Here is a 114,862-nt window from a genome sequence, read left to right as displayed (position 1 = left end):
TCACGCGCCACCTGCACACCACCACGCAAATCCGCCTTGGACGGCTCACGCAACTCAACACTGATAAAACGGAACGACTCCCCCGCAGCCGGCCCCTCCTTCAAAATCGAAACCGCACGGGAAATCTCCGCCCGCGACAACGGATCCAACGGATGCGCCGTCCCAACAACGGCTTGAGCTTCACTGCTGATAGTCATGATTATCTCCTTGATTGGTCCTGTTCAGGATGAGGATCCCCAAGTACTCCGGAAACCGGCTTCGGAGAAGCCGAGAGTGTAGGCACGGAGTTGTTGACCCACCCACGCCCTGCCCGGACCTCGTGCCTGGTCTGGTAAGCGGAGTCACCGTTGCGGGACCAATAGACACAAAAGGTTCTTGGATTGTCAGAACCGTCCATCTTTGGTGCATAGGAGACTGCTTTATTGGTGGATATGGGACAGCTTTTTTGGGTATACGAAATTGCACCTTGGTGCATATGATATTGCGCTGAAGATTACCTCAGAAACCCGATTGGGGTCCTAGATGAATCGTCTGCAAACCCCGACATCCTCTATTTCCAGAGGGTCGGTCAAGCTCTGCTACGAGCTACGAGTATCCTGTCTACGCCCAGGCAAGCAGCTAAAAAAGGATGGCTGCTCAACAGGCGCAAACGGGATGACCAGCCACTGGCCCCCGTAGAACTCCACGTACGAGTCCGAGGGGCAGCCGGCAAAGGCTTGTTCTCGTGTCATGCTGATCAATTCCTTTCAAACCAAGTAGCCGGCGTTTCTCGGTGCCCGATGACGTTTCAGATGCCTTTTTCAAGCCGAGACCTGGCGTGATGCCGGTCACAAGCATTCACTTCATGTATCAAAAATACGGCAGGGAATTCATTTAGGCGAGTCATTCATAAAGATTTCACTGAGAAATTCCGGACCACGTTTTCCCACCGCAGTTAACATGTTGGAAACATTCGGAAACATGACAGTGGCTATCGCAGATGGCCCGGGAATGCTAATGTTCTGCACCTCGGGCCGATTACTTGCGTCGCCTCAGAAGCAAGGCGGGCGTGCCCGTCGGAGGGAAAGTTGGTTCCCAATGTCTGCCAGCGGTGACCGCTTCATTACTCCCCGCTCCCCGGTAGAGGGCCTGAGGCGCCGGAAGCTTTCCTTCTTGCCCGTCTTCGCGCAGGCAGTCGCCGGGGTGGCGCCGGCGGGTGCGATGGCCGTCATTCCGGCTCTTGTGTTTCCGGGTCTTGTCTTTGGATCAACCGGACCGAACCTTGTGCTGACATTCGGGGCGGCCATGGCGGTCATGGTCCTGGTTTCCTTCTGTCTGAGACCGATGGCAAAGCGCATGGCTGCCGTCAGCGGCCTCTACAGCTACACAGCCAAGGGACTTGGCCAACGGTCGGCAATCACCGCTGGCTGGTCGGCCATGTTTGGTTACGGCCTCATTGCCATGGCCAGTCTGTTGGCTGTTGGCACCTATGTCGTCCAGCTGCTGATCAACCTGGGAGTCCCGATACCGGATCCCCGGCTAATCGCGGTCCTGGTCATTCTTGCCGCCGCTTCCGCCGCGTGCCTGCTCATGGTGCGCGGCATCCAGGTATCCGCCCTGGTGACGTTTTCGGTCGAATCCATTTCAATTGGAGTCCTCGCCGTTCTCATGATTGTCTACTTCGCCGTCAACGCGCCGAAGGTCAGTGTCGCGAGCGTGCTTGCCTGGAACGGGAATTTTGATTCGCTATCGATCGGAATCGTCGTGGCCGTAAGTGCCTTTGTCGGCTTCGAATGCCCGACCACCCTAGGCGGGGAGGCATACAGGCCCTTTGTCAGCGTCCCGCGGGCCATCACATGGACCCCCATCGTGACCGGCGTGCTCTTTATTCTTGCCGCGACCGCCGAGGACATAGCCCTCAACGGGGCACCGTTAAACATCGCAGCCAGCTCAACTCCGTTGTCAGCCCTTTTTTCACAGACTTCCCCTGCCTTCGCCGCAGTCCTTGACCTGGGAATCGCAGCGTCGTGGTTTGCGTGCGCAATCGCCTCCGTGAACGCCCTCGCCCGGATATTTTTCTGTATGGGCAGAGAAGGCGTTGCACCACGAATGGTCGGCCGGACCCATCCCGCCTTTCGAACCCCCTCGATGGCAATCATGATCGTCATGCCGGTAGTTGCTGTCGTTCCCATCGCGGTCATCATCTCCGGTGCGAGTCCCGAGCAGGGCCTCGGGAACCTCTTCACGCTGGGCGCCTATGGATACCTGGGGGCCTATATCCTTGCCAGCGTGTCCATGCCCTTCTTCCTGCGCCGGATAGGGGAGGACACTTACGCGAGCTGGATTCTGGGAACGGTAACCTTTCTGGTCCTTGGGGCCGTGCTCTGGCAGTCTGCGACGGTATCAATTCACACAGGCAACCTACAGACCTTCGTCTACGGCGGTGTCCTCCTCGCCAGCGTCCTTTACGCCCTGTTCCTTCGCCTCCGGTTACCTGATCGTCTGGCGTCCGTGGGCATCTACGACGAGACCCGGGAAATAGACCTGTTTCACGGCAAGCCCACCCCATGACCTACAGACCCACGCACTCCGGCCCCAGCACAACGTCAAACCCGCTCAGGATCTTGGAGATCGTGGCACGGTTCGGCACCGGGACTACCGCGAAAGAGATCACCGATGCTCTGCAGATGCCCCCGGCGACCGCCTACCGGGTTTTGAATGCGCTCGTCGCGGACGAATACCTGGCCCGCACCTCCGACCTCCGCGGATTCGCACTCGGACACGCGATTTCGGGCCTGATTACGGCTGCGACCCCGCCAACCGTTACCACCGCGGCCCGCGCCGTCATAGCTGAATTCCGCCGTGGAAACCGCTTCGCAGTGCACCTCATCATGTTCCGAAACGGGTCCCTCAGAATCGCAGATGAAGATCCGGACTACCCGCTCCAACCAGCATTCGAAATGCTCCGGTATCCACACGCTTCCGCCGCAGGGAAACTGATGCTCGCTGAACTCGGCGATTCGGCATCCCCTCCCCTGGGAGGGCAATTGATGAAGCTGACGCAGCACACGATCACAGACAGGGGGCAACTGGAAGAGCAACTCGCGGAAATACGGTTCACAGGCGAGGCATCGGACATCAACGAATTAGCACAAGGAACCGCCAGTCTGGCACTTCCAGTAAGACTGCCGGACGGGTCTGCCGGCGCAGCCCTCTGCCTCTCGGGCCCCTCGGAACGGTTCCCTGCTATCTGCGAACACGCGGAAGCGGCCCGCGAACTGACATCACGACTAGCACCGTTCCTGTTCTGATTATAAATCGGAACGGATCCATAGAGCACTCCGGACACCGCAGACGGCTGCTGTTACACAGCTGTCCTCATTCTTGGCCCCCAGGTCCCGTTAGACGGCGATCAATGCAAATCAGTGCCCGTTGCTGCCTTGCTCCACACTGCCGGCCAACCTCAGATCCACCGTTATTCAAACACTCCCTCGGCTAGACGGTGCTGGTTTTCCCTTCCGCGTAAGCCCAAAGGCAAGGCGCGGCTGCTTTCAGCGACCCCTATAGGGCTCCACGGTTTGTACTTCCATTACCTGCCTTCGGTTCTGCGGCTGTTGTGGGTGCAGTATGGCCACGTCGAGATGTAACCGTCTGGCCGTGGAGGCGGCCTTCACTTCGGCTCGCAACTCGGTAAGATCAGCCACAATCTGCACTGTTTTCACCGACTCGGCGATGCGCTTGAGATCCAAGATGTAACCAGATTTGCCGGCTTTCCCCAGGGCACCGGCGGGCGGGGTGACTGAGCTGAGCGATAAGGACCTTCTCCGTCCTCAAGACGGTGATGGGCGAGGCGACGACCGGCACCGGCGGGCACCTCCTAAGAGAATGGCAACTATGGAGACCAGAGACACCACCGACGTTTACGAGGCGCTGAAGACCCTGCGCGGACAGCTAGCACAGCTGGCCGTGGACGGCCGCATCGTCATGAGCGGGGACATACTGAACCCCCGCCACGACTCCGCGCAGGCCACGGCCGAAGCCCTCGCAGGGCTGGACGCCGCCATCAAAGCCACCTGCTGGATGGAAACCCTGAGCACCATGGACGGGGATTATCCTCTCCTGGAGACCTGAGCAAGGGCGGCCTACGGCCGCATGCCCGGTCTTCAGGTGCAGTGCCGGAGAGTTCAATGAGCGAGAAATTGCGTCGGGCGTCCTGGGCAGCGCCCGAGTCGTCCGAAAGATAATTTCGGCGTTGCAGGAAACGAAAAATGGTGAGGTCGCGGGCATCGCGTCCCGCACCGAGGAAAGGGCCAGAGAGTACGCCGACAAGCACGGTGTCCCACAGGCGTTTGGCTCTTATGGCGCGCTTCTCGCTTCCCCGGACATCGATGCTGTGTACATTGCGCTTCCCAATACCTGCACCTCGAGTGGATGGAACGCTGCTCCGCTACGACCTCACGGACGCGGCTAACAACGCACGGGCGTTGGAAGCCCTCGACAGGGCAGCACGGAAGCAAGAGAGTGTCTGAACCGATAGCACGCTTGGATTCAACATCGCCGGCCTCGGCCAGACTGTCAGAATCGTTGCAGACGCTATCGCCCGGCCCTGCGATCTGGGGGTTGTCTGCCCGTCCTCCGTGCTCGTGCTCCCGGCAGCTGCTCGGGACCTTCTCGCTACTGACTGTGACCATGGCTCCCGCGTTCAACTACTTCCGCCACCATCGCCGGGGCGGGCCTGGCCCTCTACCTCGGGAATGCCGACCCGCTCAAGTACGAAACTATCGGCCACGTCGTCCACGGCTCGACAGTGAGACAGCAAATTCACCGCTCAGAATAACTCCTCGTGTCGCACTGGTGCTGCAAAACACCGCGACAGCACTATCGGTGATTGCTTGATAATGTTTTCAACATGGCGCGCAAGACGGTAGTTGTTCTCAAGGATGACCTCGATGGGTCGGAAGCCATTGTCACGGTGGAGTTCGCTATCGATGGCATCGAATATGAAATCGACCTCAACGGAGAGCACGCCAGTGAACTTCGCCAGACGCTCGGCCGGTTTATCGAGGCCGCTCGTAAATCCTCCGGCGCGCGCGGGCGGCCTGGCCTCCGCCAACCGCCCGCGGGCAGCAGAGACGCCAAGGCTATCCGGCAGTGGGCACTCGAAAAGGGCCTCAAGGTCAACGCCCGTGGCCGTGTGCAAGGGGACATCGTCGAGCAGTATCAGACCGGCCACTGAAATTTGTGCGGGCACCAACTGTCCAGGCGGTCGTGTCAACACCGGCGTGCAAAGATCGAACATCAAGGACATGATTTATCGCGGCAGACTCCTAATAACTCCCGTTTCGGCGATTCAATTCAAGGCCATGACGCCGCAACTGTGCATTGCCTGCGGTCGGATTTATTAAAGGCGGCCAGTGGCCCCAGAAGCTAGCCATTTCTTTTGGCGCGCGCCACGATGAACGCAGTGCCGGAATCGTGATGTTGCCGGTCCGGGGCACCATCGATCAGTACCCGTTTTGTTTCTCTGGCAACCGCCCCAAACGGGAGAGCCTTGTCACCGCTTCCGGTTCAGCTTGCTTCCGGAAGCCACCAGGATCACGGAGTAGTCGTGATGAAATTCCTTGGCTGTCAGGTGGAGAGGCGGCCGCTGGGCGCTTGATCTGGGCTGGCCGCGGGGTTCAGCCGAACAGGACTGCGGCTTCGTCGTAGCGGTTCTGGGGGACGGTCTTGAGTTTGTTCAGGGCGTCCTCGAATGCTACTCGTTCGATTTCGGTGCCTTTGAGTGCTGTCATGGTGCCCCAGAAGCCTTCGACCACGGAGTCGATGGCGGCCATGCCCAGGCGGGTGGCCAGGACGCGGTCGAAGGCTGAGGGCACGCCGCCGCGCTGGATGTGGCCCAGGATGGTGGCACGGGTTTCGATGCCGGTGCGGGCTTCGATTTCCGGGGCCAGTTGGTCCGCGATGCCACCGAGCCGGGGACGGCCGAAGGTGTCGAGGCCGCGTTCGGAGTGCGGTGATTCCATGTGGTCCGGGACGAACCCTTCGGCCACCACTACCAGTGGCGCGCGGCCTCGGGTGTGGGCTTCCTTGACCCATTGGGCTATCTGCTCGATGCTGACTTTCTGCTCGGGGATGAGGATGGCGTGCGCGCCGGCTGCCATCCCGGCGTGCAGGGCGATCCAGCCCACGTGCCGGCCCATGACCTCCACGATCATGCAGCGGTGGTGCGATTCTCCGGTGGTGCGTAGCCGGTCCAGGGCCTCGGTGGCGATTTGGACGGCGGTGTCGAAACCGAAGGTGTAGTCCGTGGCGTCAAGGTCGTTGTCCACTGTCTTGGGAACGCCGACGATCTTCAGTCCGGCGTCGGTCAGGCGTTTGGCCGCGGCCAGGGTGCCTTCCCCGCCGATGGCGATGATCGCCTCGATGCCCAATCGCTTCATGTGGGCCTTGATGACCTCGGGGCCGCCGCCGTTCTCGAACGGGTTGGTGCGGGAGGTGCCAAGGATGGTTCCGCCCTGCTTCGCGATGCCCCGGGACCATGGTGCGGGGAATCTCGATGACGTCGCCCTCAACCACACCACGCCAGCCGTCCCGGAAACCGACGAATTCCTGGCCGTGGACGGCAATGCCCTTGAGCACGGCACCGCGGATAACGGCGTTTAGACCGGGACAGTCGCCCCCGCTGGTGAGGATTCCAATTTTCATGTTTCGGCTCAAAATCTAAGAAGGTTTGCGGGCATGGGTTCGGCCCGGTGACATGAGTGGTGGAGGGCGGACGCCTAGGCCGATCCCAGGGCGGCAAGCACCGGCATGGCTTCCTCAACGACATCCCTCACCGGGAACGAGGGCCGCTTCACGCCTGCCATTTCTTCCATGACGCGCACCACCTGGCACGAGTAGCCGAATTCGTTGTGTCGTACCAGACACATAGACCACCAGATTCTTGCCGTTGGCGATCGTGGCCAGACCGTCCACGATGCCGGCCCGGCGGGAGCCCACGAAGTCCGTGGAGACAACCTCGGGCGAATCGATGAAGTCGATCTGCTTGCGCAGCTCCGAGTGCAACGACATCTCACGAAGGTAGTCGTTGACCTCCTCCTTCGTGGTCCCCGTCTCCAGGCTCAGATTCAAAATGGCCATCGACACATCCGGAGTCGGCACCCGGATCGCGTTGCCGGTCAGCCTGCCCTGCAACTCAGGCAGGGCCTTGGCCACCGCCTTGGCCGCGCCCGTCTCGGTAATCACCATGTTCAGCGCAGCCGAACGCCCCCGCCGGTCGCCCTTATGGAAGTTATCGATCAGGTTCTGATCGTTCGTGAACGAATGCACGGTCTCCACGTGCCCGTGGATGACCCCGAACCTGTCATTGAGCGCCTTGAGCACCGGGGTAATCGCGTTCGTGGTGCACGACGCCGCGGTGACGATCGTGTCCGAGTCCAGAATCGAGGAATGGTTGATGCCATGAACAATGTTCTTCAAATCGCCCTTGCCGCCGGGGCCGTGAGCAACAACCCGCGCCACGCCCTTGCTGGCCAAGTGCTGGGACAGGCCCCTCGGCATCGCGCCACCGGCCCGTGTTATCCACCACCAGGGCATCCTTGATGCCATAAGCCGTGTAATCGACCGTGGAAGGGTTCTCCGAGTAAATAACCTGGATCTGCACACCGTTGGCCGTGATCGTGTTCGCAGCCTCGTCCACCCGGATGGTCCCCTCGAAAGAACCATGCACCGAATCCCGGCGCAGCAGACTCGCCCGCTTGACCAGATCGTTCTCCGCCCCCTTACGCACCACGATCGCACGCAGACGCAGCCCGTGCCCGCCACCGGCCTTCTCAATCAGCAACCGCGCCAGGAGCCGGCCGATCCGCCCGAAACCATACAACACCACATCGGTACTGCTCCGGTCATCCGCGCCCCGACGCCCCACAACCCCGGCCAGCTCGGCCCGGAGGAATTCCTCCAAAGACAGGCCACCGCCCTCGGACCTGAACTTCTCATTCAACCGGGCAATATCAATCGCCGCAGCCCCCAGCTCCAGCCCCGCCAGGACATCCAACAACGGCGCCGTCTCCTCCAAAGGCAGCTCTTCCCTGCTGATCCGACGCGCGAAACGATGCGCCTTCAAGATCCCCATCGTGGACGTGTTGACCAAACTGCGCCCATGGATGCTCGTCACCACATTATTTTCCCGGTACAACCGGCCAATCACCGGAATCATGGCCTCAGCCAACGCCTCCCGGCCCATCCACAAAAGACGAGAAGCTGAAGTCTCTAGCATCGGGCTTCCTTTCCGAATAATGCTGGTCTGTTTGAGTTCTGGCCCCTGAGATGTTCCAGGGAGGGCTTGGCATCAAATGGATGTTTGGCTTGCCGTTCTGGCGGCCGGAACACGGCCGGTAGCGGCGTGGCCAGCCAGGACGGCGATCTGGGCCAGCATGGTTGAAGGGGCGAGGGTCCAGAGCAGGGCGGCGGTGAGGGTCCAGGTAATGGCGGGGATGTTGAACACGTGGATCACGCTCTCGCTGCTGGGTTTGGGTGGGGTATGGGTTCAGTCCCCGGTGCGGGTGTGGACAGCGCCGGGGACTGAAGATCGGGGAAAGGGGTGTGGTCCCCGGTGCGGGTGTGGAGGGCGCCGGGGACCACGGTTAGTGCTTGCTTGGCTTTATTGTTCGTTTCCTGTGCTGCAGTGCCCGCCGTTGGTGCCCCGGGTTTCGGTGGGGAGGTTCAGGGTGGGGTTTTGGTTGAAGAAGCCGTGGGGTTCGAGCATGAAGCCGATGTTCTGGCCGGGGCATCACGGGCCAGTCTTCGAGACGGACGACGTGGTGCATGCCGAAGGTGTACCAGACCACGAGGTCCCTCATCCACGATGTTCCGGTCCTTTTTCGGTCCAGATATGCAGGCCGTCATCGGCGCCGGTGGACTGGTTCGGGAACTCCCCGGCAGCGAAGCGTTCGGTCCGGTCGTACGCGGTGACCCAGAGGTTGTTCCGGGCGAACTGGGCGCGTTTGGAAACGTAGGACTCGTCCCCGGCCGCGAGCTGGATGCCATCGGTGGGGATCAACCGGTACGCGACCGGTTCATCGACGATGTTCCTGCTCTCGTGGTTGACGATCTTCCAGAACCGGTGCTTGCCCGAATCGGTCTTGCGGATCGCGGCTTTCTCGGTCTCCAGCAAACGATCCACGGCCATGAACGCGGTATGGGTCGGGTTCTCCCGGGGGATTTCCATGTCCACTTCGTAAACGGCGTTCTTCACACCATCAAGCTCGAAGTCCATCCGGACGTTGAACATGTGCTGGTGGATCGGGGCGTACAGGCCATCGTTGTTCAGGGACTGCCCGTACGGGCTCTTCTCACCAGGCTTCTGCCCGGCAGTGGAAAGAATACCGGTGGCCTTGACCAGGAACTCGATGCTCCCGTCAAGGAAAAGGTGCCAGTAGAACGCGTACTCATAGTTCGCGACCGTAGCAATGAAGGAAATCACCAGCTTCCGGCTGCGCCGGGTCTCGGTGGTGCCCTCACGGAAATCGAAGTGCTTCCACAAAATGGAATCGTCTTCCTCGTGCATGCAGATCGCGTTCTCGATCGTCCACGGGTTACCCAGGCTGTCCACGCTATGACCATCGAAGTACCTGATCTCACCCAGGCAATCACAACCCAGCGTCAGGGAGTTAGCCATGTTACCGATGTTGTACTCACCGGAATCAAACGCGTTCTTCTTCGCCTGCACCGGGGCCGTGTCACCATACGGAACAACCATTTCCGACAACGAAGCCCGGTTGATCACCGGACGCTCAACACCCTGGTCCCGGAACTTGAGCTGATGCAGGACCAGACCCTCACGCGGGGTGAACCCCACCCGGAAAGACCAATCAGCCCACTGCACATGATTACCCGTCACTGTGAACGAAGCACCCTCGGGCTGGGTGATCTCAATCGGCTTCAGGTCCGTACGGGCCGGACCAACATACTTGGGCAGATAATTACCCGAAGCCTTCGGAACCGGGATCGCCTGATCATCCTCAAGCTTGACGACCTCACCGGAATTCAAATCCACGATCACAATGAAGTTCTCGATCGGGTGCGCGTACGGGCTATCGTCCGCCTCGTCCCGAACAAAAACCAGGGCACGCATCAAACGCCGCCCCTCATCATCCTCACCGAAATACCCCACGGACCACGGCTCAAAACAAACCAAGGACATATCCGTGATCCCACGCTTGGCCAAAGCAGCCTGAACCTCGGGATTCTTCCGGCAACTCTCCTCACCCTCGGCAAACTCATCCACCATGAACGGCGGCTGAACACCCACAGCAAGCTGAGCCCACTTATCAACCGTGCCCGTATCAAGACCAACAACCGCCTCGAACGCACGCCCCTGAGCCCGGTCCACCAAAACCGCGTCCGCCTCACGCGCCACCTGCACACCACCACGCAAATCCGCCTTGGACGGCTCACGCAACTCAACACTGATAAAACGGAACGACTCCCCCGCAGCCGGCCCCTCCTTCAAAATCGAAACCGCACGGGAAATCTCCGCCCGCGACAACGGATCCAACGGATGCGACACACCCACAACGGCTTCGTTTTCAATATCAAGAGTCACGAAAATTTCTCCTTATTAGGTCCTGATTCAGGACGAGCTTGCTGATCCAGATGAGTGCCGGCCGTGCCGAATTGCGGCGCGTACATGCCAAGCTTGGATTCCCCAATGCTGTTCTTCTCTGACAGAATTGTTCATCCCTTTGGTTGGAAATAAGACCTTGGTGCCAACAAAACTGCACCGACAATCGCTGCCACCCCTGCAAATCCGGGGGACTAGCGCCAAATCGGCGTCCCACTTCCGTGAGATCAGCCGGACTCTACTCCGAGCCCGACCCGTGTGATGCTGGTCACCGCATTCCCTTCACGCATTAAAGCTACGTCAGGGAATTGATTTCGGCGAGGCCTTTTTAGAGATTTACGTGAGAAATTTAGGACCACATTTTCGCATCTGAGTTAACATGTTGGAAACACTTGAACACGGCCACAGGAGTCCCTCCCAAGATTGCTGAAGTCCTGACTTGGGGGCCGATAACTCTCAACATCGCCGCCACGAATCAGCCCAACGATGTCGCTGCTTCGCATCCCGCGCACCCGGGGGTTTGGCCTCTGGACCCGGCATGACTCTCTTGCCCTGTCTTTGATTACCCGCGTGGTGTTGTCGCCGCATTCGGCCGGCTTCTTCCGCGGCCAACGTTTCCAAGTGCCCGGTTCGGGTGTCGTAACTGCGGCCATGACTGCGCACTGGAGAGCCCGAAAGGACGGACGATTGATACGAGATCCAGCGAAGGTTTGATGCCGGCAAGCCCAAGCATCACCCCGCGGCGTTGAATGCCTGGCGGAAAGGGTCTCCGACAGGCAACTGCCCCAAGGACGTAGGTCCTTTGAGCCGCCGTCGAAATAGCGGAGTGATGAACCGAACACCACATGCAGACACCCTGATACCAACTTTCCCTTCGATGGGCATGCTCACCCCCAGGGACAAGGGAGGTCCTCGACCCGGGATGCAACCCTTGGCGTTGACCCGCAGTTCCCGTATGTTTCCAACATGTTAATTAGATCGGGAAAATGGGACCATCAATTTCTCACGGAAATTTTCGTCCGCGCCTCCCCAAAATGAATTGCCTGCCGTACTTTTAGTTGGTAAAGGAATGCAGGTGAGCGGCATCACAACGGCGGAGTTCAGAGCAGAGCTTGGCCGAACCCATTGGGAGGATGCCTGGTCTGTGGATAATCCCTCCCGGACCCCCACCGGGGTTTACGAGGTGATTACCAGCAGAGAATCATGTGCACCAAGGATGACCGGTTCTGACAACGAGGAACAGTTCCGGCAAACCCACGGGCCCTTTTGTGTCTATTGTCCCGACGGCATCACCACCTATCCTCAGCCGAGACGGCTGTAAGTCCGCTGCTTGGCGCACGCCTGCACGGCGTTTTCAAGGGCCGGTCCCGGAGTGCTTCAGTCCCTTGCCGTCAGCAAATTCGTCATTTACGTGAACCAATTCAAGGAGAAGAGCATGACTCTCGATATTGAATCCGTGACCGCCAACGGCGGGCACTGCAGCACAGGAAACGAACGATGAGCCGGCAAGGCTCCGTGGGGAATGCTCCTTCCAAGCCTGGTTCCCAGCCGGGGAAGCTGAAGGCCAACACCCTGGGGTTGTGGGATGTTGTTTTCATGGCTGTCGCGACGTCTGCGCCGATTACGGTCATGAGCGGTAACGTTCCGATTTCGGTGGGTTATGGTGTCGGAACGGGGACGCCGTCGACGTACATCTGGGCGACGGTGATCTTGTCGGTTTTTGCGGTCGCGTATGTCACGATGGCCCGTTACGTGACGTCGACGGCGGCGTTTTACGGATTTATTTCCCGTGGTTTGGGGCGTGTGTTTGGTCTGGGGACCGGTTATATGGTCACTTTCAGCTACATCGTCTTTGAGGCCAGCATCATCGGTATTTTCTCTTACTTCGGTCAGTTGGCTTTCAAGGACCAGCTGGGCCTGGATGTGAACTGGGTGGTCATTGCGCTGTCCGGTCTGATCCTGATCGGGGTGCTGACGTACTTTGAGATCAGCATGGCGGCGAAGATCCTGACGTTGCTGCTGGCTACCGAGATCGGGATTCTGGCGGTCATGGCTTTCGGTGTGCTCTTCCATGGCGGAGGCCCTGACGGGCTGATGCCTCAGACGCTGAACCCGGTGAATGTGTTCCTGCCAGGTGGCCTGTCGGTCGCTGCGCCGGGGCTGGCGATGTTCATCGCGTTCTGGTCCTGGACCGGGTTTGAATCGACGGTGATGTACGGGGAGGAATCCAAGAACCCGAAGAAGATCATCCCTATCGCCACGATGATCGCGGTCACCGGTGTCGGTGTCTTCTACACGTTTGTCTCCTGGATGTCTGTTGCCGGTAACGGTGGCGCGCAAGCCATTGCCTTGGCGCAAAGCGCCAATCCCCTGGACATGTTCTTCCACCCCACGGACGTCTTTGTCGGCCACGGGTGGGTGCTGGCCATGGAATGGCTGATGATGACCGGATCCTTCGCTTGCGCCATGGCTTTCCATAACGCCGCGGCACGGTACATGTATTCGCTGGGACGGGAAGGAGTGCTGCCTGGCGTCTTTGGCAAGACCCATGCGAAGCACGGGTCCCCGCACGTCGCGTCGTTTGTCCAGACAGGCATTGCAATCATGTGGATCCTTGGGTTCTTCTTCTTGAACCAGGACCCCTACGCGGATCTGTTTACCATTCTGGCTGTCCTCGGGACGTTCTCGCTCCTGATTGTGCAGACCCTCACCATGGCCGCCGTGTTCAACTACTTCCGACACCATCACCCGGAAGAAAAGATGTGGCGCACCAAGATCGCTCCGATCCTTGGTGGAGTGGGAATGGTGTGTGTTGTCATCATGATGATCACGAACCTGGATACCGCTGCCGGGCCTGCGGCCTCGACGTTGCTCTTCAAGCTCATCCCTTACATCACCGTCGGGCTCTTCATCGTGGGTGCAGGCCAGGCCCTTTACCTGCGGAAGACCAACCCGGTCAAGTACGAAACCATCGGCCACGTTGTCCTCGCTGACGACCACGGCCTGGTCCTGGATGAAGAAGACCTCACGCATCTTAGCCCGGTCGAGCTCGGTGTCGCCAAGGCGCTGCAGGAGACACGCGGGAAGCTGACTCTCAGCGATGAACTCGAACTCGAACGCGAACTCGAACGCGAGGAAGACCTGCGCTAGAAAAACAACCGGTTCCCGGTGCGGCCCCAACCGCACCGGGAACCGAACCCCCTACCCAACCCAAACCCCAGTAGTGAGAGCGTGATCCGCGTGTTCAACATCCCCGCAATTACCTGGACCCTCACCGCCGTCCTGCTGCTCAGCGGAAGCTACCACGCACTGCAGGCGGCACGGTCCCGCCAACGGAGGGACCGGGTCAACAACATCCTCCATGCCCTCATGAACATCCTGATGGCCGCCATGCTCTGGAACCTGGCACCCGCCACCATGCTGGCCCAGATCGCTGTCCTCACCGGCGCGGCATTGTGGTTTGTCATTCAGGCCGTCGCCCGGCCGGAATTCAAAACATTCTGTGCAGGCAGTCAAGGCCGGCTCAAATGCGCCTACCACGCCCTCACCATGGCCGGCGCAGCCCTCATGCTCGCCATGATGGGTCAAGGAACCACCCCCGCCCAGGGAACCGCCCCTGCACAGACAATGACAATGCCCATGCCCATGCCCATGCCCATGCCAGCCACCCACCACGCGATGGCAGCCGCACCCCAAAACACGGCTACGGCAATGTTTGGTCACTCACCCGCTCTAGCGATCCTGCCGACAATATTCTTCGGAGCCGCGGCGGTGGCCTTCCTCATCCTTCTGCTGCGTGGCAGGGCAACGGCAACCACTCCCTCCCACGCATCGGCATCCAGACTCCCCGTCCGCGCAGAACACGGACTTGAAGCCATCGGTGCCGCCGTCATGGCGCTGATGTTCGCAACCATTGCCGTATGACCCCCGACCACACTGCCCTATCCCGAGGTCCACACGGACACCGACGTCCCGACGGCCCGACTTCCTTACGAAGAAAACATAAGGAGACTTAATGAGCGTTCAACCGGCTTCGAGAATCCGCGATGCGCGTAGGCATCTGCTGCTTCAGGCTGTCCCGGTGAGCGCAGCCACCGACCACCCCCTGACGGGATCCACCCTGACCCTTCCAGGCCTGCCGTGGCCGCTTTTGCGGTGCGTGGCGGCACTGGCCGATGCCCCCCTGACCCTGATAGCGGAGCGGCTACGTGATGCCATGCTCCCCTACTTGGGAAGCAGCGCGCTGGTCATCTTCACCGAAGACTGCACGGGGTGGCCACAGAAGAAAGTGGGCGAGGAAGACATCATTTCCCGGGTCTCGATCGCCGAGCTTGACACGCTTCGCGCCGCCCTTTCGGATGAGACACCCTGGTTCGGTGAAGCCGAGATCGGCGGCAAACCCCGCCCCGTGCTCGCCCTGAAGCACGCCGAGAGTGGTGCCCTTCTCGTCCTCACGGATCCCCACCCGACCGGGCCCGGGCACAACACCGGGCTGGATGTGGTGACATATCTGTGGCGCATCGCCGCCCGACGGATCCAGGAAAAAGTGGCCGACGCGCCGCCGTCGTACCTTTTGGAATCGCGGGCAGCCTCAGGTGAACGCATCCGCGTGACGGCGGAACTGACCGATCTGCACTCCACAACCCTGGAAACCCTTCTGGCGGCCCTGCGCTCAGCTTCCTTGGACGATGCAGCAGCCCGCGCAACCGTCACTGACCTCACCGCCAAAGCCTTGGTGAGGCTCCGCACGCTCAGCGACCGCACGATGCACCTGGCGGAAGAGCCCGTCGCTACAGCCTTCGAACGCCTACGGGAGGACCTGCGACCTCTCACGCGCTTCAGCGGCGTTGAGGTCGAATTCATCAAACCGCCGCCGAATGGAAGGGCACTGCCTGGGGAAGTTGCCCACGCGGCGCGGGCCATCGTCCGCGGACTTGCGCTTGCCATGATGGAACAACCCGAGGTCAGCAGAGTCCGGACGCAGTGGGACTGCGACGGCGAGAACCTGCTGATCAACGTACGCGACGACGGCCGCGGCGCACTCACCGCCGACGCACCGAGCATCACCCGTCTGGACCGCCGGGTCCAGGCACTTAAAGGACAGTTGCGGGTCGACGTCATGCCAGGCTGGGGTGCAGACGTCTTCGTAACGCTTCCCTTGGACCCACCGGCACGTCCGGCCGGGGATGTCGCCGGATGGAACCTTGCCGCCCGGGAACTCGAAGTCCTCCAGCACCTTGTCGCCGGTCACCGCAACCGCACCATCGCCTCAACGCTGGGCATCAGCGAGAATACGGTCAAGTTCCATGTACGGAACCTGTTCAAGAAGCTCGACGTCGGTTCACGCACCGAGGCGATCGCCCTGGCACACAGCCACGGACTCCGATGACGGGCTAACGCCCAGGCGGCACCGTGACAATCTGCGGCCCAGTAAAGGCACAACGGCACAGTGATCCGGTCATGGTTGCTGGACCGTTGAAGAAGCGATCGCGAACGCCGTACCGACACCTGCCATCACCGCTGCCCTTTTCGCCGGCTTGGCTTCCCGCGAAGACAGTTCTCCCGCCATGAAAATGGTCTCGGCTCTCCGCAACCAGTTCGGCGGCCATGCCACCCGTCCGTCCAAGTAGCACCCCTGGGACCTGCGAGGTTCCCGGAACAGACCCCCATCTGCGGTGCCGCGGAGCACTTCGTACCATTTAGGGCCGGACCTTGACCTGCTCCTCAAGCTCGTGAACAAGGTCGCAGGGCACCATCCCTAGTTGTGGGTGTTTCGGCAGCCCGGATCTATCGCAGCAATTGCTGTGGGGCATCTCGGGCACCGCTATACCGCCGGTCACCGGCGAGTGGAACGAGCGTCCTGGGGGCGGGTCTGCCGCGTCGTTCAGGCTTCGGCGCCTGGCGTGCCGGGAACCGGTCAGGCTGCTAAGCCCACCATCCCCGCAGCGGTTAAGGCATCGCCGGGTGCCAGGATGCTGAGTCTGCAGTCAGCCTGGAAGGGATCAATATACGCTGGCAGGTGATGGGACTGCGAGCAGGCGTGCAGCTGCTGCAGTGCGGCCGGTTCAACCCGCGCGCGTGTCACGTCGATTTCCAGGGCCAGGCCTTCCATCAGGGCGTTGGCGCGTTTGAGGACCACATAGAGGGCCTTGATGCTCCGCGCCGTCACATGCCCTTGGGCCGCGACCCGTGCCTGGGAACAATCCAGGTCTACTCGTACCAGGATGCTGAGCTTGTCGTTCATGGTGCTCCTGCCTTCAGGTGTGCCGCGACGCTGCGGCCTTTGCAAGCGTAGGCATGAACTGTGGGGCACGCAACACCCCGCGTTGACTCATAAAAAACCTCCGCGTAGCCGCATACGTTGCCTCATGGGAAAAGGTCCGGGAAGGGTGGCCGCGGAGATCCTTGAGGGATGGGATTGACGATGGGTGAACGCAAAGCCGTGACGAAGCACCTGGCCGAGTCCTACCGGGCCGGTGACCGGGCCAGGAAGGGGCGGATCCTGGATGAGCTTGTCGAGCTGACCGGCTGGCACCGGGACCATGCGCGGGCGGTTTTGCGGCATGCGCTCGATCCGCCGCGGCCACGGCCCGTCAGGCCGGGACGCGCCCCGGTGTATGGGGCCGACCTGCAGGACGGTCTCGTGCTGTGCTGGGCGGTGCTACGGGGCCCTGCGGGCAAGCTGCTGGCCCCCATGCTGCCGGATCTCGTGCCGATGCTGCGGGCAGAGAAGGTCCTGGACATTACCGACGGGCAGGCAGCGATGCTCGCCCGCATGAGTGCGGCGACCATTGACCGGCGGCTGGCCGGTCAGCGGGCGAAGCTCCTGCCGCATGGCCGGTCCCATACCAAGCCCGGATCTTTGCTGAAGTCCCAGATCCCGATCCGCACCTGGGCCCAGTGGGACAACGCTGTGCCGGGTTTCGTCGAGATCGATCTGGTCGGCCACGAGGGCGGCGCCGCGTCCGGGCAGTACTGCTTCACCCTCACGGTCACCGATATCGCTACCGGGTGGACGGTGAACCGGTCCGTGCCGAACAAGGCACAGAAGCACGTCTTCGCGGCCCTGCGGCACGTCCTGGCGGTCTTCCCTTTTCCCGTCATCGGCATCGATTCGGACAACGGCAGTGAGTTCATCAACAACGAACTCTTCGAGTTCTGCCTCGAGCACCGCATCACCTTCACCCGGTCCCGCCCGAGCAACAAGAACGACGGCGCCCACGTCGAACAGAAGAACTGGTCCAGGGTCCGTGAGCTTGTCGGCTACCTGCGCTATGACACCGCCGCGGAACTGGAGCTCCTCAACGAGATCTGGGAGCTGGACCGGATTTTCACCAACTACCTGCTGCCCCAGCAAAAGCTCATCGCCAAGGTCCGCCACGGAGCCAAGGTCAGCAAAACCCACGACCGGGCGACGACCCCGCACAGGCGCGCCGTAGCAGACCCCGCCGTGGCACGGATGCCCGTGATCCGCATGAACGCCCAATACAAGAAGATCAGGCCGGCCGCGCTCTCACGGCAGATACTGGCCCTCACCGGCCGGCTTGAAGCCATCGCCACCGCCAAACAACCGGCACCGATCAAACCCGCTGTGAACGAACGATGGAACCACACCAGCCGGAGGTTTTCACATGAGGCAACGAATCAACCTTCCCGGAGGTATTGACGTGAGGCAACAGGCACCCCTGGCGCAAGTACTTTCCGTGAGTCTCGGCAGGTAGGAGTGGGGTAGTAGCCAGAAAGCACCCTGCCCCGTACCTTGGATGAAGACCACCACACGTCGGGCTTCGCAAAGAGTGAACCGATGATCCTTTGCCGGACACGAACATCCGAAACGCAGCGCCGCGTCTCGGACATGACGAGGAAATACCGGGCGACGCCCGGCGTTCAGGAGGACACCCATGGCAGGTATGTTTGAACTCTTCATCGACGAGGACATGTGCTTCAGGTTCAGGCTCAAATCTCCCTGCGGAGACGTGGTGGCCGTCTCCCGGTCCTTTCCCGACAAGCTGGCTGCGGTGTCCGGTATCCGGGCCGTGCGCGAGTATGCCGGAATGGGACTGATCACGGACCTGTGCCCGGAAGTCCCGGTCCAGCCGTCATCAGCCGCGCCTCAGGCACCCGATACCCGGCAACGACCGTGGGCCCCGGCTGAATGTCTTCCCGAGATACGGCGAACAAGCGCCGCGGGATCCTACCGGCCAGCAGATCCGCGGCGGGTACCTGTAGGGTCCGGCCTGCACAAGGTTGCCTGAGGCGCAGGGACCTGCGGAAACTGAAGCCAGAAGAACTGGATCAGGAGAAGGACCAATCGGTACCCGGGAGCCGTCCGTAGCGGCTACGCGGTACCTGCCAGGAGGACCACGACGCCGCTACCCATGTCGAGCATGGAAGCTGGTGATTATCGGGTCCCGCCACTTAGGGCGCCGACGGGGTGATGGTGCATACTGCCGGTTTCGATGAATCTCTGGTGCCAGGAGAGGGCTTCGTTGAGGAGATGCGGGGTGTGTTTTCCGTAGCTCTCACGCTTGGCGCGGTCGAAGTAGTCCTGAAGCATTGGGCGGTAGTCGGGGTGTGTGCAGCGGTCAATGATCAGTTGTGCGCGCTGTTTCGGTGCGAGTCCACGAAGGTCCGCCAGGCCCTGTTCGGTAACGATGACCATGGTGTCGTGTTCGGTGTGGTCGACGTGGCTGACCATGGGCACGATGCCGGAGATGCTGCCTGCCTTGGCGGTACTGGGGGACATGAAGATCGAAAGCCAGCCGTTTCGGGCGAAGTCGCCGGAGCCGCCGATGCCGTTCATGACTTTGCTACCGGCGATGTGGGTGGAGTTGACGTTGCCGTAGATGTCGGCTTCTATCATGCCGTTCATCGCGATGCAGCCCAGACGGCGGATGAGCTCGGGGTGGTTGGAGATTTCCTGAGGGCGCAGCAGGATCCGCGTGCGGTAGAAGTCGAGGTTGTTGTTGAATTCCTTCATGCCAGCGGCGCTGAGCGAAAATGAGGTGGCGGAGGCCATCTTCAGCACGCCCTTGCGGATCAATTCGAGCATGCCGTCCTGGATGACCTCGGTGTATGCGGTCAGGTCTTCGTAGCCGCTCTCGGACAGAGCGGCTAGTACCGCGTTGGCGATGTTGCCGACGCCGGATTGCAGCGGCAGCAGTTTCTTGGTCAGCCGGCCCTGTTTGATTTCATTGGTGAAGAAGTCCAGCAGGTGCCCTGCGATCCGCTGCGAGGCTTCATCGGGAGCGCTGAACGGCGAGTTCCGGTCCGGGGCGTCGGTGGCGACGACGGCGACGATTTTGGCGGGATCCACGCGCAGGTATGGTTCCCCTATGCGATCATCAGGTCTGATCAGCGGTATGGGTTTCCGGTCAGGGGGCAGGGCTGTGCCGTAATAGATGTCATGCATTCCTTCCAGCCCTGCCGGCTGGAACCTGTTGACTTCGAGGATGACTTTATCTGCCTGTTCGAGCCAGGTCTTGTTGTTTCCGACCGAGGAGGACGGTATCAGCCGGCCATCCTCAAGGACACCTGCTACCTCGATCACGGCGACGTCGATATTGCCGAAGAATCCGGACCAGGTGTGCTGGGCCACGTGGCTGAGGTGCATGTCGATATAGTCGATCTCGCCATTGTTGATGCGTTCGCGCAGTGCCGGGTCGGATTGGTACGGCAGGCGCAGCTCCATACCGTTGACTTTGGCCAGGGCGCCGTCGAGCTCGGGGGCAGTCGACGCGCCGGTGAGGACCTTAATCCGGAACGGATCGCCCGCGGAGGCGGCCGCCTCCATCCGGGCCGCCAAGGCCTGCGGCACCGCCTTTGGGTAACCGGCTCCGGTGAAGCCACTCATGGCCACCGTCATGCCGGGCTTAATCAGACCGGCAGCCTGCTCAGCAGACATCAGCCGGTTGAACATGTCGGCGTTACGGATACGGTCCTGCATCAAGGCCCCTTCATTGGAACTTCCGCATCAACTCTACGTCGTGGAGGGTATTAAACCTCGTTTGTGAAGACGGATCGAAGCACCGCATGACCACGCTTTACGTCCCATTTGCGTGATCATGTCCTGCCGCGGCTGGACCGGTCCAGAGACCGGATGCGGGGCCGGAACCGGTCCTGACAGATGCTGAATTGATGTCGCCAAGTCTGGCCAGGGCCCGATTCCTGGCCCGCCGGCCTCATCGAAGCGGCCGGCCACGGAAAAGTCGACTTTGCCATCCCCGGTCTCCGGGAACACCTTCGCAAATACTCACGCGCCTGATCCGGCCAGCATCGGGATCCTGAGACCTAAGTGGCGACGCTCCGAGCACGGGATTGCCCTGGAACATCGCTTGGACAGTTGCGGAGCGGAAAAAGCCGCCTTGGCTACTCGTTACCAGGCTCTCCCACCGGCGCTTCCGGCGGCCAGTCAATGTCCAGCTCGTAAACCTCATGCTTGCGCAAGTAGGCGGCGATGAAGGGGCAATGCGGAATGATTCGCTTGCCGGAGGCCACCACGTCGTCCAGGGCAAAGTGTGCCAGGACTTTGGCCAGTCCGCGGCCTTTGAACTGCGGACGGGTCTCCGTGTGCAGGAAGTCAATATGGCCGGGCTTGTCCATAAACTGCGAGATCACGGCAACTTCACCATCAACCAGCAGCTCGTAGCGGTGGAATTTGTCGTTCCTGACCGTCGTGACGTCCGGGCTGAACGACTCTGCGGTTGAATCCGTGAACTCAGTCATGAGTCGAGATTCGCACGTAAACCGGGCGCTGGCAATGGCGCCGAGGGGCCGATAGCGGTCGCCTGGGACGGTGCTCCCGCCGGCACCCGCCCCAGCAGTAGAACTCCCAGTGCAAAGCACGCCGCTCCCCCACCGAGAAGAGTCAGGGTCAGCCCATTGAAAGCCGCGTCGACCACCGGGATGAAGACCACGACGCCGGCAGTCACCACTGCGACGCGGGTCCTGCCGCGGGCGTGAACGGCCGCCGTCGGGCGCTCTTCAAGTCTGCCGCACAGCAGCAGCACCGGCAGCAAAAGGGCGATGACGCCGAGCAGCACCAGCGGCCGGGCCCACCACCATTCGGCTGTGCCGGCCGCGGGTTTGGGGAAGTCGGTGAGCAGCAACAGCCCGGACATGGCTGCGAGCAGCGGCAAATGCCACAGATACACCGTCATGGAACGCCTACCCGCCACGGCCACCACCCAACGGATCCAGCGCACATCAGCCACCCATGCAAGGCCCGGGCGCAGCAACTGGAGGGTCGCCGCCTGCGACAGGCCCAAAAGCAGCATGCAGAAGTTGGGCGGATTCAAGTCCACGATCATGTTTCCGGAGTAGACCCCAATCCCGGTCACGAACCCCAACAACAGGTTGCTGCCCACAATCAATCCCACGAACCAGCCCCGGCTGCGTCCTGCGAAGATTCCGTCGGCAATGAAGAAACCGAATTCCTGGACCGCGCACCAGACAAAGAGCATGTTCACGAAGGCGAGCATCGGGAACGCCCCTCGCAGGGAGTCGAGGGTGATCACGGCGGCAACCAATCCACCGAGCGTCAACCAGGGAGAATGTCCGTGCAGCCGGGCCAACAGGGGAACGCTCAGCTGCGTGGCCAGATAGGCGGCCAGGAACCACAGGGGCATGCCCGCGCCGGTGACGATGAGCTGGACCACCTCCGGGTCGACCCCCAGGAGCCGTGCAGCCCACAGCCCTACGAACATCGAGGCCAGCAGCGCAGTTGCCGGTCGAATGAGGCGCAAGAGCCGCAATTGCGCGTACTCAATTCCGGTGCCGCCGCGCGCACGTAGCCGCCGCCACGATTCCAAACCCGTGATGCCGCCGAGGACGAAAAACAGCGGCATCACTTGGAATACCCACAGCACGGAATCGAACCAGTGCTGTTCCATGAGCGTATTTTCGGTGGTGACGGTGCCGTCCGGGTGCAGCACGGGGCTGACCATCATGCAGTGCGAAAGCACCACCAGGACGAGGCAAAAGAACCGGGCGAGATCGATCACTGGATCACGTGGACGGCCAAGTGCGGCCTGCCCCTCGGACGTCTGTTGCCTCAAGAAACCCATTGCGCTCCCTCGCGAACTGCTGACACCATTGTCCGCCCGCCCGACGGCGGGAACCAGAGCGGGCGGACCTCAAACAACGGCGCGCCCCCGACACCCTCGCTCACTTATGACGCGAAATTCATCGACGCTCCTTCAGCTATACCGGAAAAGCTCCTCAGCCGAGCGTCACGGCAAGAATGGCGAGCACGACGGCGAGCAACGGCGTCGTGCCCTGAAGAACCGCGGCGCGGAGGTACTTTTTGCCGCTCAAGGCAAGTACGATCGCCGCCAGCAGCATAGAGCCGCACGAGCTGAAGACGAGGGTCCAACCCACCTGCGGGTGCCCAAGTGCAACCAAGACGATCCCCGCGAGCGCCCCGATGGCGAGGAAAAGGTTGTAGAAACCCTGGTTGTACGCGAGTGGTTTGGTGGTTTCGGCGTCGGCCTGGGTAGTGAGGCTGAAACGCTTCCACGTGGCCGGGCGGGTCCAGGTGAGGGACTCCATGCTGAAAATGTAGACGTGCAGCAAGCCGGCAACGAGGGCGAAAAGCAGGGAGGCCAGAATCATGTGCCGATCCTAGCCTCCCTGCAGCAACGCGCAGGTGTCAGCGGTGACCGGCGGCGTCATCCCGAGCGACCCCCAACCCTCCTGCACCTATACGCCCCAATCCCTCAACCCTCCTGCAGATCATGAACTGGTCCCCGGAAGTTGGACTGGCTAAGTAGGATCCTAGGCTGCGAGGGCCTGGGCACGGTATTGCACCGGGCTCAGGCCCTCGAGTTTTGTGGAGATTCTTTCGGTGTTGTACCAGCGGATGTACTCGTGCAGCGCTGTTTCCAGTGCCTCGGTGTTGAGGAACCTGGTCCTGTGGAACATCTCCTCCTTGAGGTGGCCGAAGAAGTTCTCCATCACGGCGTTGTCGTAGCAGTTGCCCTTGCGCGACATGGATTGGACCGCGCCGGCGCCCTCAAGGAGAGTGCGCCAGGAGATGTGCTGGTACTGGACCCCCTGGTCGGAGTGCACCAGAGGCTGCTGGCCTTGCCCGAGGCGGCTCAATGCCTCACGCAGCGAGGTGTTGGTCAGCTCCAGGTTCGGGGAGGACCCGATCGAATAGGAGATGATCTGCCGGTCGAAGAGGTCCATGACCGGTGAGAGGTAGAGCTTGCGGTCCCCGACGCTGAACTCGGTCACGTCGGTGACCCATTTCCGGTTCGGGGCATCGGCGTCGAATTCCCGGTTCAGCACGTTCTCCGCGACGGCGCCCTGCCCGCCCCGGTAGGAGTTGTAGCGTTTCTTCCGCCGCACCTGGCAGACCAGCCGCAGCGAACGCATCAGCTTCAGCACGGTCTTCTTCGCGACCGCCCACCCCTGCCTGCCCAGCTCGGTGTGGATGCGCCGGTGCCCGTACCGGCCCCGGTTCTTCGCGAAGATCTCCGCCACCGCGGCCTTCAGTGCTTCCTGCGGGTCCGGAGCCTGCAGGCGCCCCTGGTGATAGAAGAACGTGGACCGGGCAAGCCCGGCCACCTGCAGCAGGACGGGCAGGGGAAAGCCGGCCTTGAGAGCGATGAGGGCCTGGACCTTCACCGTCGTTCCTGTGCCCTCAAGGCCCGCAATTTTCCCAGATACGCCACCTCGGCCCGCAACCGCTCGTTCTCCCGCCGCAACCGCTCCAGCTCGGGCAGTTCCGCCGGGGGCGGGGAATCGGGCTGCCGGGGCCTGCCCCTGGGCTTGGGCCGCAACGCGTCCGCGCCCTCCCGGCGATACGCCCGGACCCACTTCTGCAACAGCTCGCGCGAGGACAAACCTGCCTCCACTGCCAGGTCAGGGCCGGTCTCGCCCGCGAGGAACCGCTCGACCAGGGCGAGCTTGAACTCGAAAGAGTACGACTTCGCCGGCTTGCTCACCAGCGCTCCTTGCCCATGAATCCTCCACCGCCCAAACAGTGCCTTGACCGGCACACGTGACACACCCAGCATCCTGGCCGCCGCCACGTGCCCGACGCCTTTCTCAAACCACGCTACAGCGGCCTCGCGCTGGACCTCGGACAATGAACTACGTGCATGCATAAAACTGCTCCCTGGAAGTCGGAACTGAATTTCTCAGTCCAACTTCCGGGGACCAGTTCATCATCTGAAAGAGCGTCCGGCATTTTGGCCTCATAGGCGAGCGAGCGTCGGCAACGCGCCCCCCCTGTTGCCTCGGCCCCGTCTGGGCTAGTCTGCTTTCACGGCCTGCCAGGCCCGCAGTTCAGGCATCAAGGACGATCATGAGGAGCAAGAATGGCTGACCACACATACAGCGTTTCCGAGATTGTTGGAACTTCGTCCGAGGGCATCGACGCCGCTATCAAGAACGGCGTTGCGGCTGCGAGCCAGACCCTTCGGAACCTCGACTGGTTCGAGGTCAAGGAAATCCGCGGACACCTCAGCGAAGGCGCGATTTCTGACTGGCAGGTAACTATCAAACTTGGATTCCGCCTCGAGCGTTAGCCCACCCAGACCCAAAATTACGATGGCCGCCAGCCTCTCTGTGGAGAGGCCGGCGGCCATCAGTTGCGAGGCTGGACTCACCCGCGGGTCCAGACTTGGACGGGGTCACCGCCACAGAGGAGTCGCCGGCCACGGCCGGCAAATTCGATCCACAGGAATTGATGGTCTGGGGAAACGTCATCCACGAGGCCGGCGTCGAATCCCCAGCTATCCTCGTGGACCCAGACGACTTCTCCGCGATTAAGTTCGGACCATTTCGACGGCGGCAGCTGGAGCGACGCTGCGGCGGGCCGCTGGTCCGACGTCATGAAGCGGCTCGGACCCCATGCCCTTAAAGTCTCGGGACTCATCTGGACTAGACGTCCAGATACTGGCGGCGCCAGACCGTGGCCACGCCATTGTGGGACGGGAAGACGTGGCCTTCGAAGAAGGTATGCACAACGTGGGGCTCACCGTCGGGGCTCCACTGGCCGGACGCCGGACAATGCGAGCCCGTGGATCCCATCGACCCGGCGGTTGCCCGGTCCCGCAGCAGCGCGATGCGTTTCATCATTGAATTCCATCCTTGTTATGCGAATTATGCGAAAAGGTCTGCATTCAGCGTAAGACGCCCCCCGGAGGTCACCCAATGGGCATATCGACAGAATCTCACTAATTCGCTATGCATTGGCACAGTGAATTAGGCGCCCTCGCTGAAACGCGGCTGGTCCTCACCCAAGGCATGGCGCGCGGAGAGACCCTCCGCCGTCGCGGTTCCCGCACCGAAGCTGCCCAAGAGTTTGAGGGCGTCGTCCGACGGCGAACCCGCCTTCGCTGAGTAGACCCTCAGGACTTGGTCCGGGTCTTCGGGGAGGGACAGATTCTCGAAGTTCAGCTCCATGTCCCCCACAGTGGGGTGGTGCAAACGAACGGTTCCGGCTGAACGCGCTGCCACGCGATGCCCGGCCCACCATTGGCGGAAGTGTTCACTGTTGACTGCGAGTTCGCCCACCAACTGGTTGGCTTGGGGATCATCCGGGTGCCGTCCGGTATCGGCACGCAGGGACCCAGCTGCCTCCGCGGCCACCGTCTTCCAGTCCCGGAACAATTCACGTGCCCGGGGGTCCAGGATCAACCAGCGCGTGAGGTTTCGCTCAGCGGGAGGCATGGCGGCGAAATCGGCAAACAGCAAGACCGCCATGCGGTTCGCCCCGAGGATGTCGCTGCGCCGGCCAAGCAGGAGTGCGGGCACCTCGCCCACAGCGTCCAGGAGCTGGCGCAGAGCGGGGCGGACCCGTGGGGTGGCGCTCGGCGCTTTGGCGCTCTCCGCGCAGTGCTCAAGGAGGTCCATCATGTGTGTGTGCTCACTGGGGTCCAGTCGAAGCGCCCGCGCCACGGATTCGAGGACCGCCCGGGACGGATGGATATGGCGGCCCTGCTCAAGGCGGGTGTAATAGTCCGTGCTGACATCAGCCAAGCGGGCAATCTCTTCCCTGCGCAGCCCGGGAACGCGGCGCGCGCCCGACGTTTCCGGTAGGCCCGCATCCTCCGGCGACATCCGGGCACGCATCGCTTTGAGGAATCTTCCGAACTCGGCGCTTTGACCCATGTGCCCATTCTTCCCTTCCGGATGGCACGTTTCTATGGCCAAAGTAGGACTCCCAGTCCTAGGAAACACAGGGGGCGGCAAAACTGCTGATTGTTGTGCCGAAAATGCATAGGCTCGAGAATGCCAGTCAGGCAATCCACCCACCAGCGACGAAAGGGCCGGACATGTCCAACGCTCAGAATTCCACCGTTCCCGGGATCGTCCTGAATAACTCGGTCACGATCCCACAGCTCGGCTTCGGCGTCTTCCAAGTCCCGCCTGCCGAAACCCAGAGGGCTGTGGAGGACGCCTTCGAAGCCGGGTACCGGCACATCGACACCGCAGCGGCATACCAGAACGAATCCGGCGTCGGCGCGGCAATCAAGGCTTCCGGCATCGCCCGGGAGGAACTCTTCATCACCACTAAACTCCGCAACGGCGAACAAGGCCGGGCCGCAGCGGCGTTCAACCATAGCCGCCGCGAACTCGGCCTCGACGTCATCGACCTCTACCTGATCCACTGGCCGGTCCCGTCGCAAGGCCTCTTCCTCGACGCATGGAAGGCGCTGGAGAAGATCCATGCCGACGGCGGAGCCCGGGCAATCGGCGTTTCCAACTTCCTGCCCGAACACCTCGACACGCTCCTTGCGTCAGCCGACGTCGTCCCCGCCGTCAACCAATTCGAGCTGCACCCGACGTTCCAGCAGGCGGACTTGGCGGCGAAGAGCCGCTCGCACGGGATCGCCGTCGAGGCCTATAGCCCGCTGGGGCAGGGAGCGGACCTGCAGTCCGAAACGGTCACCGAACTGGCCGCAAAGCATGGAGCCACACCGGCGCAGATCGTGCTGGCCTGGCACCTCGGAATCGGGAACATCGCCATCCCCAAGTCCGTGCACCCGGAGCGAATCCGGCAGAACTTCGCGGCGGCGTCGTTGCAGCTCGCTCCGGAGGAACTGGCCGCCGTCAGCGCGCTCGACGGCGGTGCCCGCCTCGGCGCGGACCCCGCCGTCGCATCCTTCAGCCAAATGTAGATCGCCCGCCAAGAACAAACAGCGTAAGGAAACCCAAACCATGCAGTACACCCACTTGGGCCGCTCGGGCCTTAGCGTCTCCCGCTTGTGCCTCGGAACCATGAACTTTGGCCCGCAGACAGAAGAATCCGCAGCGCACTCCATCATGGATTCGGCGCTGGACTCCGGAATCAACTTTTTCGACACCGCCAACGTCTATGGCGGCACCGAGCATCGGGGATGGACCGAGGAAATCCTGGGGCGTTGGTTCGCAAAGGGCGGCGAGCGCCGGGAACGCGTGGTGCTCGCAACAAAGCTCTACGGAACCATGACTGACCGTCCCAACGAGTCGAAGCTATCTGCCCTCAACATCCGGCGCGCCTTGGACGCCAGTCTGAAGCGGTTGCAGACCGACTACATCGACGTTTACCAGTTCCACCACGTGGACCGGAACACGCCATGGGACGAGATCTGGCAGGCCATCGAGGTTGCCGTCCAGCAAGGCAAGATCCTGTACTCCGGGAGCAGCAACTTCGCCGGCTGGCACATTGCCCAGGCGCAGGAGGCGGCCGCGCGGCGCAACTACAACGGACTCGTGAGCGAGCAGTCCATCTACAACCTGCTCACCCGCAACGTCGAGCTGGAAGTCATCCCCGCCGCCGAGCAGTACGGCCTTGGACTGATTCCGTGGTCGCCCCTTCACGGCGGGCTTTTGGGCGGGGTGCTGAAGAAGGAGCGCGAGGGCGTCCGGCGCCTCGAGGGCCGTGCGGCCGAGACCCTGAAGAAGCACGAAGACCAGATCCGCCAATACGAGGACTTCGCCGACGACCTGGGGCACGAGCCCGGGGATGTGGGCTTGGCCTGGTTGCTGCACCAGCCGGCCGTGACCGCACCGATCGTGGGTCCGCGCACACAGGAGCAGTTGGATGCCGCCATCCGGGCTTTGGACGTCACTCTCGACGCCGATACCCTCAAGCGGATCGACGACATCTTCCCCGGCCACCGGACCGCCCCCGAGGACTACGCCTGGTGAAGCCCTTACGGTAACGCCGCCCAACTGACTCGCAGTTGTTGTCGTTTAGAGCCCTCATAACGACAACAACTGCGAGTCAGTTGGGTGGGGAGGCACTGTGCAAACCGCGACCGATAGGAAAGACTTCCGATATGGAATCTGCACCATTGATCAAGCTCAACGACGGAAACGCCATTCCGCAGATCGGTCTCGGAACCTGGCCGCTCGACGACGCCGAGGTCGCCACGGCGGTGGTGTCCGCCGTCGAACTTGGCTACCGGCACATCGACACGGCCTACCGCTACGGTAACGAAGCCGGCGTCGGGCAGGGCGTGCGGGACTGCGGCCTCCCTCGTGAAGAAATGTTCATCACTACCAAGCTGGACGGCACCTACCAGGGCCGAGATCGCGCCGTCGACGGGCTCGAAGGCTCGCTCCGGCGCCTCGGCATGGACTACGTGGACCTCTTGCTCATCCATTGGCCGCTCCCCCAACGGAATGAGTTCGTCTCGACGTGGAAAACCTTTGAGCGGCTCCAAGCTGAAGGGAAGGTGCGCTCGATCGGCGTGTCCAACTTCAAGCCCTCGCACCTGGAACGGCTCCTGGAGGAAACCTCGGTGGTGCCGGCAGTCAACCAGATCCAGATCTCCCCGTCCATCACGCGGATCGATGAGCGCGCCTTCAACGGCAGCCACGGTATCGCAACGGAGTCGTACAGTCCGCTCGGCGCCGGCCGCGATCTCCTGAACGCGCCCGTCTTGGCGGCCATCGCGAAGAAACACGGAAAGACGCCCGGGCAGGTTGTGCTGCGCTGGCACGTCCAGGAGGGGCTAGTGGCCATCCCGAAGTCCGCAAATCCGCTGCGCATGAAGGAAAACCTGGACGTTTTCAACTTCGCCTTGGACCGGGAAGACCTGCTGGCTATCGCCACCTTGGACGCGGGCCAAGACGCGGGCGTCGATTCCGACGTCCAGGGACACTGACGCGTGGCAGGGGACATCGACGGAACGCTCATTTGGGTAGGCGCATACACAGCGGACAGCGACGGGCACGGAATGGGTATCGGTGCAGTTGCCGCGCGTGAAGACGGCAGCCTCAGTTGGCTCGGTACCGCCGTCGAAGCACCCTCGCCGTCGTTCCTTGCCGTTCACCCCACGCTGCCCGTGGTCTACGCGGTAGCCGAGGCCGCACAGTCAGTCCGCGCGTATCGAAGGACAGGAGTGTCCGGCCTCGAGCCGCTGGGCGGTGCCTGGCCGGCCGGAGCTGCGGCCTGCCACGTCGCAGTGGACCCTTCCGGTCGCTTCATCGTGGTCGCCTGTTGGGGCGACGGCAACGTGCTGCTCTTCGGGCTCGACGACGACGGCGGTATCACCTCGCGCTTTGCCGCGCCGCCGGCGAAAGATCCACATGCCGGCGTCGACGACGGCACCGACATCGCCACAGGCGGCGCCCGGGTGAGCCGTGCCCACGCAAGCCTCATGCTCAACGACGGCCGGATCATGACCACGGACCTCGGGTTCGACCTTGTGCGGGTGTGGAACTACTTCCCCGACACCGGACTGCTCAGGGACCATGAAGTCGCCCTCCCCATGGGCAGCGGCCCTCGGCACTTGGTCCAGCACCCCTCCGCCGACGCCGTATTCGTCGTGACGGAGTACTCGATCGAAGTGGCGGTGCTCCTGCCCGGGGCAGACGGCCGCTTTGTGCTCCACCGGCGCGGTCCCGCCACGGCAGACGGAGCCGTCGACGGCGATGCTGCCGCCGAAATCGCCTTATCCCCCGACCATCGCTTCGTCTACGCCGGTATCCGCGGCTCCAACCGGGTCTCGGTATTGGCGGTGGAAGGCAGCGGGACCCGCCTCCGTCCCGTAGCTGATGTTCCCAGCGGAGGGGACTGGCCACGCCACCACCTGGTCCGCGACGGCTGGCTCCACGTGGCAAACGAGCGCTCCGGACAAGTCACCACCTTCGCCTTGGACCGTGCTACCGGTATCCCGGGCGATGTCCTCGAGCAGCTGAGCGTAGGTTCGCCTACCGCTTTGGTCATCGCGACCTGACTTCACTCATCCAGGCGTGAGATCTCGGCGTTTTCGCGACCCTAAAGAGGCGAGATCTCACGCCTCGATGCGTTGCCTATCCCTGCACGGCCTCGTCCACGGCAGCAAGCAGGGAATTGAACCGCGGGTTGGCATCAAGGTCATCAATGAGTACCGCGCGGCCGTGTTCGTCGGCGAGTGGCACTTGCCAGTTGGGGTAGACCTCCGACGTCGTTCCGGGCTGATTCTGCACCCTGCGTTCCCCCACGGCATCCACCAGCGCAACGCCCAGCAGGACCGACGGCGCCTGTGCCAGCAGACGGTGCAACGCCTCGATGACCTGTTCCTCGCCAAGCACCGCAGCGCTGTCGGCGCCGTCGGCACTGTCACCGCCGTCGCCAAATCCCGTGGGCAACAGGCCCCGTTCCCGCAGGAGCCCCATTATCTTCTCCAAGGCGGTCTCATGCTCTGTGCGTTCTTCGGCCACGCTTCGCTCGAGCAAGCCCAGCTGGCCCCGGAGTTCAACGTGATCGCCGGCGAGATAACCAGCAGTCGGCGGGAGGTCGTGGGTGTTGACGCTGGCGAGGGCCTGCGTCCGGTAGCGTTCAGGCGGCAGGGGCGAGTCGCCGTCGTACTCGAACCAAAGGATCGACGTACCCAAGATGCCGCGGGCCGCAAGGTAGTCCCGCACCCAGGGCTCGAAGACGCCCAGGTCTTCGCCGATCACCACCGCGCCCGCGCGGTGCGCCTCCAAGGCGAGGACGCCAATGAGGGCCTCGTGGTCGTACCGGACGTAGGCGCCGTCGCGCGCGGAGTTGCCGGCGGGGACCCACCAGAGCCGGAATAGCCCCAGGATGTGGTCCACGCGGATCCCGCCAGCATGGCGGAGGACAGTGGCGAGCATCGCGCGGAGGGGGGCATAGCCCGCTTCGGCCAAACGAACCGGGTGCCACGGCGGCTGGTTCCAGTTCTGGCCGAGCTGGTTGTACATGTCCGGTGGCGCACCCACGCTCACACCAGGGGCGAAGGTGTCGCGCAGCATCCACGCGTCGGCGCTGCTGAGGTCTGCCCCCACGGCGAGGTCGTGCACCACTCCCAGTCGCATGCCGGAACGCTTCGCCGCAGCTTGGGCCGACTCGAGCTGTTCATCGCAGATCCATTGCAGCCAACGGTGGAAAGCAATCCGATCGGCCAGCGAGCGGCGCATGGATTCAACCTGTGGCGAGCCGAGCGTCGCCGTAGGGTCCGCCCAGAAGGGGTCCTCAGGAGGCCGGTCCTCGCGGATCGCGCACCAAAGCGCAAAATCATCAAGACCTGGGCCGGACTCACGGCAGAATTCCTCGAAAGCCTGCTGCCGGGCCGGTGAGAGCCGGACCGTGTGAAGAAGTTCCAGGGCAGCAAGCTTGGCGGCGAAAATCTGATCCCGATCCAGCCGTTCAGCGTCCTTGTTAAAGGCATGGACATCATCCATCAAGCGGTCCACCGTGGCGCGCTTTCGGGGCTTGACGTATGCCAATTCAGGAATTTCTTCAATGCGAATATAGATGGGGTTGAAGAACCGCCTGGTGGACGGAGAATACGGCGACGCTTGAACCGGAGGCACAGGTTCGGCGGCATGCAAAGGGTTCACCAGCACATAGTCGGCTCCGCGAGCACCAGCCAACGACGCCAAATCGGCCAGATCCGCGAAGTCCCCGATTCCCCACGAGCGCTTAGAGCGTATCGAGTATTGCTGCGTGGCGAGTCCCCAGCCGTGCCGCTCCTCGAGCTGCGCCGCCGTTTGGAGCTTGGCCGGGACCACGGCCAGCGCGGCAGTGGCGGTCACGCCGTCGGACTCGGCCGTCAGCGAATGCCAACCGAGCGGCAATCCGGCCGGCACCTCAAAAGTGGCACGGCCTGTGGGCACTCCATCCACGTTACGCGGGGGCGCCCAGTCCTCCAGTTGAACGGCCGCGAGCTCCGTCCCATCCTCGAGTGAAATCGTCAGGCGGGCCGGCAAGCCGTCCCGGACGTGCACGTGCACGTGCGCCGTGGTTCCTTCTTGGACGACGACGGCGGGCGGCAGCATCCGACGCCACGGCGCCACTTCTGCCTCCACGAGAGCCGCCTCGATGTGCTCGTTGGAATCCGCGGTGACTCCCAAGGAGCCCAGTACTTGGATCAGCGTTGCGGGCGAAACATCATGTTGCAAGCCATCCCAGCCGTGAAAGGCCGTCCCGACGCCGTGAACGTCCGCGAGCCGGTGAAGCAGCTCCTCGTCAATGGCTGCAACCGGGTACCCCGTTGTTTGCTGGGCCACGGTGTTCTGCTGGATGGGAGTGTTGGTCATGTCCGCCTCGTCTGCGATGTGATTCGTCCGAACGTGCATACCGCCCCGCATGCAAATCGAGCGAGGCAACTGGTTCCGATTATTGCAGGGGAACGGTGACCCGCACAGGGACGACGCCCAGATCTGCTGAACGCCGTCCCGTTCGTCATGACTGCGGCCAGGACCGCGCACTTATGTTCTTGCGGCCCCTTCCCGATCGACGGTGCAAACTACGGCAACCGTCGGGTCCAGCTGCTCTATGCCGTCGGCGGTCACAAGGATTACCCGGGCAGTGGATATGTCGAAAAAAAGCCCTCTTGCCTGGAGGGAACCATCTGCCAGCCCCGGGCCCGTGAGCGGATGCCCGGCGAGCCTTCCCAGCTGGACAGCGACATTGACCAGACCAAGCTGGTCCACGCGGTTATAGCCCGCAGCCTCGGCGGCCCTCGCCACCGGATGACCGGCCAACAACTCGCGGTAGCTGGGCCTGACATGGTCCAGCCATGCGTCGAAGGACCCTCCGATGGAACCTGGGCGGGGACCTTGCCCCTCGGCGTCGGCAATCACCGCTTTCATCGCGCCACAGTTCGAGTGGCCGCAGACCACGATCGTGTCCACCGATAGCCCGTTCACCGCGAACGCTAGCGTCGATTCGATCGAGCCATCCCTCCCGTCCTCGCCCACCACGTTCCCGATGTTCCGCAAAGTCAACAGGTCCCCGGGACCGCTGCTCGTGATCAGGTTCGGATTGACGCGCGAATCCACGCAGGCCACGAAAAGGGTGTCTGGATTCTGGGCGTCGGCGAGGCCTTGCACCAACGGGCGGACCTTGTGCGAGTGCCGCCGGTGGTACTTGTCGATTCCCAAGAGGATCGATCTCAGCGGCAGCGGCTCGACGCCGTCGGGCCCGGGAGCCGGAGTCCGCCCGGCCCTCGGTGGAAGCGGGAACTCCACGGCCTCCTGCCGTTGGGGTGAGCGAAGCGGTGCGTCGCGGAAGGCCGTGCTGCCGTGCTCCTCAACCTGCACCGCTCCACCAGCCGCCGAGTATTGTGCCTGCCAAGCAACCAGTGCCTCGTGGAAGGCGTGGTCGATGTAGTCGGCGTTCAATTCCACCAGGACGTCCGCACCGTCAGGGACAGAATCCAAAACGCGCTTCAGGCGCGGAAGTGCAAAGAAGCTGCACGAGCCGCCGATCGCCACCCGCCACGTCGCCCGGGCCCCTTCCTGCAACAGATGGGCGTCGATGGACGCCCGAAGCACCCTGAATAGGAGGCAGAGCGAGGCAAGCGCCAGTCCGATGATCACCCCCTCGAGAAGGTTCAAGAAGACCACGCAAACGAGCGTCACTACGTAGACGAGCAGATCGCCGGTCCGGCGGCTGGTTTTGATGTCGGCCACCTTGATGAGGCGGGCGCCGATGACGATCAGCAGGCCGGCCAATACCGTCAAGGGGATCAGCTGGATCAGTCCAGCGAACAGAGCTGAGAACACCAGCACCCATACACCATGGAGGATTGCCGACTTGCGTGTGGACGCTCCGGCTTCCACGTTGGTGGCACTACGGACGATCACGCCCGTGATGGGTAGGCCGCCCAATATTCCTGACACCATGTTCGCCGATCCCTGGCCTACAAGTTCCCGGTTGAGGTCGGTGCGCGGTCCGGACTGCATCTTGTCCACGGCCACTGCGGAGAGGAGCGATTCGATGCTCGCGATCAAGGCCACGGAGATGACTGCCAGGGCAACGGCACGCCAATTGCCGTCCGGTAGGCTCGGCAAGGCCACGGCATCGAAAATTGAACCACTGAAACTGATCCGCTCGACACCGGGTGCCATTGCCAAGGAAATGGCCGTACCGGCGACCACGGCCACCAAGGGCCCGGGGACTCTCCGGAATGGGCGCGGCAGGTGCCTCCACGCCAGGAGGATACCCACAACAGTCAGTCCGAGCAGCGCCGAATGCAGTTCGACATTGGTGATCGCTGCGGGTAGGGCGGTGATATTGGCAAGCGCTGACTCGGCGGCCTTTGACCCCAAAAGCACCTGGATTTGCTGCAGGACGATCGTGATGCCAATCCCGGCGAGCAGCGCCCGGACCACCACGGGCGACACTGCGAGGGCGGCCCGGCCAACCTTGCCGAATCCCAGAAGCAGTTGGACAACGCCGGCGGCCGCCGTGATGGCGCAGGTCGCCGGCCAGCCGAACTCTTCGACCAGTCCGGCGACCACCATGGTCAATCCGGCGGCGGGACCGCTCACTTGGAGGGGCGAGCCGCCGAGGGTGCCTGCGACGATTCCACCAACCGCCGCGGCAATAAGCCCCGCCATGACTGGGGCGCCGGAGGCTGCGGCAATGCCCAAGGACAAGGGCAAAGCGACGAGGAACACGATGAGCGACGCTGGAGCGTCGGCTTTCAATCCGCTCACGAACGGCAGACCCGCAAGGTCCTTCCATTTGGCTGTCAAGCCGGTCTGGACGGACGAGGTTCTGGAATCGGATGGGCTTGGAGCGCGTATTTTGTGATTGTCGGGCATGGATTCCTTCGCTCGGAGCTACGGGATACAACCACCGTAGGTCGGTTTACGCCGGATATGACAATTCGCAAAATTCACCTGTGGATAACGGGCATTTGTATTGACCAATTTTGATAACCCCCGCAAGCCCCGAGCGACGAGGCTCGGATCCCGCGATAGTGGATGATTGAGCTATGGACGCCGTAGATGCGCTCAACGAAACCGCTTTCTGGCTGGAGCGGGAACTCGCGGACACCTTCAAGGTCCAGGCGTTTCGCCGGGCTGCGGGCATCATCGCCGGCCTCAGCCGCGAGGAGCTGTCCACCCGCGTGAAGGACGGCCGCCTCAAAGGAACCAAGGGAATCGGCAACCGCACGTTCGAGGTGATCAGCCGGGCCCTCGGCGGAGCCGTCCCGGACTATCTCGAAGGGCTCCGCCGTCGTGGGGCCGAGCCCTTGGCCGATGGCGGGCACGAGTTGCATGCTACGCTCCGGGGCGATCTTCACAGCCACAGCAACTGGTCCGATGGCGGGTCGCCGATCGAGGTCATGGCCGACGCAGCTCGTATTCTTGGCCGGGAATATCTTGCTTTGACCGATCACTCCCCTAGCCTCACCATAGCCAACGGGCTCAGCCCGGAGCGTTTGACTGAGCAACTCATGGTTGTGGACGGGATCAACAACAGGCAAGACTCCGGCTTTCGCCTATTGGCCGGAATCGAAGTGGACATTCTCGAAGACGGCGAGCTGGACCAATCCGCGGAATTGTTGAGCCAGTTGGATGTGGTGGTGGCCAGCGTCCACTCGAAGCTGCGATCCGACAAGCGATCCATGACAGGGCGGATGCTCACCGCCATCGAAAACCCGCACACGAACGTCCTCGGACACTGCACCGGCCGTTTGGTCAAAGGATCACGCGGAACCAGGCTTCCCTCGGAGTTCGATGCAGAAAAGGTCTTCGCGTCGTGCGCGGAACACTCCGTGGCCGTCGAGATCAATTCGAGGCCGGAACGCCAAGACCCGCCGGACGAGTTGATCCGCATTGCCCTCGACGCGGGCTGCCTCTTCAGCATCGACAGTGACGCGCATGCCCCCGGCCAGCTCGATTTCCTGCAATACGGCGCCGAGCGGGCGGAGGCCAACGGTGTACCCGCCGATCGGATCGTTACGACGTGGCCGGTGGATCGGCTTCTGAAGTGGCTCCAGCCCACGCAATAGCCGCCGTCGCCGCCGGCTGCATAATGCCCGACGGCGACTTCCGCAGCAAACGCCGACGCCCGCCGTCGAATACTGACGACGCAACTGCAGGAGCGTTCACCGAAATGGCTTCAAAACTGAGCGAGCGTCGTCGGCGCCGCCGCACGCGCTAGCGGTGCCGCGCAGCCCGGGCCCGCAGGGCCGCGAGCACCCAGACGAGCGCGAACAGCGCAATGAGCACCAGCCCGGCGTCGCCGAGGTCTATTTCGCCCAGCCATGTGGTGACAGGATCGCTCAGGCCGAAAGCCGAATTGAGGAAGCCGCCCAGCGTGATGACCGAGATGAAGAGCGCCGAAAAAGCCGAAATACCGGTAATGACGGCATTGAATCCAAGCTTGCGCTGGGGATCATGGATGGCGGACTTGTACATGCGCATCATGGCCACGCCGTTGATGGAATCGCACATGGTCATAGCGGCGGTGAAGGCCAACGGCAAAGCCAAGAGGGCAAGCACAGGCACACCGGCGAGGGACGCCGCCGTCGTGAGCACCAGCAGCCCGATGGTGGTGGCCGTATCGAAGCCGAGTCCGAACAAGAATCCGATCACGTAGATGTTCCTTGGACGCTGGACCTTGGACAGTGGCTTGGCCAACAACCGCGCGACGAGCCCCTTGGTTTCTAGATCCTCGACGGCGATCTCCCCGCCGGCCCGGGCGGCGCGGTACAACTGCACCGTGCGAAGGAACGCAGACCCGTTGAAGATGCCCATCGCCAGGAGGAAGATCCCTGAGATACCACTACCGATCAATCCCAACACCAGATGGCCAGTGGTACGCTCCTCCATGAGCTGGCCCACCAAGGTGGCGCCGCCCACCAGCATCACACCGGCGAGGATCACCACGGAACTGTGGCCCAGGCTGAAAGCAAAACCTACGCTTACGGGATCTTTGCGCTGTGCCACGAACTTTCGGGTCGAATTGTCGATCGCCGCGAGGTGGTCCCAGTCGTAGCTGTGCTTGATGCCGGCAACATAGGCCGTCAGCACAAGTCCCAGCGCGAGCGGCTGCCCGCCGCCGGTTCCACCCACCAGCAGGAGTACGACCGTGGCAAGGTGCAGCAGGACAACGGAACCGAACATGAACGCGAGCCGCGACTTCATCGGGAGATGCTCGCGTTGGCGGTACATTGCGGCGAATTCGGCGAGTGATGTCATCAGTACTTCCTGAGGTTCAGCGGCGCCCGGCCGTACCAGCGTTGACGCAGAAGACCGGTGCAAGTACCGAGCAGCCGGTTGAGTTCCTCTGTGCTGTTCGAGAGGGATCGTAGGACCAAGCCCGTGGTGCCCGCAAGGGTTTGCGTCATCGACACTCCCGAATACGCGTCATACCCTGCCGTGAGCCCGTGCAGTTCATCGGCGAGCGCCTGGTCAACGCGCGGATCCACCACTATGAGTGAGCCCACGTGGCTGTAGCCCTCCATGAAGCCCATGCCTGTGACATCGCCCAAAGGCGGCCGTATGAGGAGGTTGTCCAGAGCAAGCAGCGCCGCGCCGCCGTCGGACTCCACCTGGATTTCGTTCCGGAGCCGGAGTTCCCGGTATTTGAAGGAAGCGCCGTCCGGCGACCATCCGGGGGTGATGACTTCGGCCATGATGAGGCTCGACGTCGGGTGCATGGTGATGTGCGTGTTCTGCCGATAGCTTGCGTCCCGGTAGGCGATGAGCTGGTCGGGCGCCAATTCCAGTTCCGCCCCGGGCCTCAGACGGATAGTCATCCGCTGCTCCGCATACGAGCCCGGAGTCCGATAAATCTTCGTGGCCGACTGCGTCGTCAAAAGCAGCGAAGCCCCGGCCTCGACCTCCACATCCACAACATAGAGGTCCGCCCCCAGATACGCCCCGCCCGGATTGACCATGACATAACAAAGCTGCCCGGACCCGTCCAAGTAGTGCGGCCTCAAAACCCGCAAGGCCCCCTGATGAAACTGCCGCACGGCCACGGATCGCTGCCCACGCAAGGCGACCCGCATGCTGAGCTCGCCTCGGGGCGAGCCAGCCGAAGAGGCCGCCGGAGGTGACCCGTCCGCCGGAGAAATCTCAGCCGCCGTAGCCGTCGTACTCATGACGCCAAGTCGAGCATCAGGACGTCGTGCCGCATCCATTCGATGACCTTGTCGAGCCCTTCGTCAGTCTTGAGGTTGGTGAAGCAGAAGGGCTTGTCGCCGCGGAATTCCTTGGAGTCCCGCTCCATGACCGAGAGGTCTGCACCGACGAAGGGGGCGAGGTCGGTTTTGTTGATGATGAAGAGGTCCGATTTGATCATGCCTTGGCCGGCCTTGCGGGGGATCTTCTCTCCCTGCGCGACATCGATGATGTAGATCGAGAAATCCACGAGTTCGGGGCTGAACGTGGCGGAGAGGTTGTCGCCCCCGGATTCGACGAAAATCACCTGAAGGTCCGGATGGCGTCTCTTGAGCTCCTCGATCGCCGCCGTGTTCATGGAGGTATCTTCGCGGATGGCGGTGTGCGGGCAGCCGCCGGTTTCGACGCCGATGATGCGGTCCTCGGGCAGGATGCCGTTGGCCGCCAGAATTTTGGCGTCTTCGATCGTGTAGATGTCGTTGGTGATGGCTGCCATGGAGATTTCCCGGCTCATGTGGCGGGTCAGGCGCTCCACGAGCTGCGTTTTTCCGGCGCCGACCGGGCCGCCGATGCCGATCTTGATGGGTTCAGACATGTGTCCTCCTGTGGTTCTAGCTCATGAACATTCGCGCACGTTGCCATTCGTGGCGCATCTGCGAAATTTCCAGCCCGGGGCTGACGGACCCGAAGTCGTCCCAGCCGAGGTGCCGGACCTGTTCGACGGCGGCAGCGACGCCGTCGTGCGCTCTGCGTAGCAGCCGCTGCCCGGAGTTCTGGCCGAGCGGGATGGCGCGCACGGCGTTCTGGGTCAGGGAGGTGACCGCCGCGAAAAGGTACGCGCCGAGCGCTTCTTCGAACGGCACCCCCAGCGAGCGCGCGACGACGGCGAACGCCAGCGGCTGGTGGCCGGCAGCCTGGCCTGTGGTCACGAGAGTCCGGTATGCCTCCAGCTCGGCCGAGGGAAAGGCCTCGGTCCCGATCTCGATCAGCCGGCCGCCCATCTTGGTACTGGCCTCCCGCACCTGCCGAGGGAGGAGCTGCGCGCTCACATGAGCATCCAGCCCGGCCACGTCTGCCCCCTCATAGAGGAAGCGAATGGCCAAGCCATCGGAATACGTCAACTGCTGCGAAATGAACGCAGCCAGCCAAACCCCGAAACTTCCTTCATTCGATACGAGCCCACGATCGATGTACGTCTCAAATCCGAGAGAATGCGCAAACGCCCCGGTAGGCAACGCGGAGTCAGTCAGCTGCTGCAACGCGAGCTGATACGGCGCGGGGCTAGTGGGTGTGTTCAGCATGGCGGAAAGGCACCGGCATGACGCGTTCTTGGCGCTCGTACGGCACGCCGACGTGTTTGAGGTAGTCCTCCACAGTGTGGTCGTATTGGCATACCATGACTTCGGCCCCGTACTCGGACGAGGCGTCAAAGAACTGGGCCTGCAGGTGCCGGTTGCCCAGCGAATGCGCCACGATTCCCATTTCGTAGATGCTGCGGGCGGCGATGACCAGGACATCACTCGGGAGCACCGACACCACGATCATGTTCGCATCCCCGACGGCGAGGATGTCGCCGTCGCGCAGGTCTCCGGAGCCGGCCGGGAGGCGGATGCCGAGCTCCTTGCCGTGGTCCGTGGTGACGCGTTGGATCCGTTTGACCAGTTGGGCGCTGGGCAGGACCACCTTCTCCTTGTGAAGACCGGCGTACCGTTCGGGGTCCGGCAATTCGTGCAGATTGCCCAGGATCTTTTCGATGATCATTTTCTCGCTTCACCGTGCCTAGAAAAGGAAGTAGCGCTGGGCCATGGGAAGCACCTCGGAGGGCTCGCAGGTGACGTCTTCGCCGTCGACCGTCACCTTGTAGGTTTCGGGGTCGACGGCGATATCGGGCGTCTCGCCGTTGAATTTCAGGTCCGTCTTGCTCAGGTTCCGGATGCCGGACACCGGCCGAATGACGCGTTCGAGTCCGAGTTCCTCCGGGACGCCGGCGTCGATGGCCGCTTTGGACAGGAAGGTGATGGAGGATCGCTGCAACGCCTTGCCGTACGTGGCGAACATCGGGCGCATGGTGCGTGGTTGCGGGGTAGGGATGGAGCCGTTGGAATCACCCATGAGTGCGTAGGCAATCTGCCCGCCTTTGAGGACCAGGTCCGGCTTGACGCCGAAGAAGGCCGGATTCCAGAGAACGAGATCGGCGAATTTGCCCACTTCCACGGAGCCGATGGAGTCTGCCATCCCCTGCGCGATCGCCGGGTTGATGGTGTATTTGGAGATGTAGCGCTTGATCCTGAAATTGTCGCTGTCCTCGCCCAAGCCGTTCGCGGCGCCGTGGCTGGCCCCTGACGCGTCTTTAAGCACACCCCGCTGCCGTTTCATGGCATCGGCCACCTGCCAGGTGCGGATGATGACTTCGCCCACGCGGCCCATGGCTTGGGAATCCGAGGATGTCATGGAGAAGATGCCCAGATCCTGGAGCACGTCTTCGGCGGCGATGGTTTCGGCCCGGATGCGGGAATCGGCGAAAGCCACGTCTTCCGGGATGTCCGGGTTGAGGTGGTGGCACACCATGAGCATGTCCAGATGCTCTTCGATGGTGTTGCGCGTGTACGGGAGGGTGGGATTCGTGGACGCCGGGAGCACGTTCGGCAATCCGGCGATCTTGATGATGTCCGGAGCATGTCCACCGCCGGCACCTTCGGTGTGGAAGGTGTGGATCACCCGGCCGTCGATTGCCTTGATGGTGTCCTCCACGAATCCGCACTCATTGAGGGTGTCCGTATGGATTGCCACTTGCACGTCGTATTCATCGGCGACGCGCAGGGACATGTCGATGGACGATGTGGTGGCGCCCCAGTCCTCGTGGACTTTGAGGCCTACCGCTCCTGCCCGGATCTGTTCGGCCAGCGGCTCGATGGCGGACGCGTGCCCCTTGCCAAGGAGACCGATGTTGATCGGGAGCCCTTCCGCGGCCTGCAGCATCCGCGATATGTGCCATTTGCCGGGCGTGATGGTGGTGGCCTTGGTGCCCTCTGCGGGACCTGTGCCGCCGCCCACCATGGTGGTGATGCCGCTGCACAAGGCCGTGGGGACCTGGTCCGGGGAAATGTAGTGGATGTGGGAGTCTATGCCGCCTGCGGTAAGGATCTTTCCCTCGCCCGCGATCATCTCGGTACTCGCGCCGATCACAATGTCCACACCGTCGGCAATCTGCGGGTTCCCGGCCTTGCCGATCTTGAAGATGTGCCCGTCCTTGAGCGCCACATCGGCTTTGTAGATCCCGGTGTAGTCGAGGACCACCACGTTGGAGATCACTGTGTCCGGGACGTCGAGCGTCTGGTCCGATGCTGCGCTTGATTCAGGCAAGCGGCCGTCGCGGGTTACTTGGCCGTTCTGCCCCATGCCGTCCCGGACCACTTTGCCGCCGCCGAACATGACTTCTTCGCCGTAGACCGTGTAGTCCCTCTCGATCTCGAGGAAAAGTTCGGTGTCCGCCAAGCGGATGGAATCACCCGTCGTCGGGCCGTAAAGGTCGGCGTACTGCTTGCGCGAAATTTCAAAGCTCACTGGGCTGTTCCTTCCTTGCTGGCTCCGGGCCCTTCGGTGGCGGCGGGAGCTCCGCCGTCGTTCCCTCCGGCCCCCGCATCAAGCGATCCGTTGACGGCGTTCCGCAAGCCGTAGACCTCGCGGCTGCCCGCAAGCGCAATGAGTTTGACGGTCCGGGAGTCGCCCGGCTCGAACCGGGCGGCCGTTCCGGCCGGGATGTCCAGGCGGCGGCCGTGGGCGGCTTCGCGATCAAATTCGAGGGCCGCGTTCGCCTCGGCAAAGTGGTAGTGCGAGCCCACCTGGACGGGGCGGTCGCCACGGTTGACCACCCCGACGGCGATTGCCTCGCGTCCGCTGTTGCACTCAATGGGCTCTGCTTGGAGCCGGTACTCACCGGGAATCATGGTGGCCTCCTAGCGGATCGGGTCGTGGACCGTGACGAGCTTGGTGCCGTCAGGGAAAGTGGCCTCTATCTGGACGTCATGGATCATCTCCGGCACGCCTTCCATGACATCCTCGCGGCGAAGCAGCGTGGTGCCGTAGCTCATGAGTTCAGCGACGGTTCTTCCATCGCGGGCACCCTCAATCAGTTCGTAGCTGATGATCGCCACCGCTTCGGGAAAGTTGAGTTTGAGTCCGCGGGACTGCCGACGGCGCGCGAGGTCGGCAGCGACCACGATCATGAGCTTTTCCTGCTCACGGGGCAAAAGATGCATCGGTTCTCCTTAACGTTGTGCGCTGCAGAAGCGGACATCAGATCACTCGAGGCTCAGATAAGCCGAGGACGTCGGGGCAGCTACTTCGGTTATAACGCCAAACACCGGACATATCCAGATCGACCTTTCACCGCCCCTCCCGAACGAATTGTGACCAGCCTAGGCCGGGCAGGTTTCCGCCAGGTTTCGGCCTGCCGCAGCGTCAGGCCTTCTTGGCCCTGTGCTTCCTGAGCTGCCAAACGACGAGGATCGCCACCGCAATAAGAGCCACCACTGCCGCGGCACCCCGGCCGACCGCGCGGGCCACTTCCTCGTACGAGTTCCCAGCCACGAAGCCCAGAGTCACGAACAAGGACCCCCAGATGATGCCGCCGCTGAAGTTCCAGAACGCGAAGCGCCGGTACGGCATGCGGCTGAGTCCGGCGAGGGCGGGCATGACGGCGCGGAAGAATGCAGTGAAGCGGCCAAGGAACACGGCCAAGCCGCCCTTGTCTTTGAGGAAGTCCTCTGCCTTCTGTAGCTGGGCGCGTCGTTTGTCCAGGATCTTCAAGGCCATCACCCTGGGGCCGAAGTGCTTGCCTATCTCGTAACCCACGGTGTCGCCGGTAATCGCTGCGGTCACCACAATGGCGATCATGGCCCACAACGGGAAAAGTCCACGGCTCGCAATCACCCCGCCCACCACGGCTGCCGTTTCACCGGGGATCACAAAGCCTACAAAGACAGCATCCTCGGCAAAGACCAGTGCGAAAACGATGCACCCGATCAGGAACGGGCTGGTGTTGGAAAGTCCATCCAAAAGGGCCTGCATGAAGAACAGTCTCGCAGTTGAAGCCGTACTTGGGCAGGAATGCCAGACCAACTACCGTTGATCGCCTGTGCAGGCCGGTCGAGAATGGTGGATGTGGACGACAGTTTCGCTGAGGTGATCTCCCATATGTGGCATGCGATCGGCGCCGAAGACGGCGCGGATTGGCCAGCCACTAAGCTAACGACGACCGGGCCACGGACCGTCCTGCCGGCGGCTTTCGACGTGACCGGACTTGCTACGGGAGCGGTTGCTGTCGCAACGGTGGCCGCAGCGCAGCTCCTCGCCGCTCGCCAGGACTCGCGGCCACCCGCAGTGACGGTAGACAGCGTGGAGTCATGCGCCGCGTTCGCGTCAGAGAGATTGTTCACCCCGATCGGCTGGACCCGGCCACCACTGTGGGACCCCATCGCCGGAAACTATCGTGCGGCGGACGCTTGGATCAGGCTGCACACCAACTACGCCCGGCACCGTGCCGCCGTCGAGCAGGTTCTGGGCGCCCATGACCGCGAAACAGTCCAGGCCGCAGTGGCCGAACTGCGTGCCGAGGAGTTGGAGACGGCCATCGTGGAGGCGGGCGGATGCGCCGCCGTCATGCACCACCGTGGCCAGTGGCTTGCCTCCGCTCCCGGGGCAGCGACCGCAGACGCGCCTCCAGTGACCGTCGTCGAGCGCCAGTCGTCCGGCAGCGGCGCGCCAAAACCCAGCGGAGGACGGCCATTCGACGGCGTGCGCGTGCTGGACCTGACGCGGGTGATCGCTGGACCGGTGTGCACCAAGTTCCTGGCAGGGTACGGTGCGGACGTGTTGCGGATCGATCCGCTGGGCTTCGACGAAGTGCCGTCGCTGTTGCCCGAGACGACGCTCGGCAAACGGACCGCCTCCTTGGATCTCACCGCGCCCGCCGATCGCGGGACGTTCGAGGAACTGCTCGCGGGTGCCGATGTGCTCGTGTCGGGACTTCGAGCGGATGTCCTGAAACGCTTGGGCTACGACAGCGAAGCCCTGACCGCCGTGAACCCCGGCCTGATCATGGCCGCCCTCGACGCTTATGGATGGGACGGCCCCTGGCGCAATCGCCGCGGCTTCGACAGCTTGGTACAGATGAGCTGTGGAATCGCCAGCGACGGCGCCACGGCAACAGGACAGGAGGAGCCGTTCCCGTTACCCGTTCAAGCTCTCGACCACGCGACTGGCTGGCTGTTGGCCGCGTCCGTCGCACGCGCTCTCACCCGGCGGCTCACCCACTCGACAGCCGCCGGCATCCAGGCCTCACTCATCGGCACGGCCAATCTGCTGTACTCGCTGACCCCGCCAAGCGACCACCTACCGGCGCCCTCAACCGAAGGCATCGCGCTTGAGGCAACCACCACCGACTGGGGGCCGGCGCGACGCGTGCCCCTCCCCGGGCGAATCGACGGCGTCCCCGTGCACTGGTCGCAGCAAGCCGGACCGCTGGGCCGCCATCCCGCCGTGTGGGACAAGTAAACCCCCGGAACCGAGTGGTTCCGGGGGTCTTGGGTGGGCCCTGTGGGGATCGAACCCACGACCCACGGATTAAAAGTCCGATGCTCTACCAACTGAGCTAAAGGCCCCTGCGGGCTGTAGAAACAGCCATAAATACTGTACCTCAAGCTTAGGGGCGTTTTGACACGGCCCGGCCCGCGGCGTTCTCCCCTCTTTTGAACCAATCGTCGACGACGACACGCGGCAGCCACGGCGTGTCAGGGCGCCGGCGGATTCAAACATGGGGAGGATGCGACAGGCTGCGGTCAGGAGTGCACGAGCGAAAGCACAGGAGTAGCGTTGGGGCATGAGCGAACAATCGGGACCTCCTGTATACGGCGGAGCAAATAGGCACCACAAGCCGAAACCCTTTGCGCCGATTGACTTCGAACCGTTCGCCGGTGGAGCGGACCCCGCGCGCGTGTCCGAAGCCGCGCACCTTGCTGCCCAGGCCCTCGTCCGGCGGGGCCGCGATAGCGACGACCCCAAGATCACCAGGCGCCTCGTGAAGCTCGCGGACGAGCAAGGTCTGGACGCCATCGCCGAAATGTGGGCCGAGAGCCCGGCGCGGTCCCTGCCCGGAGCGTTGTGGCGCCTCTACGCGCTGCGTGCGGCCACCATACAGAATTCCGAGCGCATCTCTGTGTACTTCAAGGCCGGCAGGGACACCGCCCAGGTTTCCCACGTGGTGGCGGGGGCCGCCGAGCCGCCGGGAGCCGACGAAATGAAGCAGATGGCGGACGCCATCCTTTCGGGAGCGTTCGACGGCGATTTCGACGTTGCGCTGGAACGCTCGGCCGCGTTTTGCCGCGTCGTCGCACTCGGCCAGGCCACCCTCGCAGACAGCGCAGAGCATTCAAACGAAGGCCATGCAAGCAAACTGACCCGGAATTCGCACCAGCTCGTGAAGACCGCAGAAGACCTTGAGCACGCGGCCAATGCATGGCGCCTGGGTGAGCTGGACTGACATGAAATATAAAGGTGAGGGGCGGGCAGAACACCCCGGCCGCCAGCTGTCAATGTTGACTTAGTTCGGCCGACGTAGAAAACTGAAACTGGTGTCGAACCGCGAAACCCCCGGGCTTCAACTTATAGCCGCTTCGAGCGGCCTACCGCCGAGAGGCGTATCCGGTTCGGCACCATTTTTATGCCCATCGGCGAAGACGCCACCCCATTCCCGTCCCTCCCGCCTACCGGAAGCCAAATGAAGCTGCGTCTCTTCCCCCAAGAACCCGCCGGGTTGCAGTTGTTGTCGCAAATGGCCCGCCAGATTCTTGAGGCGACAGGGACGCTTTCGGAGATCTTCGGAGCCCCCGTAGCGGAACACGAACGGCTGGTGGAGGAGTTGCACGAACACGAGGCGAAGTCCACCGACCTGCATTTCGCCTTGCTGACTCACATGCGCACCAGTTTCGTGAACCCGCTCCCCCGCGAGGACATGTACGCCCTTTCCCGTTTCCTCAACGAGGCGATGGAAAAGCTGGATGGCGCCGGTGAGCTCGTGGCACTCTACAAGCTGGACCGGGTGCCCAAACGCGCGGCGGACCAATTGGAGATCATCAGTCGCCAAGCGGAACTCACGGTTGATGCCATGCGCCAGCTGGATGATCTCGATGAGCTCGAGGACTATTGGATTGAGGTCCTCCGCCTGGCCAAACGGGCCGAACGCAGCCACCGTATATGGGTGGCCGAGATGCTCCGCGACATGAAGTCGGCCCAGTTCACAAGGAACCGCGATGTCGCCAACCAACTGGTGGACGTCACCAAGGACATGCGCCGCGTCGCCACCCAGGTGGGCAGCATCATCGTCAAGGAAGCATGAGGTGGCGGTCGCGTTCTTCGCCCTTGTGGTGGTACTGGCGGCTGGCTTCGCATTCCTGAACGGCTTCCGCGACGTCTCCACCGCCGTCGCGCTCTCCGTGCGGACACGCGCCCTCACTCCATCTGTTGCCGTCATCCTGGCGGCCGTTTTCAACTTTGCCGGCGTGCTGCTCAGCGGCGGTTTTGCGATGGTTTTCAGCCAGTCGTGGGTGCGTCTACCCTCAGGGACAACTGGGCTGATCGTGCTCATTTCAGGGCTGTGCAGCGCCATCCTTTGGGGAATCTACGCTTGGTGGCGTGGGGTGCCCCTCTCGTCGACCCATGCCCTGGTTGGGGGCTTGGTGGGCGCCGGAGTTGCAAGCGCCGTCATGGGAGGCAGCTCCGTCAACGGCGAGGACAATATTTTGCTGGGGCAGGTGATCTTGCCGCTGCTTTTGTCCCCCGTCGTTGCCTTCCTTGGCGCCTATCTTCTCGTCTGGCCTGTCACGTGGGCGGCGCGATACACCCAGCCTGATGTGGTGCACGGCCGTTTCCGTCATGCCCAATCCGTCTCGGCCGCCGCGGTTGCATTCGGCCACGGCTTGCAGGACGGGCAGCGAACCGTCGCAGTGTTAGTGCTCGGGGCTGTGGCCGCCGGAGTGTCAGAGCCTGACGCCCTCCCCGTCTGGGTCGTTCTCCTGACAGCTGTCATGCTCACGGCGGGGACGCTTTGCGGCGGCTGGCGCATCTCCTACACCCTCGGTTACAAACTGACCAGGGTGGATCCATTGCGGGGATTCATCGCCCAAAGCCTCACCTCGTTGATGCTTTTCGTCGGCGCCATCGGCCTGCACTTGCCGCTTTCCACCACTCACACCGTGACGTCGGCGGTGCTCGGGGCCGGAACCAACCAGAACTTTTCCGTCACCAACCGGCGCATGGTGCTGCGGATCCTGGGGTTCTGGGTGGCGACGCCCATCGTCACCGCCGCAGTCGCCTTTGTCTTGGGATTGGCACTTTCTCCCCTATCCCGCTGAGTTCAGGGAAACCCGCCAAACACGCAAAAGCCCGACGCCGGCGGTCACCTCGCAGTAGCCGCGACGTCGGGCTTTGGCGTCGTTTATCCGAAGCGGCCGGAGACGTAGTCTTCCGTCGCCTTCTGGGACGGATTGTTGAAGATGGTGGTGGTGTCTGCGAACTCGATGAGCTTGCCAGGCTTCCCGGTGCCGGCGATGTTGAAGAACGCCGTCTTGTCGGAAACACGCGCGGCCTGCTGCATGTTGTGGGTCACAATGACCACGGTGTATTCGTCTTTGAGCTCATTGATGAGGTCTTCGACGGCCAAAGTGGAGATGGGGTCCAGCGCGGAGCATGGCTCATCCATGAGGATGACCTGCGGTTCCACGGCGATGGCGCGGGCAATGCAGAGCCGCTGCTGCTGCCCGCCGGAGAGTCCTGAACCCGGCTTCTCGAGGCGGTCCTTGACCTCGTTCCAGAGGTTGGCGCCCCGCAGCGATTTCTCCACGAGGGCGTCCGCGGCACCCTTGCTGATCCTCTTGTTGTTCAGCTTCACGCCGGCCAGCACATTGTCGCGGATGGACATGGTGGGGAACGGGTTGGGCCGCTGGAAGACCATGCCGATCTGGGCGCGGACCGACACGGGATCCACACCGGGACCATAGAGGTTATCGCCGTCGAGCAACACTTCGCCTTCAACGCGGGCGCCGGGCAGCACTTCGTGCATGCGGTTCAGGGTCCGCAGGAAGGTGGACTTGCCGCAACCGGACGGGCCGATGAACGCCGTCACCGATTTGGCTTCGATGTTGATGTTGACGTCTTCAACGGCGAGGAAGCTGCCGTAGTAGACGTTCAGATCCTTGACGTCGATCCGCTTAGACATGGTGTTCCTTCGGTGCTGTGGTTGGAAGTTCGTGGAGAGCTTGGTAGCTCAACGGCCGGCCTTGGGGGCGAAGATCCGGGCGATCAGCCTGGCGCCCAGGTTCAGGAGCATCACCAGGATGATCAGTACCAGTGCGGCACCCCATGCCCTCTGGCTCGACGGGTCCGGGTTGGACGGTGAGGTCGGGTTCAGGATCTGCGTGTAGATGAACGTGGGCAGTGAGGCCATCCAGCCGCCGAACACGTTGTTGTTGATGGTTGTGGCAAAACCTGCGGTGACCAGGATCGGTGCTGTCTCGCCAATGACGCGGGCAATCGCCAGGGTGACGCCGGACGCGATGCCCGAGATCGCCGTCGGGATGACCACTTTGAGGATGGTGCGCCACTTGCGGACGCCCAGCGCGTAGGCAGCTTCACGGAGTTCGTTCGGCACGATCTTGAGCATTTCCTCGCTGGAGCGAACCACCACCGGGATCATCAGGACCGAGAGCGCGACGGCGGCAACCGCACCGGTCTTGGTGCCCGGGCCAACCACGGCGAAGAAGAAAGCCGCGGCAAAAAGACCTGCGACGATCGAGGGGATGCCGGTCATGACGTCAACGAAGAATGTGATGGCGCGGGCCAGGGTCCGGTCGTTGCCGTATTCCACCAGGTAGATTGCCGTCAGCAGGCCCACCGGCACCGAGATGACAGTGGCCAGGAGGGTGATCTGCACGGTACCCACGAGCGCGTGGTAGACGCCGCCGAGGACCTTCGTGCCTTGATCAACGCTCTTGTTGTCGAGGGCTCCTGTGACGCCGTTCATTGATGTCGTCAGGAAGCCGGGGGTAATGATGCCTGGGATGCCATTGACCAGGACGGTCCAAATCACCGAAATCAGCGGCAGCAGGGCCACGAGGAACGAGCCGACAATAAGGCACGTGGCAAGCTTGTCTCTCGCCTTGCGAGCCCCTTCCACGGCAGCGCTCCAGCCGACCAGACCGATCGCAAAGAGGATGGCGGACACGACGCCCCAACCGAAGGCATTGAAACCGATCAGCGCAAGGATCGCTGCGCCGAGGACCAAGGCAACAACCAAGACGACGTACGGTGCGAAGGCGGGCAACTGACCCTTGGTCAGGGCAGAGCGTTTGCGCGCCACGGGGGCTGTGACAGTCATTAGTTGGCTCCCGAAAATTCTTTGTGCCGGGTGATGATCCAGCGTGCAATCATGTTGACACCGAGGGTGATGACGAACAATACCAAACCGGCAGCGATCAAAGTGCTGACCTTGAGTCCGCTGGCTTCGGGGAAGTTCAAAGCGATTTCCGCGGCGATGGTCTGGTTGCCGGACTGGATCAGGCTCGCGGTCAGGACGCCGGAGGAGAGGACCAGCGCGACGGCCATCGTCTCGCCAAGTGCACGGCCGAGGCCCAGCATGATGGCGCTCACGATGCCGGGGCGGCCAAAAGGCAGAACAGCCATCTTGATCATTTCCCAACGCGTCGCACCGAGGGCCAGCGCGGCTTCCTCATGGAGCTTGGGGGTCTGCAGGAAGATTTCCCGCGACAAGGAAGTGATGATCGGGAGGACCATGACGGAGAGGACAATGCTCGCGGTCAGGATGGTCTTGCCGGTAGCCGAAGCAGGGCCCTGAAAGATCGGCAGCCAACCCAAGTTGCTGGCAAGCCAGCCATAGGCGGGCGAAATCTGCGGGGCAAGGAAGGCCGCACCCCAAGCACCGTAGACCACCGAGGGAATAGCGGCGAGGAGGTCCACCACGTAGCCGAGGCCCGAGGCGAGCTTGCGGGGCGCGTAGTGCGAGATGAACAACGCGACGCCGATGGCAACGGGGGTGGCGATGACAAGCGCGATGACCGCGGCAATCAGGGTCCCCACCACGATCGGCCAAATGTAGGCGAAGAAGCCTTGGCCGCCCTGGATGTCAGCAGGCGGAGCCACGAGCGCAGGGATGGCCTGGACTACAAGGAAGAGTGCGACGCCGAAGAGAACCGCGAGGATCAGGCATCCCGCGGCCAAGGTGGCCCCGGAGAAGACCTTGTCCCCGGCGCGTCCGGCACCTTGGGAAGTGGTCAAGGAGTTGGTGGTCACTTCACGATCCTTCAGGTTCACTCAAAAATGGCCAAGTTCCCCGCCCCGCCCGGTGATGTTTCACCAGCGCGGGACGGGGAACTTCGATATTCAGCGTAGTGGTACCACCGTACGCGGCACCACTACTCCGTTGTGGTCCTTAGGCCTTGGCCTTGATGGAGTCAACAGCGGCCTTTGCCTTGTCCTGCAACGCCTTGGAGAGCGGGGCGGACTTGGCGGAACCGGCGGCAGCCTGCTGGCCGGCGTCGGAGACTACGTAGCTCTCGAATGCCTTGACCAGGTCAGCGGTTTCCTGCTTGTCGTAGGTGGTGCAGACGACGTGGTAGGAAACCAGCACGACCGGGTATGCCGAGGAATCCGTGATGGTGCGGTCAAGCTTGATGGAAAGGTCGCCGGTGGTGCGGCCGGCAACGGGCTTGCCGAGTTCAACGGCCTTGGCGGCAGCGTCAGCGGAAATCTTCACGAAGTCCGAGCCAACCTTGATCTGCGCGGTGCCGAGCTTGCCGGAAACTGCGGAGTCGTCGGCGTAGGTCACGGCACCCGGGGTGTCGGTGACGGTCTTGACGACGCCGGAGGTGCCCTTGGCGTTCTCGCCCTTCAAGGATGCAGGCCACAGGCCAGCAGCCTTGTCGGTCCAAACCGAGGGAGCAGCAGCTGCCAGGTAGTCCGTGAAGTTCTGGGTGGTGCCGGAGTCATCCGAACGGTTCACCGGGGTGACCTTGAGGTCCGGAAGCGTGACGCCGGCGTTCAGGGCGGCGATTGCGGGATCGTTCCAGTTGGTGATCTGGCCGCGGAAGATCTTAGCAACCGTGGTGGCGTCGAGCTTCAAGTCCTTGACGTTCGGGATGTTGAAGGCGACGGCGATCGGGGAGATGTACACCGGGATGTTGATGGCGCCATCGGGGCCGCACTTGGTCTTGGAGCTGGCCAGTTCGGCGTCAGTCAGGTAGGCGTCGGAGCCTGCGAACTGGGCCGAGCCGTCGAGGATGGCCTTGCGTCCTGCGCCGGAACCATCCGGGGAATACTGCACGGTGGCGCCTGCGTTGGCGGAAGCGAAGTTGGTCTTCCAGGCGTCCATTGCGGCGCCCTGCGCCGAGGAGCCGATACCTGTCAGCGTGCCGGTGACCTTAACGCCTGCAGTGGTCTGAGTTGCCGCCGGGGTGTTGGTTGCGTTGTCCGAACCGCAAGCGGTCAGCGCAAGGGCGCCGACTGCGAGGACCGCGATTGCCGCGTTGCGGCCGAAGCGAGTTGCCTTCACTAGGATGTACCCCTTCCAGGGATTCTCTGATGCGTGCCGAGGGAGAATCGGCATAAAGAAGATTTGCGTACGTGTTTGTACCTTTATTGACGGTAGGAGCCGCAGGTAACGGAATCGGCGGTCCAAAGTGAATGGAAGGTTAACGACGGGTGACGATTGACTTACATGCCCAGCGTTGCCCTTGCGCTTGGCGCGCCACAAGGGATTATGTGACACCTCTCACCCGCGGGTCCCCCTCGGGCCGAGCCGACCCCGATGCGATCTCCTGAATAGACTTGAGCCATGGCCGCCCCTCAAGGACTTTCAGCAAGCAAGAAATTCCTGCGGGCGCGGCTGCGCACAGGCTTCGTCCGCAGTCGGAACTCGCTGGTTCCGGCCGTCCAGATGACGGTGTGCGCCGTGGGCGCCTACGCGTTCGCTGAGTACATTTTGGGGCACTCGGGGCCGCTTTTCGCGGCTACCTCGTCACTGATCGCGCTCGGCTTCTCGCGGGATCCACGGCTTCGCCGGGTCGTGGAGGTGGGGCTTGGGTGCACCCTCGGGATCGTCGTCGGCGATTTGCTCCTCCACTGGCTGGGTTCGGGGATCTGGCAGGCCGCCGTCGTCCTTCTTTTCTCCATCCTGTTGGCACGATTCCTGGACAGTGGCTCCATTTTCACCACCCAACTGGGCCTGCAATCACTGCTCGTGGTGCTGCTGCCTGCGCCGGCCGGCGGACCTTTCACACGGAGCATCGACGCCGTGGTGGGCGGGGTTTTCGCCCTGCTCGTCACCATGCTGGTCCCCAAGGACCCGCGCAGGGAGCCTCGCCAGGACGTCCGCAAACTCCTCCACGAGCTCTCGGAGGTGCTCCGCGAGTGTGCCGAAGCATTGATCAACAGCGACTCGACCCAGGCGTGGCACGCTCTCATCCGGGGGCGGAATTGCCAGCCCCTGGTGGACCGCATGCGCCAATCCCTCAAGGCGTCAGGCGAGGTGGCGACGATCGCTCCCGCGTATCGGCGGCACCGCGACGAGCTGACCATGCTTGCGGAATCGCTGGATTCCATCGACCTAGCACTCCGCAACGGCCGGGTGTTCGCCCGGCGGCTCACCAGCGCCATCAACCATGCCGCCTTGACGGACGAAGCCACGGACAGCATCTCGGAAGTGCTGTTGGACACCTCCGCGGCCGTCGAGGAACTATCGCTGGGCCTTGCGGAAGTGCACGACGGCGCCCGACGCGCCCACCTGCGCGGTGCGCGGCAGGACTTGGCGGACATTTCCACCCGGCTGCACCCCAAAATGCTCCACGTCCAAAAGCTCGAGGGCGAAACGGTGGTGATGCTCTTCCGCCCGCTCATGGTGGATTTGCTCGAAGCCGCGGGCATGGACCCCCGGGAGGCGAGAGACATACTTCCCGAGCTGCAGTGAGGAGCTTGACTGTCCTACCCCTCCACTAGCCTTGTACGCATGGCTTCCAAGACCTCACGCACTTCCAAAACACCCGCGTACAAGTGTGCCGAATGCGGGTGGAGCACGGTCAAGTGGGTGGGTCGCTGCGGCGAGTGCCAGGCGTGGGGCACCGTGGAGGAAACAGGAACCACGGTTGCGCGTACGACGGCGGCAACAACGGTTCTGGAGCCGGCCCGCCGCATTGCCGAGGTAGACGGGACCACGGCGGCGTTCCTGCCCACTGGTGTCGACGAACTGGACCGCGTCCTGGGTGGCGGGCTCGTCCCGGGCGCGGTGATCCTGCTTGCCGGGGAGCCCGGCGTCGGGAAATCCACCCTCTTGCTGGATGTCGCAGCGAAATTCGCCCGCACGGGGCAGGACGTCCTGTATGTCACAGGCGAGGAATCGGCCGCCCAGGTCAAACTCCGCGCGGAACGGATTGACGCGGTCGCGCACAGCCTCTATCTCTCGGCGGAAACGGACCTCGGGCAGGCGCTGGGGCAAGTGGAGAAACTTGAACCGAAGCTGTTGATCGTGGACTCCGTGCAGACGCTCAGCAGCGCCGACGTCGAGGGCAGCGCGGGCGGTGTGTCACAGGTCCGGGAAGTGGCTGCGTCCATTATCGCTGCCGCGAAGCGCCGCGGCATGACCACCCTTCTCGTGGGACATGTGACGAAAGACGGCTCCATTGCCGGCCCGCGTCTCCTTGAGCACTTGGTGGACGTGGTGTGCCAGTTCGAAGGCGAGCGCCATTCCCGGCTCCGCTTGTTGCGCGCGGTCAAGAACCGTTACGGGGCCACGGACGACGTCGGCTGCTTCGACCTGAACGAAGCCGGCATCGAAGGCCTCGCCGATCCCAGCGGCCTCTTTGTTTCACGGACGCGGGAGCCCGTTTCCGGTACCTGCATCACCGTGACCATGGAAGGCCGCAGGCCGCTGCTGGCCGAGGTTCAGTCGCTCCTGGCCGAAAGTGCCAGCTCACAGCCGCGCAGGGCCACCAGCGGGTTGGACAGTTCGCGCGTCGCCATGCTCCTGGCCGTACTCCAACAGCGGGCCGGCTGCATCCTGCACAAGGACGACTCCTACGTTGCCACCGTCGGAGGAGTGAAGTTGAGCGAACCTGCCACCGACCTCGCCGTCGCGCTTGCCGTGGCCTCGGCAAAGGCCCGGAAGGCGCTGCCGCAGAGGTTGATCGCCTTCGGCGAGGTTGGCCTTGCCGGGGAAGTCCGCCCCGTTCCAGGGATCAACCAGCGCATCCACGAGGCCCAGCGGCTTGGTTTCACGCATGCCGTGGTTCCCGCCAGCCCCAACGGGCCGGGCCCGATCCCGGAAGGCTTCTCGGTCCGCGAAGTGGCACATCTGGCCGAGGCCTTGGAACTGCTGATCACTTAGCGGCAGATAGCCCCACCACTGGACATGCCCCCTGCACGAACCAAGGAGTGGACATAACAGCATTATGTCCACTCCTCGGCTGATACGAGGGGCATGTCCAGAGGGATTGCGGTGCGGTTGGAGGACTATTTCGCGGGGTTGTGCGTGCCGATCGGCAGCAGCGTGAGGTTCGGGTGGTTCTTCTCGATCCGGCGCAGCGCCCAGACGTCGTTGAATAACGCCAGGTATTCGCCGTCGGACCGCAACAGCACCTCAGCGCCAGGGACGTTCGCGAGCGCGGGCATGGCATCCGCCGTCGAGATCCTCGCCATCGAGTACGGGAGGCGCTCCAAGCGCATCGGGGCGTTGAAGTCGTGGGCCATGCGGTCCTCCACCACTTCGAACTGCATGGGACCGACAGCGGCGAGCACCGGCGCCTGGTCCCCACGGACGTCGGAGCGGAGCACTTGAATGACGCCTTCGTGCTCAAGTTGCTCGATCCCGCGGCGGAATTGCTTGAAGCGGCTGGGATCCTGGGACCTGGCCACCTGGAAATGTTCGGGCGCAAAAAGCGGGATGGCGGGGAATTCCACGGGCTCTTCCAGGAACAGGCTGTCCCCTACGCGCAGGGATGACGCGTTCACCAAGCCAACAACATCGCCGGGGTAGGCTTCGTCGATGACTTCGCGTTCACGCCCGAACACCTGCTGGGCGTACTTGGTCGCGAAGGACTTCCCGGTACGGGTCTGCGTGACCACCATGCCACGCTCAAAGACGCCGGAACACACGCGGATGAACGCGACGTGGTCACGGTGGGCCTTGTTCATGCCGGCCTGGACCTTGAAGACAAAACCAGCGAAGGGCGCGTCGACGGAACGGGGTTCGCCGTCGATGTCCGGCCGGGGCGCGGCCGGAGGCGCGAAATCCACCAATGCGTCCAGGATTTCCTTGACCCCGAAGTTCAACGCTGCCGAGCTGAAGAGGATAGGCGTCGCCGTTCCTGCGTGGAAGCTTTCCACGTTGAATTCAAGGTTCGATTCGATCACCAGCCCGGCTTCGTCGACGGCGTCGCTCCAGTTGTTGCCCTGCGTTTCCGCTGCTTCTTCCGGGGTGAAGTACTCAGTGATGGCGATGTTGGCGCCGGCGTTGTTACGGGCGAACCGGGCGAAGCGGTCATTGCGCAGGTCCCAGACTCCACGGAAGTCGCCGGAAATGCCCACAGCCCAGGTCAGCGGCATGGGTTGGAGGCCGGTACGTTCTGTGATTTCGTCCATCAGCGCGAGGGCGTCCAGGCCCGGCCGGTCCCATTTATTGATGACGGTGATGATGGGCAGGTTCCGCTGTTTGCAGACCTCGAAGAGCTTCATGGTCTGCGTTTCCAAGCCCTTCGCGGCATCCACCAGCATGACGGCGCAGTCAACGGCGGCCAGGACCCGGTAGGTGTCCTCGGAGAAATCGGCGTGACCCGGGGTATCCAGCAGGTTGATCACGGTGTCCCGGTAGGAGAACTGCAAGGCCGCGGAGCTGATGGAAATACCGCGGTCCTTTTCCATCTGCATCCAGTCCGAAACGGTTTCCTTGCGGTTGGCCTTGCCACTCGACGCACCTGCGGTGCCGATGACTTTGGCATGCAGGGCGAGGGCCTCCGTCAGCGTGGACTTGCCCGCGTCAGGGTGCGAAATGACCGCAAAAGTCCGACGCCGGGACGCCTGGTGGTGAATTTCCTGGACTCGGGCGGGGCTCAGGACTTCTTGGGACACGGTGCTACTTTCGCTGCGATCTGGGCGTTGCCCGCACTGAAGAACGACGGGCCATGCGTGGGATGGAGGCTGGATCCGGGCCCGTTGCCGGCCGGGGCCAACGCAGGGAGCGGCACGGTTGCGCGCCAGCCAAGGTACTAAGTTTATCCCAGCCCGCCAAGCTGGCCGAAGGCGGCGTCTAAAAGGCACGGCGGGAGGACGGCATTCAGATGTCTATGCCGGCATATCCGATAGAGGATCGGCGTGCTTGCGGCGATAGGTGAGCGAGCGTTTGCCTCCCTAGCGACGCTCGCTCACCTATGAGCTCTTTTTCGCCCACGCTCGCTCACGTCCTGTATCGAAGGCAGCGTTTAACAGGATTGAAACGAGGTGCACAAACCTCGGAAATCACCGGCCGATAGTTTGAAATGGTGAAACCGGGAAATGACTTGTTCTACGATCCCCTCGGCCCCTCCTCCGCCGCGAACGCCGGCCCGAATTCCAGTGCGGCCAGGGACTGGCCCCAACAGGGACGCCGCCCGGAAACCAGTGCAAGCGGAACCGGCGTTCCCGGAAGGCAATCACATCCGGACACCGGAAAGGCTGCGGCCAGGGAAGCAGCACTCTTGAGCGTACGACGCGACCTTGAGCGGCTCGCCCGGCTTCGGATGACTCCCTGAGCTTCGGGGAACCCGGCGCAAAGTGGTGGTCTGGCTGCCGCCGTCGAACGCGTTTCAAGGCCCTCGTCACGTAACCTTCTTTGGGGCACTTTAAGGCTTGCCTGTGCGGTTCTTGCCGGTCAATACCTCTATCATTGAGCTTGCGGGAAACCAAGTATTTTGATCCTGTCGGCTCACTGCTGAAGACCGGCACACTTGCGGGCACGATTGCCTGCACCTTTGAAGGGAACACCTATGGCTCGGAGCCCCGAAGAATCGCTCAAGGCGACTCTGGGCAGGGTGGCCCCCGGAACGCCGCTGCGCGACGGCCTGGAACGTATCCTCCGCGGGCGCACTGGCGCCCTGATCGTGCTGGGAACGGACCGGACCATCGAGTCGATCTGTTCCGGCGGCTTTGAAATCGGCATCGACTTCTCCCCGACCCGGCTGCGTGAGCTCGCGAAGATGGATGGTGCCATCATTTGCGACAAGGACGCCGGGAATATCCTTCGTGCCGCGGTCCAGCTTGTGCCGGACTCCAGCATCGAGACCCAGGAGTCCGGGACGCGCCATCGGACAGCGGAGCGCGTGGCCATCCAGACCGGAGTACCGGTGATTTCGGTCAGCCAGTCCATGCAGATCATCGCCCTGTATGTCAACGGCTTGCGCCATGTGCTGGAAGGCTCCGAGAAGGTCCTGGCACGCGCCAACCAGGCCCTCGCAACCCTTGAACGCTACAGTGCCCGTTTGGACCAGGTCACCAGCGCCCTCTCGGCCCTCGAGATCGAGGCCATGGTCACCGTCCGGGATGTGGCCGTCACCCTCCAGCGCCAGGAAATGGTCCGGCGTATCGCCGAGGAAATCTCACAGTATGTCCTTGAACTGGGCGAAGACGGCAGGTTGCTGTCCTTGCAGCTGGAAGAGCTCACCACTGGTCGCGGCCCGGGCAGCGACGTGATCATCCGCGATTACGCCGGTGCCGACGCCTCGCCGGACGAGATCGACGGCGCAGTCCAGGCTCTTCTGGAGCTTGGCCCCACCGAGCTGATTGATCTGGGCAAGATTTCCGGCATCATCGGTTTCGCCGGGGGCTTGGACGTGCTCGACGCCGGGGTACAGCCCCGCGGATACCGCCTCCTGTCCGGGCTGAAGTCGGTTCCGAAGGCCGTGGCCGACCGTTTGGTGGAACATTTCGGCGGACTCCAGAACCTCATGGCCGCTACTATCGACGACCTCATGACCGTGGACGGCATAGGCGATCAGCGCGCCCGGACCGTTCGCGAAGGGCTCAGTCGCATGGCTGAAGCCAGCCTGCTGGACAGGTTCCTTTAGCCGGCACAGGCTCCTTGCTCCCGCCTTTAGCTGAGTTGGAAGACGGCCTTGGTGCTCGCCTTGTTCCCCAGCATGGCTTTGAATGTGTAATACGCGCCGCCAGCGCCGGGCTTGGCTGAGACCACGCCACAGCCCTCCGTTGTCCGGTTCCGTTGCCACACGAAATTGGCCGTCTCGCTCTTGCCCGGATCAATCTGCTTCACGAGGTCCTCGCCCTTCGCCTGGCAGTCCTTCGAGGAGAAAATCCGGTCCTCGCCACTCGTCACCAAGAACTCCATCTGGGAGGTCCCCACATTCACTTGGCATGGGGCGGACCCGCCGTTGGTGATCTTCATGCTCAGCACCGGGTTCTGCCCGGCCGCATAGGAAGGCTGGTCCGTCGACGCGGTTACCGTCACCAGGTTGAGGTCGCAGACCGGGGTGGGCGCAGGCGTTGTGGTGGCGGCCACAGTGGGAACCACCTGCGGGGCCTGGGCCGCTGCAGCTCCGCTCGGGTCATTCTTGGAGGCGCCGGAATCGGCGTTGCTCGCACGCGAGGAAGTCATGGCCATAATCCCGGCTACGAGCATCGCCAAGACCACCAGCAAGGCACCAAAAACCACTAGCCTCCGACGGCGGTACACGGCAGGGCTCGGCCGGCGCCTTTGCGGATTTGCGGCACCCTGCGGTCGGTTTGCGCTTGAGTTCCGGGCAGGGCCTTTCGCCGACGGCGACGTGCGCGCGTTTGACGGTGGCTTGCCCTGGTTGACCATACTTCTAGGCTAGGCAACGCCGGGCCTGCTTGGGGCCGCACCACGCCGCCGCGGCCCGATTAGAGGCTAGTTTCCGTCGATCCGACTGTCGGCAGCCAGTAAGGAGATCATCAAACCGTCGAACGTCCGCGCGTCCCAACCGGTGAGATCCTTCCATCGCTCCAAGCGGTACGCCATAGTGTTCGGGTGGACATGCAGCGCGTTGGCGCTCAAGGTCACGGAGAACCCGGACTGGGCAAAGCTCCGCACAGCTTCGACCAAGTGCGGCTTTTCGGCCACCAGCTCCCTCCCTTCAACGACCAGCGGTAGCAGTCTTTCCCGCTCGCTGCGCAACAGGGCCTCCCACCATCCGGTCGCGAAGAGACGAACCGGCTGCTCCGAGGTGGCTATGGCCAGAGCCAATCGAGCGTCGACGATCGACTCGGCCGCCCCCTCGAGTCCGCGGCGATCTATCCCAACGCCAAGTCTCACCGCGGGAAGCCGCTCGCGGAACCGGGCGGCAAACCGCGTAAGGTCAGTTCGTTGAGTAAGCGCCACCACAGTGTCCTCATGAAGAATCAACACCGCAGTGCCCGGGAGGGCGCTGACGACGCTGCGAACTGTCATCAGATCCTCTGTCACGGTGTCCGTGACTATCGCGCTGAAGGTGGCATTGACGTCGAACCCGAGTGCGGTGGCGATCTCCCCAGTCTCGGCGCCAAGACTTCCCGCCATCAAACGATCAACGAGCCGTTGCTGCAGGACCACTTCGCGTCCAACGGCCGCCTGGCTTACCGAGGCATGGGCTTCAGCAATCGCCGGAGTCAGGAGCCCCACGTTCTCCCACATGAGCGTGACGAGTTCAGGTAGGTAGGGGCGCTCCTCTGGCGTGGCTAGCTTATCGAGCAGCTTCCAGGTCTCACGGCTGCCGATGAAGAATGCGCCAATTACGGCCTCGACGCTGACTCCTTGCGCCGCGCGGAGCCTCCCCAGCGCGGCGGCCCGCCCAACCTCGACGGCGGTAGGCGTCCGGCGCTCCCCCAGTAGTGTGACCGTCTGGAATTGCTGTTCGCCGACATGCTGCACATGGTCCTCAAAGGGAACCACGCCATATGCCGGAACTTCGAACCGGATCTTCCGGGTTATCGCTTGGGCAATCGCCTCTTGGTCAGCCAATGCCCGGGAGCAGAGATCTGCCGTGTACATTTGTGCGCTCTTCACAGCATGCTCCTCGTTCGGATGGTGCCACACTATCCGACCTTGTGGTTTTCACAGATAATTACTCAAAATACCGCCAAATCTTAGCGAAAGCCATGAAGACTTGTAGGTGATTCACACATAGGCTTGAGACATCCGTTACGGAGGGTGACGGGAAACACCATCACGTTGGACATGGGGAGCCAGCAGCGGCCCATATGTAACGGATGCCATCCGGCGGATCTGGGCCGGCCTTTCCAGGCCGATGCCTTCCTCAGGGGCTACCACTCTCCGGGCACCGCAACCCCGCAATCCGGACCACGACAGGAGAACCATGTCAACGACGACAGGAACCACGCCAGCGAATGAACTGGCCACTGCACACTTCACCGCCGAGCAGCTGATCCTATGCCATTACCGGAACATCGATACGGGCCGGGCAACGGCTTCCGTTGAGTTGTTCGCACCCAACGCAGTCGTGACCGCTGCAGGACACACGACACATGGGCTTGAAGAACTTGCCCGCTCATTGGGCCGGAGAGAGGCACAAACCGAGCGGGTCACCCAGCACGTCATCACCAACCTCGCGGTGCTTGAGGCATCTCAGGGACGGATCCTCGCCACCGGGGTGCTCACCCGCTACGCCCGGGGATCGCATTCCCTGCTTGAACGTGTGGCCCGCTTTGAGGCTGAGCTTGTCAGGTTCGAAGACTCATGGCTCATTGCCGCCATGGCACCCGACGAAGCCAGTGCGGTGGCATTGTGATATATGGCTCCAGCCCCCAGGGCATCGTCCGCCGCGGCGTCTCCGGCGTCGAACTCCTCGACACGGCGTTCGCTGACCTCGGATCCGCACTGGTCGCGGGCATCACGCGGGAAGAACTCGACTCAGCGTCGGTAGTGGACGTCTTGCATGAGGACAATGATCTCCTGGCACCTGTGCCCGCACTGACGGGGAACGTTTGGGCCCTCGGCCTGGCGTACCAAGACCACGTCAATGAGGCAAAGTCTGCGGTATCCAGAGAGGCACCGGCCTACCCCCCGGTGTTCCTCAAAGCAGCATCCTCCATTACGGCCCAACGCATGCCGATCTCCCTTCCGAAAATCGCACCCGATGAAGTTGACTACGAAGGCGAGATAGCCGTGGTCATCGGCAAGTCCGGGCACCGTATCCCCGCCAACGACGGCTGGGATTATGTCTTCGGCATCACCGCGGCGAACGACGTCTCGGCCAGGGACGTGCAGTTCGGACGATTCACATCCGGCATGCTCGATGTGATGAAGGCGAAAAGCTTTGACACCTTCACCCCGCTCGGCCCGTGGGTGGTAACCCCTGAGGAATTCGCCAACCGCGACGACATCGGGCTGGCCACCTACGTCAACGGCGAGCAGCGGCAGTCGGCACGGTCCAGCTCGTTGTTCTGGACCATCCCCGAGATCATCGCCTTCGTCTCCCAGTTCACCACCCTGTCCCCCGGTGATGTGATCCTCACCGGGACGCCCGGAGGAACCGGCCGGGCTCGGCAGCAGTTCCTCAAGGCCGGAGACGTAGTGCGGGTCGACGTCGAGCTCGTAGGATCGCTCATCAACCCCGTCGCCGGCCCAGACTACTCGAACTGAAAAGGAGCGTCATGAATACCAGCCAGACCCCGCAGGCGGAAAGCTCAAAACAGCTCCGCAAGGTACTCATCTCCAGCTACCTCGGCACAATGCTCGAGTACTACGACTTCCTTCTCTACGGCACAGCGGCCGCCCTTGTCTTCGGACCTGTCTTCTTCGCAAATCTAAGCCCCATCGCCGGGACCATCGCCTCGTTGGGAACCTTCGCGGTCGGCTACATCGCGCGCCCGCTCGGTGCCGTGATCTTCGGTCACTTCGGTGACAAGTTTGGGCGCAAACGCGCACTCCTGGCTTCGATGTGGATCATGGGCCTCGGATCCTGCCTTATCGGCGTCATCCCGAGCAGTGCGGCCATCGGTTCCTGGGCTGCGATCATCCTTATTCTGTTGCGCGTGGTCCAGGGCATCGCCATGGGGGGCGAATGGGGCGGAGCTGCCTTGATGGCCCTCGAACATGCGGAGACCAAGAAGCGTGGCTTCCAGGCCGCTTTCACCAATGCAGGGGGACCAAGCGGTTCCGTGCTGGCAACGGTCGCCATGGCCTTGGTTGCGCTCCTTCCGGAGCAGCAGTTCATGAGCTGGGGGTGGCGTTTGCCCTTCCTCGCCTCCGCTGCCATGCTCGTGCTCGGTATCTACATGCGCCGGCAGATCGATGAAACACCGGTGTTCAAAGCCGCGATCTATCACCAAGAGAAGAAGCTCAAGGAGGCCGCGCCGATAGTCGAGGTCCTCAAGCGACCTAAAACCGTCATTCTGGTGGCTCTTGCGATCATCGGTTCCAGCGGGATGCAAACCGCGTTCTCGACATTCGGCGTCACCTACGCCGTCCAGAACGGCGGCGACCGGACACAAGTGCTGATGGCTTTTGCTATCGCATGGTTCTTCGCAATCTTCCTCACGCTTGGTTATGCCAAGCTTTCGGACCGGTTGGGTCGCCGTCCCGTGCTCATCTTTGGCATGGCGACCTTGGCCTTAAGCGTCTACCCCCTGTTCACTCTGCTCGGCCGGGGAACGTTTGGTTCGGTTGTGGTCGCGTTCATCATCTTCGCGGTATTCCACTCCGCAACCTATGGCCCGCTGGCGGCATTCCTTCCGGAACAGTTCAGTACTCGCAGCCGCTACACGGGCGCTTCCTTGAGCAACCAGCTCTCCACGCTCTTGGGCGCCGGCTTCACGCCCGTGATCCTGGGGTCGCTTGTCGCAGCCAACGGCGGTTCGATCGTGCCGGTAGCGATCTACATGGCTGCCATGTGCGCCATCAGCATCACATTCCTGCTGATCCTCCGTGAGTCGAAGGACAACGACCTTGAGACCGTAGGCACCGTGCCTCTACCTGCCGAAGTCCGGACCCCGACTCCGATGGGCTCAGAGACGATCTCCTGACAACAGAACCAGGTTGAGGCCAGCCGCCGCAACGGCGAGCAGCCCCGTCCATTATGGGAAAACATGAAAATCGCCGCGCTCCTGCGGCCAGAACTTAAAGGTGAAGAGATGATTCTTGATATCGGGCATGTAGCCCTCCAGGTCGCTGATGTCGATGCCGCAGCCCATTTCGCGGTGGAAGTCCTGGGCATGCACGAAACCGAGCGCACCGAGCACTCGTCGTACCTGACCATGACAAGTTCATATCCCTCAATGGGCAGGGTCTGCCCTCATCATGTGATCGAATACCGGCAGGGGCCGGAGACGGCACTCGACCATGTCGGCTTGATCGCCGAGGACGAGGCATCACTTGACGAGGCTGCACGCCGTGCAGTTGCCCATGGGGCGACGCTCCTGGGCGACGGCCCGGCTCCGGGGATAAAACGAGCAGTACGAATCGCCGCGCCGAGCGGCCACGTGTTCTGGCTGTACGTGGCCATGGACAAGGTAGACGTCGACGACGCCGAACACGGAGTGCGTCCGCAGCGACTGGGACATGTGAATCTGTGGGCCCAGGATGTACCTGCCCTCGTGCAGTTCTGGGTTGATGCGTTCGGATTCAAGATTTCTGACTGGATCCGTGACCCGGAGAGCGGCGAGTGGGCCGGCTTCGCTCGCTGTCACCTTGAGCACCACACCCTCGCTGCGGCACAGGCCCCGGTTGACGGCATCTACCACTACGCGCTGGAGCTTTCGAGCGTCTCCGAGATTGCCAGGCTTGGCGACCTTCTGGGGCGCCGCCGCGAGGGGTTCCTTTGGGGGCCGGTGCGCCACGGCGCCGGTGACAACGTCGCCGCATACCTGGTCGGGCCTGGCGGGGTCACCGTCGAGGTCTACGCGGACATGCAGAAGATCAGCGATCCGACCTGGGAACCGCGAGTGTGGACGGACGCTGAGCTGCCAACTGGGGCCAATACCTGGGGACCGCAGGGCGGCGCGTCGCGCATGGCCTTCAAATCCGGCCTGGCCAAGCTGCCTGCATCGCGCTGAACCGCAACAATTTCACTGGAGTAACAATGTCGCAAGAACCAAACGAAGCACGCACCAAATACGACGTCGTCATAGTCGGTGCAGGCCCGGTAGGCCAGGTCCAGGCCCTGCTCCTCGCACAGCGTGGATGGCGGGTCGGAATCATTGAACGCTGGCCTACTCCATGGCCCCTTCCGCGGGCATGTGCAATCGACCACGAGGCCCTGCGGGTGCTCCAATCACTGGGTCTGGGCGACGAGGTCGAGAAGCTCCTCGACAAGCACGGCGGACCCGGCCGTCGCATGGCGCTCGTCGATGCCGACCGGCACGAACTGGTGTCGGACTGGGCTCCGGCCCGCAGCGACTTCGACTGGCCCGGGCACAGCTCCTTCTTTCAGCCTGAACTCGAAACGTTGCTTTTGAATACCATCGCGGATCATCCACTCATCAATCTTGTCCGTGGGTGGGAGGTCGAGTCGCTGACGTCCACCCACGACGGTGCCATTGTCACGGCCAGCCGCACCAAGACCGGTGATGGTGCGCTGGTTTCCCCGGACCAAAAACTGGTCTTCGAAGGGAAATACCTCATAGGGGCAGACGGGGCAAACTCGATCGTGAGCCGGTACCTGGGAGGAGACATCCATGATCTTGGGTTCTCGTTTGACTGGCTCGTTGTCGATTTTCGGCCGTTCGAACCCATCACCTGGGACCCACACATCGGTCAACTGCTCGATCCCCAGCGCCCCACCACCTTTACCACCGCCGGACCAAACGTACGCCGGTTCGAGTTCAAGTTACTCGAGGGCGAAGACCCGGATTCCGTCAATAGTCCCGAATTCGCCTGGGGGCTTCTGCAGAAGTGGGATCTTGGCGAAGCGCAGGGTGAATTGGTGCGACACGCGGTCTACAGGTTCCGTGGGCAGTGGACGGAGCAATGGGGCCGGGGCCGGGTTCTTGTGGCGGGCGACTCCGCCCACCTGATGCCGCCGTTCCTTGGTCAAGGAATGTGCTCTGGATTGCGGGACGCGGCGGCCATCGCGTGGCGGTTGGACCTGATACTTCGAGGTTTGGCGCCGGAATCCATACTCGAGAGTTACCAGAGCGAACGTCTTCCCCATGTGCAACAGGTCATCACCGACGCGGTTGCCATCGGCGAACTCATCTCCATCACGGACCCCGGTCAGGCTGCCGAGCGGAACCAGCGGCTGCTGCAGGAAGGGCTCGACGGCGGTTCGGGCGCCAAAGGCTTGAAGCTCGGCTGGCGCCTCGGGCCGGGTCTGCAGCCTGCCGACGACCAGATCGCCGGATTCCTCGGAGTCCAGGGCGTCGTCTCGCACTCGGGACGCATGGGACGGTTCGATGACGTCGTTGGCGGCAGATGGCAGTTGCTGGCTACCGAGGGTGATCCGGGGTGCCGAGGCCCGCCACATTTGGGAGAAACTAGGCGGCGTCGCCGCCCATGTCGGCCCCGGAAGCGAAATAGCCGACGTCAACGGTGACTACGCACGATGGTTTGCGGCCCGCGGCGTGACCATGGCCCTGATACGTCCGGATTTCTACGTCTTCGCCTCGGGCACGACCCTGGCGGACGCCAATGAACTGATCCTGCGCCTCGGCGAAACCCTTGCGTTGACTGATTCTTCGGATCGCGTCGCAGCGGTCAGCTAGCGAATAGACGCAGCGCATTTGCTGTGGCGCAGGCCGTGGGGCCGGCCCTGGGGCCTGTGCCACCTTGCACGTCTCGCGACGGCGGTAGGACAGGCCTCTTTGGCGGCAGCCGTCAGATCATTCCAAGCAGAAAGACATGAAATGCCTCATCTCTCCGCGGTTGTTGCCGCAACCTTGTCGGACTCATCAGACCGAGTCTTCGGTGTCATGGGCAACGGCAACGCATACTTCGTCGATGCGTTGCATGAACACGGCATCGAATACTCGGCAATGCGCCACGAGGCCGGAGCCGTTTCTGCAGCCGACGCCTACCACCGCATCTCCGGCCGGCTGGGAGTTGCAACAGTTACTTACGGAGCAGGATTCACCAATACGGTAACGGCGCTCCAGGAGGCACAGATGGCCGCCACACCCATGGTGCTGGTGGCAGGAGATGCACCCAACTCGGGCAGCCGCCCATACGACACGGATCAAAGTGCGATCGCTGCGGCGCTGTCTGTCCAGACTTTCCGCGTGAGCTCCGTCCATGATGCCCAACGTGTTGTCCACGAAGCCGTCGCGACCGCCCTCTCCACGCTTCAACCCGTGGTGCTGGCCATCCCACATGACATCTCCACGTCCTCGGCCGAGTGGGTCCCCGAGCTACCTTCGGCAGGTGCTACCCGGCCCGAAAACGGCGATTCGTCCTCCGACACGGGTCTGGTCCCTTCAGTCGCACTCGATGTCGCAAGCAAAGTCCTCGCTGCCGCCAAGCGGCCTCTGATCCTGGCCGGACGCGGGGCGCGACTCTCCGGGGCGGGCCCTGCGTTGGGAACCCTCGCGGCCGGACTAGGCGCCCTCACCTGCACCACCCTTCTGGCACAGGGACTGTTTCCTGATATGTCCGCGGACCTCGGCATCGCCGGGGGTTTTGGACAGGAACTGGCTCTGCAGACCATGGCCCAGGCCGACGTCGTCCTCGTGGCGGGTGCCCGGCTGAACGGCTTCACGCTGAACATGGGGCAGCTGATCGGCCTCGAAGCCACCGTCATCCAAATCGACATTCTGGAAGGCTCCCGCCATCCCAGAGCCGATATCTTCATTCACGGCGACGTGGGCACGGTTGCCACCATGATTGAAGAGGCCCTCAATGGGTTAGGGGGCGTCCGCGCGGCCCAGTGGCGGCAGTCGGTGGGCGACGTTTCCACCGACGCATACCAGCATCGGGCAGATGTTTCGGAATTCGGCGCGGACGGGCTCCTGGACCCGCGGGCGCTAGCGAAGACCATCGGCGAACTATTGCCGGAAGACAGGGTACTGCTCCAGGATTTGGGGAATTTCTCGGAGTGGATGCCTACCTGCGCCAGGCTGTCCGGCCCTGGCCGCACCGCCATGCTGGGCAGTGCATTCCAATCGATCGGGCTGGGGCTCGCGGGCGTCGTCGGAGCAGCGGCCGCCGCGCCGGAATCGACTATCGTGCTCGCGACTGGCGATGGGGGACTCCTCATGGCATTGGCCGACATGGAATCCGTCGTCCGCGAGTCAACGAGCTCCGTCATCATCGTTTTCAACGATGCCGCCTATGGCGCTGAAATCCATCAATACGGAAACTACGGGCTCCGCGTCGAACCAATGCTCATTCCGGACGTTGACTTCGCTTCTCTAGGTGCCTCCCTCGGAGCCCAGGTTGCAACGGTCCGGGAACTCTCAGATCTCCAGGCCCTCCGCGACTGGAACCTCCGCGGAGGTACAGGGACGCTGATCCTGGACTGCAAGGTTTCTCCGGAAATCGTTAGCCCCGTGCTCGGCGAAGTCGCCAAGGGGCTCGAACGTCCAGCAGTCACCGTCTGAGATGGCCTCTACCGAGGCTGTCCCGGCACCAGGCAATGATTTCCGGGCCGGAACACGTCTATCTCAATTTTCAACACGAACAGGAGACAGGGATGTCTTGGGGATTAATTACGGCCATGGGCCACGTCGGCATTCAGACCACCGACCTTAGCGGATCGGTGTTCGACGCAACCCAAGTCCTGGGACTACGCGAGACGGAGAGGACCTCCGAGGCTGTGTATCTCGCAGCCAGCGACGTCCACCACGAACTCGTCTACGTGGAGTCTGAAGTCGACGGGATCGACAGTTTCGGCCTGGTCGCAAGGGACGGCGACGCACTGAAGACCATCCGCAAACGCGTCGATAGTGAGGGATTCACGATCATTAGCGAGAAGCCGCGCGGTGCGGGGATCGACGACGGCTTCTCGTTCATCGGTCCCGAGGACTTCGTTTTCGAGATCTACGTAGGCATGCAAGAGGACAGAGCAGCCCAGAAGTCCTTCGGGCCTGACCGCTACGGCCATTTTAACTTCCACCCCCGCGATGTGGGCGGGATGATGCGATTCCTGCAGCGGGTTCTGGACTTCCGTCTCTCGGACGTTATCGGTGACGATTTTGCCTATTTCATGCGCTGCAATCCAGATCACCACGGTATCGCCTTGGTCCGGGGAGCAGGGACCTTGCATCACCACGCTTGGCAAACACAGAGCCTCGCAGACCTCGGAAAACTCGGGGATCGCCTGAACAAACTCGGACGCGAATTGATCTGGGGGCCGGTACGGCACGGCGCCGGACACAACATCGCCGCCTACTTCGTGGAACCGTCCGGAAACGTCATCGAGCTCTACACAGACCTTGAGCAGATCTACGACGACGATCGTCCGCCTGTGGTCTGGGGCGAGGACGAGAACTGGTACAACATGTGGAGCAATTATCGCCCCATGGATTTCCGGACCCATGGACTCGCGCCGGCGAATCCTTACCGCTAAAGCACCCCCTAAACACTGATGACGACTGCGATGGCGGCCGTCACGAAAGGCAAAACCATGAACTACGCAAGCTTCACCGCAACTGACGGTCACCCCACCTGGGGCATCGTGAGCGATGGGTCCGCATACGACCTTGGGCCCACGGGCCTGAACCTTGCCTCCACCCTGCGTTCCGCCGTCGAGCAGGGCATCTTCGGGACCGTCGGCGAGGAATTCCGCACCGCTCCGGCCCGGCCGGAAGCCGGGATCGAATTCCTCCCGGCCATCACCGATCCGGGCAAAATCATCTGCATCGGCGTGAACTACCGCAGCCACCAGAACGAAACGGGCAACGCCGCGCACCAGAAGGAACAAAAAGCCCCCACCGTCTTCACCCGCTTCCCCGACTCCCAAATGGGCCACCTGCAAACGGCACAAATGCCGGCATCGACGAACGAATTCGACTACGAAGGCGAAATGGCCCTCGTCATCGGCAAAGAAGGCTTCCACGTCACCGAAGAAGACGCCTTCGACCACATCGCCGGCTACGCCGCCTACAACGACTTCTCCGTCCGCGACTGGCAGCTGGCCACCACCCAATGGACCCCGGGCAAGAACTTCCCCGCCACCGGCGGCTTCGGCCCCTACCTGGTTCCCGCCCCGGACCTGGGCGACGTCGACAAGCTCACCCTGGAAACCCGCGTCAACGGCGACGTCCGCCAAAAAGCCTCCCTGGCCGACCTCTACTTCACCATCCCGCAACTGATCGCCTACATCACCGGCTTCACCAGGCTCTCCCCCGGCGATGTCATCGTCACCGGCACCCCTGGCGGCGTCGGCCGTTTCATGGTCCCCTCCGGACTGCTTTCCGAAGGCGACCTCGTCGAGGTCGAAATCACCGGCCTGGGCACCCTGAGCAACACGGTCCAGCTGGCCTCCTGATGGACAAGGTCATCGACACCGACGTACTCGTGATAGGTGCAGGCCCCATCGGCTTGACCGCGGCGAACCTGCTCGCGGACCAGGGTCTGAGGGTGGTGATCGTGGAGCGGAACCCCGGCACCAGCGACGATCCGCGGGCCATCAGCGTCACCGATGAGGCGCTGCGGGTCATGGCGCAGATCGGCGTCATGGACAAGCTTGCCGAGGATGTGCTCCTGGACACCGGGGCCCGCTACTACGGACGAAGGGGCCAACTGTTGGCGGAAGCACGCCCCGCGAGGCCGCGGCTGGGCCACCCCGGCAAGTCACAGTTCGACCAGCCGGTCATGGAGTCCCTCCTGCTCGAAGCCGCCCGGCAGCGCCCCCTCATCGACGTCCGGTTCAACACCGAGGCCTTCCGGATCACCGACAGCCCGGACCATGTCGACACCGTACTGATCGATGATCACGGCAAACATACCGTTAGGGCCAAATGGGTGCTGGCATGCGACGGCGGCCGAAGCCCGGTCCGCTCGCAGCTCGGAATCCCGATGGAAGGCTCCACCCAGGTCCAGAAATGGATCGTCGTGGATACCGTAAACAACACCGAAGAACCGGAGAAATTCTCTGAGTTCCACTGCAACGGGACGCGTCCGGCCGTCATAGTCCCGGGCGTCAAAGGCCGGCGCCGCTATGAATTCATGTTGCTCCCGGAAGACGATGTGAAGAAAGTGACCGAGCCCGAATCCATCATCGAGCTGATTGCCCCGTTCCAGAGAATCGCCGCCGAAGACATCCGGCGCTCAGCGGTCTACGTTGCCCACCAGCGAGTGGCCCTGAACTACCGGGCAGGACATGTGCTTCTCGCCGGCGACGCCGCCCACATGATGCCCCCCTTCGCCGGCCAGGCGCTGAATGCCGGCATCCGCGACGTAGCCAACCTCGCCTGGAAGCTCGCCGCCACCATCCAAGGCACCGGCACCGACGCACTGCTCGGGACCTACCAAACAGAACGGCGCCCCCATGCCGCGGACATGGTCCGTCTGTCGCACCGGATCGGGAAAGTGGTCATGAACGTCAACCCCGCGTTGACGGCTATCCGGGACTTCGCCGTCACCGCCCTGGGCATCATCCCGGCAGCCAAAAACTGGCTCGCGGGCATGAAGTTCCTCAAACAACCACACTTCACCGAGGGATGCGTCATTGCACCGGCCAAGGATCTGCCAAAGGCCGCCGCCGCCCTCGTTGGCCGCTCACTCTTCCAACCCGACGTGCGCCTCTCCACCGGGGAAACCGCCGCGCTGGACACGGTCCTCGGCACAGGCTGGGCACTGCTGCGTTTCCCCGCCGGCCCCAGCATTGAGATCCGGACAACGGGCAACGCACCGTCCGGCTTGGACACGACCCTGACCATCGCCGATGTCACCGGTGCTTTTGCGCCCCTGGCCGGCAGCAATGTCACCTTGATCGTCCGGCCGGACCGCTACGTTGCCGCCGCCACGACGACCTCCGGGATAGACGCTGCCCTCGAATCCTTGGCAACGTACGTTCCGGGGCATCTGCTGGCGTCCGCCGCTCCGGCGCAGACACCGTAGCTCTTGCGAACAGCGACTGCGGCCTCAGCTTGGTTCCAGGCCTGCATCGCGGTAAGCAGCGCGCGCCAGCTTTGAACCCAAGAACATGAGCAGCGAGGCGGAGCCCGGACTGTTCCTTGTCCGGGCGGAGACCGCAGCGGAGAAGGACGTGTATTGCTGGACGTCGGCTGGTAGCGGTCCGGCAATCTGGGCCTCCGGGACGAACATGAGTTCGCTCATCTGCTGGATTGCCAGATCGGCACGGCCATCGAGAAGCGCCGCAGCGGTAAAGCCCTGGTCGATGATGGTGGCATTCTCGTTGACTTCTTCGGCGATGCCCAGGTCCTGCAGCAGGCGGGCGAAGTAGATGCCGCTTGGCCCGTTCCGTGAGTAAGCCACGGAACGGGCTGCCGTCAGCGCCTTGGTGAGTTCAGAGACGGTCGAAACGTCGGGAATCTCGACGTCCGGGGCGGCCGCGATGCCGATACCGGTTTTGGCCAGCGGCGTCAGGGGTCCGGCGTCGATGGTCCCGTCTGCACCCAGGGTTGTCAGCTGGGCCGTGATACCGATGATCACATCCGGCTTTGCACCGGCGGTGATCTCCTCGACCAAAGCGCGGCTCGGGGCGAAATAGGCGTCGACCGCGATTCCGGTGCTTTGGGTGAATGCGGGCAGGATGCAGTCCTTGACGGCGCCTTTGAGGGCGACGGCGCAGAACAGGCTCAAGGCTGGGCTGGTAGTCAAGGTTCCAGCTTAGATCTTGGCGGGTGCGAGGGTGATGTCGAAGCGGGTGCGGGTCCAGGTCTGGTTGTTCAGGTTCCGTCCGTCGGGGGTGGGTGTGCCTGGGGCTTGGGTGTCGAAGTGTTTGACGAGGGAGTCTTTGACGCCGAAGACGGAGTCGCCGATTTCGATTTGCGGGTCTCCTTTGACGAAGATGTGGGTCACGAGGGTGCGTTGGCCTTCGGCGGTGACCATGAAGTGCAGGTGGGAGGCCCGGACCGGGGAGCGGCCGACGGCTTCGAGCATTTTGCCGACGGGTCCGTCGTGCGGGATGGGGTACGGGGTGGGGGTGAGTGCCCAGAACGCGTATTTGCCTTCGTGGTCGGCGTAGAGGTGGGCGCGGCCGGCGACGCGGTCATCGGTGTATTGGACGTCGTAGAAGCCGTCTTCGTCCGCTTCCCAGACTTCGATGCGGGCGCCGGGGAGGGGGTTGCCGTCGGTGTCGGTGACGGTGCCTTCGACCCAGCAGGGTTGGCCGTGGGCGCCGCCGGCGATGTCTCCGCCGATCGGGATTTCGGGGGCGTCCTGGACGAAGAAGGGCCCGAAGACGGTGGCTTCGGTGGCGGGGGCGGTGCCGGTATGGGCAGGGTTGTTGATGGCGATGGTTTGCATGGAGGCGCCCAGGACGTCGGAGAGGAGCACGAATTCCTGGCGTTTGTCGTCGGTGATGTGCCCGGCGGCGGTGAGGAACTCGATTCCGGTGTTCCATTCCTCTTCGGTGAGGCGCACTTCGCGCAGGAAGTTGTGCAGGTGCCGGGTGAGGGCCTGCATGAGTTGTTTCAGGCGGGGGTCTTCGGTTTTGTCGAAGGATGCGAGGACGGTGTCGAGGAGTTCTTGTTCGACGGCGGTCTGTTCGGGGCTGATGGTCGGTGCGGGGTGGGTGGTCATGGCGGGGTTCCTTAGAGTCCGGGGGTGGTGGCGTGTGCCGGGGTTGCTCAGAGGTCCAGGAGGACCCGGGGGTCTTCCCCGGTCAGGGCCGCTTGGAGGAGCCGGGTGAGGTTTTCGGTGGTGGCCGGGCGCGGGTTGGATGCGGGGACGGCCGGCAGGACGATGTTCACTGCTTGGGCGATGCCCTCGGCGGTGAAGCCGTAGTCGGACAGGGCCTTCGGGGCGTCCAGGCGTTTGCGGAGTTCCTGGAGGCCGGTCAGGGCGTCGGCGGTTCCGAACGCTGCCGCGATGCGGGCTGCCGCTTCGGGGGCGGCGGGGGCGTTGAATGCCAGGACGTAGGGCAGGACGGTGGCGTGGGTCTGGGCGTGGGGAAGGTTGAAGGTCCCGCCCAGGACGTGGCAGATCTTGTGGTGCAGCCCGGAGCCTGCGGAAGCGAACGCGACCGCGGACAGGTACGCGCCGTAGAGGGCCTGCTCGCGTCCTTCGGCCCCGGTCGGGTCCTGGACGATCAGCGGCAGGCCGCGGTTGAGGGCCCGGATGCCCTCGGCGCCCAGGGCGGCGTTGATCGGGTCGGCCCGGGGGGCCCACATCGAGTCGATGCAGTGGGCCATGCCGTTCAGGCCCGAGGCGACGGACATGTCCACTGGAAGGGACAGGGTCAGGGCCGCGTCGTAGATGACCGTGACGGGCAGGACGGCGTCGTCCACCCCGGTGTTCTTCCGGGACGCTTCGGTCAGGCCCCACACGTTGGTCGCTTCGGACCCGGCGTAGGTGGTGGGCACGGCGATGATCGGGATGCCCGAGGTGAGGGCGATGGCTTTGGCCAGGCCCGTCGTCGAGCCCCCGCCGACGCAGACCAGCAGGTCGATGCCGGCGTCGACGGCCGCGGCGCGTGCCTTTTCGGCGGCCTCGATCGGGACGTGCATCACGACCTCGTGGTGCCAGAGCGCGACGTCGATGCCCGCAGCGACGGTGCGGGCCATCGGGGTTTCAAAGTCCGAAGCGATCACCATCACCCGCCCGGCACCGAGCCGGGCCACTTCCGCGGCCAGGTTCACGGCAGCCGCACCGGTCCCGAACAGAACACGCTGGCCAAGGGTTACATGGTCGAAAGTCAAAGTCATTGCAGTGGATTCCTTCACTTCGTGGTGGCTAGGTGGGGGTGCAGTTCGAACGTGCCCGCGCGCAGGCCGTCAAACATGGCGTCGAGGGATTCCCGAAGTGCGGCGGCGTCGGAGGCGGTGGCTGCGACGTAGAAGTCCGGACGGACGATCACAAAGTTGATGTCCAGGTCATCGAACCACTTTGTGTAGGTGCCGTCGACGTCGGCGACGTCGCAGTCCGTTCCCGGGGCGCCGATGCTGACGCATCGTCCGCCGAGGGACTCCAGCCGCTGCGCTTGACGGGAGGTGAGCATGTCCACCCCGGTCATCCCGCGGCCCACCACGGTCCAGCCGCGGCCGACGACGTCGTCAAAGCGTCCGCGGCGGCCGTTGGCTTCCACGACGCCCTGGACTGAGAGTTCGCCGGCGTGGGCGGATCCTTGGCGCCAGAGGCCGGGCCCGAGAGAGGCGATGTCGGTATCCACCGGGACTCCGTTGGACACCGCGTGTTCGGCGATCATCCGGCGGTCCCGCTCGGCTGCTTCTGCCGGATCGGCGATGCAGATGATCTTGCCCAGGTCCATCGAGAAGTCGATGTAGTGCCGGACGTGTACCTTGCGTTCTTCGCCGTAGGAGTCCAAGAGGGCGTCGCCTGCTTTCCCGTTGAGGATGAGGTCCAGGCGCCAGGCGAGTGCAACGGAATCGCGCAGGCCGGCGCACATTCCCTCGCCGGCGAAGGGCGGCATGAGGTGGGCGGCGTCCCCGGCGATCAGTCCGCGCCCGGCGCGCCAGGTTTCGGCGCAGCGGGCTTGGAAACGGTAGACCGCTGAACGTTCCAGCTCGGCGTCGTCCGGGGTGACGTTCCACGGTTCCAGCAGGCGCCACGCGGATTCAGGGGAGCTCAGTTCCTCCGGGGATTCGCCGGGCAGGACCATGAACTCCCAGCGGCGGCGTCCGGGACCTCCCGGAACGATCGTCGTCGGGCGTGCGGGATCGCACAGCTGCCACGCGGACGGCGAGAAGTGCATCGGCTTTTTGGGGATCATGTCCAGGATCAGCCAGTCGAAGAAGAATCCGTGGTCATCGGAGTCCAGACCGAGGGCTTTCCGGACGAAGCTGTTGGCTCCGTCCGCTCCCACCACGTAGCGGGCGCTCAGTTGCTGCTCGGCAGTGGTTCCGTCTGCCGTTCGGGCGGTTCCGCGGATCAGGATGCCGGCCTCGCTCTGTTCCAGGCTCGTGGCTTCCCAGCCTTGGCGGAACTGGACGGTTGGCAGTGCGGCGGCGATGCCGCGCAGGCGTTTTTCGAGGTCCGGCTGGGAGAACCAGTACCGGGTGCGCCAGCCGGACGCGGCCATGCTTGCCCAGTCGACCTCCAGCAGGGTTTGCCCTGCGGCGTTCTTCCAGTAGTAGATGTCATCGTGCACGCCGATGGCGGGATCGTTTTCCGAGTCGATGCCCAGGCTGGAAAGGATCCGTGCAATTTCATGGTCGAAAGTGACGGCGCGGGGCTGGGCGTAGAATTCCGGCCACTTTTCGACGATGGTCACGCGGTGACCCTGTTGACCGAGCAGGACTGCGAGCAGTGTGCCTACCGGGCCGCCTCCGACGACTGCGACGTCGGCATCAAACGTTCCGCCGTGGGTGCGGTCCGATGCGGTATGGGTTGCTGCTGCGGCCGGGGGCCGGGAATCTGTGGGGGTCATCTGCGTTTCCTCATTGAAGTGATCCACGTCATAGCTCATATATCGATAGTGACATCTATCTCAAAAATGAGCAAGTCCTCAGTTTTCTCTTCGAGGGGTGCGACCTGTGCATTGCCGCCGCTACTGGCGTACGGTTTTCAAATGGCCTCCCAGGATTCACTTTCTCCCACCGCCGTGCCCGGCGGACGCCAGCAGCGCCGGCGCGAGCAGACCCGCGCCAGGCTGATCGACGCAGCGCGGACGCTGATGGCTGAAAGGGGTGTGGACGCTGTAGGGCTCTCGGAAATAACCGAGGCCGCAGACCTCGGCGCGGGCACCTTCTACAACTATTTCCAATCCCGCGACGAGATCGTCGAAGCGGTCGCCGAGGCCTCCGTCGAGTCCCTCGGCCAGTCGATGGACGCGTTAACGGCCGAGATGGAGGACGCTGCCGAGATCTATTCCTTCTCGCTGCGCCATGTCGTCTTGAAGGCCATCACGGACCCCCTTTGGGGCTGGTTCGTTGTCCGCCTTGGCGTCGCGCATCCCCAACTGATCGAGATCCTGGGGCCCCGCGCTGCCCGCGACCTCCGCAAGGGGATCGATTCCGGCCGGTTCACGATTCCCGATATAGATGTTGCAACATCGTGTACGTTCGGCGCGCTCTTGGCGACCCTGCACCTGGTCCTGTCCTCCAAGACGGAGGTGCACGCCGATGAACTTTTTGCGCAGACCATGCTCTGCATGGTGGGCGTCCCGTCTGCCGAGGCCCAGGAGATCGCATCGCGGCCTCTTCCTCCGCTGCCGGAAGTGTAGATTCAAGCGAAAGATTGCAACCCCGCACCTCAAGGTGCGGGGTTTTCTCTTGCGCGGGAAGATTGCCTCTTGCTTAATGTTGAGATTAATCTCACACTTGAGTTCTTAGTCACTTTTGATGCTTAGTTCATCCACTCCCCTCTCGAAGGACGCGCAGAGTTGCGGGCCCGGCCGACGGAGTCAACGAAGGAAGACCACATGAACCCCACATTCACGCAGGAGAGGTCTCAGCGCCGAGACACGCGCCGGCCGCTCTTGTCCAACAATGCAGTCATCGCGCTGTGCATGGTGGTGACCCTCATGGAGGGTTACAACCTAATTGTTTTTGGTTCCGTTGTTCCGCTGCTGCTCCAGGATCAGTCACTGAAGATCGACGAGGCAACGGCGGGCCTGGTGGGTGGCATCGTGTACGCCGGTGCGCTGATCGGGGTCCTGGGCGGGACTGCACTGGCCGAACGGATCGGCCGGCCACGGGTGATGGCACTGGCCGCCGCGATCTTCGCACTGGGCTCGGCCTTCGCCGCGATAGCGCCGACGCCGGAGTTCCTCGGAGCTGCCCGCATGCTGACCGGCGTCGGGGTCGGCGCCGCACTCACCACCGCCATGACGCTGGCACGCAACCACGCCCCGGAAGGGCGCGGCAGCCTGGTCATCACCATAGCCATGGCCGGAGTCCCCATGGGCGGGACCATCGCCGCGCTGGTGGGCATCTTCCTGATGCCGCTGTGGGGCTGGCGGTCCATGTTCTGGCTCGGCACGACCATGACGGCCGTCATCCTGGCCATCCTGCTCTCCTGCCGGATCACTGAACCAACCGAAGTCCGGGACACCGGTCTGACCCCCGTGCAGAAGTTCCTTGGCCTGTTCAAAGGCCGCGGATACATATTCGTCGGCCTCGTAGCCCTGGCCGCCATCACCAACATGACCACCTGGCTGGGCCTGAACGTCTGGCTCGCCGAATCCATGCGGAGCATGGGATTCAGCCTCACCGAGGCACTGATCTTCGCGTTCGCGCTCACCGGGGCCGCCGTGATCGGTTCATGGTTCACGGCCAACGCAGCGGACAAGCACGGATCAGCCAAAGTGGGCATCGTCTGCGCGGCACTGACGCTCGCCGGGCTCCTGGGGCTCCTCCTGGGCCCCGCGTCCCTGATCTTCTCCCTGGCCTGCGTGGCACTGATGGGCATCGGCGGACACTCGGCGCAGAACCTCATCAACGCCACGGCCACCGGCGCGGTCGCCCCCCATTCGCGCGGAACCATCCTCGGACTAACCAACACCATGGCATTCATCGGATCCTTCATGGGCCCCTTCTTCGGCGGCCTGGCCTTCACCGCCGACGGCGCCCCCGGCCTCTTCGCCCTCTACGCCGGATCAGCCATGCTCTGCCTCCTGATCAGCGTCGGCCTCTTCTACGCACACCGCGCCGCGCCCCGCCAGGCCGCCGAGACGCCGATCCCTGCCCTCGTGGAAGGCTGACGTCGGTCATCTCCGGCCGGCTCCACTACAGTGGATGGCAGGAATCGGCCGCCAAGGGCCAGCCACGAACCGCCGCACGAGGAACCCCATGTCATTAGCAGGCGCCGCTGAACTTGCCGGCACCCGTCACCTCGCGGACTTGCACCGGTCCATGCAGCGATGGTTCTCCGAGACTGCCCGGGTATTGCCGTGGAGATCACCGGATTGCAGCCCATGGGGAGTTCTGGTCAGCGAGGTGATGCTCCAGCAGACACCGGTGGTTCGTGTCCTGCCGGTATGGGAGGACTGGCTGCAACGCTGGCCCCATCCAGCGGATCTGGCCAAGGAACCTTCGGGCGAGGCCGTGCGACATTGGGGCAGGCTCGGTTATCCCCGCCGCGCGCTCAGGCTCCACGCGGCCGCCGTCGTGATAGCCGAAGAACATGGGGGCAAGGTGCCGGACACGCATGCGGCGCTCCTAAGCCTTCCCGGCGTCGGCGAGTACACGGCAGCGGCAGTGGCTGCCTTTGCCTTCGGGCGGCGCGAAACCGTGGTGGACACGAACATCCGGCGAGTGCATGCCCGCCTCGTTTCGGGACTGGCGCTGCCGTCGCCGTCGCTCACCGCGGCCGAGATGCGCCTCGCCGAATCCCTCATGCCCGACGACGTCGCGCTCTCCGTGAGCTGGAACGCTTCCGTCATGGAGCTCGGTGCGCTGGTCTGCACGGCCCGCTCCCCCAAGTGTTCCGAATGTCCCGTCCGTGAGTCCTGCGCGTGGCGTGCCGCGGGTGAGCCGCCGCCGACGTACACACCCAAAGGGCAAGCGTGGCACGGCACGGACCGGCAGCTCCGGGGCGCAGTCATGGCCGTGTTGCGTGCGGCCGAATCGCCCGTGGCGCGGGAAATGTTTGAGCGCCCGGCAGCTGACCTTGGCTTTGTCGCCGACGGCGCAATGGTGCCGCTTGCCGCCTTGCATCGCCTGAATTCCGCGCCGGAACAGCTGGAACGGGCGCTTGTAGGACTCGTGCGCGACGGTTTGGCCGAGATGCACGACGGCGGACTGCGGCTCCCGGCCTGAGCTTCCTTTACACCGCTTCCGCACCTGAAACATTGGAAGGGTGCGAATCTGAGTGCCGCTGGCGGCAGACATTCAGCCTCCGGCCCGATGTCCTTAACCTGCGTCCCCCCGCCCGTTAAGACCTCGGACTGAGCGTTATCACGACTACGGACGCGATGTCCAGTCACATTATTCGGGGGGTCACCATTTCCAATGAACGTATTTCTTTCACATCCTTTGTCAGCCGGGCGCTTCCTGCTGCGACACGCTGGAACGAGCGCGAACTCGCGGTCCTGGGCGCAGCAGTCCAGGACGGGTATGTACCGACACTGGCGCCACTGAGTAAACGGCAGCAGCTGACCCAGCTGGTAGTTCAGTACGCCGAGGTACTGGTGCAAGCGCCCCGCCTTCAGTCCAACCATCAGATGGTGCGCCGGATGGATCATTTCAACCAACCCTTGGTTGTCTGGCGCCTGATCTCGGGTAACCATCGAGAACTCGGGCGGGGTGTGGGCCTTTTCCCGGACTACGCGGCGGCGGCCGCTCATGCGCGCTCCGTGCAGCGGGCAGTCGGGGAACTCACGATTACTTTCGTGCAGAGCCAGCCCGCCCGGGAGTTCGGGTGGTACGCAAGCCTGCGGGGGCGCCCTGTATTGACGGCCAGCTCCTGGTACCCCACGATCCGGGAAAGGGACCGCAGTGCCGCCGCCGCACTGGATCTGCTCGGCGCCGCGCGCCTGCTGGAAACAGTGATCCGGCACGGACATCGGCATCTTTCGGTCGAACTGTCGAGTGAACAGGTAGGGCCGGGGGATGCTGTCGAGGGCCCAGTTCCCGAGGACCCGCTGCCCGCGCTTTCACCGTAAGTTCACCTGATCGAGGGTGTTTCTTAGTCGAACAAATCGAGGTGGCGGGCAACGATGCCCCAGACTCATAGCGGTCGGCTCTGTCCCGACAACTTCAGCAGCCGAGCAAGCGCCATGGCAGTAAAGGTACTGCGCGGCGGCGCAACGGCAACGCACACCACCCGGAACTAAGATGGGGAATCTTGACATGAATTTAAAGTCCTTTCAGGCTGTCGGCGCCATCTGCGTCACTGCCCTGGCGTTCGGCCTGATCAGCACTGCAACCGCGACTGCGGAACCCACCACATCCAATCGCCCGCTGGCGGCCGTTGGTTCGGACACCATCCAGGACGTCTGGAATGCCTTGAGCAACACGGGTCCGATCAAGTCGGTGGCCTCTTACAACGCCTTTGGCGATGCCGCCACGATCGTGACGAAGACCGGCGTTACACCGATTACCCGGCCGAACGGTTCCGGAGCCGGAGTCAAGGCCCTGAGTGCCAGCCTGAATCCGCTTAACCACGTCTACAAGGACTCGGCCAACAACTCGTTCACCCTGAAGAAGAACGACGTCGACATCGCCCGGTCATCTTCCTCCCCCAGCGTTACGGGCACCGATCTCACGTTCCTTCCTTTCGCGCGCGATGCGGTCACCGTAGCCGTGAAAGACGCCGCCAACAGGCCACTGAGCCTGACCACGCAGCAGGTCGCCAACATTTTCAGCTGCACCGCCGGTGACGGTGTCACCATCGACGGCACCACCGGAAAGCCCGTCTTCGGAACCATGACGTTCACGCCCAAGCTGCCCCAGGCCGCTTCCGGTACGCGTGCCTTCTTCCTCAAGGCAATCGGTGTCACGCCGAACACCACCTGCATTTCGGACGCGGAACAGGTCTATCCCGAAAACAACGGCGAGGCACTCGTCAACGACGGCGACATCTTCCCCTTCTCGGCCGCACAGTGGATTGCACAGAAGAACGGTGCAATGACCGACACTACGACTGCCGGCCAGTTGCTGGCGGACATCGACGGGCTCAAGGCCATCGACCAGAATACGGCTGCCCCGGCGCTGGCGCCGGGCGACCTCTACGGTGATCCGGCTGTTGCGCCCGCGAGCGGTAAGGGCATCTTCGCCCGGGACACTTACAACGTTGTCTCCAGCGGGGTCCAGACCAGCAAGTTGACCTACAACGTGGTCCTCAACAACGCCGTCTCGACCAGCCTGAAGACCACTGCGGGCAAGAGCATCATCACCAAGTTCGGTTTCAAGACGCTTTCCTACGTTGGCGACTGGACGATGGGAAAGAAGTCCGGGTACACCAACTAGGCATTCAACCGGCATTCCCTGGCCAATTCATCAAACGTTTGCGCGCAATACCAGCTTGCTTTACTTAGCCACGCGCACAGAATACGGCTGATGACGCAGAATGATCGGTAATTCTTGGCATTATCTCCGCACATAGCGGCGGGACAATCGGCCGCGGGTGCAGGACGTTAATTCAGCACAAATACTTTTTTACCTGAGAGAGAAGATAAGATCATGGCTAACGCCACAACAAAGAAAACCCGCTGGGGACTTAATGCGACGGCAACAGTTGCCGGGACCGCGCTCCTGCTTGGCGGAGGAATTGCCGTTGCCAGCGCCGCGTTGCCGGTTGGTTCGGCCGGCACGGTAACCGCCAACAACCACGCCGGTTCCTGGTCACCAGCAGACCTGGTTGCCCTCAAGCTGCACAGTGACATGGCTTGCCCGACGGTCGGCGGCATGATGGCCGGTGCATTGATCTTCATGTCCGAGGTGGGGCAAGAGATCAAGCCGGCGACGAGCACTACAGAGGCACAAAACCTCTACCCGTTCACGCAGGATCCGATGTCCCAGATGTCCCTGACGGGCACGGCCATCGCGGACGACAACAACCTGGAGTCCGGATTCGTTGACGGCGCCAAGGCACCCATTGCCGATATGACAGCCGTGGTCCAAGCCAGCCACACCTACAGCATCGGCTACGTCTGCACCGTCCTGTCCGACGATTTCAGGACCGCCACGATCAATCCGGTAGGCGGCACGACCGTGGCTTCCTGGGCTACGCTCACTACCGACGCGTCGAAGAACTGGACGATCAGCCAGCCCGTCGTCGCCACCCCGACACCAACAGCAACGCCGTCCGACACGGAGACGGCAAGTCCTTCCCCGAGCGCAACGCCTTCAGCTAGCGAAACGGCCACTCCGTCAGCGAGCGCAAGCCCAAGCGGAACGCCCTCGGCAAGCGAAAGCGTAGCGCCGACCGCGGGCGTGACCGTTCCGGCGACCAATTCCGCCGATGCCCAGGTCCTGAAGGCCGGAGATCAGCTTTCCATCGGCCAGAAGTACGTTGTCAACGCCCCCAGCAACACTTTTGCGGCCGGCGAAACGGTCTCGGGTGAAATCCACTCGAATCCGATCCTTTTGGCCGAAACTGCAGTAGCCGGCTCGGACGGATCAGTCAGCTTCACCTTCTCGGTCCCGGCGAGCCTTCCGGCCGGAACCCACACGCTGATCCTGAAGGGTGCTTCGGGCGCAACGTTCCAGGTAGCCGGGCTGATTGTTACCGCCTCGGCGAACGCTCCCTTCCTCGCCGACACCAACTGGGTCCGCACTGCTACCGCCAACCCGGCAAGCAGCGCAGGGCTGGCCGCAATGGTCATCGGTGGCCTGACGCTCGTGGGCGTGGGCGGCGGCATTTACCTTTCCCGACGCCGTAAGGGCAGCAGGGCCTGATCTTTATCAAGAATTGCCCGGACCTTCTGAGGTCCGGGCAATTCTATTTTCAGCCCCAATTCCTTTTGTTCACCTGCGGGAAATCCTTTCTTTGTCCAGGCACAACGGGCCCGGGCCTGGTTCGGGAAACAATAGTCCAGCAGCTTCCGCTGCCATTCGGCTAAACACTCCATTGATAGGCCCGAAATAGTCGGCCCACAGGACTTCGCGGCCGATCCCTTAATAATGGAAAGAAAGTATTCATGCCGCTTCCATGGAATACCCGACGGGTACACACCGGGACCCGCCAGCGACGGGCCGGGCGGTGGGCTTCCCCCTTGGCCGCGACTGCGGCTGTGGGCGCCCTCCTGTTGCTCTCCCTTCCTCCTGGCTCGGCGGCCCCGGCGGTTCCGGGCACCGATTGGGGGCCTGCCGGCTCCATGGTCAGCGACACCGCTGCGACCGTCGCTTGGGACAACACCAACAACGCTCCTGACAGCACGGTCCCGCGCGGGGCTCAGCAACAGCTGCCCCATACCGCAGGGAAGTCCTACAACGACGTCGATAAGCGGCTGCGCGACGCAGCAGCCGCCGCATTCGGGCCGGGCAACGGACGGACTGGCCTTTCCCTGACGGTTTCCCAAACAAGGAACCTGCAGAACCAGTCAGTGACGGTCAGCTTCAGCGGCGCCGATCCTGCTGCCGGTGCCAACGGTGCCAGCACTTCCTACCTTCAGGTGTTCCAGTGCTGGGGCAAGCCGGGCGCGGACAACAAGCCTGATCCGGCCGCTACCGAACCTGACCCGGCCACGTGTCAGTTCGGGGCTACCGGCCTGGACGGTGACATCTCCAACACGGCACACCAACGCTCCCTCCTCAACGATCCTCTGGTCCGCGGCGGGGACTGGGAAGCCGCCGATCCGGTTTCCCCCACCATGAACCTTCCCGCCCCCTTCAAGGCCGTCACCGGGGAACAAACACGAATCTCCGACGGCTTCAACCTCAGCGAGTACCGCAATCCGTTCTTCAACCGCACCACCACCAACGAGTTCTCTCGTTTCCTGTCATCGGAACAGGGGTCCGGCTCGAGAACCTTCGAAGTGCAAAGCGGTGCTGAAGCCTCCGGGCTGGGCTGCGGTCACCGGCCGGATGCACCCAGCGTGGCCAAATGCTGGCTCGTTGCAGTGCCCCGAACGGCTGCGATGGACGCCATTCTCCCTGCCGGGCCATTGGCGCCCAGCCTTTGGGCGATGCGCCTGCAAGTCCCCCTCCAGTTCCAGGACGTCGCGGCTGTATGTCCCACCGATCAGGCGGCGACCCTCAGCGTGGGCTCAGAGGCACTGAGTGCGGCAATGAAGTCGTGGATTCCCGCCGTGTGCGACACCAAGAAATTTACTTTGGGCTTCTCACCGCTGGCGGACCTGCAAGCCCGCACCCAGCTCCAGCAGCCGGACGCGCTCGCTTTCATCACCCGCCCCGCGCCTGCCAACGTTAACGCCCTCTACGTGCCGACTGCACTCGCCGGAGTAGTCATCGCAATGACGATTGACAATGCCTGCACGGCATCCTTCACGCCCTATACGCTGGCTGATTGCGGCTATCGGGACAAAGCCGAGTGGGAAGCCGACAAGGCACGTAGTGCGGGTCTGGTGCGCGATCTGAAACTCAATGCCCGCCTCCTGGCCAAGCTTCTCACGCAGAGCTACGTCCAGCACACGGCTCCTGCCGCTGCCGCCGACGCCCCCTTTACTAAGCCTGGCAGCACGAGCTACGGGCAGCCGATGACATACTCCATCCAGAATGATCCGGAGTTCAGATCCCTGAACCCTAAAGGCCTTGGCTCCTCCGGTAACGTCAGCCCTCCCGTCGTTGAAGGACTGCGCTCCGACGCAGCAGCCGCCGTCTGGGACTGGTTGCTCAACGACAAGGACGCGAGGGCCTTCCTGGACGGATGCCCGGATCCTTCAGGCATGACCATCAACCCCTTCTATTCGACCCGGAGCTACGGCGAATGTCAGGAACAGGCCACCGCACTGGACCAGCTGGCGAGCCGGAAGATTTCCGAAACGAAGACTCCTGACGGCTTCACCTACGCTCCCGTGTCCTACCCTTCCGAGGGTGCCGCATATCCCCAGGTCTATTGGGCCCAGGGGCAAGCCATCCGGAACGGCAACGGGACTATTGACCAGCCGGCACTGACCGTGGGCGACCAGTACGCCCGGGTACAGGATATGGCTGCCGCGGCCCAGAACACTGTGCGCGCCCAACCCGCCGCCACCACGGCGTGGTGCGCGGATTGCAGCCCGCCCGCCTACAAATCGGTGCCCCGTCAGGAGTACGGCAGCCGTAGCATCCTGTCAATTACCGACGCCGCCTCAGCAGCGAAGTTCCAGCTGCCTACGGCTCAGCTGTGCAATGTCAGCGGCGCACAATGCATCGGCGCCACCACCACCAGCATGCAGGCGGCCGCCGCGCAATTCGAATCCACCGAAGTCCCCGGAGTGGGCCGGCCGGCTGCTGCCCCGGACTACGCCAAGGCCTATCCGCTCACCCTCCCCATTTACGGCGCGGTGAACCTGGCCTCGGTCAGCCAGACCCAGGCTGCGACCTTTGCCGGGCTTTTCTCCTACATCAGTACCGAAGGCCAGAAACCCGGCTTCAGCAGCGGGATGTTGCCGCCAGGATATGCGCCCCTCACCCCGCCCCTGCTGCAGTTGGCCGCTACCGGGATCCAGAAACTACAGAGCGTGTCCGGGCCTCAGCAGACCGAACCCGCCGCCCCCCAGCCGCTCCCCATGGAATCCGGAACCAGCGGAGACGTGGCCTCCACAATGCCGGTAACCGCAGGACCAATATCAGCCACGACGGATACCGTCCCCGCGGCAGCGCCGGCGGCCGGCCCCGCACCCGCCGCGGCAATGGTGCCCGGCCGGACCGCGTCCACCAGCAGTGCCTGGCCGCAGTACACGCTGGTGATCGGGCTGGCAGCGGCCTTGGCCAGCGCTGCCGCCGCACCGTTGCTGGCACGGGGGCGGCGGAAATGAGCACAGTACGGCCCGGAACCCGCCCCGAGGAAGCGCAGGACAGTCCCCGCCCCTTGCACCAGCTCTTGGAGCAACCGGACTATGTGTTCCGGGCCATCACAAGGGTGGGAGGTGGAATCGTGCTGGCCATCATGGCCTTGGTGGGCCTCTTTTTGGCTGGCAACGGCCTGGGCGCAATCAACGCAGTGGGGCTGGGCACCTTCCTGACCACGCAGAACTGGGCCCCGGAAACGAACGACTTCGGCATTGCCGCTGTTTTGTGGGGCACCGTGCAGATCGCCGCGGTCGCGCTGGCCGTCGCGATGCCCCTGTCCCTGGGGACCGCATTGTTCATCACCGAAGTGACCACCGGATGGATGCAGAAGGCCCTTACCAGTTTGATTGATCTCCTGGCTGCCGTTCCCTCGGTGGTCTTTGGCCTGTGGGGCGCCTACATGCTTCAGCCCAACGTGGTGGACTTCAGCAAGTGGCTGTCCACCTGGTTCGGCTGGATACCCTTCTTGCAAGTCGACGGTGTGGACCCTGCCAGCCCGCTGCGGGATACCGTACCCTTCACGGCATCCGCCTTCATCGCCGGACTGGTCGTAGCCATGATGATTGTCCCGATTCAGACCTCAATCATGACCGAATCCTTCCGGCGGGCGCCAATAGGTGAGCGCGAAGGCGCCTACGCCCTGGGAGGCACCCGCCTTGGCATGATCCGGACGGTCGTGCTGCCATTCGGCCGCGGGGGGATCATCGGCGGCACCATGCTCGGGCTGGGGCGGGCACTTGGCGAGACCATCGCCATTTACCTCATCATCAGCCCCGTCTATGCGATCAATTTCCATGTGTTGGAAAAAGGCGCCAACTCGATTGCCGCCATGATCGCACTGAAGTACTCCGAGTCCAACGAATCCGCCATGAGCGCACTGATGGCCGCCGGATTGACTCTCTTCGTGATCACCATGCTTGTCAACATCACGGCCTCAGCCGTGATGGCTAAATCCCGGTCCGGTGCAGAGAGCGAGGGCTGATCATGACCACAACCGACGACGGGCCCGCCATCCATGTGAGCCCGCTGCCCGCAACCGCCGAGCCGCTCCGCCCGGCTACCGTACTCCCGCTGCTGGCCAAACCTTCCGCCGGCCCTGAAGAGGCCCGGGTACGGCCGGGAGCCGGCCGTACCCACGTCCTGACGCTGGCCGGCTCAGCCGCCGGCGGCTTGGGCATGGGCCTCCTGCTGACCGTAGCGCTCGGACTGATTCCCCTGGGCTGGTTGTTCATCGTCTCCTACCTGTGGTTCCTGCTGTTGTACACCGCGCTGGTGTACCTGCGTCAACCGGCTCCGGCAGTACGCAATGGCCTGCTGACAATCCTGCTCAGCTCCGCCGGTGCCGCCGTCGCGGGCACGCTTGGCCTCGTGGTCGTGTTCACGTTCGCCCGAGGCCAGGACGCCTTGTTCCACCTCAATTTCTTTACCACGGACATGACCGGCGCCGGGCCATTGTCCGGACTGGACCAAGGCGGTGTCCTGCATGCCCTCGTAGGAACGCTGGAACAGATTGCCATCGCCCTTGCCATCACCATCCCGCTGGGACTGACGACGGCGGTATTCCTCAACGAGGTCGGCGGACGGTTGGCGCGCATCGTGCGTACGGTTGTTGAGGCGATGACGGCACTCCCGTCGGTCGTAGCGGGCCTGTTCATTTACGCCGCTGTGGTCATGTCCATCACCCATCAGACCAACGGTTTTGCCGCTTCACTGGCAATCACCGTCCTGATGCTGCCGATCATGATCCGCTCGGCCGACGTCGTGCTCCGCCTGGTGCCCGGAAATCTGCGCGAGGCAGGCCTGGCCCTGGGCGCGGGGCAGTGGCGTGTGGTGTGGCACATCGTGTTGCCGACGGTCCGCTCGGGCCTGACCACCGCCATCATCTTGGCAACCGCCCACGGAATCGGGGAAACAGCCCCGGTCCTACTCACGTCCGGCTTTACCGGAGTAATGAATGCCAATCCGTTCTCCGGGCCCCAGACCCCGCTGCCGCTGGCAGCACTGGACTATGTTCGTTCCCCGGTGCCTGGGATGGTTGCGCGCGGCTTCGCCACCGCCGCGTTCCTGCTTTTCGTGGTGCTGGTGCTATTCATCCTGGCCCGGATCATTGGCGGGCAGGACCCGGGGAAGCAAACGCCGGGCCAGGCTCGCCGAGCGGCCGCGAAGTCCAGGCGCGAGCTACCGCGCATCGAACGCAACCACGCCCAGCTGCTGGCGAACCCGGGTACGGCCCCTTCCAACAACCTGCAGGAGAACCAATGATCCGCCACCTTTCCAAGCGACGGAGCCTCCCGGCGGTCCTGGGAATTCTATTGTCCCTAGGCCTGGTGCTGGCCGGCCTGGCGCCGGCGCATGCAGCCAACTACCTGCGCATCGGCGGCTCCGGCTCCTCTTGGGCCGGCAACGCTCTGCAGGACTGGATTGCGCGGGTCGGCGCCCAAGGGGTGACCGTGGATTACGAAAACAAAGGGTCCTCCACCGGCCGTAAGGAATTCGCGGACCAGATGAAGCAGTTTGCCATCTCTGAGATCCCCTATAGCGGTGACACCGCGGACCCGCGCGACAACAGCATGCCCGGTTTCTCCTACGGCATGCTGCCCGTGGTGGCCGGCGGCACCGCGTTCATGTACAACCTCAAGGCCGGCAGTTCGAGGATGAACAGCCTCAAGCTCTCCCAGCCGGCCATCGCCAAAATCTTCACCGGCCAGGTCACCCGCTGGAACGATCCCATCGTCGCCGCCGACAACCCAGGGGTCGCGCTGCCGGACGCAACCATCAACGTGGTTGTCCGCTCGGACGGCTCCGGGGCAACGGCCCAGTTCACCCTGTGGCTCTTGCGCCAATACCCGGGCGACTACGCGAAGTTGTGTGCGGTCACCGGCTGCGATCCACAGCACGCCACCTCCTTCTACCCCACGCAGGGACTGAAGAACTTCGTGGCACAGAACGGCTCCCAGGGCGTCACCACCTACACGGCTAACAATCAGTACACGATCAACTATGACGAGTACTCCTATGCCCAGGGGATCGGCTTCCCCGTGGCGCAGGTCAAGAACGCAGCTGGCTTTTACACGCTGCCCACCGAGTACGCAGTGGCCGTGGCCCTGACCCAGGCGAAGATCAACCAGGACAAAGGTTCGCCCAACTATCTCTCCCAGGACCTCTCCGCGGTGTATGGCTACAAAGACCCCCGCACCTACCCGATGTCTGCCTACTCCTACATGATCGTCCCCACGCAGGCCACCAATGCCGTGAACCCGGCCCAAGGGGCCACGCTGGGATTCTTCGCAAACTACGCCTTGTGCGAGGGGCAGCGTCCCATGGGCCAACTCGGATACTCGCCGCTGCCCATGAACCTCGTCCTGGCCGGAATGGAACAGATCCGCAAAATACCAGGCGTGGACCAGGACACCATGCGCAAGATGGATGAAACCCGGGCGAGTGTCTCAAGCGGCTCGGCAACTGCCTGCAACAATCCCACTTTCAAGCCCGGCGATTCCCCCTCAGCCAACCAACTCGTGCGGACGGCCCCCTTCGACAAATCCTGCGACGCTGCCTGCCAGGCAAATTGGCGTGGTGCCGACGTGGCCGTCAACCAAGGTCCGGCCGGGGCCACGGTAGCCGCCGGAGCAGAAACGGCCGCCGCCACGGCAGGGGGTTCGGCCCAGGCCGGCGGCGGGGACCTTCCCGGGGCTGATCCAACCGCCGGAGCGGCCGCCTGCGACCCGGATAGCGGAACCTGCGCCGCAGCGGCAGCCGGGGCTGCTGGGGGTGCTGGCGGCGCCGGGGCAGCCCAGCAGCTGACGCCGGTCACCACCACATTGGCCTCCAGCCGCGGCTGGGGACAACCGCAGAACCTCTTGCTGATCATCGGCGGCCTGGTTGGCCTCCTCGTGTTTGTTCCGCCACTGGCCGCCGGGGCCTTATCCCGGCGCACGCGCAGGAAGGGCGGCATGAAGGCATGATCGCGACGCTCACCGGACGCCGCCAAACCGGGCCACGCCCGGTACGTCGTGGACTGCTCGACTGGCTGCGTCGTGCCCCCCGGACCAGACGCCGGGCCACACCGGTCAGGCTGCCGCCGTCGTCCGGCCAGAAGGCACTTTCGCTGGGGCTTGCGATGGTCTCAGTTCTCCTTTTCGGACAGATCATCAACATTGTGATCATCTCCCACGTGCAGCATGCCACGAGCCAAACCCGGTTGTTTGAAGAGCTGCGGACCAGCCTGGCGGAAGGCTCTGCCCCACTGGGACAGACAGACAAGGATGGCGGATTGGTCGCCCCCGGGACACCGCTGGCACTGCTCTCCATTCCTGCCTTGAACGTCCAGGAGACAGTGGTCGAGGGAACGTCGTCACGGGAACTGATGGATGGCGTCGGTCACCGCCGGGACACTCCCCTGCCCGGGCAGAGCGGCACGAGCGTCCTCATGGGCAGGGCAGCCGCGTATGGCGGAGCCTTTGGCCAGCTGGGACGCCTTACGCCGGGAGAACGTTTTACTGTCACCACCGGGTTAGGCGTGGCCGAGTTCGAGGTGACCGGCCAGCGCCGCGCCGGTGACCCCGGGCCGGCCCTGCCCGTCGGTGACGAAGGGCGCCTGACGCTGACCACGGCGGCCGGGCCCGCGTTCCTCCCCGACGGGGTTCTGCGGATTGACGCGAAACTGCTCTCAAAAGCGGTGCCGAAGGCGCCACCCGTCCTTTATGCAGCCTCCCTGGAGCCCGCTGAACTTCCCCTAGGATCGGACACCTCGGACCTCGTAGGGCTCCTGGTGTGTCTGGAATTGCTGATTCTGGCCGCCCTGGCCGCCGTGTGGTCATGGTACCGGTGGGGTCAACGGGAGACCTGGCTGGTCTTCCTTCCCGCCCTGGGTGCCCTGTCCGTGCTGACCGGCACGCAGGTCAGTCTCCTGCTGCCGAACCTGCTGTAGTGAATACGCAAAAGAAAGAACCCTCATGACCATGCCATCATCCCCCGGCCACGCTCTGGCCGTTTTCGATCCGCCCGAGGGCGGGGACTTCCAGGATCCGTTCGCCGGCAGCGAGGCGGCCGAACTCAACGCGGAGTCAGTCAGCGCCTGGTTCGGTGAGCGAAAAGTCCTGGACCGCGTCTCCCTGAACATGGCCGCAGGACAAGTAACAGCCCTGATCGGTCCCTCCGGCTGCGGAAAATCCACCTTCTTGCGGATCCTCAACAGGATGCACGAAATGGTGCCTTCGGCTTCGCTGGCCGGCAAGGTGCTGCTGGACGGCTCGGACATCTACGATCCAGGCCGGCAGGTTACCCTCGCCCGCCGGAGTATCGGCATGGTCTTCCAGAAGGCCAATCCGTTCCCTGCCATGTCGATTTATGAAAACACCGTCGCTGGCCTGAAGCTCGCGGGGATCAAAGCCGGCAGGGCCGAAAAGGACTTCCTCGTGGAGGATTCGCTGCGCAAGGCATCCCTCTGGGAAGAGGTCAAGGACCGGCTGCACCAGCCCGGCGGCGGACTGTCAGGCGGCCAGCAGCAAAGGCTCTGCATCGCCCGCTCCCTGGCAGTTTCCCCGCGCGTGCTGCTGATGGACGAACCCTGCTCGGCGCTGGACCCAACGTCCACCCGCCGTGTCGAGGAAACCATCGCGTCGCTTCGCGGACTTGTCACCGTCGTCATCGTCACGCACAACATGCAGCAGGCCGCGCGCATCTCCGACAACTGCGCGTTCTTCCTTGCAGCACAGAATTCCCCCGGTGCGATCGTGGAGCACGGCCCAACTGATGCCATGTTCCACTACCCCCAGGACCCGCGCACCAGCGACTACGTGAACGGGCGTTTCGGGTAGATGCGAAGAGCAACCTCACCTACCGCCCGCGCACGCCACCGGATCCGAAACCTTGCCGCCGGTGTCTTGACCACACTGGGCCTGACCATTGTGCTCATTTACGGAATTCCCCTCATGACGGGGGCCCAGCCGTTGCTCACCGTCCCCGGGCACAGCAGCGAACCAGTGCCGCCATCCGCCGGCACGACAGATACAGTGCCCCCCGTGGTCAGCACCCCGGCGGAGGCAGAGGCGGCGGCAACCCGAGAATTGGAACGGGCTCCCGCCGGACCGGGCCAGCCAGTGCGGGTGCAAGTGCCGAGGCTGGCCCTGGATATTCCGGTGTTACCCATGGCGCTGCCCGCCGACCACCGGGTCAATCCGCCCTCCAACGGCTTCGCCTATTGGATCAGCGATTACGGCCCGGCAGGGCCCGGAGCCACAAATACCACGTATCTCGCCGCTCACTCGTGGAACCTCGGCTACGCAGCGTTCAACGCTCTGATGGACATCCAAGCCGGCGCGGGCCGGGTGCAGCCCGGCGACGCTGTCTTGGTCACCACCCTCGAGGGCGTCACCCACTATACGGTCACCTCTACGGCCGGTTACGCGAAGTCCACCCTGGAGTCAAGGGATGACCTATGGGCCGTCGTGCCCGGGCGGCTGGTGCTCCTGACTTGCTTCCAGCTGAACGACGCCGGTGCCACACAAAACTATGTCGTTTACGCCAAGCGAACGGACTAAAAAGTATCTGCGTCCCACCGGTCCTTAACCAAACTGCCATGGTCATAACGATGTGCCTGCCAGTTGCGGGCATCCCGTTCCGGGCATGGCGCAGCGGGATACCCTCAAATTATGCGCAGGTTGTGGGCCGCTATCGCATTAAGCACGACGGCGGCACTCTGGTCAGGCTGCCAACCTCAAGTGAGCGCGTGCCCGGCAATTGCCGTTGCCCCGGTGGTGTCCCTCACGGTTGCGGCAGACTATGCACCCATGGTCAAGACCATCCATGTGAAAGCCTGCCAAGACGGGAAATGCCGTGAGGCTGAGTTGGAATTGCGCCCGGGCAGTGTGTCGGTCCCGCAATCCTGCAGTCCCGAACCCAGCGCGGCCTGCTCAGCCGTCTCGTCCCCGGACGGTACCCGCTACGGTGCCCTGAGCATGGGGACGTTGACGGCATCGCCCATCACTGCCGAAGTAACCGGCTCGGACGCAACCGGCGGAATCTTGCCGGTCAGGACACTGGACTTTAAACCCAAGAGCGCCAAGCCTTGGGGCGAGCAGTGCCAGACCGTCATCACAGCGAGCCTCCTGCTCGATGCCCACGGCCTACGGCAGTCCTGAGCCCAGAAGCCCCGCGCCCGCCTCACATCTCGCCGAATCCCTCTTCCACGAGGCGCCTGACGTAATCCACGGCTTTCGATGAATCCTTGCCCCACGCTTCGACTTTGAGCTTGCCGCCTTGGCCCACGGCGAGGCTCATGAGTTCCATGACGGATGTGCCGTCGACGCCGTTCACCGTTGCCTCGACGTCCATGCCAGCGAGTCCACCGGCAATTTTCGCCGCGGGCCTGGCATGCATTCCCATCGGGTTGATGAGCTCGAATTCACCGCTTTCCGCCGGTTCACCCTTCCCTTGGGATGGTGGCGGCCCCGCGGCATCAAAAGCGGCGTCCGGCCCGAATCGGACCGATTCCGCGGCCGCCTTCACGGCGGCGGCCAGGGCACCACCTTGCGTAGCCACGGCGGCCGCAACGAGGCCTTCCACCAAGGGTGCGTCGGCAAGGAGGACTTTGTCCGGCTCGGTACAGAACTCCGTCGCTGATTCTGCGGTCATGACGGCGGACCCAAGGTCCGCCAGGACCACCAGGCCATCTCCTGAAGCCTCCGTAAGACCTGACTCGAAGGCCGCTATCGTCTTCTCCAGGTCCGTGCCGATCCGGCCATCGGCCGTGCCACCAACGGCATAGAACTTCACATCGGGGGCCATCTGGGCAGCCAATTCCACTGCGCCTTCGGCGATTTTCCGGCTGTGCGAGACCACCACCAAGCCGACCGTCATTCAGCAGACCCTTCGGGGAACCCGGCGGCAGTGGCGGCTGCGCGCAACAGCAATGCCGACGATACGGCCCCGGGATCGCGGTGACCGGCGCTGCGTTCACCGAGGTAGCTCGCGCGTCCCTTGCGGGCAATGAGGGGATCCGTAGTCACGGCTCCCACTTCTGCAGCCTCGGCCGCAGCAGCCAGCACCGCCACCGCATCTCCACCATCGGCCAGGACCTCATCCGCCGCTTCCACAGCGGGGGACCACGCATCCACCATCGTTTTGTCTCCCAGTTCCGCCTTGCCTCGGGCAACAATTCCGTCGCGGGCCGCAGTCAGTGCTCCGGCGAGCGCAGCGGCGTCGATTTCCGCAAGTTCTCCCAGAGACGTAGCTGCGCGAAGATACGCGGTCCCGTAGAGCGGACCGGCGGCGCCGCCCACCTTGGACATCAGCGCCATCGCGGCAAGCTTAAGTGCCGCGCCAGGTGTTTCCGGTGGAGTTTGGCCCAGTTTCTCTATCACGGCCCGGAATCCGCGGTCCATGTTTTCGCCGTGGTCCGAGTCGCCGATCGCACGGTCCAAGGCAATCAGCTCCTCACGATGCTCGGACATGAGCCGCGCGGAGAGCGTCAACCACTGAACCGCCCAGTCGACCCCTAAGTCCACTGTCACATCCCCCAACGCAGGGCCGGAGTGTGAACGGGGGCATCCCAAAGGGCCGTTAGTTCGTCATCGAGTCGCAGCACCGAAATGGAGCAGCCCTGCATCTCCAGCGATGTGACGTAGTTGCCCACCAGCGAGCGTTCCACTTTGGCCCCTCTTTCCGCGAGGATCTGGGCCGCGCGGCGGTACACAATGTACAGCTCACTGAGGGGCGTGCCACCCATTCCATTCACAAAGAGCAGCACTTCTTCTCCGGCTTTGATTCCCAGATCTTCCAGCACGGGTTCCAACAATCGGCTGGTGATGCCGTCGGCGCTCTCCATCGCGATCCGGTGCCGGCCCGGTTCGCCGTGAATGCCAATGCCGATTTCAATTTCGTCTTCGGCAAGCTCGAAGCTCGGTACGCCGGCATGTGGCACGGTGCATCCGGAGAGGGCCACACCCATGGTGCGTACGTTGCGGACAACCCCTTCCGCGACACCCGCGACGGCCTCGAGGGAATCCCCCCGCTCAGCGGCTGCTCCGGCAATCTTTTCCACCAGCACGGTTCCGCCCACGCCACGGCGGCCTGCCGTGTACAGCGAGTCTTCCACCGCGACGTCGTCATTGACGAGAACCGAGCGGACGCTGATTCCTTCGGCCTGGGCCATCTCTGCCGCGGTCTCGAAATTCAGGACGTCGCCGGTGTAGTTCTTCACAATGTGTAAGACGCCCGCCCCGGAATCCACTGCCGCGGTGGCCGGAATGATCTGGTCCGGCGTAGGCGAGGTGAAGACGGCGCCGGGCACGGCGGCGTCGAGCATTCCGTGCCCCACAAAGCCGGCATGAAGCGGCTCATGGCCGCTCCCCCCTCCCGACACAAGTCCCACTTTGCCAGCCACCGGGGCACCTTTTCGAACGATATAGATGGGGTCCGTGTGGACATCCACGAGGTCGGCATGGGCCATGCCAAAACCCTCGACGGACTCGTCCACCACCGAACGGGGATCGTTGATGAGCTTTTTCATGGCGCGCTCCTGATGCGTTGCTGGTAGGTGATTTGACCCTACTACCAGCGCCCCGGGCACGGTAGGGGATTGCTCCCCGGAGAGAAAGCTGCAGCCCGGAAAAACCGATGGCACAGGCTCCCCTGGCTAAGAACCAGGAGAAGCACTCGAAGCTAGAGGACCTTGATCATTCGGGTGTTTCCCAAGGTGTTGGGCTTCACCCGGGCCAAATCGAGGAACTCGGCCACGCCTTCGTCGTGGGAGCGGAGCAGTTCCGAGTAGACCTGGGGGTCGACGGCGGTCTGGTCTGCCATGACTTCGAATCCGTGGCGCTTGAAGAAATCCACTTCGAACGTCAGGCAGAAAACCCTGGCAACTCCCAATGCTCGCGCGTCTTCCAAGAGCTGCTGAACAAGGACGTGGCCCACGCCCTTGCCCCGCCAACTGTCTTCCGCCGCCAAAGTGCGCACCTCGGCCAGATCTTCCCACATGACATGCAAGGCCCCGCAACCGATCACCTCGCCGTCGGACGACTCGGCGATCCGAAACTCCTGAAGGCTCTCGTAGTAGGCCACGGTTTCCTTGGCCATCAGGATTCGCTGCTCTGCCAGCGGTGCCACAAGCCTCTTAATCGCGGCAACGTCACCGGTGCGGGCAGGGCGGATACTGAAGGTCGAAGTCACAGCCCTATCCTATGTGCACCCCCTATAGCCCGAGCTCCTCGGGAACGGGGATGTCCTGTCCGAGCACCTGCTTGGCCAGGAAGTGCTCCACGACGCCGTACCAGACCTTGGCGTGCTGCGGCTGCAGGATCCAATGGTTTTCGTCCGGGAAGTACAGGAAACGGTGTTGGGTCTCGCCGTTCTCGTCGGCCGGCAGCCCGGAGCTGGAAAGCAGCTCGTACCAAAGCCTCAGCCCCTCGCCGATTGGCACCCGGTAGTCCTTGTCACCGTGGATCACCAACATGGGGGTTTCGATCTTTTCGACATGGAGATGGGGTGAGTTTTCCATCGCCATCTCGGCGGTCATTTCCTTGAGCCAGTACTGCGAGGCATCCGTGGTGGGCCCAAACTGGTCCAAGGCCCACAAACTGGCGTGCGTCACGATCGCCTTGAAACGATCCGTCTGGCCCGCCACCCAGTTGGCCATGTATCCGCCGAATGATCCGCCCATTGCGGCAGTCCGCGTCTGGTCAATATCAGGCCGGCTGACCACCGCGTCAGTAATGGACATGAGGTCCGTAAACGGCGCTTTGCCCCATTCGCCCCAACCGCGTTGGATGAATTGCTGTCCGTACCCGGTGGACAGTGCGGGGTCCGGGAGCAGCACGGCGTACCCTTTCGACACGAGCAGCCAAGGATTCCACCGCCACGTCCAGGCATTCCACGAGCCCAAGGGACCACCGTGGATCCACAACAGCAGGGGCACCGGGTTTGCCTCCGATGCTCCTTCCGGGAGCGCGAGGTAGGCCGGAATGCGCGATCCGTCAGCCGCGTTGGTCTCCACCCGCTCCAACGAGCCTTTGATCGCTGGGCGTTCGGCCGGCGCAGGAAGCCGCTCGACGTCCCCCGTGCCAAGGTCGATCCGGACGGGCTCCGCCGGGAATTCATATGAGCTGCGCAACGCGAACGCGCTCAGCCCGTCCGGAGAAACCACGACGTCGGTGTACGCCGCCGTGTCTTGTGTGACGCGGGTGACCGTACCGTCGGCGAGGGCGACCCGGAAAACCGGCGTGGCGCCGTCGTCGTCGGCTGTGACCAGGAGCGAGCGCCCATTCGGAAGCCAAGCCGCCGGACTGCCCCAGCGGTCCCAGCCGGGCGCGAGCGGTTCGAAGTCGGTGTTCTCTCCCGCCGCGACGTTGAGGAGATGGAGTTTGACCTCGGGCGCCTTCCCGGGAGTGCTGTCGCTTTCGCTGACGACCGCAAGGATGTTGTTATCAGGGCTGACCGGGCCCGGGAAATAGCTCATTCCCTCATGATCAAGGAGCACCTTGAGGGACCCTGAGGCAACGTCGACGGCGGCGAGCACAAAGCGTGTATCCGCCTTCGCGAGCGGCTTGGCGAGGCTCGTATAGATCGTCTTCCCGTCCGGACTGACTACTGCCCGGGTGTTGCGGAGGTTGCCGCCGACGCCCGGAGTCAGGTTGCGCAGCTTCAGGGGCGCGGTAGCGTCCACGGTCGCTGGCTTTCCAGACTCCGCAGCATCCCCGCTTTCCACGGCAAACAGCCGGGGCTGGGCCGGGCCGAGATCGGCGTCCCAATAGCGGACCGGGTACCCCGTGTGAAGAATGGCCGCCACTTTGTTGTCCTTGCGGCTCTTCCGCCGCGCCTCGTCGTTTTCCTCATCGCTTGAACCGGCCAGGACCGAAGCAGTGACGAAAGTGGCATCCGCGGCCGATGCGGCCATGACGCCCCCGATGCCGCCAGAACGGGAGTGCACCACCCGGGCCTCGCCACCGTCGGCAAGCAGAAGCCACAATGCGCTCACGGGCTCGGTTTCGGGGCTGTCCGGGTCGGGACGGGCGGAAGTGAAATAGAGATCGCCGTTTGCCGCAAATACCGCACCGGTCTCGCCCTTGGCGCTGCGCGTAATCCGGCGCGCGTGCTTTCTTCCGGCTGGATCAAGCTCCCAAAGAGCCGTGACGTATTCAGTGCCTTTGGCATTAAGGGTGGAAACCGTCGTGACCAGGCGGTTTCCGTCTGGACTAAGGGCCAGGCCGCTAACCCGGGGGATGGCCAGGTAGTGGTCCAGATCGTGGAACGGAGTTTCGGGTTGTTCACTCGGGGTCTCTGAGGCAATCGAATCCATGCTCCGATTCAACACGTAATGTGGGACAGATCACAGAAGGTTCACTATGAGTGAAACAGTTATTTCAGACCTGGGCCTTTATATGGCCCGGGAACGCAAAAACCCCGTCCGCTCCTTTTCGGGAGGGGACGGGGCTCTTGGTTCGAAACTTACGCGCTCGGAGCGATTTCCGGGATGCGAGGCTTGGCGTTGCCCGCGAAGGTGAACTTCGCTTCATCGCCTTCGCCGTCCACGTCGACCACCACGATGTCACCCGGGTGCAGTTCGCCGAAGAGGATCTTCTCGGAGAGCTGGTCCTCGATCTCGCGCTGGATGGTGCGGCGCAGCGGCCGGGCACCCATGGCGGGATCGTAGCCACGGGTCGCCAGGAGGACCTTGGCGGCCGTGGTGAGCTCGATCCCCATGTCCTTGTCCTTGAGGCGGCCCTCGAGGCGCGTGACGAACAGGTCCACGATCTCGATGATCTCGTCCTGCGTGAGCTGCGGGAACACCACGACGTCGTCAACGCGGTTGAGGAACTCGGGGCGGAAGTGCTGCTTGAGCTCTTCGGTGACCCGTGCCCGCATCCGGTTGTACCCGGTGGTGGTGTCCGTGCCGGACTGGAAGCCCGTGGCCACGCTCTTGGAGATATCGCGGGTGCCCAGGTTGGTGGTCATGATGATCACCGTGTTCTTGAAGTCCACCACGCGGCCCTGGGAGTCGGTCAGGCGGCCGTCTTCCAGGATCTGCAGCAGCGAGTTGAAGAGATCGGCGTGGGCCTTCTCCACTTCGTCGAACAGCACCACGGAGAACGGACGACGGCGGACCTTCTCGGTCAGCTGACCACCCTCTTCGTAGCCCACGTAGCCCGGAGGTGCACCGAAGAGACGCGAAACCGTGTGCTTCTCGGAGTACTCGGACATGTCCAGCGTAATGAGGGCGTCCTCGTCACCGAACAGGAATTCAGCCAGCGCCTTGGCGAGCTCGGTCTTGCCGACGCCGGTGGGTCCGGCGAAGATGAACGAGCCACCGGGACGCTTGGGATCCTTCAGGCCTGCACGTGTGCGGCGGATTGCCTGGGAGAGGGCACGGATGGCCTCGTCCTGGCCGACAACCCGCTTGTGCAGTTCTTCTTCCATCTTCAGCAGACGGCTGGATTCTTCCTCAGTGAGCTTGAAGACCGGGATACCCGTGGAGTTCGCGAGAACTTCGGCGATCAGCTCTTCGTCCACCTCGGAGATATCGTCCATACCGCCGGACTTCCAGTTGCGTTCCTTCTCGGCACGCTCGGCAATGAGCTTCTGCTCCTTGTCGCGCAGCGAGGCGGCACCCTCGAAGTCCTGGGCGTCGATGGCCGATTCCTTCTCCATCTTGACCTCGGCGATGCGCTCATCCATGGCCTTGAGCTCCGGCGGAGCCGTCATGCGGCGAATGCGCAGGCGTGCACCGGCCTCGTCGATCAAGTCGATCGCCTTGTCCGGCAGGAAGCGGTCCGAGATGTAGCGCTCGGCGAGCGTTGCCGCAGAAGCAAGGGCGCCGTCGGTGATGGTCACCCGGTGGTGTGCTTCGTAGCGGTCACGCAGGCCCTTGAGGATCTCAATCGCGTGCGCGACGGAGGGTTCCTTGACCTGGATCGGCTGGAAGCGGCGTTCCAGAGCGGCATCCTTCTCGATGTGCTTGCGGTACTCGTCCAGGGTGGTGGCACCGATGGTCTGGAGTTCACCACGGGCCAGCATCGGCTTGAGGATCGATGCGGCATCGATGGCACCCTCGGCAGCGCCGGCACCCACCAGCGTATGGATCTCGTCGATGAAGAGGATGATGTCCCCGCGGGTCCGGATTTCCTTCAGGACCTTCTTCAGCCGCTCTTCGAAATCACCACGGTAGCGGGACCCGGCCACGAGGGAACCGAGGTCAAGCGTGTAGAGCTGCTTGTCCCTGATGGTCTCCGGGACGTCACCGCGGACAATCGCCTGGGCGAGGCCTTCGACGACGGCGGTCTTGCCGACGCCGGGCTCACCGATCAGCACGGGGTTGTTCTTGGTGCGGCGGGAAAGGACCTGCATGACGCGTTCCATTTCCTGCTCGCGGCCGATCACGGGATCGAGCTTGTTTTCGCGTGCAGCCTGGGTCAGGTTGCGGCCGAACTGGTCCAGCACCACCGAACCAGCGGGCGTGCCTTCCTGCTGGCCAGGTCCCGAACCGGAGCCCGCAGCCTCCTTGCCCTGGTAGCCGGAGAGCAGCTGGATGACCTGCTGGCGGACGCGGTTGAGGTCGGCGCCAAGCTTGACGAGGACCTGCGCGGCAACGCCTTCGCCCTCGCGGATGAGGCCAAGCAGGATGTGCTCGGTACCGATGTAGTTGTGGCCGAGCTGCAAGGCCTCCCGGAGCGAAAGCTCAAGCACTTTCTTGGCGCGCGGGGTAAAGGGGATGTGACCGGACGGGGCTTGCTGGCCCTGGCCGATGATCTCCTGCACTTGCTCGCGGACTCCATCGAGCGAAATGCCCAGGGACTCAAGCGCCTTGGCGGCAACGCCTTCACCCTCATGGATCAGACCCAAGAGGATGTGCTCGGTACCGATGTAGTTATGGTTGAGCATGCGTGCCTCTTCTTGGGCAAGCACAACAACGCGACGGGCACGGTCCGTAAATCTCTCAAACATTTCGCCACACTCCTAGCTACGACGTACTTTGATGCTACGTGGCAACGCAGGAATTTTGGGGCGTGTTCGCCACAGGGGAAACATGCCGTGGCAGGGAATAAGTTGACACATGCCATCAACGAAGTTCAGGACACACGTGGAGACTGCATCCGGGGGCTTGGCCAAGCAAGCGGAGTCGCGCCGCCACCCCCGCGAGCCGGCCCACCGCCGTCGTTCTTCCCGGCAAACGTCGCGTCGACATTGTGAATATCCACGTCCGGCTCCAAGCCCCGCCGGATAGTGCCGCGATACTGCCAGCTCCACGAGCGAGCTGCGAAACTGATGCGGAAATGACAATACCCCGGCCCTCGGGCCGGGGTATTGATACTAGGTGTCAGGAATTGGCCTTCTGGTAGGCTTCCTGAATTTCAGCCTGAATACGGCCACGGCTGTTTACGGTATAACCGTTCTCGCGGGCCCATTGACGGATCTGTGCGGAGTCCTGATTTCTCCCCGCGGCAACACGACTGCGCGTTGCGCGACCGGTGGAGGTCTTGCGTGCCTTGGCTACAAACGGCCCAAGGGCGTCCCGCAGCTTGGCCGCGTTAGCACTGGACAGATCCATTTCGTAACTGACTCCATCGAGCCCGAAGCGGATAGTTTCATCCGCGGCGCCCTCGTCCAGGTCGTCAACGAGGATAATTTTGACTTTCTGTGCCATGAATGGACTCTCTTTTGGAGGTGTCGGATATGCAGAATAGCTGGACTGCTAATTAATGATTATCGTCCAGGTCATGGCACCTCGTCAAAGAGAACGTCAAAGAGATCGCCTAAGGCGCTATTAAATCCTGTGGAGCAGCCCCAAGAAAGGGCTAATTGGCAGGTGTTGAACCGTCGCCAGTCGGCTTCGATATTCCGAATCCGGCTTCTTCCTGCGCGCGGGCTTCTGCTTGGCGCTCTGATTTGTCTGCGTTGAAGATAGCCTTCATGGCAAACCAAAAGAGCAGCCCGACCACGACGGACGGTGCAAGAACGGCAATGTATTCCATGGTCAGTGACCTTCTGGCTTGAGGAGTGGGAACAAGATGGTTTCCCGGATGCCTACTCCGGTGAACAGCATGACCAAGCGGTCGATGCCGAGGCCGATGCCGCCCATGGGCGGAGCACCGTACTCAAGGGCTCGCAGGAAGTCCTCATCCAGCTGCATGGCTTCGACGTCGCCCGCGGCTGAACGGCGCGACTGCTCCGTGAGGCGTTCGCGCTGGATGACGGGGTCAATCAGCTCAGAGAATGCCGTGCCCCGTTCCATACCGCCGATGATGAGGTCCCAAGCCTCGATCAGCCGGCCGTCCTCCCGATGCGGGCGCGCAAGGGGCTGCGCAGAAGGCGGGTAGTTGTAGACGAAGGTGGGGTTGAGCAGTGTGGGCTCGACGATCTCGCCGAATAATTCGACCACAACCTTTTCGGCGTCCCACTTCGGATCCACTTTGACCTCGTGCCTGGCGGCAATCGCCTGCAACTCCGCCACCGAGGTGTCGGGGGTAATCTCCTCGCCAATCGCCTCGGAGAGTCCCGGGTAGACGGCAACCCAAGCCCATTCGCCGTCGAGGTCGATTTCTCCGGCATCCGTCCGGATGGTGCGGGTGCCCAAGACGTCCGCGACGTTCAGGATGATTTCCTTCATGCGCTCGGCCATGACGAACTGGTCTGCCCACGCCTCGTAGCATTCCAAGGTGGTGAATTCGGGGCTGTGCGTGGAGTCGACGCCTTCGTTGCGGAAGACGCGGCCCATGTCGTAGACGCGGTCGATTCCACCCACCACGGCGCGCTTGAGGAAAAGCTCCGTGGCGATGCGCAGCGTCATCTTCTGGTCGAAGGCATTCATGTGCGTCTCGAAAGGACGGGCCGTAGCGCCACCGTGGACGAGCTGCAGGATGGGAGTCTCCACCTCCACATAACCGCGCCGATCCAAAGTGTCGCGAATCGAGCGGATGATCGCAGCGCGGGTGTAAACCATTTCCCGGGCCTCATCGCGGACCATCAGGTCAACATAGCGCTGCCTGACGCGGGTTTCCTCGTTCAATTCCGCATGCAGCACCGGCAGCGGCCGCAGCGCCTTGGACGCCATGGACCAGGAGTCAGCCATCACCGACAGCTCTCCCCGCCGGGAGGAAATGACCTCGCCCTTGATGAAAACGTGGTCTCCCAGATCCACCAGCGCTTTCCAGTCGGCGAGCATTTCCTCGCCCACGTTTGCCAAGCTGAGCATGGCCTGAAGCCGCACGCCCTTCCCGTCAACCCCGCCTTCCTGGAGGGTGGCGAAGCAAAGCTTTCCGGTATTGCGCACAAAAACGACGCGGCCAGTGATACCAACGGTGTCGCCGGTGGTTTCGTCTGCCTGGAGGTGGCCGTACTTTTCGCGGATCTCAGCGAGGGAATGAGTCCGCTCAACACCCACCGGGTAGGCCTCTGTTCCGCGCTCGATGAGCTTGCTGCGCTTTTCCATGCGGATGCGCATCTGTTCGCTGGCGTCGGCCGGCTCTGCGGAGGTATGCGGGGAAGGGGTGTTTGCGGAAGTCACAATTCCCAAGTTTACCGGGGATTCCCTAGAGTTCCCTATCCACCTCCTGAGAGTTCCCCAGTCCTCCCCTTCTGCGTTCACGGCAACATAGACTCAGGCTGTGGAGACATGGACAGTTGAAACCGACGACGACGGCGGCCACCTTGAGGTGCATTCGTTCCGACCGGCGGCCGCGGCGTCCATTCCCGGCGCTCAAAGCGCAGCGGAAGGCCCCGGCGTCGTACTTGTTCATGGCACCTTGGTGACCGATGCGCTTTACTGGCCCTTCGCGAGGAACCTCAGCGTCCTGCTTGGCCGGCCGGTGCATTCCTACAACCGACGCGGCCGTGGCCGCTCGGCACCGCAACCGCCTGACTACTCCGCCGCGACGGAGACCAGCGATTTGCTTTCCGTCATGGAGGCGAGCGGATCCACAGATGTTGTTGGGCACAGCTACGGCGGATTCGTGGCGCTCCAGGCAGCGTTGCGCGCACCCATTTCACGCCTCGTCACGTACGACGCCGCTGTTTCCCTCTCCGGCAACTTGAACGGGCGCTGGCGACCCCAACTGGAAGCAGCCGTCACGGCCGGCCAACTCGACCATGGGTGGGCGCATTTGGTCCAGGGGCTAGGCACGGCCGGCCCTATTTCGTATTTGCCGCTGGGGGCCTTGCGAGTGATCAGCATCCTCTCCGCCAAGACGAGGTTGGGATCCGAGATGAGGGAACTGCTGCCGACGGCGGTACTGGAGATGCGGGCGATCATCGACACCGACTCGCATATTCAAGACTTTGCGGAGTTGAAAACGCCAACCCTGATGCTCAGCGGAGGGTGGAGTCCGGCGTACTTTGCCGAGATCGCCCGGCAGCTCGCGGATGCCGTTCCAGTGGTGGATTTCTCGGTAGTCCCCTTGCAGTTCCACGAAGGTCCCCTCAGGCCGGGGAAGCAACTCGCGGTCAGAATTGCCCGCTACCTGGCCCGAGCGAGGGGCGACGACAGCCCCGACCTAGGATAAAACGGTGAGAGAACGTGAGGTCCCAACGCCCGACGGCGGCAAACTCGCCTTATACAGTTACGGCTCGGTGGATGCCCCCGGAGAGCGCCGGGTGGTGCTCATTGGCGGCGCCTTCCTGACCGCACTCATCTACCGGCCTTTTTCCATGGCGCTGTCCAAGGGACTCGGCGAGGACTGGGCGGTCGACGTCTACGATCGCAGGGGCCGGGGCAGCTCATCGGAACTACCCGCAAACTATTCCATGGCCACGGAAATCTCGGACGTCCGCAGCATCATGGACGCAACAGGAGCCAGAAACCTCCTGGGCCACAGCCTAGGAGGGTCCGTGGCGCTCAACGCTGTCCAGGAGTTTGCGGGAACCAGCTACGAGCCGGACAAACTTGCTGTCTACGACGCCGCCGTGAATATCGACGGGAGCATGGACACCGGTTGGCTGGACGGCTTTGCCCAATCCGTGGATAGCGGGAAGGTGGGGCGCGCCATGGCCAGGCTGAAGCGGGGAATGCAACCCGGGACGGCCTTGGCCCGCATACCGGAGCCTATCTTGGCAGGACTCATGGCCGTCGTTTCCCACACCAAGGTCAATAAGATGCTCAGGGAACTCATGCCAACGGGCGTAGCCGAGCTCAAAGCCGCCTACAACGAGGCCGCACGCCCCCGGGACTTCTCCGTGCTTCCCCGAAGCACGCGGTTCATGGTCGGTAGCAAGAGCCCGGAGTACTACAAGGTCATCGCCGAGAGACTGTACGCAGCCGTCCCAGGAAGCACGATCGTGGTGTCACCGAAAGGCTTCCACGGGTCCATTCCAGCTGCCGTGAAGGAACTCGTGACGGACATTTCCAGCTATTTCAGGAACTGACGGAACCCTGCGGCTCCGTTAGGCTCGAAGCATGACGCGCGAGAACATCACAACGGCCGACGGCGGAACCCTCGAGCTCTTCACGACGGGCGGTGAGCGGGCCGCTGCCGGCTCCGGCGTCATCGTCGTGCCGGCCTCGATGGTGACCGCAGCAGACTACTCCAAGTTCGCCCAGAAACTCAGTGCTGCCCTTGGCCGACCCGTGCACACATTCAACCGCCGTGGCCGTGGCGAATCGTCACCACAACCCGAGGACTATACCCTGGACGTCGACATCCGGGATCTTTCCGAAGTCATGAAGCACACGGCCAGCACCGACGTCTTCGGCCACAGCTTCGGAGGCGCAGTGGCACTTCACGCGGCGCGCACGCTGCCCGTGGAACGCCTGGCGGTCTACGACCCCGCAGTCTCCGTCAACCACAGCGTGAAAGCCGATTGGACGAGCGAATACGAGCGCGCGACGGCGGCCGGAGACTTTGACCGTGGGCTCGCTGTTCTCGTGAAGGGCGTCGAAACGGAAGGCGCCTTCGCAAGGATGCCGCTGTCCATGCTGACGCTGGTCAACAAGCTAACCGCCGGGACCCCCATGGGCAAACAGATGCGCGAACTCATGCAGGCCGGCGTCCGGGAAATCAAGGCAGTCATCGCCGCTGACATGCCCGCAGAGCCCTTCCTCGAGCTCCCGCTCGAGACGCTCATTGTGGTGGGGGAAAAGAGCCCGGCCTACTTCGGAGTGGCCTGTGGCCAGATCCACGACGTCCTCTCCGGCTCGAGCTACACCATCCTGCCCGGCCACGGCCACGATGGAGTGATCAAGGCACCGGACAAACTCATCGCCGAGCTCTCGGACTTCTTCTCGGGCTAGACGCCCGCTCACGTATGCGCGGTTCCGGCCGGACGCCCGCTCACCTATGCCGGATTCCGGCCGGACGCCAGCTCACATATGCGCGGTCCCGGGCCCGACGCCGGCTGACGTATGCGCGGTTCGGGTCGGACGCCCGCTCACTTGTACGTGATGGAGGGTCTGGGTGAAACGCCCGATACGTGATGGAGGGTTGCTGGCAACCGGTGGATTGGTGATGGAGGGTTCGGGCCGGACGCCCGCTCACCTATAGGTGATGGAGGGTTGGGGTTCCGGGGGCCCGCGGGTTGGGGGTGTGGTTGGGTGGGTGGTTTAAATGGTTCAGGCCCCGACATGTGTGTCGGGGCCTGAACATTAATGGTTGTCCGGCGGTGTCCTACTCTCCCACACCCTCCCGGGTGCAGTACCATCGGCGCTGTGGGTCTTAGCTTCCGGGTTCGGAATGGGACCGGGCGTTTCCCCCACGCTATGACCGCCGTAACCCTGTTACCCGTCCCCCTTCGCCGTGTGGCGGGGGGTGGGAAGTCTGGTTACAACTTGTCCAAACCCGGTTGAGGGGTTTGGTGGTGTTGTTATTCGGTTGTTGGTTCCTGGAGCAACGGGTTTTGTTGTTCGGGAACCACATAGTGGACGCAAGCAGTAATGGTTGTGTGGTGTAAGTTATCGGCCTATTAGTACCGGTCAGCTTCAACAGTCTTTAGTCCTGTCTTCCACATCCGGCCTATCAACCCAGTGGTCTGGCTGGGGGCCTCTCACACACGAGGTGTCTGGAAATCTCATCTTGAAGCGAGCTTCCCGCTTAGATGCTTTCAGCGGTTATCCCATCCGAACGTAGCTAATCAGCGGTGCACTTGGCAGTACAACTGACACACCAGAGGTTCGTCCGTCCCGGTCCTCTCGTACTAAGGACAGCCCTTCTCAAATTTCCTGCGCGCGCAGCGGATAGGGACCGAACTGTCTCACGACGTTCTAAACCCAGCTCGCGTACCGCTTTAATGGGCGAACAGCCCAACCCTTGGGACCTACTCCAGCCCCAGGATGCGACGAGCCGACATCGAGGTGCCAAACCATGCCGTCGATATGGACTCTTGGGCAAGATCAGCCTGTTATCCCCGAGGTACCTTTTATCCGTTGAGCGACGGCCATTCCACAATGTACCGCCGGATCACTAGTCCCGACTTTCGTCCCTGCTTGAGATGTCTCTCTCACAGTCAAGCTCCCTTGTGCACTTACACTCGACACCTGATTGCCAACCAGGCTGAGGGAACCTTTGGGCGCCTCCGTTACTTTTTAGGAGGCAACCGCCCCAGTTAAACTACCCATCAGGCACTGTCCCTGACCCGGATCACGGGCCGAAGTTAGATGTCCAAAGTGACCAGAGTGGTATTTCAACGATGACTCCACCCGAACTGGCGTCCGGGCTTCAACGTCTCCCACCTATCCTACACAAGCCACTCCGAACACCAATACCAAACTATAGTAAAGGTCTCGGGGTCTTTCCGTCCTGCTGCGCGTAACGAGCATCTTTACTCGTACTGCAATTTCGCCGAGTTTATGGTTGAGACAGCGGGGAAGTCGTTACTCCATTCGTGCAGGTCGGAACTTACCCGACAAGGAATTTCGCTACCTTAGGATGGTTATAGTTACCACCGCCGTTTACTGGGGCTTAAATTCTCAGCTTCGCCTTGCGGCTAACCGGTCCTCTTAACCTTCCAGCACCGGGCAGGAGTCAGTCCGTATACATCGTCTTGCGACTTCGCACGGACCTGTGTTTTTAGTAAACAGTCGCTTCCCCCTGGTCTCTGCGGCCCCGATCCCCTCCCACCAGCAAGTGGTGTTCAAGGTAGGGGCCCCCCTTCTCCCGAAGTTACGGGGGCATTTTGCCGAGTTCCTTAACCATAATTCTCTCGATCGCCTTGGTATTCTCTACCTGATCACCTGTGTCGGTTTGGGGTACGGGCGGCTGGAACCTCGCGTCGATGCTTTTCTAGGCAGCATAGGATCACCGGATCCCCCCGAACGGGGGTCCCATCAGATCTCAGGAACGTCATCAAAGACACAGCGACGGATTTGCCTATCGCTGACCCTACATCCTTAGACCGGGGCAACCATCGCCCGGCCCGGCTACCTTCCTGCGTCACACCTGTTAATACGCTTACCTCCCGGGATCAGATCCCGCGCTCGGCCAAAACCCGCACACCACAAGGGTGATTGGGCAGGCTCCGGGCGGTTAGTATCCCCCGCTTGGCATGGGCGGTCCTTCGCCGGTACGGGAATATCAACCCGTTGTCCATCGACTACGCCTGTCGGCCTCGCCTTAGGTCCCGACTTACCCAGGGCAGATTAGCTTGACCCTGGAACCCTTGATCATTCGGCGGACGGGTTTCTCACCCGTCTTTCGCTACTCATGCCTGCATTCTCACTCGTGTAGGCTCCACCGCTGGTTTACACCGCGACTTCACCGCCCACACGACGCTCCCCTACCACTCCAGACGACTGAACCACGAAGGCTTGTCTACTATCTGAAATCCACAACTTCGGCGGTGTACTTGAGCCCCGCTACATTGTCGGCGCGGAATCACTTGACCAGTGAGCTATTACGCACTCTTTCAAGGATGGCTGCTTCTAAGCCAACCTCCTGGTTGTCTTCGCAACTCCACATCCTTTCCCACTTAGCACACGCTTAGGGGCCTTAGTTGGTGGTCTGGGCTGTTTCCCTCTCGACTATGAAGCTTATCCCCCACAGTCTCACTGCTGCGCTCTCACTTACCGGCATTCGGAGTTTGGCTGACGTCAGTAACCTTGTAGGGCCCATCGGCCATCCAGTAGCTCTACCTCCGGCAAGAAACACGCAACGCTGCACCTAAATGCATTTCGGGGAGAACCAGCTATCACGGAGTTTGATTGGCCTTTCACCCCTACCCACAGCTCATCCCCTCCATTTTCAACTGAAGTGGGTTCGGTCCTCCACGACGTCTTACCGTCGCTTCAACCTGGCCATGGGTAGATCACTCCGCTTCGGGTCTAGATCACGCCACTAACTCGCCCTATTCAGACTCGCTTTCGCTACGGCTACCCCACACGGGTTAACCTCGCGACGTAACACTAACTCGCAGGCTCATTCTTCAAAAGGCACGCCGTCACAACTACAAGGCTGCTCCGACGGATTGTAAGCACACGGTTTCAGGTACTGTTTCACTCCCCTCCCGGGGTACTTTTCACCTTTCCCTCACGGTACTGGTCCGCTATCGGTCATTAGGAAGTATTTAGGCTTATCAGGTGGTCCTGACAGATTCACACGGGATTTCTCGGGCCCCGTGCTACTTGGGATCCTCTCCAGGCGGTACACAACATTACGGTTACGGGGCTAACACCCTCTCCGGCCGGCCTTTCAAGACCGTTCACCTATGCCTGCACCCACACCCCACCGGTCCGGCAGAACCAGTACGGAAAGTCCCACAACCCCGCCCATGCAACGCCCGCCGGCTATCACACATGGAACGGTTTGGCCTCATCCGCGTTCGCTCGCCACTACTAACGGAATCACTCTTGTTTTCTCTTCCTGCGGGTACTGAGATGTTTCACTTCCCCGCGTTCCCTCCACACACCCTATGTGTTCAGATGCGGGTCACCAGATCACGCCTAAACGCCCCTGGCGGGGTTTCCCCATTCGGACATCCTGGGATCACAGTCCGGTTATCGACTCCCCCAGGCTTATCGCAGATTCCTACGTCCTTCTTCGGCTCCTAATGCCAAGGCATCCACCGTGTGCCCTTAAAAACTTGACCACACAAAGATCAAAAACTCTCGAAAGAACCAAACCACCGAAATGGCCGGGTTCATAAAAAAGAAATTGCTGTAAGACACGCAAACAAACACCAAAATGCCTGCCGCGCGCCTAGATGCTCGCGTCCACTATGTAGTTCTCAAACAACAACCCCGTACCACACACCCCGCACCAGCCCCCCACCCCCACAACAGGAACAGGAAACCACACGCACGAACCATGCAGCCAGGAAACCAGAAACAAACAAACCCGGAACAAACCAGACAACCCTCACAGGCCACCCAACCCCTCCCGGCCCTGTTGCCTCAGGACCCAACAGTGTGCCAAACACGAACACCAACACCCTCCCCGCACCCTTCCAGACCACCCCCCGCAAAACGAGGAACAACCGTACTAAGCACAGAAAAAACACCGGCCGCTATCTGCTGAAATTCCACCCATGAGCACCCACCGCAGAACGAACGCCTGCGCAATGGGCTTTGCTTCCACACACCCCCGAACCATCCATGCAGACAGCACAGGGGCAATAATGGTGCTCCTTAGAAAGGAGGTGATCCAGCCGCACCTTCCGGTACGGCTACCTTGTTACGACTTAGTCCCAATCGCCGGTCCCACCTTCGACAGCTCCCTCCCACAAAGGGGTTAGGCCACCGGCTTCGGGTGTTACCAACTTTCGTGACTTGACGGGCGGTGTGTACAAGGCCCGGGAACGTATTCACCGCAGCGTTGCTGATCTGCGATTACTAGCGACTCCGACTTCATGGGGTCGAGTTGCAGACCCCAATCCGAACTGAGACCGGCTTTTTGGGATTAGCTCCACCTCACAGTATCGCAACCCTTTGTACCGGCCATTGTAGCATGCGTGAAGCCCAAGACATAAGGGGCATGATGATTTGACGTCGTCCCCACCTTCCTCCGAGTTGACCCCGGCAGTCTCCTATGAGTCCCCGCCATCACGCGCTGGCAACATAGAACGAGGGTTGCGCTCGTTGCGGGACTTAACCCAACATCTCACGACACGAGCTGACGACAACCATGCACCACCTGTGAACCAGCCTCAAGAGGGGAACGCATCTCTGCGCTTTACTAGTCCATGTCAAGCCTTGGTAAGGTTCTTCGCGTTGCATCGAATTAATCCGCATGCTCCGCCGCTTGTGCGGGCCCCCGTCAATTCCTTTGAGTTTTAGCCTTGCGGCCGTACTCCCCAGGCGGGGCACTTAATGCGTTAGCTACGGCGCGGAAAACGTGGAATGTCCCCCACACCTAGTGCCCAACGTTTACGGCATGGACTACCAGGGTATCTAATCCTGTTCGCTCCCCATGCTTTCGCTCCTCAGCGTCAGTTAATGCCCAGAGACCTGCCTTCGCCATCGGTGTTCCTCCTGATATCTGCGCATTTCACCGCTACACCAGGAATTCCAGTCTCCCCTACATCACTCTAGTCTGCCCGTACCCACTGCAGAACCGGAGTTGAGCCCCGGTCTTTCACAGCAGACGCGACAAACCGCCTACGAGCTCTTTACGCCCAATAATTCCGGATAACGCTTGCGCCCTACGTATTACCGCGGCTGCTGGCACGTAGTTAGCCGGCGCTTCTTCTGCAGGTACCGTCACTTACGCTTCTTCCCTACTGAAAGAGGTTTACAACCCGAAGGCCGTCATCCCTCACGCGGCGTCGCTGCATCAGGCTTTCGCCCATTGTGCAATATTCCCCACTGCTGCCTCCCGTAGGAGTCTGGGCCGTGTCTCAGTCCCAGTGTGGCCGGTCACCCTCTCAGGCCGGCTACCCGTCGTCGCCTTGGTAGGCCATTACCCCACCAACAAGCTGATAGGCCGCGAGTCCATCCAAAACCGCAAAAGCTTTCCACCACCACCACATGCGCGGAGCGGTCATATCCGGTATTAGACCCAGTTTCCCAGGCTTATCCCAGAGTCAAGGGCAGGTTACTCACGTGTTACTCACCCGTTCGCCACTAATCCCCCCAGCAAGCTGGAGATCATCGTTCGACTTGCATGTGTTAAGCACGCCGCCAGCGTTCATCCTGAGCCAGGATCAAACTCTCCGTTGAAGTAAAACAAAAACAGACACAACCACCACCACCGGAAACAACGGCGACAGGGCTGCACAAAATTTGAAACCAGCTGAAAACCAGACCCCACCCACAAAAACAGACAAGGCCCGGCAAAATCAACCAATTCAATAAAAAATCGGTATCAACAAACTTGGCACACTATTGAGTTCTCAAACAACAGACACACCCGACACCACCCAAACCACACGGTCCAAGATCGCTCCGGAGCAACTTCCCAAACTTACCCAAATCATCATCACTTTGCAAATTGGCATTTCTACCAATTGCACAGGATCATCATTCGAATTCCTCCGAATTGCGGCGCACAAAGCGCAAGCTGTTTAGGCTCAATTCGAAGGGGTTGGTCACCCGTGGTTCCCAGCTCTAGGCTGTCTCCCTCGCGGCGACTTAGAAGACATTACACGCCTTCTTCGGGCTGCGCAAATCGGGCGCCAACACCAAAGCATTTACCGATCTGGTTTGGCCCGACACGCCGGGCAGTGCCTGATGGCGAGGACCTGATCGTGGGCGGAACCATGTCTCCCATGGAGCCTGAAGTGGGTCAGCAACAGTTAGCGCAGCAGCTCCTGGCCGGGCCAAGAGCAGGGAATTGAGCTCGTCGCCCCGGACGGGCTGTTGAACAGCCTGACGAAAGGTTCTGGCGACCGCTCTGGAAGCGGTAGCCAGACGAAGGAAATCCCGGCCCCCTTCGCCAACGTGTTCGGCGCTAAGGCCTCAAAGGGCACCTTCTCGGGGATCCCTGAGAACGTCATCGGCGAGATGACCGGATGGCAGAACCAACTGCTGGGCCCGGGGACGGCGGACAAGGGACCAAATTCTTGCTCTCGAGCCTGACTGAGATCAAGAAGCGGCGCGTCGAAGACATGGCATCACCGTCTGTGACGGGCTCAAAGACCTGCCGGACGCGCTCAACACGGTCTGGGAGGTGGAGTCCTCCGTCCAAAGGGGCCAGCGGTACCCCGCGATCACCCGCCTGGGAGAACGCCTGAAGCAGGTTCATGCAGTTCCTGGTGACAATGCCAATTTCATTTGAGCCCAAGTTGGTGCGAACTCGCAGTCTGGTCCGGACCCACGTTCAAGCAAGTCGAGGGATCGATCACGGCTTGATTTGAGTCGTCTGGTCGCGCGTGTGTTCGTCACAATCCAAGCGGCCTCTCCTGCCCGGTCTTTCCCGGCGGCAACAGGGACCTCCTGATCTGATGAAAAGGATGAAGAAGCCTGCTCCTGGGCTGCTCACGGAACTTTCCAGCGCGGTTCAGGGTCCCGGACAGATTCCGTGGGGGCTCACAAACGAAATGCACGGTACCTTGGAAGGCATTGCATTGCCGCTACGCCGATACGGGCGCGCATGGTTCCCATAGCCCAGCAAATGCCGCCCGTAGAAGCAGCGTAGCCATCGGTTGCGAACCATCCTGGCTGGCTCAACTTGCCTGACCAGCCTGCGGCGGTGATGATTGGCTCGGTATTGACGGTCGAAGTCTGGGTGAAGTTTCCGGGCTTGGGCCGTCTGCTTCTTCTGGCTGGCAACGACGGACGGGCTCCCGCTCGGGCCGGCCCGTGACGACTTCGAAAATTTTGCCTCTAACGCTCGCGACGAACAGGTTAACTGGGTGCTGCGTGAGGGCAGCGGCAAGCCCGCCCCACCGTCTGCTTCAACGGAAACGACACGGGGGCTAAAGAAGCTGGAGAACTCCTGCTGGACGTCAACGCCGTCAGCCTCCCGGCGAATCATTCCGGTCGGTGTTCTTTGCGATGGTGACCGAAACAGGCACGCCGTGAGCGCCGCTGGCTTTCGCTGAGCCGAGCGTGCCGACGGATCCTTGCAAATAGCTCCACTCTCAACTCCATCACTGCCTATCATCGTTGGACGAACAATCCCGATGAAATCAACGCTGGAGTGGGCCCGGTTCAAACTGCCGCAATCGCAACCAAACACCAACCGCGGATCCACCGTTAAACGGACACTCCTCCGGGGGAATCCACCCATACGTGATCGGGGGTTGCTGGCAACCGGTGGATTGGTGATGGAGGGTTCGGGTCGGACGCCCGCTCACTTGTACGTGATGGAGGGTTCGGGTCGGACGCCCGCTCACTTGTACGTGATGGAGGGTTTGGGTGAAACGCCCGATACGTGATGGAGGGTTGCTGGCAACCGGTGGATTGGTGATGGAGGGTTGGGGGGAAGCGCCCGATAGGTGATGGAGGGTTTGGGCCCGCGGGTTGGGGTTCCGGGGGCCCGTGTGGGGGGTGGTTGTGGTGGGGTGGGTGGTTTAAATGGTTCAGGCCCCGACATGTGTGTCGGGGCCTGAACGTTAATGGTTGTCCGGCGGTGTCCTACTCTCCCACACCCTCCCGGGTGCAGTACCATC

At 62.7% G+C, this 114,862-nt stretch carries 95 protein-coding genes, 1 tRNA gene, 3 rRNA genes and 4 pseudogenes; 53 read left to right on the top strand and 50 right to left on the bottom strand.

The features are described from left to right. A pseudogene (locus tag A3M3_RS26335) lies at nucleotides 1–197 on the bottom strand (primary-amine oxidase); the annotation flags it as partial. Between the two features lie 880 nt (nucleotides 198–1,077). On the opposite strand from A3M3_RS26335, the gene A3M3_RS0121530 reads away from it, so the two are divergent. The 5 genes from A3M3_RS0121530 to A3M3_RS0121515 all read left to right on the top strand — a co-directional run bounded on the left by A3M3_RS0121530 (nucleotide 1,078) and on the right by A3M3_RS0121515 (nucleotide 5,215). Continuing rightward, nucleotides 1,078–2,550, top strand: a complete 1,473-nt coding sequence (locus A3M3_RS0121530) for an APC family permease (protein ID WP_035743451.1) — start codon at nucleotides 1,078–1,080, stop codon at nucleotides 2,548–2,550. Continuing rightward, entirely contained in the window at nucleotides 2,547–3,290 is a 744-nt protein-coding gene (locus A3M3_RS0121525; RefSeq protein WP_028268063.1) for an IclR family transcriptional regulator, read from the top strand. Before A3M3_RS0121530 ends, A3M3_RS0121525 begins: the two co-directional genes overlap by 4 nt. A gap of 583 nt (nucleotides 3,291–3,873) precedes the next feature. Then, on the top strand, nucleotides 3,874–4,110 hold the full coding sequence (locus tag A3M3_RS0121520; protein ID WP_028268062.1) for a hypothetical protein: 237 nt from the start codon (nucleotides 3,874–3,876) through the stop codon (nucleotides 4,108–4,110). Between the two features lie 121 nt (nucleotides 4,111–4,231). After that, nucleotides 4,232–4,450, top strand: a complete 219-nt coding sequence (locus A3M3_RS27720) for a Gfo/Idh/MocA family oxidoreductase (RefSeq protein WP_231497384.1) — start codon at nucleotides 4,232–4,234, stop codon at nucleotides 4,448–4,450. Between the two features lie 438 nt (nucleotides 4,451–4,888). Further along, the gene (locus A3M3_RS0121515) at nucleotides 4,889–5,215 is read left to right on the top strand and encodes a histone-like nucleoid-structuring protein Lsr2 (RefSeq protein ID WP_028268061.1); all 327 of its coding nucleotides are present in this window, start codon (nucleotides 4,889–4,891) and stop codon (nucleotides 5,213–5,215) included. Between the two features lie 442 nt (nucleotides 5,216–5,657). Here A3M3_RS0121515 and A3M3_RS26330 read toward each other — a convergent pair. The 4 genes and pseudogenes from A3M3_RS26330 to A3M3_RS26320 form a co-directional block, all read right to left on the bottom strand. Continuing rightward, a pseudogene (locus A3M3_RS26330) lies at nucleotides 5,658–6,684 on the bottom strand (6-phosphofructokinase). Nucleotides 6,685–6,758: 74 nt separating this feature from the next. Beyond that, nucleotides 6,759–8,224: pseudogene (locus A3M3_RS26325) on the bottom strand (glyceraldehyde-3-phosphate dehydrogenase). Nucleotides 8,225–8,329: 105 nt separating this feature from the next. Further along, nucleotides 8,330–8,494 (bottom strand): hypothetical protein, encoded by a 165-nt coding sequence (locus tag A3M3_RS28260; RefSeq protein WP_155854491.1) that lies wholly within the window; start codon nucleotides 8,492–8,494, stop codon nucleotides 8,330–8,332. Nucleotides 8,495–8,836: 342 nt separating this feature from the next. Beyond that, nucleotides 8,837–10,585: a primary-amine oxidase gene (locus tag A3M3_RS26320; protein WP_197023350.1), complete on the bottom strand. Its 1,749-nt coding sequence runs from the start codon at nucleotides 10,583–10,585 to the stop codon at nucleotides 8,837–8,839. A gap of 1,515 nt (nucleotides 10,586–12,100) precedes the next feature. Here A3M3_RS26320 and A3M3_RS26315 point away from each other — a divergent pair. The 4 genes and pseudogenes from A3M3_RS26315 to A3M3_RS29095 form a co-directional block, all read left to right on the top strand. Further along, a complete protein-coding gene (locus A3M3_RS26315) occupies nucleotides 12,101–13,753 on the top strand; it encodes an APC family permease (RefSeq protein WP_081736987.1) in 1,653 nt (550 codons plus the stop codon). Between the two features lie 90 nt (nucleotides 13,754–13,843). Next, complete coding sequence (locus tag A3M3_RS0121480; protein ID WP_155854490.1) at nucleotides 13,844–14,527, top strand: DUF5134 domain-containing protein; 684 nt, start codon at nucleotides 13,844–13,846, stop codon at nucleotides 14,525–14,527. 157 nt (nucleotides 14,528–14,684) lie between these two features. Beyond that, nucleotides 14,685–15,992, top strand: coding sequence for a LuxR C-terminal-related transcriptional regulator (locus A3M3_RS0121475; protein WP_442853132.1), 1,308 nt, complete (start codon nucleotides 14,685–14,687; stop codon nucleotides 15,990–15,992). 64 nt (nucleotides 15,993–16,056) lie between these two features. Then, nucleotides 16,057–16,233: pseudogene (locus tag A3M3_RS29095) on the top strand (6-phosphogluconate dehydrogenase); the annotation flags it as partial. Nucleotides 16,234–16,520: 287 nt separating this feature from the next. Here A3M3_RS29095 and A3M3_RS0121470 read toward each other — a convergent pair. Next, nucleotides 16,521–16,847: a hypothetical protein gene (locus A3M3_RS0121470; RefSeq protein ID WP_028268058.1), complete on the bottom strand. Its 327-nt coding sequence runs from the start codon at nucleotides 16,845–16,847 to the stop codon at nucleotides 16,521–16,523. A 180-nt stretch (nucleotides 16,848–17,027) separates the two neighbouring features. On the opposite strand from A3M3_RS0121470, the gene A3M3_RS0121465 reads away from it, so the two are divergent. Both A3M3_RS0121465 and A3M3_RS26310 read left to right on the top strand, forming a co-directional pair. Continuing rightward, a complete protein-coding gene (locus A3M3_RS0121465; RefSeq protein ID WP_081736879.1) occupies nucleotides 17,028–18,269 on the top strand; it encodes an integrase catalytic domain-containing protein in 1,242 nt (413 codons plus the stop codon). A 235-nt stretch (nucleotides 18,270–18,504) separates the two neighbouring features. Next, nucleotides 18,505–18,858, top strand: a complete 354-nt coding sequence (locus A3M3_RS26310) for a YegP family protein (RefSeq protein ID WP_035743449.1) — start codon at nucleotides 18,505–18,507, stop codon at nucleotides 18,856–18,858. A gap of 146 nt (nucleotides 18,859–19,004) precedes the next feature. Here the strand turns inward: A3M3_RS26310 and A3M3_RS26305 are convergent, their stop codons facing one another. The 6 genes from A3M3_RS26305 to A3M3_RS29090 all read right to left on the bottom strand — a co-directional run bounded on the left by A3M3_RS26305 (nucleotide 19,005) and on the right by A3M3_RS29090 (nucleotide 24,552). Further along, nucleotides 19,005–20,549 (bottom strand): acetyl-CoA hydrolase/transferase family protein, encoded by a 1,545-nt coding sequence (locus A3M3_RS26305; protein ID WP_051423455.1) that lies wholly within the window; start codon nucleotides 20,547–20,549, stop codon nucleotides 19,005–19,007. Between the two features lie 422 nt (nucleotides 20,550–20,971). Further along, nucleotides 20,972–21,328 (bottom strand): GNAT family N-acetyltransferase, encoded by a 357-nt coding sequence (locus tag A3M3_RS0121450; protein WP_028268057.1) that lies wholly within the window; start codon nucleotides 21,326–21,328, stop codon nucleotides 20,972–20,974. Continuing rightward, nucleotides 21,325–22,668 (bottom strand): acyltransferase family protein, encoded by a 1,344-nt coding sequence (locus A3M3_RS0121445; RefSeq protein ID WP_028268056.1) that lies wholly within the window; start codon nucleotides 22,666–22,668, stop codon nucleotides 21,325–21,327. Before A3M3_RS0121445 ends, A3M3_RS0121450 begins: the two co-directional genes overlap by 4 nt. A 154-nt stretch (nucleotides 22,669–22,822) precedes the next feature. Continuing rightward, entirely contained in the window at nucleotides 22,823–23,215 is a 393-nt protein-coding gene (locus tag A3M3_RS0121440; RefSeq protein WP_028268055.1) for a DUF1304 domain-containing protein, read from the bottom strand. A 162-nt stretch (nucleotides 23,216–23,377) separates the two neighbouring features. After that, complete coding sequence (locus A3M3_RS28255; RefSeq protein ID WP_028265294.1) at nucleotides 23,378–24,232, bottom strand: IS3 family transposase; 855 nt, start codon at nucleotides 24,230–24,232, stop codon at nucleotides 23,378–23,380. After that, nucleotides 24,229–24,552 (bottom strand): helix-turn-helix domain-containing protein, encoded by a 324-nt coding sequence (locus A3M3_RS29090; RefSeq protein WP_231497211.1) that lies wholly within the window; start codon nucleotides 24,550–24,552, stop codon nucleotides 24,229–24,231. Before A3M3_RS29090 ends, A3M3_RS28255 begins: the two co-directional genes overlap by 4 nt. A gap of 375 nt (nucleotides 24,553–24,927) precedes the next feature. Here A3M3_RS29090 and A3M3_RS0121425 point away from each other — a divergent pair, with 375 nt between their 5' ends. Further along, nucleotides 24,928–25,137, top strand: coding sequence for a dodecin (locus A3M3_RS0121425; RefSeq protein WP_028268054.1), 210 nt, complete (start codon nucleotides 24,928–24,930; stop codon nucleotides 25,135–25,137). A gap of 77 nt (nucleotides 25,138–25,214) precedes the next feature. On the opposite strand, the gene A3M3_RS0121420 is transcribed toward A3M3_RS0121425, so the two are convergent. From A3M3_RS0121420 to A3M3_RS26300, 3 genes are all read right to left on the bottom strand, one after another. Beyond that, complete coding sequence (locus A3M3_RS0121420) at nucleotides 25,215–25,487, bottom strand: hypothetical protein (RefSeq protein WP_155854489.1); 273 nt, start codon at nucleotides 25,485–25,487, stop codon at nucleotides 25,215–25,217. 5 nt (nucleotides 25,488–25,492) lie between these two features. Then, nucleotides 25,493–25,687, bottom strand: a complete 195-nt coding sequence (locus A3M3_RS0121415) for a hypothetical protein (RefSeq protein ID WP_028268052.1) — start codon at nucleotides 25,685–25,687, stop codon at nucleotides 25,493–25,495. Between the two features lie 129 nt (nucleotides 25,688–25,816). Further along, complete coding sequence (locus A3M3_RS26300) at nucleotides 25,817–26,725, bottom strand: helix-turn-helix transcriptional regulator (protein ID WP_051423454.1); 909 nt, start codon at nucleotides 26,723–26,725, stop codon at nucleotides 25,817–25,819. A 164-nt stretch (nucleotides 26,726–26,889) separates the two neighbouring features. Here A3M3_RS26300 and A3M3_RS0121405 point away from each other — a divergent pair, with 164 nt between their 5' ends. From A3M3_RS0121405 to A3M3_RS0121390, 4 genes are all read left to right on the top strand, one after another. Next, the gene (locus tag A3M3_RS0121405) at nucleotides 26,890–27,735 is read left to right on the top strand and encodes an aldo/keto reductase (protein ID WP_028268051.1); all 846 of its coding nucleotides are present in this window, start codon (nucleotides 26,890–26,892) and stop codon (nucleotides 27,733–27,735) included. A 40-nt stretch (nucleotides 27,736–27,775) separates the two neighbouring features. Further along, nucleotides 27,776–28,747, top strand: a complete 972-nt coding sequence (locus tag A3M3_RS0121400; RefSeq protein ID WP_028268050.1) for an aldo/keto reductase — start codon at nucleotides 27,776–27,778, stop codon at nucleotides 28,745–28,747. Nucleotides 28,748–28,878: 131 nt separating this feature from the next. Further along, nucleotides 28,879–29,709, top strand: a complete 831-nt coding sequence (locus A3M3_RS0121395) for an aldo/keto reductase (RefSeq protein ID WP_028268049.1) — start codon at nucleotides 28,879–28,881, stop codon at nucleotides 29,707–29,709. Between the two features lie 3 nt (nucleotides 29,710–29,712). Then, the gene (locus A3M3_RS0121390) at nucleotides 29,713–30,783 is read left to right on the top strand and encodes a lactonase family protein (protein ID WP_269317340.1); all 1,071 of its coding nucleotides are present in this window, start codon (nucleotides 29,713–29,715) and stop codon (nucleotides 30,781–30,783) included. 76 nt (nucleotides 30,784–30,859) lie between these two features. Here A3M3_RS0121390 and malQ read toward each other — a convergent pair whose 3' ends face one another. Further along, nucleotides 30,860–33,091, bottom strand: coding sequence for a 4-alpha-glucanotransferase (malQ, locus tag A3M3_RS0121385; protein WP_081737001.1), 2,232 nt, complete (start codon nucleotides 33,089–33,091; stop codon nucleotides 30,860–30,862). Between the two features lie 171 nt (nucleotides 33,092–33,262). Continuing rightward, nucleotides 33,263–35,605 carry a SulP family inorganic anion transporter gene (locus A3M3_RS26295; protein WP_081736985.1) on the bottom strand — a complete coding sequence of 781 codons (2,343 nt, stop codon included), beginning with the start codon at nucleotides 35,603–35,605 and terminating at the stop codon, nucleotides 33,263–33,265. A 173-nt stretch (nucleotides 35,606–35,778) separates the two neighbouring features. Between A3M3_RS26295 and A3M3_RS0121375 the strand changes: the two genes are divergently transcribed. Both A3M3_RS0121375 and A3M3_RS29085 read left to right on the top strand, forming a co-directional pair. Next, complete coding sequence (locus A3M3_RS0121375; RefSeq protein WP_028268046.1) at nucleotides 35,779–36,801, top strand: PHP domain-containing protein; 1,023 nt, start codon at nucleotides 35,779–35,781, stop codon at nucleotides 36,799–36,801. Beyond that, nucleotides 36,780–36,953 (top strand): hypothetical protein, encoded by a 174-nt coding sequence (locus A3M3_RS29085; RefSeq protein ID WP_155854488.1) that lies wholly within the window; start codon nucleotides 36,780–36,782, stop codon nucleotides 36,951–36,953. The genes A3M3_RS0121375 and A3M3_RS29085 overlap by 22 nt, the downstream gene beginning before the upstream one ends. Here A3M3_RS29085 and A3M3_RS0121370 read toward each other — a convergent pair. The 9 genes from A3M3_RS0121370 to A3M3_RS0121330 form a co-directional block, all read right to left on the bottom strand. Continuing rightward, the gene (locus tag A3M3_RS0121370) at nucleotides 36,950–37,993 is read right to left on the bottom strand and encodes a HoxN/HupN/NixA family nickel/cobalt transporter (protein ID WP_028268045.1); all 1,044 of its coding nucleotides are present in this window, start codon (nucleotides 37,991–37,993) and stop codon (nucleotides 36,950–36,952) included. The two genes, A3M3_RS29085 and A3M3_RS0121370, sit on opposite strands and share 4 nt — an antisense overlap. After that, nucleotides 37,993–38,901: an urease accessory protein UreD gene (locus tag A3M3_RS0121365; RefSeq protein WP_028268044.1), complete on the bottom strand. Its 909-nt coding sequence runs from the start codon at nucleotides 38,899–38,901 to the stop codon at nucleotides 37,993–37,995. Before A3M3_RS0121365 ends, A3M3_RS0121370 begins: the two co-directional genes overlap by 1 nt. Next, a complete protein-coding gene (gene ureG / locus A3M3_RS0121360) occupies nucleotides 38,898–39,515 on the bottom strand; it encodes an urease accessory protein UreG (RefSeq protein WP_028268043.1) in 618 nt (205 codons plus the stop codon). Before ureG ends, A3M3_RS0121365 begins: the two co-directional genes overlap by 4 nt. 16 nt (nucleotides 39,516–39,531) lie before the next feature. Continuing rightward, nucleotides 39,532–40,221, bottom strand: a complete 690-nt coding sequence (locus tag A3M3_RS0121355; protein WP_028268042.1) for an urease accessory protein UreF — start codon at nucleotides 40,219–40,221, stop codon at nucleotides 39,532–39,534. Then, complete coding sequence (gene ureE / locus A3M3_RS0121350) at nucleotides 40,202–40,681, bottom strand: urease accessory protein UreE (RefSeq protein ID WP_028268041.1); 480 nt, start codon at nucleotides 40,679–40,681, stop codon at nucleotides 40,202–40,204. Before ureE ends, A3M3_RS0121355 begins: the two co-directional genes overlap by 20 nt. Nucleotides 40,682–40,699: 18 nt before the next feature. Then, nucleotides 40,700–42,484 carry an urease subunit alpha gene (ureC, locus tag A3M3_RS0121345; RefSeq protein WP_028268040.1) on the bottom strand — a complete coding sequence of 595 codons (1,785 nt, stop codon included), beginning with the start codon at nucleotides 42,482–42,484 and terminating at the stop codon, nucleotides 40,700–40,702. Further along, the gene (locus A3M3_RS0121340; RefSeq protein ID WP_028268039.1) at nucleotides 42,481–42,867 is read right to left on the bottom strand and encodes an urease subunit beta; all 387 of its coding nucleotides are present in this window, start codon (nucleotides 42,865–42,867) and stop codon (nucleotides 42,481–42,483) included. Before A3M3_RS0121340 ends, ureC begins: the two co-directional genes overlap by 4 nt. A 9-nt stretch (nucleotides 42,868–42,876) precedes the next feature. Next, nucleotides 42,877–43,179 (bottom strand): urease subunit gamma, encoded by a 303-nt coding sequence (locus tag A3M3_RS0121335; RefSeq protein WP_028268038.1) that lies wholly within the window; start codon nucleotides 43,177–43,179, stop codon nucleotides 42,877–42,879. Nucleotides 43,180–43,381: 202 nt separating this feature from the next. Beyond that, nucleotides 43,382–43,990, bottom strand: a complete 609-nt coding sequence (locus A3M3_RS0121330) for a DedA family protein (protein ID WP_028268037.1) — start codon at nucleotides 43,988–43,990, stop codon at nucleotides 43,382–43,384. Between the two features lie 93 nt (nucleotides 43,991–44,083). Here A3M3_RS0121330 and A3M3_RS0121325 point away from each other — a divergent pair, with 93 nt between their 5' ends. Beyond that, nucleotides 44,084–45,475, top strand: a complete 1,392-nt coding sequence (locus A3M3_RS0121325; protein WP_197023349.1) for a CoA transferase — start codon at nucleotides 44,084–44,086, stop codon at nucleotides 45,473–45,475. Nucleotides 45,476–45,509: 34 nt separating this feature from the next. Here A3M3_RS0121325 and A3M3_RS0121320 read toward each other — a convergent pair. After that, a tRNA-Lys gene (locus A3M3_RS0121320) sits at nucleotides 45,510–45,582 on the bottom strand. Nucleotides 45,583–45,800: 218 nt separating this feature from the next. Here A3M3_RS0121320 and A3M3_RS0121315 point away from each other — a divergent pair. The 3 genes from A3M3_RS0121315 (at nucleotide 45,801) to A3M3_RS0121305 (ending at nucleotide 48,330) form a co-directional block, all read left to right on the top strand. Continuing rightward, on the top strand, nucleotides 45,801–46,460 hold the full coding sequence (locus A3M3_RS0121315) for a hypothetical protein (RefSeq protein WP_028268035.1): 660 nt from the start codon (nucleotides 45,801–45,803) through the stop codon (nucleotides 46,458–46,460). A gap of 237 nt (nucleotides 46,461–46,697) precedes the next feature. Continuing rightward, nucleotides 46,698–47,315, top strand: a complete 618-nt coding sequence (locus A3M3_RS0121310; RefSeq protein ID WP_028268034.1) for a DUF47 domain-containing protein — start codon at nucleotides 46,698–46,700, stop codon at nucleotides 47,313–47,315. Nucleotide 47,316: 1 nt separating this feature from the next. Beyond that, nucleotides 47,317–48,330 (top strand): inorganic phosphate transporter, encoded by a 1,014-nt coding sequence (locus A3M3_RS0121305; protein ID WP_028268033.1) that lies wholly within the window; start codon nucleotides 47,317–47,319, stop codon nucleotides 48,328–48,330. An 83-nt stretch (nucleotides 48,331–48,413) separates the two neighbouring features. Here the strand turns inward: A3M3_RS0121305 and pstB are convergent, their stop codons facing one another. The 4 genes from pstB to pstS form a co-directional block, all read right to left on the bottom strand. Further along, the gene (gene pstB / locus A3M3_RS0121300; RefSeq protein WP_028268032.1) at nucleotides 48,414–49,193 is read right to left on the bottom strand and encodes a phosphate ABC transporter ATP-binding protein PstB; all 780 of its coding nucleotides are present in this window, start codon (nucleotides 49,191–49,193) and stop codon (nucleotides 48,414–48,416) included. A 48-nt stretch (nucleotides 49,194–49,241) separates the two neighbouring features. After that, complete coding sequence (gene pstA, locus A3M3_RS0121295) at nucleotides 49,242–50,351, bottom strand: phosphate ABC transporter permease PstA (protein WP_028268031.1); 1,110 nt, start codon at nucleotides 50,349–50,351, stop codon at nucleotides 49,242–49,244. Then, nucleotides 50,351–51,283: a phosphate ABC transporter permease subunit PstC gene (gene pstC, locus A3M3_RS0121290; RefSeq protein WP_028268030.1), complete on the bottom strand. Its 933-nt coding sequence runs from the start codon at nucleotides 51,281–51,283 to the stop codon at nucleotides 50,351–50,353. The genes pstA and pstC (A3M3_RS0121290) overlap by 1 nt, the downstream gene beginning before the upstream one ends. A gap of 139 nt (nucleotides 51,284–51,422) precedes the next feature. Then, on the bottom strand, nucleotides 51,423–52,541 hold the full coding sequence (gene pstS, locus A3M3_RS0121285) for a phosphate ABC transporter substrate-binding protein PstS (protein WP_028268029.1): 1,119 nt from the start codon (nucleotides 52,539–52,541) through the stop codon (nucleotides 51,423–51,425). A 282-nt stretch (nucleotides 52,542–52,823) separates the two neighbouring features. Between pstS and A3M3_RS0121280 the strand changes: the two genes are divergently transcribed. Next, nucleotides 52,824–53,954 (top strand): FUSC family protein, encoded by a 1,131-nt coding sequence (locus A3M3_RS0121280; protein WP_028268028.1) that lies wholly within the window; start codon nucleotides 52,824–52,826, stop codon nucleotides 53,952–53,954. A 39-nt stretch (nucleotides 53,955–53,993) separates the two neighbouring features. Then, entirely contained in the window at nucleotides 53,994–55,367 is a 1,374-nt protein-coding gene (gene radA / locus A3M3_RS0121275; RefSeq protein ID WP_028268027.1) for a DNA repair protein RadA, read from the top strand. Nucleotides 55,368–55,492: 125 nt separating this feature from the next. Here the strand turns inward: radA and A3M3_RS0121270 are convergent, their stop codons facing one another. Next, nucleotides 55,493–57,106, bottom strand: coding sequence for a peptide chain release factor 3 (locus A3M3_RS0121270; RefSeq protein WP_028268026.1), 1,614 nt, complete (start codon nucleotides 57,104–57,106; stop codon nucleotides 55,493–55,495). A 407-nt stretch (nucleotides 57,107–57,513) separates the two neighbouring features. Between A3M3_RS0121270 and A3M3_RS0121265 the strand changes: the two genes are divergently transcribed. Both A3M3_RS0121265 and disA read left to right on the top strand, forming a co-directional pair. Next, nucleotides 57,514–57,765, top strand: coding sequence for a hypothetical protein (locus A3M3_RS0121265; protein WP_028268025.1), 252 nt, complete (start codon nucleotides 57,514–57,516; stop codon nucleotides 57,763–57,765). Nucleotides 57,766–57,999: 234 nt separating this feature from the next. Next, nucleotides 58,000–59,076, top strand: coding sequence for a DNA integrity scanning diadenylate cyclase DisA (gene disA, locus A3M3_RS0121260; RefSeq protein WP_028268024.1), 1,077 nt, complete (start codon nucleotides 58,000–58,002; stop codon nucleotides 59,074–59,076). A gap of 26 nt (nucleotides 59,077–59,102) precedes the next feature. Here the strand turns inward: disA and A3M3_RS0121255 are convergent, their stop codons facing one another. Together A3M3_RS0121255 and A3M3_RS0121250 are read right to left on the bottom strand one after the other, a co-directional pair. After that, the gene (locus A3M3_RS0121255) at nucleotides 59,103–59,678 is read right to left on the bottom strand and encodes a hypothetical protein (RefSeq protein WP_331280376.1); all 576 of its coding nucleotides are present in this window, start codon (nucleotides 59,676–59,678) and stop codon (nucleotides 59,103–59,105) included. 216 nt (nucleotides 59,679–59,894) lie between these two features. After that, nucleotides 59,895–61,028 carry a PucR family transcriptional regulator gene (locus tag A3M3_RS0121250; protein ID WP_028268022.1) on the bottom strand — a complete coding sequence of 378 codons (1,134 nt, stop codon included), beginning with the start codon at nucleotides 61,026–61,028 and terminating at the stop codon, nucleotides 59,895–59,897. 310 nt (nucleotides 61,029–61,338) lie between these two features. Here A3M3_RS0121250 and A3M3_RS0121245 point away from each other — a divergent pair, with 310 nt between their 5' ends. From A3M3_RS0121245 to A3M3_RS26280, 10 genes are all read left to right on the top strand, one after another. Next, nucleotides 61,339–61,770, top strand: a complete 432-nt coding sequence (locus A3M3_RS0121245; RefSeq protein ID WP_028268021.1) for a nuclear transport factor 2 family protein — start codon at nucleotides 61,339–61,341, stop codon at nucleotides 61,768–61,770. Beyond that, nucleotides 61,767–62,624: a fumarylacetoacetate hydrolase family protein gene (locus A3M3_RS0121240; protein ID WP_051423453.1), complete on the top strand. Its 858-nt coding sequence runs from the start codon at nucleotides 61,767–61,769 to the stop codon at nucleotides 62,622–62,624. Before A3M3_RS0121245 ends, A3M3_RS0121240 begins: the two co-directional genes overlap by 4 nt. Before the next feature lie 11 nt (nucleotides 62,625–62,635). Beyond that, nucleotides 62,636–64,006 carry an MFS transporter gene (locus A3M3_RS26290; RefSeq protein ID WP_081736982.1) on the top strand — a complete coding sequence of 457 codons (1,371 nt, stop codon included), beginning with the start codon at nucleotides 62,636–62,638 and terminating at the stop codon, nucleotides 64,004–64,006. Between the two features lie 108 nt (nucleotides 64,007–64,114). Beyond that, nucleotides 64,115–65,035 carry a VOC family protein gene (locus A3M3_RS0121230; protein WP_197023348.1) on the top strand — a complete coding sequence of 307 codons (921 nt, stop codon included), beginning with the start codon at nucleotides 64,115–64,117 and terminating at the stop codon, nucleotides 65,033–65,035. 26 nt (nucleotides 65,036–65,061) lie between these two features. Continuing rightward, nucleotides 65,062–66,513 carry a bifunctional 3-(3-hydroxy-phenyl)propionate/3-hydroxycinnamic acid hydroxylase gene (locus A3M3_RS26285; RefSeq protein WP_051423452.1) on the top strand — a complete coding sequence of 484 codons (1,452 nt, stop codon included), beginning with the start codon at nucleotides 65,062–65,064 and terminating at the stop codon, nucleotides 66,511–66,513. 34 nt (nucleotides 66,514–66,547) lie between these two features. Continuing rightward, a complete protein-coding gene (locus A3M3_RS29330; protein WP_269317339.1) occupies nucleotides 66,548–66,682 on the top strand; it encodes a hypothetical protein in 135 nt (44 codons plus the stop codon). A 141-nt stretch (nucleotides 66,683–66,823) separates the two neighbouring features. Beyond that, on the top strand, nucleotides 66,824–68,512 hold the full coding sequence (locus A3M3_RS0121220) for a thiamine pyrophosphate-binding protein (RefSeq protein ID WP_028268018.1): 1,689 nt from the start codon (nucleotides 66,824–66,826) through the stop codon (nucleotides 68,510–68,512). A gap of 92 nt (nucleotides 68,513–68,604) precedes the next feature. Further along, nucleotides 68,605–69,480 carry a VOC family protein gene (locus A3M3_RS0121215; protein ID WP_197023347.1) on the top strand — a complete coding sequence of 292 codons (876 nt, stop codon included), beginning with the start codon at nucleotides 68,605–68,607 and terminating at the stop codon, nucleotides 69,478–69,480. A 57-nt stretch (nucleotides 69,481–69,537) separates the two neighbouring features. Continuing rightward, nucleotides 69,538–70,401 carry a fumarylacetoacetate hydrolase family protein gene (locus tag A3M3_RS0121210; protein ID WP_028268016.1) on the top strand — a complete coding sequence of 288 codons (864 nt, stop codon included), beginning with the start codon at nucleotides 69,538–69,540 and terminating at the stop codon, nucleotides 70,399–70,401. Beyond that, nucleotides 70,401–71,975, top strand: a complete 1,575-nt coding sequence (locus A3M3_RS26280) for a bifunctional 3-(3-hydroxy-phenyl)propionate/3-hydroxycinnamic acid hydroxylase (protein ID WP_051423450.1) — start codon at nucleotides 70,401–70,403, stop codon at nucleotides 71,973–71,975. Before A3M3_RS0121210 ends, A3M3_RS26280 begins: the two co-directional genes overlap by 1 nt. A gap of 24 nt (nucleotides 71,976–71,999) precedes the next feature. On the opposite strand, the gene A3M3_RS0121200 is transcribed toward A3M3_RS26280, so the two are convergent. Genes A3M3_RS0121200 through mhpA form a run of 4 tightly spaced genes read right to left on the bottom strand, consistent with a single transcriptional unit; the run spans nucleotide 72,000 to nucleotide 76,428 of the window. Then, a complete protein-coding gene (locus A3M3_RS0121200) occupies nucleotides 72,000–72,698 on the bottom strand; it encodes a molybdate ABC transporter substrate-binding protein (protein ID WP_035743442.1) in 699 nt (232 codons plus the stop codon). A 9-nt stretch (nucleotides 72,699–72,707) separates the two neighbouring features. Then, nucleotides 72,708–73,622 carry a dioxygenase family protein gene (locus A3M3_RS0121195; protein WP_028268014.1) on the bottom strand — a complete coding sequence of 305 codons (915 nt, stop codon included), beginning with the start codon at nucleotides 73,620–73,622 and terminating at the stop codon, nucleotides 72,708–72,710. Between the two features lie 47 nt (nucleotides 73,623–73,669). Continuing rightward, nucleotides 73,670–74,746, bottom strand: a complete 1,077-nt coding sequence (locus A3M3_RS0121190) for a maleylacetate reductase (RefSeq protein ID WP_028268013.1) — start codon at nucleotides 74,744–74,746, stop codon at nucleotides 73,670–73,672. A gap of 14 nt (nucleotides 74,747–74,760) precedes the next feature. Beyond that, nucleotides 74,761–76,428 (bottom strand): bifunctional 3-(3-hydroxy-phenyl)propionate/3-hydroxycinnamic acid hydroxylase MhpA, encoded by a 1,668-nt coding sequence (gene mhpA / locus A3M3_RS26275; protein WP_081737000.1) that lies wholly within the window; start codon nucleotides 76,426–76,428, stop codon nucleotides 74,761–74,763. A gap of 141 nt (nucleotides 76,429–76,569) precedes the next feature. Between mhpA and A3M3_RS0121180 the strand changes: the two genes are divergently transcribed. The 14 genes from A3M3_RS0121180 to A3M3_RS0121115 all read left to right on the top strand — a co-directional run bounded on the left by A3M3_RS0121180 (nucleotide 76,570) and on the right by A3M3_RS0121115 (nucleotide 93,540). Further along, on the top strand, nucleotides 76,570–77,223 hold the full coding sequence (locus tag A3M3_RS0121180; protein ID WP_028268012.1) for a TetR/AcrR family transcriptional regulator: 654 nt from the start codon (nucleotides 76,570–76,572) through the stop codon (nucleotides 77,221–77,223). 198 nt (nucleotides 77,224–77,421) lie between these two features. Continuing rightward, nucleotides 77,422–78,702 (top strand): MFS transporter, encoded by a 1,281-nt coding sequence (locus A3M3_RS26270; protein ID WP_051423449.1) that lies wholly within the window; start codon nucleotides 77,422–77,424, stop codon nucleotides 78,700–78,702. A gap of 88 nt (nucleotides 78,703–78,790) precedes the next feature. Next, on the top strand, nucleotides 78,791–79,759 hold the full coding sequence (locus A3M3_RS0121170) for an A/G-specific adenine glycosylase (protein ID WP_028268011.1): 969 nt from the start codon (nucleotides 78,791–78,793) through the stop codon (nucleotides 79,757–79,759). Between the two features lie 155 nt (nucleotides 79,760–79,914). Continuing rightward, nucleotides 79,915–80,604 (top strand): hypothetical protein, encoded by a 690-nt coding sequence (locus tag A3M3_RS0121165; protein ID WP_028268010.1) that lies wholly within the window; start codon nucleotides 79,915–79,917, stop codon nucleotides 80,602–80,604. Nucleotides 80,605–80,791: 187 nt separating this feature from the next. Next, entirely contained in the window at nucleotides 80,792–81,910 is a 1,119-nt protein-coding gene (locus tag A3M3_RS0121160) for a hypothetical protein (RefSeq protein WP_155854485.1), read from the top strand. 213 nt (nucleotides 81,911–82,123) lie between these two features. Then, complete coding sequence (locus tag A3M3_RS0121155; RefSeq protein ID WP_028268008.1) at nucleotides 82,124–83,341, top strand: hypothetical protein; 1,218 nt, start codon at nucleotides 82,124–82,126, stop codon at nucleotides 83,339–83,341. Between the two features lie 242 nt (nucleotides 83,342–83,583). Continuing rightward, the gene (locus tag A3M3_RS0121150) at nucleotides 83,584–86,364 is read left to right on the top strand and encodes a hypothetical protein (protein WP_028268007.1); all 2,781 of its coding nucleotides are present in this window, start codon (nucleotides 83,584–83,586) and stop codon (nucleotides 86,362–86,364) included. Further along, complete coding sequence (gene pstC, locus A3M3_RS26265) at nucleotides 86,361–87,380, top strand: phosphate ABC transporter permease subunit PstC (protein WP_081736980.1); 1,020 nt, start codon at nucleotides 86,361–86,363, stop codon at nucleotides 87,378–87,380. Before A3M3_RS0121150 ends, pstC (A3M3_RS26265) begins: the two co-directional genes overlap by 4 nt. 2 nt (nucleotides 87,381–87,382) lie before the next feature. Further along, complete coding sequence (locus A3M3_RS26260) at nucleotides 87,383–88,660, top strand: PstA family ABC transporter permease (protein WP_051423448.1); 1,278 nt, start codon at nucleotides 87,383–87,385, stop codon at nucleotides 88,658–88,660. After that, nucleotides 88,657–90,363, top strand: coding sequence for a substrate-binding domain-containing protein (locus A3M3_RS0121135; protein WP_028268006.1), 1,707 nt, complete (start codon nucleotides 88,657–88,659; stop codon nucleotides 90,361–90,363). Before A3M3_RS26260 ends, A3M3_RS0121135 begins: the two co-directional genes overlap by 4 nt. Continuing rightward, nucleotides 90,360–91,328: a sortase gene (locus A3M3_RS0121130; protein WP_051423447.1), complete on the top strand. Its 969-nt coding sequence runs from the start codon at nucleotides 90,360–90,362 to the stop codon at nucleotides 91,326–91,328. The genes A3M3_RS0121135 and A3M3_RS0121130 overlap by 4 nt, the downstream gene beginning before the upstream one ends. A 25-nt stretch (nucleotides 91,329–91,353) precedes the next feature. Then, entirely contained in the window at nucleotides 91,354–92,217 is an 864-nt protein-coding gene (locus A3M3_RS0121125) for a phosphate ABC transporter ATP-binding protein (protein WP_028268004.1), read from the top strand. Continuing rightward, the gene (locus A3M3_RS27135; protein ID WP_051423446.1) at nucleotides 92,218–92,940 is read left to right on the top strand and encodes a class F sortase; all 723 of its coding nucleotides are present in this window, start codon (nucleotides 92,218–92,220) and stop codon (nucleotides 92,938–92,940) included. It begins immediately after the preceding gene. A gap of 180 nt (nucleotides 92,941–93,120) precedes the next feature. Next, the gene (locus A3M3_RS0121115; protein WP_331280375.1) at nucleotides 93,121–93,540 is read left to right on the top strand and encodes a hypothetical protein; all 420 of its coding nucleotides are present in this window, start codon (nucleotides 93,121–93,123) and stop codon (nucleotides 93,538–93,540) included. Between the two features lie 22 nt (nucleotides 93,541–93,562). Here A3M3_RS0121115 and dhaM read toward each other — a convergent pair whose 3' ends face one another. The 9 genes from dhaM to lysS all read right to left on the bottom strand — a co-directional run bounded on the left by dhaM (nucleotide 93,563) and on the right by lysS (nucleotide 103,898). Then, on the bottom strand, nucleotides 93,563–94,258 hold the full coding sequence (gene dhaM, locus A3M3_RS0121110) for a dihydroxyacetone kinase phosphoryl donor subunit DhaM (RefSeq protein WP_028268002.1): 696 nt from the start codon (nucleotides 94,256–94,258) through the stop codon (nucleotides 93,563–93,565). Beyond that, on the bottom strand, nucleotides 94,255–94,905 hold the full coding sequence (dhaL, locus tag A3M3_RS0121105; protein ID WP_028268001.1) for a dihydroxyacetone kinase subunit DhaL: 651 nt from the start codon (nucleotides 94,903–94,905) through the stop codon (nucleotides 94,255–94,257). The genes dhaM and dhaL overlap by 4 nt, the downstream gene beginning before the upstream one ends. A 2-nt stretch (nucleotides 94,906–94,907) precedes the next feature. Continuing rightward, nucleotides 94,908–95,909, bottom strand: coding sequence for a dihydroxyacetone kinase subunit DhaK (gene dhaK, locus A3M3_RS0121100; protein WP_028268000.1), 1,002 nt, complete (start codon nucleotides 95,907–95,909; stop codon nucleotides 94,908–94,910). A gap of 152 nt (nucleotides 95,910–96,061) precedes the next feature. Continuing rightward, nucleotides 96,062–96,571: an amino-acid N-acetyltransferase gene (locus A3M3_RS0121095; protein ID WP_028267999.1), complete on the bottom strand. Its 510-nt coding sequence runs from the start codon at nucleotides 96,569–96,571 to the stop codon at nucleotides 96,062–96,064. A gap of 22 nt (nucleotides 96,572–96,593) precedes the next feature. Then, nucleotides 96,594–98,696 carry a S9 family peptidase gene (locus A3M3_RS0121090; protein ID WP_028267998.1) on the bottom strand — a complete coding sequence of 701 codons (2,103 nt, stop codon included), beginning with the start codon at nucleotides 98,694–98,696 and terminating at the stop codon, nucleotides 96,594–96,596. A gap of 149 nt (nucleotides 98,697–98,845) precedes the next feature. Then, entirely contained in the window at nucleotides 98,846–101,338 is a 2,493-nt protein-coding gene (locus A3M3_RS0121085; protein WP_028267997.1) for an ATP-dependent Clp protease ATP-binding subunit, read from the bottom strand. A 373-nt stretch (nucleotides 101,339–101,711) separates the two neighbouring features. Continuing rightward, nucleotides 101,712–102,038, bottom strand: coding sequence for a histone-like nucleoid-structuring protein Lsr2 (locus tag A3M3_RS0121080; RefSeq protein WP_028267996.1), 327 nt, complete (start codon nucleotides 102,036–102,038; stop codon nucleotides 101,712–101,714). A gap of 151 nt (nucleotides 102,039–102,189) precedes the next feature. After that, the gene (locus A3M3_RS28625; RefSeq protein WP_197023346.1) at nucleotides 102,190–102,366 is read right to left on the bottom strand and encodes a hypothetical protein; all 177 of its coding nucleotides are present in this window, start codon (nucleotides 102,364–102,366) and stop codon (nucleotides 102,190–102,192) included. Nucleotides 102,367–102,368: 2 nt separating this feature from the next. After that, entirely contained in the window at nucleotides 102,369–103,898 is a 1,530-nt protein-coding gene (gene lysS / locus A3M3_RS0121070; protein WP_028267995.1) for a lysine--tRNA ligase, read from the bottom strand. A 100-nt stretch (nucleotides 103,899–103,998) separates the two neighbouring features. Between lysS and A3M3_RS0121065 the strand changes: the two genes are divergently transcribed. Genes A3M3_RS0121065 through A3M3_RS0121055 form a run of 3 tightly spaced genes read left to right on the top strand, consistent with a single transcriptional unit; the run spans nucleotide 103,999 to nucleotide 106,616 of the window. After that, nucleotides 103,999–104,892, top strand: a complete 894-nt coding sequence (locus A3M3_RS0121065; RefSeq protein ID WP_028267994.1) for an alpha/beta fold hydrolase — start codon at nucleotides 103,999–104,001, stop codon at nucleotides 104,890–104,892. Between the two features lie 4 nt (nucleotides 104,893–104,896). Beyond that, nucleotides 104,897–105,751: an alpha/beta fold hydrolase gene (locus A3M3_RS0121060; protein WP_028267993.1), complete on the top strand. Its 855-nt coding sequence runs from the start codon at nucleotides 104,897–104,899 to the stop codon at nucleotides 105,749–105,751. A 31-nt stretch (nucleotides 105,752–105,782) separates the two neighbouring features. Continuing rightward, entirely contained in the window at nucleotides 105,783–106,616 is an 834-nt protein-coding gene (locus A3M3_RS0121055) for an alpha/beta fold hydrolase (RefSeq protein ID WP_028267992.1), read from the top strand. Between the two features lie 360 nt (nucleotides 106,617–106,976). Here the strand turns inward: A3M3_RS0121055 and rrf are convergent. From rrf to A3M3_RS0121040, 3 genes are all read right to left on the bottom strand, one after another. After that, nucleotides 106,977–107,093 (bottom strand): 5S ribosomal RNA (gene rrf / locus A3M3_RS0121050). 170 nt (nucleotides 107,094–107,263) lie between these two features. Beyond that, nucleotides 107,264–110,401, bottom strand: a 23S ribosomal RNA gene (locus tag A3M3_RS0121045). A 542-nt stretch (nucleotides 110,402–110,943) separates the two neighbouring features. Further along, nucleotides 110,944–112,469 (bottom strand): 16S ribosomal RNA (locus tag A3M3_RS0121040). The 16S, 23S and 5S rRNA genes sit together here, the layout of an rRNA operon. Nucleotides 112,470–114,862 lie beyond the last annotated feature (2,393 nt).

The organism is Arthrobacter sp. MA-N2, from assembly GCF_000517125.1.
In the GTDB taxonomy this organism is placed as follows: Bacteria; Actinomycetota; Actinomycetes; order Actinomycetales; family Micrococcaceae; genus Arthrobacter; species Arthrobacter methylotrophus.
This window is presented reverse-complemented; position numbering and strand designations above follow the sequence as displayed.

Bases quoted from the DNA above. Each gene is read 5' to 3' on its own strand.
- A3M3_RS0121155 (WP_028268008.1), top strand. From the start codon at position 82,124: ATGGCTAACGCCACAACAAAGAAAACCCGCTGGGGACTTAATGCGACG.
- A3M3_RS0121165 (WP_028268010.1), top strand. From the start codon at position 79,915: ATGTCCAGTCACATTATTCGGGGGGTCACCATTTCCAATGAACGTATT.
- disA (WP_028268024.1), top strand. From the start codon at position 58,000: ATGGCTCGGAGCCCCGAAGAATCGCTCAAGGCGACTCTGGGCAGGGTG.
- A3M3_RS0121365 (WP_028268044.1), bottom strand. From the start codon at position 38,901: ATGAGTACGACGGCTACGGCGGCTGAGATTTCTCCGGCGGACGGGTCA.
- A3M3_RS0121230 (WP_197023348.1), top strand. From the start codon at position 64,115: ATGATTCTTGATATCGGGCATGTAGCCCTCCAGGTCGCTGATGTCGAT.
- A3M3_RS0121265 (WP_028268025.1), top strand. From the start codon at position 57,514: ATGGTGAAACCGGGAAATGACTTGTTCTACGATCCCCTCGGCCCCTCC.
- A3M3_RS26270 (WP_051423449.1), top strand. From the start codon at position 77,422: ATGAACCCCACATTCACGCAGGAGAGGTCTCAGCGCCGAGACACGCGC.
- A3M3_RS0121465 (WP_081736879.1), top strand. From the start codon at position 17,028: ATGGGTGAACGCAAAGCCGTGACGAAGCACCTGGCCGAGTCCTACCGG.
- A3M3_RS0121245 (WP_028268021.1), top strand. From the start codon at position 61,339: ATGTCAACGACGACAGGAACCACGCCAGCGAATGAACTGGCCACTGCA.
- A3M3_RS0121405 (WP_028268051.1), top strand. From the start codon at position 26,890: ATGTCCAACGCTCAGAATTCCACCGTTCCCGGGATCGTCCTGAATAAC.
- A3M3_RS0121470 (WP_028268058.1), bottom strand. From the start codon at position 16,847: ATGAACGACAAGCTCAGCATCCTGGTACGAGTAGACCTGGATTGTTCC.
- A3M3_RS0121395 (WP_028268049.1), top strand. From the start codon at position 28,879: ATGGAATCTGCACCATTGATCAAGCTCAACGACGGAAACGCCATTCCG.
- pstC (WP_081736980.1), top strand. From the start codon at position 86,361: ATGAGCACAGTACGGCCCGGAACCCGCCCCGAGGAAGCGCAGGACAGT.
- mhpA (WP_081737000.1), bottom strand. From the start codon at position 76,428: ATGACCCCCACAGATTCCCGGCCCCCGGCCGCAGCAGCAACCCATACC.
- dhaM (WP_028268002.1), bottom strand. From the start codon at position 94,258: ATGACGGTCGGCTTGGTGGTGGTCTCGCACAGCCGGAAAATCGCCGAA.
- A3M3_RS0121130 (WP_051423447.1), top strand. From the start codon at position 90,360: ATGATCGCGACGCTCACCGGACGCCGCCAAACCGGGCCACGCCCGGTA.
- A3M3_RS0121195 (WP_028268014.1), bottom strand. From the start codon at position 73,622: ATGACCACCCACCCCGCACCGACCATCAGCCCCGAACAGACCGCCGTC.
- A3M3_RS0121450 (WP_028268057.1), bottom strand. From the start codon at position 21,328: ATGACTGAGTTCACGGATTCAACCGCAGAGTCGTTCAGCCCGGACGTC.
- A3M3_RS0121055 (WP_028267992.1), top strand. From the start codon at position 105,783: ATGACGCGCGAGAACATCACAACGGCCGACGGCGGAACCCTCGAGCTC.
- pstA (WP_028268031.1), bottom strand. From the start codon at position 50,351: ATGACTGTCACAGCCCCCGTGGCGCGCAAACGCTCTGCCCTGACCAAG.
- A3M3_RS0121440 (WP_028268055.1), bottom strand. From the start codon at position 23,215: ATGATTCTGGCCTCCCTGCTTTTCGCCCTCGTTGCCGGCTTGCTGCAC.
- A3M3_RS0121445 (WP_028268056.1), bottom strand. From the start codon at position 22,668: ATGGGTTTCTTGAGGCAACAGACGTCCGAGGGGCAGGCCGCACTTGGC.
- A3M3_RS26300 (WP_051423454.1), bottom strand. From the start codon at position 26,725: ATGGGTCAAAGCGCCGAGTTCGGAAGATTCCTCAAAGCGATGCGTGCC.
- A3M3_RS26295 (WP_081736985.1), bottom strand. From the start codon at position 35,605: ATGCCCGACAATCACAAAATACGCGCTCCAAGCCCATCCGATTCCAGA.
- A3M3_RS0121125 (WP_028268004.1), top strand. From the start codon at position 91,354: ATGACCATGCCATCATCCCCCGGCCACGCTCTGGCCGTTTTCGATCCG.
- A3M3_RS26285 (WP_051423452.1), top strand. From the start codon at position 65,062: ATGTCGCAAGAACCAAACGAAGCACGCACCAAATACGACGTCGTCATA.
- A3M3_RS0121190 (WP_028268013.1), bottom strand. From the start codon at position 74,746: ATGACTTTGACTTTCGACCATGTAACCCTTGGCCAGCGTGTTCTGTTC.
- A3M3_RS0121170 (WP_028268011.1), top strand. From the start codon at position 78,791: ATGTCATTAGCAGGCGCCGCTGAACTTGCCGGCACCCGTCACCTCGCG.
- A3M3_RS0121525 (WP_028268063.1), top strand. From the start codon at position 2,547: ATGACCTACAGACCCACGCACTCCGGCCCCAGCACAACGTCAAACCCG.
- A3M3_RS27135 (WP_051423446.1), top strand. From the start codon at position 92,218: ATGCGAAGAGCAACCTCACCTACCGCCCGCGCACGCCACCGGATCCGA.
- A3M3_RS0121415 (WP_028268052.1), bottom strand. From the start codon at position 25,687: ATGAAACGCATCGCGCTGCTGCGGGACCGGGCAACCGCCGGGTCGATG.
- radA (WP_028268027.1), top strand. From the start codon at position 53,994: ATGGCTTCCAAGACCTCACGCACTTCCAAAACACCCGCGTACAAGTGT.
- A3M3_RS0121425 (WP_028268054.1), top strand. From the start codon at position 24,928: ATGGCTGACCACACATACAGCGTTTCCGAGATTGTTGGAACTTCGTCC.
- ureE (WP_028268041.1), bottom strand. From the start codon at position 40,681: ATGATCATCGAAAAGATCCTGGGCAATCTGCACGAATTGCCGGACCCC.
- A3M3_RS0121135 (WP_028268006.1), top strand. From the start codon at position 88,657: ATGATCCGCCACCTTTCCAAGCGACGGAGCCTCCCGGCGGTCCTGGGA.
- A3M3_RS0121420 (WP_155854489.1), bottom strand. From the start codon at position 25,487: ATGAGTCCCGAGACTTTAAGGGCATGGGGTCCGAGCCGCTTCATGACG.
- A3M3_RS0121530 (WP_035743451.1), top strand. From the start codon at position 1,078: ATGTCTGCCAGCGGTGACCGCTTCATTACTCCCCGCTCCCCGGTAGAG.
- A3M3_RS0121335 (WP_028268038.1), bottom strand. From the start codon at position 43,179: ATGCATCTTTTGCCCCGTGAGCAGGAAAAGCTCATGATCGTGGTCGCT.
- A3M3_RS0121160 (WP_155854485.1), top strand. From the start codon at position 80,792: ATGAATTTAAAGTCCTTTCAGGCTGTCGGCGCCATCTGCGTCACTGCC.
- A3M3_RS0121220 (WP_028268018.1), top strand. From the start codon at position 66,824: ATGCCTCATCTCTCCGCGGTTGTTGCCGCAACCTTGTCGGACTCATCA.
- A3M3_RS26260 (WP_051423448.1), top strand. From the start codon at position 87,383: ATGACCACAACCGACGACGGGCCCGCCATCCATGTGAGCCCGCTGCCC.
- A3M3_RS0121400 (WP_028268050.1), top strand. From the start codon at position 27,776: ATGCAGTACACCCACTTGGGCCGCTCGGGCCTTAGCGTCTCCCGCTTG.
- ureG (WP_028268043.1), bottom strand. From the start codon at position 39,515: ATGTCTGAACCCATCAAGATCGGCATCGGCGGCCCGGTCGGCGCCGGA.
- A3M3_RS26315 (WP_081736987.1), top strand. From the start codon at position 12,101: ATGAGCCGGCAAGGCTCCGTGGGGAATGCTCCTTCCAAGCCTGGTTCC.
- A3M3_RS0121340 (WP_028268039.1), bottom strand. From the start codon at position 42,867: ATGATTCCCGGTGAGTACCGGCTCCAAGCAGAGCCCATTGAGTGCAAC.
- A3M3_RS0121080 (WP_028267996.1), bottom strand. From the start codon at position 102,038: ATGGCACAGAAAGTCAAAATTATCCTCGTTGACGACCTGGACGAGGGC.
- A3M3_RS26310 (WP_035743449.1), top strand. From the start codon at position 18,505: ATGGCAGGTATGTTTGAACTCTTCATCGACGAGGACATGTGCTTCAGG.
- A3M3_RS0121210 (WP_028268016.1), top strand. From the start codon at position 69,538: ATGAACTACGCAAGCTTCACCGCAACTGACGGTCACCCCACCTGGGGC.
- A3M3_RS0121520 (WP_028268062.1), top strand. From the start codon at position 3,874: ATGGAGACCAGAGACACCACCGACGTTTACGAGGCGCTGAAGACCCTG.
- A3M3_RS29330 (WP_269317339.1), top strand. From the start codon at position 66,548: ATGGCCCTGATACGTCCGGATTTCTACGTCTTCGCCTCGGGCACGACC.
- A3M3_RS0121150 (WP_028268007.1), top strand. From the start codon at position 83,584: ATGCCGCTTCCATGGAATACCCGACGGGTACACACCGGGACCCGCCAG.
- A3M3_RS28625 (WP_197023346.1), bottom strand. From the start codon at position 102,366: ATGGAATACATTGCCGTTCTTGCACCGTCCGTCGTGGTCGGGCTGCTC.
- A3M3_RS0121315 (WP_028268035.1), top strand. From the start codon at position 45,801: ATGAGCGAACAATCGGGACCTCCTGTATACGGCGGAGCAAATAGGCAC.
- A3M3_RS0121090 (WP_028267998.1), bottom strand. From the start codon at position 98,696: ATGGATTCGATTGCCTCAGAGACCCCGAGTGAACAACCCGAAACTCCG.
- dhaK (WP_028268000.1), bottom strand. From the start codon at position 95,909: ATGAAAAAGCTCATCAACGATCCCCGTTCGGTGGTGGACGAGTCCGTC.
- A3M3_RS0121310 (WP_028268034.1), top strand. From the start codon at position 46,698: ATGAAGCTGCGTCTCTTCCCCCAAGAACCCGCCGGGTTGCAGTTGTTG.
- A3M3_RS0121180 (WP_028268012.1), top strand. From the start codon at position 76,570: ATGGCCTCCCAGGATTCACTTTCTCCCACCGCCGTGCCCGGCGGACGC.
- A3M3_RS0121515 (WP_028268061.1), top strand. From the start codon at position 4,889: ATGGCGCGCAAGACGGTAGTTGTTCTCAAGGATGACCTCGATGGGTCG.
- A3M3_RS26290 (WP_081736982.1), top strand. From the start codon at position 62,636: ATGAATACCAGCCAGACCCCGCAGGCGGAAAGCTCAAAACAGCTCCGC.
- A3M3_RS0121215 (WP_197023347.1), top strand. From the start codon at position 68,605: ATGTCTTGGGGATTAATTACGGCCATGGGCCACGTCGGCATTCAGACC.
- A3M3_RS0121375 (WP_028268046.1), top strand. From the start codon at position 35,779: ATGGACGCCGTAGATGCGCTCAACGAAACCGCTTTCTGGCTGGAGCGG.
- A3M3_RS0121330 (WP_028268037.1), bottom strand. From the start codon at position 43,990: ATGCAGGCCCTTTTGGATGGACTTTCCAACACCAGCCCGTTCCTGATC.
- pstB (WP_028268032.1), bottom strand. From the start codon at position 49,193: ATGTCTAAGCGGATCGACGTCAAGGATCTGAACGTCTACTACGGCAGC.
- A3M3_RS0121085 (WP_028267997.1), bottom strand. From the start codon at position 101,338: ATGTTTGAGAGATTTACGGACCGTGCCCGTCGCGTTGTTGTGCTTGCC.
- A3M3_RS26280 (WP_051423450.1), top strand. From the start codon at position 70,401: ATGGACAAGGTCATCGACACCGACGTACTCGTGATAGGTGCAGGCCCC.
- A3M3_RS0121370 (WP_028268045.1), bottom strand. From the start codon at position 37,993: ATGACATCACTCGCCGAATTCGCCGCAATGTACCGCCAACGCGAGCAT.
- A3M3_RS0121355 (WP_028268042.1), bottom strand. From the start codon at position 40,221: ATGCTGAACACACCCACTAGCCCCGCGCCGTATCAGCTCGCGTTGCAG.
- A3M3_RS26305 (WP_051423455.1), bottom strand. From the start codon at position 20,549: ATGCAGGACCGTATCCGTAACGCCGACATGTTCAACCGGCTGATGTCT.
- A3M3_RS0121280 (WP_028268028.1), top strand. From the start codon at position 52,824: ATGGCCGCCCCTCAAGGACTTTCAGCAAGCAAGAAATTCCTGCGGGCG.
- malQ (WP_081737001.1), bottom strand. From the start codon at position 33,091: ATGACCAACACTCCCATCCAGCAGAACACCGTGGCCCAGCAAACAACG.